99 protein-coding genes and 3 pseudogenes are annotated in these 115343 nt (G+C 62.9%); 41 read left to right on the top strand and 61 right to left on the bottom strand.

Annotated elements, in window-relative coordinates; translation table 11 throughout:
* Positions 1-66 precede the first annotated feature (66 nt).
* From VGE08_RS10045 to VGE08_RS10030, 4 genes and pseudogenes are all read right to left on the bottom strand, one after another.
* A pseudogene (locus VGE08_RS10045) lies at positions 67-282 on the bottom strand (citrate transporter); the annotation flags it as partial.
* Positions 246-587 (bottom strand): RNA polymerase sigma factor, encoded by a 342-nt coding sequence (locus tag VGE08_RS10040; protein ID WP_331067739.1) that lies wholly within the window; start codon positions 585-587, stop codon positions 246-248. The gene VGE08_RS10040 and the pseudogene VGE08_RS10045, both read right to left, overlap by 37 nt.
* A 113-nt stretch (positions 588-700) precedes the next feature.
* On the bottom strand, positions 701-1168 hold the full coding sequence (locus VGE08_RS10035) for a hypothetical protein (protein WP_331067738.1): 468 nt from the start codon (positions 1166-1168) through the stop codon (positions 701-703).
* A 28-nt stretch (positions 1169-1196) separates the two neighbouring features.
* Positions 1197-1556: a helix-turn-helix transcriptional regulator gene (locus tag VGE08_RS10030; RefSeq protein ID WP_331067737.1), complete on the bottom strand. Its 360-nt coding sequence runs from the start codon at positions 1554-1556 to the stop codon at positions 1197-1199.
* A 532-nt stretch (positions 1557-2088) separates the two neighbouring features.
* Between VGE08_RS10030 and VGE08_RS10025 the strand changes: the two genes are divergently transcribed.
* The gene (locus tag VGE08_RS10025) at positions 2089-2508 is read left to right on the top strand and encodes a DUF6524 family protein (protein WP_331067736.1); all 420 of its coding nucleotides are present in this window, start codon (positions 2089-2091) and stop codon (positions 2506-2508) included.
* Positions 2509-2550: 42 nt separating this feature from the next.
* Here VGE08_RS10025 and VGE08_RS10020 read toward each other — a convergent pair whose 3' ends face one another.
* The 4 genes from VGE08_RS10020 to VGE08_RS10005 all read right to left on the bottom strand — a co-directional run bounded on the left by VGE08_RS10020 (position 2551) and on the right by VGE08_RS10005 (position 10117).
* Entirely contained in the window at positions 2551-4650 is a 2100-nt protein-coding gene (locus tag VGE08_RS10020; protein WP_331067735.1) for a TonB-dependent receptor, read from the bottom strand.
* Positions 4651-4684: 34 nt separating this feature from the next.
* Positions 4685-5773: a DUF917 domain-containing protein gene (locus VGE08_RS10015; protein ID WP_331067734.1), complete on the bottom strand. Its 1089-nt coding sequence runs from the start codon at positions 5771-5773 to the stop codon at positions 4685-4687.
* A 2-nt stretch (positions 5774-5775) separates the two neighbouring features.
* Positions 5776-7344, bottom strand: a complete 1569-nt coding sequence (locus VGE08_RS10010) for a hydantoinase/oxoprolinase family protein (RefSeq protein WP_331067733.1) — start codon at positions 7342-7344, stop codon at positions 5776-5778.
* 112 nt (positions 7345-7456) lie between these two features.
* The gene (locus tag VGE08_RS10005; protein WP_331067732.1) at positions 7457-10117 is read right to left on the bottom strand and encodes a helix-turn-helix transcriptional regulator; all 2661 of its coding nucleotides are present in this window, start codon (positions 10115-10117) and stop codon (positions 7457-7459) included.
* Positions 10118-10294: 177 nt separating this feature from the next.
* On the opposite strand from VGE08_RS10005, the gene VGE08_RS10000 reads away from it, so the two are divergent.
* A complete protein-coding gene (locus VGE08_RS10000; protein ID WP_331067731.1) occupies positions 10295-11068 on the top strand; it encodes a FadR/GntR family transcriptional regulator in 774 nt (257 codons plus the stop codon).
* On the opposite strand, the gene VGE08_RS09995 is transcribed toward VGE08_RS10000, so the two are convergent.
* A complete protein-coding gene (locus VGE08_RS09995) occupies positions 11049-12749 on the bottom strand; it encodes a sodium:solute symporter (protein ID WP_349258668.1) in 1701 nt (566 codons plus the stop codon). The two genes, VGE08_RS10000 and VGE08_RS09995, sit on opposite strands and share 20 nt — an antisense overlap.
* 191 nt (positions 12750-12940) lie before the next feature.
* Between VGE08_RS09995 and VGE08_RS09990 the strand changes: the two genes are divergently transcribed.
* The 3 genes from VGE08_RS09990 to VGE08_RS09980 are packed head-to-tail and all read left to right on the top strand — an operon-like array spanning position 12941 to position 17086.
* Entirely contained in the window at positions 12941-14521 is a 1581-nt protein-coding gene (locus VGE08_RS09990) for an aldehyde dehydrogenase (NADP(+)) (protein WP_331067729.1), read from the top strand.
* Between the two features lie 3 nt (positions 14522-14524).
* Positions 14525-15529 (top strand): AraD1 family protein, encoded by a 1005-nt coding sequence (gene araD1, locus VGE08_RS09985; RefSeq protein WP_331067728.1) that lies wholly within the window; start codon positions 14525-14527, stop codon positions 15527-15529.
* A 3-nt stretch (positions 15530-15532) separates the two neighbouring features.
* On the top strand, positions 15533-17086 hold the full coding sequence (locus tag VGE08_RS09980; protein ID WP_331067727.1) for an alpha-N-arabinofuranosidase: 1554 nt from the start codon (positions 15533-15535) through the stop codon (positions 17084-17086).
* Positions 17087-17103: 17 nt separating this feature from the next.
* Here VGE08_RS09980 and VGE08_RS09975 read toward each other — a convergent pair whose 3' ends face one another.
* From VGE08_RS09975 to VGE08_RS09960, 4 genes are all read right to left on the bottom strand, one after another.
* Positions 17104-17478: an XRE family transcriptional regulator gene (locus VGE08_RS09975; RefSeq protein ID WP_331067726.1), complete on the bottom strand. Its 375-nt coding sequence runs from the start codon at positions 17476-17478 to the stop codon at positions 17104-17106.
* Positions 17479-17480: 2 nt separating this feature from the next.
* A complete protein-coding gene (locus tag VGE08_RS09970; protein WP_331067725.1) occupies positions 17481-17852 on the bottom strand; it encodes a type II toxin-antitoxin system RelE/ParE family toxin in 372 nt (123 codons plus the stop codon).
* Between the two features lie 207 nt (positions 17853-18059).
* The gene (locus tag VGE08_RS09965) at positions 18060-19871 is read right to left on the bottom strand and encodes an IlvD/Edd family dehydratase (RefSeq protein ID WP_331067724.1); all 1812 of its coding nucleotides are present in this window, start codon (positions 19869-19871) and stop codon (positions 18060-18062) included.
* A gap of 15 nt (positions 19872-19886) precedes the next feature.
* Positions 19887-20999 (bottom strand): aldose epimerase family protein, encoded by a 1113-nt coding sequence (locus tag VGE08_RS09960; protein ID WP_331067723.1) that lies wholly within the window; start codon positions 20997-20999, stop codon positions 19887-19889.
* A 163-nt stretch (positions 21000-21162) separates the two neighbouring features.
* Here VGE08_RS09960 and VGE08_RS09955 point away from each other — a divergent pair, with 163 nt between their 5' ends.
* Complete coding sequence (locus VGE08_RS09955; protein ID WP_331067722.1) at positions 21163-22677, top strand: amidohydrolase family protein; 1515 nt, start codon at positions 21163-21165, stop codon at positions 22675-22677.
* A gap of 18 nt (positions 22678-22695) precedes the next feature.
* Here the strand turns inward: VGE08_RS09955 and VGE08_RS09950 are convergent, their stop codons facing one another.
* Entirely contained in the window at positions 22696-23100 is a 405-nt protein-coding gene (locus tag VGE08_RS09950; RefSeq protein WP_331067721.1) for a response regulator, read from the bottom strand.
* Positions 23101-23254: 154 nt separating this feature from the next.
* Here VGE08_RS09950 and VGE08_RS09945 point away from each other — a divergent pair, with 154 nt between their 5' ends.
* A complete protein-coding gene (locus tag VGE08_RS09945) occupies positions 23255-23866 on the top strand; it encodes a superoxide dismutase family protein (protein WP_331067720.1) in 612 nt (203 codons plus the stop codon).
* A gap of 12 nt (positions 23867-23878) precedes the next feature.
* Here the strand turns inward: VGE08_RS09945 and VGE08_RS09940 are convergent, their stop codons facing one another.
* A complete protein-coding gene (locus VGE08_RS09940) occupies positions 23879-25618 on the bottom strand; it encodes a glycosyltransferase family 39 protein (protein ID WP_331067719.1) in 1740 nt (579 codons plus the stop codon).
* Between the two features lie 250 nt (positions 25619-25868).
* Here VGE08_RS09940 and VGE08_RS09935 point away from each other — a divergent pair, with 250 nt between their 5' ends.
* Both VGE08_RS09935 and VGE08_RS09930 read left to right on the top strand, forming a co-directional pair.
* Entirely contained in the window at positions 25869-26492 is a 624-nt protein-coding gene (locus VGE08_RS09935; protein WP_331067718.1) for an RNA polymerase sigma factor, read from the top strand.
* Between the two features lie 4 nt (positions 26493-26496).
* A complete protein-coding gene (locus tag VGE08_RS09930; protein WP_331067717.1) occupies positions 26497-27513 on the top strand; it encodes a FecR family protein in 1017 nt (338 codons plus the stop codon).
* A gap of 28 nt (positions 27514-27541) precedes the next feature.
* Here the strand turns inward: VGE08_RS09930 and VGE08_RS09925 are convergent, their stop codons facing one another.
* Positions 27542-27667 carry a hypothetical protein gene (locus VGE08_RS09925; RefSeq protein ID WP_331067716.1) on the bottom strand — a complete coding sequence of 42 codons (126 nt, stop codon included), beginning with the start codon at positions 27665-27667 and terminating at the stop codon, positions 27542-27544.
* 33 nt (positions 27668-27700) lie between these two features.
* Here VGE08_RS09925 and VGE08_RS09920 point away from each other — a divergent pair, with 33 nt between their 5' ends.
* Entirely contained in the window at positions 27701-29998 is a 2298-nt protein-coding gene (locus tag VGE08_RS09920; protein WP_331067715.1) for a TonB-dependent receptor plug domain-containing protein, read from the top strand.
* On the opposite strand, the gene VGE08_RS09915 is transcribed toward VGE08_RS09920, so the two are convergent.
* On the bottom strand, positions 29992-31281 hold the full coding sequence (locus VGE08_RS09915) for a TetR/AcrR family transcriptional regulator (RefSeq protein ID WP_331067714.1): 1290 nt from the start codon (positions 31279-31281) through the stop codon (positions 29992-29994). The genes VGE08_RS09920 and VGE08_RS09915 overlap by 7 nt on opposite strands.
* 208 nt (positions 31282-31489) lie before the next feature.
* Here VGE08_RS09915 and VGE08_RS09910 point away from each other — a divergent pair, with 208 nt between their 5' ends.
* A complete protein-coding gene (locus tag VGE08_RS09910; protein ID WP_331067713.1) occupies positions 31490-31885 on the top strand; it encodes a PilZ domain-containing protein in 396 nt (131 codons plus the stop codon).
* A 34-nt stretch (positions 31886-31919) separates the two neighbouring features.
* Here VGE08_RS09910 and VGE08_RS09905 read toward each other — a convergent pair whose 3' ends face one another.
* Positions 31920-32441 (bottom strand): Dps family protein, encoded by a 522-nt coding sequence (locus VGE08_RS09905; RefSeq protein ID WP_331067712.1) that lies wholly within the window; start codon positions 32439-32441, stop codon positions 31920-31922.
* 321 nt (positions 32442-32762) lie between these two features.
* Between VGE08_RS09905 and VGE08_RS09900 the strand changes: the two genes are divergently transcribed.
* Positions 32763-33044 (top strand): hypothetical protein, encoded by a 282-nt coding sequence (locus VGE08_RS09900; protein ID WP_331067711.1) that lies wholly within the window; start codon positions 32763-32765, stop codon positions 33042-33044.
* 9 nt (positions 33045-33053) lie between these two features.
* Here VGE08_RS09900 and VGE08_RS09895 read toward each other — a convergent pair whose 3' ends face one another.
* Both VGE08_RS09895 and VGE08_RS09890 read right to left on the bottom strand, forming a co-directional pair.
* The gene (locus VGE08_RS09895; protein ID WP_331067710.1) at positions 33054-33473 is read right to left on the bottom strand and encodes a hypothetical protein; all 420 of its coding nucleotides are present in this window, start codon (positions 33471-33473) and stop codon (positions 33054-33056) included.
* Between the two features lie 3 nt (positions 33474-33476).
* A complete protein-coding gene (locus tag VGE08_RS09890; protein WP_331067709.1) occupies positions 33477-33929 on the bottom strand; it encodes a GNAT family N-acetyltransferase in 453 nt (150 codons plus the stop codon).
* A 105-nt stretch (positions 33930-34034) separates the two neighbouring features.
* On the opposite strand from VGE08_RS09890, the gene VGE08_RS09885 reads away from it, so the two are divergent.
* Complete coding sequence (locus tag VGE08_RS09885) at positions 34035-34700, top strand: response regulator transcription factor (RefSeq protein ID WP_331067708.1); 666 nt, start codon at positions 34035-34037, stop codon at positions 34698-34700.
* Complete coding sequence (locus VGE08_RS09880; RefSeq protein ID WP_331067707.1) at positions 34697-36112, top strand: ATP-binding protein; 1416 nt, start codon at positions 34697-34699, stop codon at positions 36110-36112. The genes VGE08_RS09885 and VGE08_RS09880 overlap by 4 nt, the downstream gene beginning before the upstream one ends.
* Before the next feature lie 3 nt (positions 36113-36115).
* Here VGE08_RS09880 and VGE08_RS09875 read toward each other — a convergent pair whose 3' ends face one another.
* On the bottom strand, positions 36116-36997 hold the full coding sequence (locus tag VGE08_RS09875; RefSeq protein WP_349258667.1) for a pirin family protein: 882 nt from the start codon (positions 36995-36997) through the stop codon (positions 36116-36118).
* Positions 36998-37011: 14 nt separating this feature from the next.
* Positions 37012-37731, bottom strand: a complete 720-nt coding sequence (locus VGE08_RS09870) for a pirin family protein (RefSeq protein WP_331067705.1) — start codon at positions 37729-37731, stop codon at positions 37012-37014.
* Positions 37732-37939: 208 nt separating this feature from the next.
* Between VGE08_RS09870 and VGE08_RS09865 the strand changes: the two genes are divergently transcribed.
* Positions 37940-38443 (top strand): sigma-70 family RNA polymerase sigma factor, encoded by a 504-nt coding sequence (locus VGE08_RS09865; RefSeq protein ID WP_331067704.1) that lies wholly within the window; start codon positions 37940-37942, stop codon positions 38441-38443.
* A 3-nt stretch (positions 38444-38446) separates the two neighbouring features.
* Positions 38447-39523 (top strand): FecR family protein, encoded by a 1077-nt coding sequence (locus VGE08_RS09860; RefSeq protein ID WP_331067703.1) that lies wholly within the window; start codon positions 38447-38449, stop codon positions 39521-39523.
* 138 nt (positions 39524-39661) lie between these two features.
* Here the strand turns inward: VGE08_RS09860 and treF are convergent, their stop codons facing one another.
* The 4 genes from treF to VGE08_RS09840 all read right to left on the bottom strand — a co-directional run bounded on the left by treF (position 39662) and on the right by VGE08_RS09840 (position 44887).
* Positions 39662-41239, bottom strand: coding sequence for an alpha,alpha-trehalase TreF (gene treF, locus VGE08_RS09855; RefSeq protein ID WP_331067702.1), 1578 nt, complete (start codon positions 41237-41239; stop codon positions 39662-39664).
* 10 nt (positions 41240-41249) lie between these two features.
* A complete protein-coding gene (locus VGE08_RS09850) occupies positions 41250-44036 on the bottom strand; it encodes a TonB-dependent receptor (RefSeq protein WP_331067701.1) in 2787 nt (928 codons plus the stop codon).
* Between the two features lie 444 nt (positions 44037-44480).
* Positions 44481-44687, bottom strand: coding sequence for a SlyX family protein (locus VGE08_RS09845; protein ID WP_331067700.1), 207 nt, complete (start codon positions 44685-44687; stop codon positions 44481-44483).
* Positions 44688-44716: 29 nt separating this feature from the next.
* Positions 44717-44887, bottom strand: coding sequence for a hypothetical protein (locus tag VGE08_RS09840; RefSeq protein WP_331067699.1), 171 nt, complete (start codon positions 44885-44887; stop codon positions 44717-44719).
* 255 nt (positions 44888-45142) lie between these two features.
* On the opposite strand from VGE08_RS09840, the gene VGE08_RS09835 reads away from it, so the two are divergent.
* From VGE08_RS09835 to VGE08_RS09825, 3 genes are all read left to right on the top strand, one after another.
* Entirely contained in the window at positions 45143-45379 is a 237-nt protein-coding gene (locus VGE08_RS09835) for an EF-hand domain-containing protein (RefSeq protein ID WP_331067698.1), read from the top strand.
* A 220-nt stretch (positions 45380-45599) separates the two neighbouring features.
* A complete protein-coding gene (locus tag VGE08_RS09830; RefSeq protein WP_331067697.1) occupies positions 45600-46808 on the top strand; it encodes an aldose epimerase family protein in 1209 nt (402 codons plus the stop codon).
* Positions 46809-46997: 189 nt separating this feature from the next.
* Complete coding sequence (locus tag VGE08_RS09825; RefSeq protein WP_331067696.1) at positions 46998-47738, top strand: EcsC family protein; 741 nt, start codon at positions 46998-47000, stop codon at positions 47736-47738.
* Here VGE08_RS09825 and purT read toward each other — a convergent pair whose 3' ends face one another.
* On the bottom strand, positions 47739-48929 hold the full coding sequence (gene purT / locus VGE08_RS09820) for a formate-dependent phosphoribosylglycinamide formyltransferase (RefSeq protein ID WP_331067695.1): 1191 nt from the start codon (positions 48927-48929) through the stop codon (positions 47739-47741).
* A 141-nt stretch (positions 48930-49070) separates the two neighbouring features.
* The gene (locus VGE08_RS09815; protein ID WP_331067694.1) at positions 49071-49544 is read right to left on the bottom strand and encodes a RidA family protein; all 474 of its coding nucleotides are present in this window, start codon (positions 49542-49544) and stop codon (positions 49071-49073) included.
* A gap of 870 nt (positions 49545-50414) precedes the next feature.
* On the opposite strand from VGE08_RS09815, the pseudogene VGE08_RS26535 reads away from it, so the two are divergent.
* Both VGE08_RS26535 and VGE08_RS09805 read left to right on the top strand, forming a co-directional pair.
* Positions 50415-50504: pseudogene (locus tag VGE08_RS26535) on the top strand (PEP-CTERM sorting domain-containing protein); the annotation flags it as partial.
* Between the two features lie 161 nt (positions 50505-50665).
* Complete coding sequence (locus tag VGE08_RS09805; RefSeq protein ID WP_331067692.1) at positions 50666-51235, top strand: glycine zipper 2TM domain-containing protein; 570 nt, start codon at positions 50666-50668, stop codon at positions 51233-51235.
* Positions 51236-51262: 27 nt separating this feature from the next.
* On the opposite strand, the gene VGE08_RS09800 is transcribed toward VGE08_RS09805, so the two are convergent.
* Positions 51263-52141, bottom strand: a complete 879-nt coding sequence (locus tag VGE08_RS09800; protein WP_331067691.1) for an acyltransferase — start codon at positions 52139-52141, stop codon at positions 51263-51265.
* A 159-nt stretch (positions 52142-52300) separates the two neighbouring features.
* Between VGE08_RS09800 and VGE08_RS09795 the strand changes: the two genes are divergently transcribed.
* Complete coding sequence (locus VGE08_RS09795; protein WP_331067690.1) at positions 52301-53104, top strand: DUF4159 domain-containing protein; 804 nt, start codon at positions 52301-52303, stop codon at positions 53102-53104.
* Between the two features lie 26 nt (positions 53105-53130).
* On the opposite strand, the gene VGE08_RS09790 is transcribed toward VGE08_RS09795, so the two are convergent.
* A complete protein-coding gene (locus VGE08_RS09790) occupies positions 53131-54399 on the bottom strand; it encodes a fimbria/pilus outer membrane usher protein (RefSeq protein ID WP_331067689.1) in 1269 nt (422 codons plus the stop codon).
* Between the two features lie 122 nt (positions 54400-54521).
* Between VGE08_RS09790 and VGE08_RS09785 the strand changes: the two genes are divergently transcribed.
* The 5 genes from VGE08_RS09785 to VGE08_RS09765 all read left to right on the top strand — a co-directional run bounded on the left by VGE08_RS09785 (position 54522) and on the right by VGE08_RS09765 (position 58818).
* A complete protein-coding gene (locus VGE08_RS09785; protein ID WP_331067688.1) occupies positions 54522-55262 on the top strand; it encodes a sigma-70 family RNA polymerase sigma factor in 741 nt (246 codons plus the stop codon).
* 12 nt (positions 55263-55274) lie between these two features.
* Positions 55275-55736 carry a hypothetical protein gene (locus tag VGE08_RS09780; RefSeq protein WP_331067687.1) on the top strand — a complete coding sequence of 154 codons (462 nt, stop codon included), beginning with the start codon at positions 55275-55277 and terminating at the stop codon, positions 55734-55736.
* 88 nt (positions 55737-55824) lie between these two features.
* Positions 55825-57384 (top strand): RDD family protein, encoded by a 1560-nt coding sequence (locus tag VGE08_RS09775; RefSeq protein WP_331067686.1) that lies wholly within the window; start codon positions 55825-55827, stop codon positions 57382-57384.
* Positions 57385-57479: 95 nt separating this feature from the next.
* Complete coding sequence (locus VGE08_RS09770; RefSeq protein ID WP_331067685.1) at positions 57480-57992, top strand: metallophosphoesterase family protein; 513 nt, start codon at positions 57480-57482, stop codon at positions 57990-57992.
* Positions 57993-58056: 64 nt separating this feature from the next.
* The gene (locus VGE08_RS09765) at positions 58057-58818 is read left to right on the top strand and encodes an SOS response-associated peptidase (protein ID WP_331067684.1); all 762 of its coding nucleotides are present in this window, start codon (positions 58057-58059) and stop codon (positions 58816-58818) included.
* A gap of 123 nt (positions 58819-58941) precedes the next feature.
* Here the strand turns inward: VGE08_RS09765 and VGE08_RS09760 are convergent, their stop codons facing one another.
* The 3 genes from VGE08_RS09760 to rocF all read right to left on the bottom strand — a co-directional run bounded on the left by VGE08_RS09760 (position 58942) and on the right by rocF (position 61657).
* Entirely contained in the window at positions 58942-59463 is a 522-nt protein-coding gene (locus tag VGE08_RS09760; protein WP_331067683.1) for a putative adhesin, read from the bottom strand.
* 156 nt (positions 59464-59619) lie between these two features.
* The gene (locus tag VGE08_RS09755) at positions 59620-60678 is read right to left on the bottom strand and encodes a cytochrome D1 domain-containing protein (protein WP_331067682.1); all 1059 of its coding nucleotides are present in this window, start codon (positions 60676-60678) and stop codon (positions 59620-59622) included.
* A gap of 10 nt (positions 60679-60688) precedes the next feature.
* On the bottom strand, positions 60689-61657 hold the full coding sequence (rocF, locus tag VGE08_RS09750; RefSeq protein ID WP_331067681.1) for an arginase: 969 nt from the start codon (positions 61655-61657) through the stop codon (positions 60689-60691).
* Positions 61658-61910: 253 nt separating this feature from the next.
* Here rocF and VGE08_RS09745 point away from each other — a divergent pair, with 253 nt between their 5' ends.
* Together VGE08_RS09745 and VGE08_RS09740 are read left to right on the top strand one after the other, a co-directional pair.
* A complete protein-coding gene (locus VGE08_RS09745; protein ID WP_349258666.1) occupies positions 61911-62846 on the top strand; it encodes an ABC transporter ATP-binding protein in 936 nt (311 codons plus the stop codon).
* Complete coding sequence (locus VGE08_RS09740) at positions 62843-63604, top strand: ABC transporter permease (protein ID WP_331067679.1); 762 nt, start codon at positions 62843-62845, stop codon at positions 63602-63604. The genes VGE08_RS09745 and VGE08_RS09740 overlap by 4 nt, the downstream gene beginning before the upstream one ends.
* 53 nt (positions 63605-63657) lie before the next feature.
* Here the strand turns inward: VGE08_RS09740 and VGE08_RS09735 are convergent, their stop codons facing one another.
* Together VGE08_RS09735 and VGE08_RS09730 are read right to left on the bottom strand one after the other, a co-directional pair.
* Positions 63658-64431 (bottom strand): outer membrane beta-barrel protein, encoded by a 774-nt coding sequence (locus tag VGE08_RS09735; protein ID WP_331067678.1) that lies wholly within the window; start codon positions 64429-64431, stop codon positions 63658-63660.
* A 99-nt stretch (positions 64432-64530) separates the two neighbouring features.
* Complete coding sequence (locus tag VGE08_RS09730) at positions 64531-65241, bottom strand: YceI family protein (protein ID WP_331067677.1); 711 nt, start codon at positions 65239-65241, stop codon at positions 64531-64533.
* A gap of 199 nt (positions 65242-65440) precedes the next feature.
* Between VGE08_RS09730 and VGE08_RS09725 the strand changes: the two genes are divergently transcribed.
* The 3 genes from VGE08_RS09725 to VGE08_RS09715 all read left to right on the top strand — a co-directional run bounded on the left by VGE08_RS09725 (position 65441) and on the right by VGE08_RS09715 (position 68485).
* Entirely contained in the window at positions 65441-66370 is a 930-nt protein-coding gene (locus VGE08_RS09725; RefSeq protein WP_331067676.1) for a DUF2268 domain-containing putative Zn-dependent protease, read from the top strand.
* Between the two features lie 83 nt (positions 66371-66453).
* Positions 66454-67365, top strand: coding sequence for an alpha/beta hydrolase (locus VGE08_RS09720; RefSeq protein WP_331067675.1), 912 nt, complete (start codon positions 66454-66456; stop codon positions 67363-67365).
* 94 nt (positions 67366-67459) lie between these two features.
* Positions 67460-68485 carry a LacI family DNA-binding transcriptional regulator gene (locus VGE08_RS09715; protein ID WP_331067674.1) on the top strand — a complete coding sequence of 342 codons (1026 nt, stop codon included), beginning with the start codon at positions 67460-67462 and terminating at the stop codon, positions 68483-68485.
* A gap of 9 nt (positions 68486-68494) precedes the next feature.
* Here the strand turns inward: VGE08_RS09715 and VGE08_RS09710 are convergent, their stop codons facing one another.
* The 6 genes from VGE08_RS09710 to VGE08_RS09685 all read right to left on the bottom strand — a co-directional run bounded on the left by VGE08_RS09710 (position 68495) and on the right by VGE08_RS09685 (position 77439).
* A complete protein-coding gene (locus VGE08_RS09710) occupies positions 68495-68869 on the bottom strand; it encodes a hypothetical protein (protein ID WP_331067673.1) in 375 nt (124 codons plus the stop codon).
* A gap of 137 nt (positions 68870-69006) precedes the next feature.
* Positions 69007-70629 (bottom strand): serine hydrolase domain-containing protein, encoded by a 1623-nt coding sequence (locus tag VGE08_RS09705; protein WP_331067672.1) that lies wholly within the window; start codon positions 70627-70629, stop codon positions 69007-69009.
* Positions 70630-70892: 263 nt separating this feature from the next.
* Entirely contained in the window at positions 70893-72371 is a 1479-nt protein-coding gene (locus VGE08_RS09700) for an efflux transporter outer membrane subunit (protein ID WP_331067671.1), read from the bottom strand.
* Entirely contained in the window at positions 72371-75565 is a 3195-nt protein-coding gene (locus VGE08_RS09695; RefSeq protein ID WP_331067670.1) for a multidrug efflux RND transporter permease subunit, read from the bottom strand. Before VGE08_RS09695 ends, VGE08_RS09700 begins: the two co-directional genes overlap by 1 nt.
* The gene (locus VGE08_RS09690; RefSeq protein WP_331067669.1) at positions 75562-76728 is read right to left on the bottom strand and encodes an efflux RND transporter periplasmic adaptor subunit; all 1167 of its coding nucleotides are present in this window, start codon (positions 76726-76728) and stop codon (positions 75562-75564) included. Before VGE08_RS09690 ends, VGE08_RS09695 begins: the two co-directional genes overlap by 4 nt.
* 144 nt (positions 76729-76872) lie before the next feature.
* On the bottom strand, positions 76873-77439 hold the full coding sequence (locus VGE08_RS09685; protein WP_331067668.1) for a TetR/AcrR family transcriptional regulator: 567 nt from the start codon (positions 77437-77439) through the stop codon (positions 76873-76875).
* A gap of 511 nt (positions 77440-77950) precedes the next feature.
* On the opposite strand from VGE08_RS09685, the gene VGE08_RS09680 reads away from it, so the two are divergent.
* Positions 77951-79075 (top strand): sensor histidine kinase, encoded by a 1125-nt coding sequence (locus tag VGE08_RS09680; RefSeq protein ID WP_331067667.1) that lies wholly within the window; start codon positions 77951-77953, stop codon positions 79073-79075.
* A gap of 33 nt (positions 79076-79108) precedes the next feature.
* On the opposite strand, the gene VGE08_RS09675 is transcribed toward VGE08_RS09680, so the two are convergent.
* The 5 genes from VGE08_RS09675 to VGE08_RS09655 all read right to left on the bottom strand — a co-directional run bounded on the left by VGE08_RS09675 (position 79109) and on the right by VGE08_RS09655 (position 87392).
* Entirely contained in the window at positions 79109-80236 is a 1128-nt protein-coding gene (locus tag VGE08_RS09675; protein WP_331067666.1) for an ABC transporter permease, read from the bottom strand.
* A 1-nt stretch (position 80237) separates the two neighbouring features.
* Positions 80238-82988, bottom strand: coding sequence for a ribosome-associated ATPase/putative transporter RbbA (rbbA, locus tag VGE08_RS09670; RefSeq protein ID WP_331067665.1), 2751 nt, complete (start codon positions 82986-82988; stop codon positions 80238-80240).
* Complete coding sequence (locus tag VGE08_RS09665) at positions 82985-84058, bottom strand: HlyD family secretion protein (protein ID WP_331067664.1); 1074 nt, start codon at positions 84056-84058, stop codon at positions 82985-82987. Before VGE08_RS09665 ends, rbbA begins: the two co-directional genes overlap by 4 nt.
* A gap of 13 nt (positions 84059-84071) precedes the next feature.
* On the bottom strand, positions 84072-85526 hold the full coding sequence (locus VGE08_RS09660; RefSeq protein WP_331067663.1) for an efflux transporter outer membrane subunit: 1455 nt from the start codon (positions 85524-85526) through the stop codon (positions 84072-84074).
* 213 nt (positions 85527-85739) lie between these two features.
* Complete coding sequence (locus tag VGE08_RS09655; protein WP_331067662.1) at positions 85740-87392, bottom strand: Na+/H+ antiporter; 1653 nt, start codon at positions 87390-87392, stop codon at positions 85740-85742.
* Between the two features lie 100 nt (positions 87393-87492).
* Between VGE08_RS09655 and VGE08_RS09650 the strand changes: the two genes are divergently transcribed.
* A complete protein-coding gene (locus VGE08_RS09650; RefSeq protein ID WP_331067661.1) occupies positions 87493-88059 on the top strand; it encodes a cysteine hydrolase family protein in 567 nt (188 codons plus the stop codon).
* 158 nt (positions 88060-88217) lie between these two features.
* Here VGE08_RS09650 and VGE08_RS09645 read toward each other — a convergent pair whose 3' ends face one another.
* The 4 genes from VGE08_RS09645 to VGE08_RS09630 form a co-directional block, all read right to left on the bottom strand.
* Positions 88218-89738 (bottom strand): AMP-binding protein, encoded by a 1521-nt coding sequence (locus tag VGE08_RS09645; RefSeq protein ID WP_331067660.1) that lies wholly within the window; start codon positions 89736-89738, stop codon positions 88218-88220.
* 9 nt (positions 89739-89747) lie between these two features.
* A complete protein-coding gene (locus VGE08_RS09640) occupies positions 89748-90581 on the bottom strand; it encodes an SDR family oxidoreductase (protein WP_331067659.1) in 834 nt (277 codons plus the stop codon).
* Positions 90582-90649: 68 nt separating this feature from the next.
* Entirely contained in the window at positions 90650-91834 is a 1185-nt protein-coding gene (locus tag VGE08_RS09635) for a lipid-transfer protein (protein ID WP_331067658.1), read from the bottom strand.
* An 85-nt stretch (positions 91835-91919) separates the two neighbouring features.
* Positions 91920-93497, bottom strand: a complete 1578-nt coding sequence (locus VGE08_RS09630) for an AMP-binding protein (protein ID WP_331067657.1) — start codon at positions 93495-93497, stop codon at positions 91920-91922.
* 131 nt (positions 93498-93628) lie between these two features.
* On the opposite strand from VGE08_RS09630, the gene VGE08_RS09625 reads away from it, so the two are divergent.
* Both VGE08_RS09625 and VGE08_RS09620 read left to right on the top strand, forming a co-directional pair.
* Positions 93629-94519, top strand: a complete 891-nt coding sequence (locus tag VGE08_RS09625) for an SDR family NAD(P)-dependent oxidoreductase (RefSeq protein ID WP_349258665.1) — start codon at positions 93629-93631, stop codon at positions 94517-94519.
* 54 nt (positions 94520-94573) lie between these two features.
* Positions 94574-97300, top strand: a complete 2727-nt coding sequence (locus VGE08_RS09620; RefSeq protein ID WP_331067655.1) for a LuxR C-terminal-related transcriptional regulator — start codon at positions 94574-94576, stop codon at positions 97298-97300.
* 5 nt (positions 97301-97305) lie between these two features.
* Here VGE08_RS09620 and VGE08_RS09615 read toward each other — a convergent pair whose 3' ends face one another.
* The 9 genes from VGE08_RS09615 to VGE08_RS09575 form a co-directional block, all read right to left on the bottom strand.
* Positions 97306-98124 carry an enoyl-CoA hydratase/isomerase family protein gene (locus VGE08_RS09615; protein ID WP_331067654.1) on the bottom strand — a complete coding sequence of 273 codons (819 nt, stop codon included), beginning with the start codon at positions 98122-98124 and terminating at the stop codon, positions 97306-97308.
* Positions 98125-98142: 18 nt separating this feature from the next.
* A complete protein-coding gene (locus VGE08_RS09610) occupies positions 98143-99039 on the bottom strand; it encodes an enoyl-CoA hydratase (RefSeq protein WP_331067653.1) in 897 nt (298 codons plus the stop codon).
* A 26-nt stretch (positions 99040-99065) separates the two neighbouring features.
* Positions 99066-99830, bottom strand: coding sequence for an enoyl-CoA hydratase/isomerase family protein (locus tag VGE08_RS09605; RefSeq protein WP_331067652.1), 765 nt, complete (start codon positions 99828-99830; stop codon positions 99066-99068).
* A gap of 85 nt (positions 99831-99915) precedes the next feature.
* The gene (locus VGE08_RS09600; RefSeq protein WP_331067651.1) at positions 99916-101439 is read right to left on the bottom strand and encodes an MFS transporter; all 1524 of its coding nucleotides are present in this window, start codon (positions 101437-101439) and stop codon (positions 99916-99918) included.
* Positions 101440-101449: 10 nt separating this feature from the next.
* The gene (locus tag VGE08_RS09595; protein ID WP_331067650.1) at positions 101450-103606 is read right to left on the bottom strand and encodes a TonB-dependent receptor; all 2157 of its coding nucleotides are present in this window, start codon (positions 103604-103606) and stop codon (positions 101450-101452) included.
* A gap of 269 nt (positions 103607-103875) precedes the next feature.
* Entirely contained in the window at positions 103876-105075 is a 1200-nt protein-coding gene (locus tag VGE08_RS09590) for an ABC transporter permease (RefSeq protein WP_331067649.1), read from the bottom strand.
* Positions 105075-106286 (bottom strand): ABC transporter permease, encoded by a 1212-nt coding sequence (locus tag VGE08_RS09585; RefSeq protein WP_331067648.1) that lies wholly within the window; start codon positions 106284-106286, stop codon positions 105075-105077. Before VGE08_RS09585 ends, VGE08_RS09590 begins: the two co-directional genes overlap by 1 nt.
* A gap of 53 nt (positions 106287-106339) precedes the next feature.
* The gene (locus VGE08_RS09580; protein ID WP_331067647.1) at positions 106340-107017 is read right to left on the bottom strand and encodes an ABC transporter ATP-binding protein; all 678 of its coding nucleotides are present in this window, start codon (positions 107015-107017) and stop codon (positions 106340-106342) included.
* Positions 107014-108165 carry an efflux RND transporter periplasmic adaptor subunit gene (locus VGE08_RS09575; RefSeq protein ID WP_331067646.1) on the bottom strand — a complete coding sequence of 384 codons (1152 nt, stop codon included), beginning with the start codon at positions 108163-108165 and terminating at the stop codon, positions 107014-107016. Before VGE08_RS09575 ends, VGE08_RS09580 begins: the two co-directional genes overlap by 4 nt.
* Positions 108166-108396: 231 nt before the next feature.
* On the opposite strand from VGE08_RS09575, the gene VGE08_RS09570 reads away from it, so the two are divergent.
* Genes VGE08_RS09570 through VGE08_RS09550 form a run of 5 tightly spaced genes read left to right on the top strand, consistent with a single transcriptional unit; the run spans position 108397 to position 113651 of the window.
* Entirely contained in the window at positions 108397-109638 is a 1242-nt protein-coding gene (locus tag VGE08_RS09570; protein ID WP_331067645.1) for an efflux RND transporter periplasmic adaptor subunit, read from the top strand.
* A gap of 3 nt (positions 109639-109641) precedes the next feature.
* Positions 109642-110343 carry an ABC transporter ATP-binding protein gene (locus VGE08_RS09565; RefSeq protein WP_331067644.1) on the top strand — a complete coding sequence of 234 codons (702 nt, stop codon included), beginning with the start codon at positions 109642-109644 and terminating at the stop codon, positions 110341-110343.
* Positions 110344-110355: 12 nt separating this feature from the next.
* Positions 110356-111510, top strand: coding sequence for an ABC transporter permease (locus VGE08_RS09560; RefSeq protein ID WP_331067643.1), 1155 nt, complete (start codon positions 110356-110358; stop codon positions 111508-111510).
* A 20-nt stretch (positions 111511-111530) separates the two neighbouring features.
* Positions 111531-112724, top strand: a complete 1194-nt coding sequence (locus VGE08_RS09555; protein ID WP_331067642.1) for an ABC transporter permease — start codon at positions 111531-111533, stop codon at positions 112722-112724.
* A 24-nt stretch (positions 112725-112748) separates the two neighbouring features.
* Positions 112749-113651, top strand: coding sequence for an Fpg/Nei family DNA glycosylase (locus VGE08_RS09550; RefSeq protein ID WP_331067641.1), 903 nt, complete (start codon positions 112749-112751; stop codon positions 113649-113651).
* A gap of 534 nt (positions 113652-114185) precedes the next feature.
* Here the strand turns inward: VGE08_RS09550 and VGE08_RS09545 are convergent.
* Together VGE08_RS09545 and VGE08_RS09540 are read right to left on the bottom strand one after the other, a co-directional pair.
* Positions 114186-114953 carry a hypothetical protein gene (locus tag VGE08_RS09545; protein ID WP_331067640.1) on the bottom strand — a complete coding sequence of 256 codons (768 nt, stop codon included), beginning with the start codon at positions 114951-114953 and terminating at the stop codon, positions 114186-114188.
* A gap of 98 nt (positions 114954-115051) precedes the next feature.
* A pseudogene (locus tag VGE08_RS09540) lies at positions 115052-115207 on the bottom strand (IS1595 family transposase); the annotation flags it as partial.
* Positions 115208-115343 lie beyond the last annotated feature (136 nt).

The raw sequence follows: 115343 nt of genomic DNA, 5'->3' as shown, positions 1-115343 counted from the left end.
CGCATGCATAATGCGCATCAACCATGCGCCATAGATCTCTAAAATGGGATCTCTGAAATGGCCGGCTCAGCCGGCCGTGAGCGGAAACAAACTCAGTATCAGCGCCGCGATCATCATCAACAGGCACACGCCAACTGCCCACTTGAGCGTGAATTTCTGGTGATCGCCGAACTCCACGCCCGCCAGGCCGACCAGGAGATACGTCGAGGCCACCAGCGGACTCAGCACATGAATCGGCTGCCCGATCAGCGAGGCCCGCGCCATCTCCACTGGAGTAATGCCCGCGGATCGTCCGAGGCATTCACCTGCAGCTCCGGAAACACCTCGGTGATGTCGACCGCTTGCGGAGCGTTGGCCTGATGCAGCGTGTGCTGGTGGGCCACGTGACGCGCCACAGTGAACAGGTACGCTTCCGGGCTACGGATCATTTCGTGCTGTTCCACCCTCATCAGGCGCAAGAACACCTCCTGCGCGAGATCCGGCACATCGGCCGAGTTGCGAGCCCGGGTAAACAGGAACCGTCGCAGGCGATCGCCATATTGGGCCGCCAGGCCTGCGACGAAGGATTTCTGGGTTTGTTTGGCCAATCTCGGGTTCCGACCGGTACCTTCCCAGGGCTGGAGAGCGGTTGGCGAGCAAAAGTGTATATCTGGCCGGATCGAGGCTGCGAGGCCGGGCTGCTTCAGGCGGGCCAGCCAGTCTAGTGCAGAACCCTTCCTCTCACCCCGCGTAAGCGCGCCGCCGCCAAACGGCTCTTGGCACCCGCATAGCTGGCCGCTTTTTTCGGGTCCTTGGCACGTCGCGCCGGACGTTTCTTGTGCAGCGAGGAGCGGCGGCGCGTCTTCAATGCATGCGCGATTTCCATGCCGATCTCGAGCGAGGTGTCGTCGGCCAGGATGCCGGCGACCAGCAGCACGCCCGCCTGAGTGAAGGCCAGTGTCGGTCTCACATCCTGGCGGCCGCGGTCATGAGCCTTCGACAGCTTGTGAACTACGGTAGGTTTGAAGCGCCACAGCTTGCCGCTGAGCTTTGCGTACAGCGCGGACCGGCTGATGCCGAACAAGGCGGCGAGATCCGAATCCTTGATGGCTTTCTCGCCACGGACCTGGATCACCACCGCCGCGATCTTGCTGGCGGACAGCCGCCGGTAAATGCGCGGCCCGCTCATGCGACACCGCCGTCGTGAAGCGCGCCAGCTATCGGCCGTTGCTTGCTTCGAGCATGTCGATGATGCGAACCACGAAGCGTTGCTGCGTCTTGGAAAGCGCCTGCAGCCGCTCCGCATGGCGCATCGCACGCGGCGACAGCCGCCGCTTGGGAATACGCACTGGCTTGGTGATGCCCATCAAGTCCTCGGGCGCGATGGCGAATACCTTCGACAGCTTGGTCATGATGAACACCGATACGCGCCGCTCGCCGAGCTCGTAAGCGAACACAGCCTGCTGTGATACGCCGACGGCCCTTGCCAGCTCCGCTTGAGTCATCCCGCGCGACTTTCGCAACAAGGCAAGGTGCGCGCCGAGAGCTTTGTAGTAAGCATGACTCTCCTGCTTCATCTCGATTACAACCGTGTATCGTTTTAGTCATGGCAATTCTTAGTGACATCCTATTTCGGAATAAAGCGCCAACATCTATTCGGTGGACTATCCACGAGTATTATCGCGGACTATCACCAGCATCGTTTCGCAGAAATTCGAACGCGGCCGGCCTGATGCCATGAGCCGTTCCCTTACCGCGTTTGTAACACCATTCTCTTGGTGAAAATGTCGAGTTTGCGCAAAGTTTTTATTTTGACGCCGACGATGCGTTGCAACTGAAAATACCGGCTTTTGTAAACTCAACTGACCCAGCTTAGCAGGCACTCATGCGCGAACATCTAGCGCAGCGACGACGCCGTCGTACTTCAGCAGCCCCGCGGGCGCCAACCGCTGTCACATCGATGAGTGGTGGCACCGCGGAAACGCACCAGTGTGATACGTGTGCGGAACCGCCGGCACGGAACTGTGTGCGCGCATCTGTGTACGACTGACTTCACACCGCAGGCGGCCTCGCGGATACTTTGGGTCCCGAATTTCGAGGATCGGCAAAGTGAACGATCTCAGCCTCAGCGGATTCCTGGTGCGGGCGGCTTTGTCGCTGCTGCTGGTGCTGCTGACCTTCAATCCCAGCGGCTACTCTTATGTGCACATGGTGGCCGACAACTTCCCCAACGTGACGCCCGTGGAAGTGGTATTGGGCATCCTGGTGCTGATCGGCTGGCTGGTTTTTCTGGGAGCGACCCTGCGCTCGATCGGGTTGTTCGGCATGGTGCTGGCGTTCGCGCTGTGCGCCGCACTGATCTGGATGATTGCGTCCTGGGGCTGGCTGCGCCTGGACGATACCAACGCCCTGACCTGGATCGGGCTGGTGGTGCTGGCCCTGATCATGGCCATCGGCATGGCCTGGGCCCACCTCTACCGCCGCTGGACCGGCCAGGCGACGGTGGACGAGGTCAATGAACGGCCCTAGAGGGAGGCCAGTTGGCACTGACCTCCTCTCTACTAGAACTGGCTAGAACTGATACTTCAATTCGATGCCGTAGGTGTCGGGCGAGGACGGCGAACCGAGATCCACGCCCGGCGCGCCAGACTCCATCGAATTGAAATCCTGCCAGTAGAACTCGTCGAGCACGTTGCGACCCCAAGCCGTCGCGGTCCAACGATCGTTGCCGATCGAAACTCGCAGGTCGAGCATGTTGACCGGATCGCGCACGTCGACATTGTCCGGGTGCCAGTACTTCTTGCCCCAGCGTCCATAGTCGATACGCACTGTGCCGGTCAGCGCGCCCAGCGGCACCTCCAGCTGACTGCCCAGCGAGAACGTCGACTTCTGCGTCTTGGGCGTGCGGTTGCCACGCTCCGCCGGCACTGTGAGCGTCGGATCGAACGCCTTGATATCGGAGTCGAGCACACCGACCGCACCCAGCAGGGTCCAGTAGCGCGTCGCCTGCATCTGCCATTCCACCTCGGCGCCGGTGAATTCCACCTTGTCGAGGTTGTCGATGACCTGCGCGCCGCCTTGATCGAAATCGATGTAGAAGAACTGATAATCCTCGCTGCGCGAGCGGAACACGGCGGCGTTCAAGCGCAGACGATTGTCCCACCAGGTGGACTTGTAGCCGATCTCGAAATTCTCCAACGTCTCGGCGTCGAACGGCCGGCCGCCCACGCCATTGAAGCCGCCGGAGCGGAAGCCGGTGGCGTAGGTCGCGTACACCAGGTGATCGTCGTTGAGTTTGTGATCGACCACGATGCGCGGCTGCACATCGCTGAACGATTTGCTGCGCTTCGGGCGCGCCGGATCTCCCGCGTTGGTCTGCTCTCGCTTGTCTCGGTCGTAGCGCAACGACACACCCACCGTCGTCCTATCGGTAAGGTCGTAGTCGACTTGCGCGAACGCCGAGTAGGCTTCGTTGTCGTTCTCCTCCGCGTTGCGGACCAACGGAATGCCCGGCAGGCCGGGGATGAGCAGATTTGCGATGGTATCCAGCTCGCGATCGGTGGCGAGATAGAAACCGCCGATGATCCAGCGCAGCTGCTGATCGTCGGGCGAGGCGAGCCGGATTTCCTGGCTCAGCAAGGTCGTCTCCAGCAGCTGGCTCTGATCGGCCTGCGGACCGAGGTCGAAGATGCCGTTCGGGCAGTCGACCGGATTACAGAAATCCAGGTCGCCGTAATAGTCCTCGCTGAGATCCGTGTAGCCGGTGATCGCGGTGAGCGTGCCTAGACCATTGCGCCAATCGATCTTCACCGTCGCATCGCTGATCTCGCGCGTGCTGCGGCCCAGAATGTCCGAACGCGGCAGCACTTCGCGATTCGCATTGCCGGTCAGCGCCGGGTCCATGGAAGCATCGAGCACCGCGCCGCCATCGATTTCCGAGTACGAGCCTCGCAGGTCGATGGTCAGCGCGTCCGTCGCCAGGATCATGAAGCGGGCACGAACGTCCTTCGACTCGTAGAAATCGACCTTCTCGTTCAGGAACACGTTCTTGATGTTGCCGTCGGTGTCCTTGTACGCACCGGACAAACGGAACAGCAGCTTGTCATCGACAATGGGACCGGACACCGCGGCACTGGCGGTCTTCAAGTTCCCCGAGCCGGCACCGACCATGGCCCAGCCGTCGAGCTCGTTGGTGGGCTCGCGCGTGACGATGTTGATGGCGCCGCCGATTGCATTGCGTCCGTAGAGCGCGCCCTGCGGACCCTTGAGAACCTCGATGCGCTCGACGTCGAACAGCTCCATGCGCAGTTGCTTCTGGCTGTTCTGCGGCACGCCGTCGACGACGATGGCGACCGGCGAGTCCGCATTGTTGATCTGCGCGACGCCGCGAACCGATACGAAGCTGTTACCGACGGTGAATGATTCGTCGTAAGTAACGTTCGGTGTCATCGGCAGAATGTCGCGCGTACTGCCGACACCTCGCGCTTCGATCTCGGCGGCGGTGAATGCCGTCACGGCGACGGGCACATCCTGCAAACGTTCGGTGCGACGCTGCGCCGTCACCGTCACTTCTTCCAATGTGAACGTGTCGCCGGTGTTCTGTGCGGCAGCCAGGCCAGACTGACTGCCAAGCAAGATCGTCAAGGCCGCTAGTGAATGTTTGTGAATCATGGTGACTCCCCAATCTTTTGTTGTGTTGCTCGGTTCAGGTGGCCGCTTCGATGGGCAGGAAAGGCTCATCGAACCCGAAGGCTTTCGGCCCCCAGACTTCCAGTGCGCGCTCGCTGCGCATGATGGGCGGCACGCTCGCGCCCACCACCTTCACGCGCTGGCCATATTTCAGGTTCTCGGTGGTGATGGGCTCGGCAGTTTCGCGATCCAGGATCGAGATCAGGTCCGGCACGATGGCGACCGTGCGGCCATCGGCGCGCGCGCGCAGATATTCATTGCGGAACGTGACCTCGAGGCGCTGCCGGCCGGATAAGTCTTCGATGATGGCGTGGCCGATCGCCCAGCCGTGCAGCGTCTCTCGCTTGAGATCGACGATCTTGCCGTCGAATAGCATGCGGCAATGACGGTAGTACTCGGTGGTGCGCAGATGGGCGAACAGGCTTTCGAACGGTTCGCGCTGTTCCTTACGAGCCTGGCCGATGGCGCGGCCGATGCCCAGCGCAAGACTCAGCGTATCGCGGATCGCGCACTCTTTCACGGCGCGCCCGCTCATCGGGTACAACGCGAGCATGCACAGCCCGCCCATCGGCACGACGATGGGGCGCGCCAGTCTTTCCACGCGCAAGTTGCTGTCGGACTCGATGAGCACCACGTCGCCATTCTCGTCCGTCATCGCCATGGGCGCGCTGCGCTGGCCGAAGATGTTGAAGCTCACCATCTGCAATTCCGGGAACGCGCGGCCCATGCCGTCCCCATCGACGACCGGAAGGCCGAGATGCGCTGCCATCGCGACCGGATACAACGCGTTCAAGCCGCCGATCTCGGCGCTCATGATGGCGGTCGCCTTGCGACCAAGCCGATTCTCCAGCGCGCGCAACACTCGCTCGCCTTCGGCGAAGCCGAGAATCTTCTCGATGATGACGGTGGGTGCACCCATGCCCGCGATGGGAATCACCAGCGCATCGTCATCCAGCTCAGCGACCGGCAGCACTCGCGCCGGCGGCGACTTCTTCAACGCCTGCTCCAGAAGCAAACGCCCGATGTAGGGATCGCCGCCACCGCCGGTGCCGAGGAAGGCTGCGCCGCGAGCGAAATCGTGGGTATCGGACAGCTCGATGCGCATGCTCAAACTCCCAGTCCGGCCAGCTCGCCGATGGCTTTGACTCGTACGCGCACCGCACCTCCAGGCAGGTACTGCAATGGCAGTTCTTCGATATCGGCGATCTTCACGGTGGCGCCGTCGGCACCGGCTGCGATTGCCTTGTTGGTTGCTTCAGTCCGCGCACGTTCCAGCGCATCGTTGCGACCGATCTGCTCATATGAATAGACCTGGTCCACTTCGCCACTGACCTGCGCGATGGCCGCGCCGATGGCGTTCGCGACGCCGGCCTGTTTTGGAACGGTCACCTGGGCCGCGCCTCGCAGCGTGGTCGGCGCGAGAATGCTGCCGCCGCCGACCAGCACGACGGGAACGGCGCTCGATGAGGTTTTCATGCGATCGATGGCGTCCTCGATCATGACGCCGATACGGCGCACGGCCTTGGCGACGAGCTCGCGATCCAGATGTTTCAGAGCGGCGGGGTCGCCGACGTTTGCCATGCCGCTTGCGACCGCGATGTCTGTAGCCGTGAGCGTGGCGCCGCCGAACACGAACCCTTCGCTAAGCAACTTGAAACCAACCGAATCGGGTCCGATCGTGACGGCCTCACCTGCCTGTCGCACGCGGCTGCCGCCACCGAGACCAATGGAAAGCACGTCGGGCATGCGGAAGTTGGTTCGAACGCCACCGACGTCGACCGCAATCGAGCTTTCGCGCGGCAAGCCGCCGGCAAGCACGCCGACATCGGTGGTCGTGCCGCCAATGTCGACGACGATGCAGTCGTTCAATCCCGTGAGGAAGCCGCCGCCTCGGATGCTGTTGGTCGGACCCGACGCAAAGGTCAGCACCGGATAACGGGCCGCCACCTGCGGCGGCATCAACGTGCCGTCGTTCTGACTCACATACAAAGGACACTTGATATCGAGCGCGGCAAGCGCGTCGCCGAATGAACGCACTACGTCGACCGCCATCGCGGACAGCGAGGCATTCATGATGGCCGCGTTCTCGCGCTCGATCAGGCCGATCCGGCCCAATTCGTGAGACAGCGTGATTGCGGCGTCGGGAATGATCTCCAGCACGATGTCGCGAGCGAACTGCTCTTGCGCCTCGTTCACGGGAGCAAACACGGACGAGATCGCGACCGCCCGAATGCCTTCGTCGCGAATGGCTTTCGCCGCAGCCACGATCTCATCGCGCACGGGCTCGGCGATCTGACTGCCGTCGTAGTTGTAGCCTCCACGAACCACCTGCGCGGGGCCGGCCACTACGTCACGCAGCTGGTCGGGCCAATCCGCAAACGGCGGCAGGCTGGTGGTTGCCGGAGCGGCCAACCTGATGACACCGACCCGGGCAAGCGACCGCGCCTGAACGAAGGCATTGGTGAAATGGGTCGTGCCAATCATGACCGCGCCGATCTGCGGGCCCTTTGCCTCGGCCTGCCGCAACACCTCGGCGAGCGCGGTGCGAATGCCTGTGCCCACATCAACCGTCGTAGGGGATTTGAAGGCAGCACGGACGTCGCGGCCGAGCATGACCACCGCGTCGGTGTTGGTGCCGCCCACATCGATGCCGATCCGCAGGAGAGGTGTGTTCATTGCCCGGTCATTAAGAGATCCGGGGCGGGCGGTGACAATGCCACCGCCGGGTAGGTGCCCGGCCTGGCGGCGGGTAGGCCCGGTCAGTGGGAAAGCGCCAAACTCATGCCATTCACCGAGACAGTGCGCGTACCGCTTCGGCGCGCGAGGTCACGCCGAGCTTGGTGAAAATGTTCTTCAAATGGAACTTGATGGTGTTGTCCGAAACCTGCAACGCACGCGCGATGGCCTTGTTGGTCAGCCCTTGAGCCAGCAACCGCAGTACCGCCTGCTCCCGCTCGCTGAGCGCGGCAGCATCCGTCTCCGATTCAGGCCCTTGCCAGTCTTCGACGACCGAATTGATGAACAGGTCGCGCACTCGCGGCAAGCGCGCCTCGGCGTCTGAAATCGTCTGAGCCTGAATCAAAGGCAGCAAGACCGGCCCGAGATCACGGAACAGCTGCCGATGTCCTTCGAACATCGCGCGGCTGACAGCCGTATCGAACTCCTGTCGGGCTCGCCAATGCTCCCCAAGCGCGTGCAATGCCAAGGCCCGCAGCGCGAGTGCTTCGATGTGTACGCGCCAGTGGCCGGCGAATCTACTCGCGTCGACCAGCGGTGAAAGCAAAGCGAGTGCCGCGGAAGGCTGATGGCGCTGAAGTTCGAGCCTGGCAAGCGCCAGCTCCCGCCGAAATCGAACCCGAGGCGATTGGCTCACGGCCAGCCGGGCCCGCGTTGCCGCCTCGAGTTGCATGACGATGGGCGTCTCGACCTCGCCCGCTGCCGCGCGCTCGGTCAACTCCAGTATGTCCGCAAAATCTTCCAGGCGGCTGATGTCACGCGCCGCCGCCGTCGCCCTGGCGCGTCGGATTACTTCGAGTGCCGCTGGCGTTCCGCCCCTTCTGCGCGCGATCGCCGCCGCTGCGGCATAGCTGCGAGCCAACAACTCGTACCAGGTCTCGCCCTGCTCCATCGCTTCCAGCGCCGGCAGCAACAACGACTCGGCCGCTTCGACGTCACCGAGCTCGTACAGTGTCGCGCCCAACATGCATGCGGCCACCGCCTCCGTCTCGGTGTTCGGGCCCGTCGTGTCGCGAGCCAGGTTCCAGGCCTGGCGCAACAACGCTTCGGCATCTCGCAAGCGCGCGCTCTCGAGCAGCGCGCAGCCCTGGTGAACATAGACGAACACTTCTCCAAAGATGGAGCCCTGGCTGCGATAGTGACGAGCCGCATCGTCGCCAACCGCGAGCGATGCGGCCAGGTCTCCCGCATCGATATACATCGAACACAGAATATTCCCGTAGGTGGCGCGCAACACATGCTCGTCCTGCGGTAGCCGCGAGACTCGTGCGACCAACGCCTCGCACTCGCGGTGAGTGATCGGAGCGTCCTCATAACAAGTCACGCAGGCTTCGATGACGGCTGCGTCGTACTCGATCAAAGGATCGTCGAGCTGACGCAGGTTGATCTTCGAGCATTCCTGGCGCGCCTCGCGAATCCTGCCCTGCTTGCTCAACATCAGTATCCAGGCCAGGTGCGAGCGAGGAAACTTTCTCAGCACGCCGAGCGGAATGCGCGTGAGCGCATTGCGTGTGAGACCGATATTTCCGCCCACGATCAAACGCCAGCCACCGGCGCGCTCGAACAGGCCAGCGAGCAGATCTTCGTCGCCCGTGGCGAGCGCGTGGCGAACTGCTTCCGCATGCAGGCCTGCCTGGAAGAACCATTCGGCCGCGGCACGATGCAGTGATGTTTCGATCTCTGGCGCGTCGCTGCGAAGCTCGGCGAGCGCTGTGTCGCTGAGCAGGCGGTGATAGCGCAGCCAGTGCTCACCACCATCCCAGTGGCTGACCACCAGATCCTTGCGTTCCAACGCCGCGATGATCTCGTCCACAGAGGCTTCCGGGCACAGAGCGGTGGCCAGATCGCGAGAGAAACGATCGACGACGCATGTACGACGCAGGAACTCTCGCTGTTTCGAATCCAGGCTTCGAAGAATCTGCTCAGTGAGATAACCGCGCAGATTCGTACCCGGATTGGCGAGCGCGGCGAGCACTTGTTCCGTATGCCAGCCTGCACCGAGCCATTGACGCACGGTCGCGAGTGCGATGGCCCAGCCATCCGCTCCCGTGGCAAGCCGGCTCAACTCTTCATCGCTCAACGCCGCGACGGCTGGATTGAGCAGGCGGCGTGTTTCTTCATCGGTGAAGCGCAACTCATCGGCGCTGATCTCCAGTCGCGCGTGCGAACCGCGAGCGGCAGTGTTCGGCAGTGATGGCCGAGATCGGCCTGCGACGACGAAGCTGATTCGCGCGGCGAGCGTATCGATCAGCCTGGCCAACGCCGTGTCCACGGCGTCGCTGCCCGGGCCGTGGCTTGCGAGCCGATGATAGTCATCGATGATCACGACGGTACGCGCCGTCGAGCGCTCGATGGCACCCGTCAACGCCGCGACGATCGAGCTGACCGGCACATCGGGAAAGCCGCGCGCCGCCACCGGACCGAGATGGCCGACTTCGATGCCGCTGGCTTCCAACGCCGCCGTCAGGTAAGCAAAGAACTGCAAAGGATCGGCGTCGTCTTCATCGACGGACAACCAGGCGACGCGGACATTCTGATTGCGCAGGCAACGCGCCCATTCGGCGAGCAGGCTGGTTTTGCCGAACCCCGCCGGCGCGTGCACCAGCGTCAGCCTCGCCTTGAGCAAAGCCGGCAGCCGCTTGCGCAGGCGATGCCTGGGAATGAGCCGATCGGTCGGCGCGGGAGGCTCGAGTTTTGTGCGGATCAGCCACATGGCGCTAGCTACATACCGCAACTGGCAGCGCAGGTCGACTGCGGCCTTACGTGCGGCCGGCTGGCGCCGCCCGGTACTCAGACAATATCGCGAGCGGGCTTCGGGTGCGTAAACTATTGGCGTAACGCGAGGCGGCAACATCGGGGAATCCCTCCGCCGGCGTTCGAGGAAACAGCGATGCCAACCAGAAAAACCAATGCCTCGAAGGCCAGTACACGCGCCCGGCGCAAGTCGCTGCGGCTGCATGGGACCATCGCGCGAGACATGGGAATGATGATCGTCTCCGGCCAGTACAGGCCGGGTGACATTCTCAACGGCGAGATCGACGCCAGCGATCGGCTGCAGGTGTCACGCACGGCCTACCGCGAAGCGGTGCGCATCCTCGCCGCCAAAGGACTGGTGGAATCGCGTCCCAAGGTCGGCACACGCGTGAGTCCGCAATCGAGCTGGCACATGCTCGATCCGGATGTGCTGTCCTGGATCTTCGAGTTCGAGCCGGACGATACGGTGCTGGCGAACCTGTTCGAGCTGCGCAAGATCGTCGAGCCCGAGGCCGCGGCACTGGCCGCCATGCGCCGCACCGACGAACATCTGCAGGCGATGGAACAAGCGCTCGAAGGCATGACCACTCATACGCTGGCGAGCGAAGCGGGCCGCCTGGCCGACCAGGAATTCCACTCGGCCATGCTGCGCGCCACCGGCAACGCATTCATCGTGTCCCTGACCAGCGGCGTCAGCGCGGCGGTGTCGTGGACCACGATCTTCAAGCAGCGGCACAACCCGTTACGCCGCGACCCGATTCCCGATCACCAGAAAGTCTACGAAGCCATCAAGGCCTCCGACCCCAAAGCCGCGCACGCCGCGATGCTGAGCCTGGTCGAGCTCGCGCACATGGACACCCTCCACGCACGCAAGCCCAAAGCCAAAGCAGCTATTCCAGCCAGAAGCTGAAGTAGACGTAGATTCCCACCACCAGCGTGAGAATGATGATGGCGAGCGCCTGGTTGCCCTTATCCCAGCTGCGGCCAATCTCTTCGCCGTGCAGGGCGCGGATCGACGAGTAAGTCAGCCCTTCGATCTGCGCCGCTACTGGCGCCGGACTGGTGAGCGAGCCGACGATCATCAGGATGGCGCTGGCGACGAACAGAATGCCGGTGGCGTACAGGAAATTGAAATCGCCGATGGCCGCGAGCCACGCCGGGTCGGCGATCTTGCCGGCACCGAAAAATGCCTGACAGGTGAGCTTGAACATGCCCAGCACGAAGCCACCAGCCAGCGCCCACACGGCACCGCGACCGTTGAGTCGTTTCCAGAACAATCCGAGCAGGAACACCGCCGTGATCGGTGGCGCGAGATAACCCTGCACGCTCTGCAGATATTGATACAGCCCGCCGCCGGAGATGACTTTCATCACCGGAATCCATAGCAGACCGAGACCGACCACCACTGTGGTGGCGATGCGCCCCACCATGAGCAGGTGTTGCGGCGAACGGCCCGGACGGAATTTCTCGTAAATATCGACGGTGAACAGCGATGCGCTGGAGTTGAAGAGCGACGCCAGCGAGCTCATCAACGCCGCGAGCAGACAGGCGACGATCAAGCCGCGCACACCCGATGGCAGCAGCGCTGTCACCAGCGTGGGAAAGACGGTATCGCCGTCGATCACCGACTGACCGTCGACCATCTTCATCGGCAGCTGCAACAGGCCCTTCTGATGTAACGCCCAGCCGATCATGCCGGGGACCAGGAAGATCAACACCGGCCAGACTTTCAGCAAGCCGCCGAACAGCGCGCCGCGCCGGGCCGAAACCAGATCCTTCGCTGACAGCGTGCGCTGGACGATATATTGATCGGTACACCAGTACCAGATGCCGATGATGGGCGAGGCGATCATCACGCCGAGCCATGGAAAATCGGGATCGCTCAGCGGCCGCCACAACGCGAACTGCGCGGCATTACTGCTGGCCGCACTGACCAGCTCACCCCAACCCGCGGCGACACCGGCGCCGTCGCCCAACTTGGTCAGGCCCATCCAGGTGATCACGAACGAGCCGAACAGAATGATTACGGCCTGTGGCGTCGCGGTCGCCATGATGGCACGCATGCCACCGAAGACCGTGTAGATGCCGGTGAGAATCACCGTGGTAAACGCGCCGACCCAGAAGGCGTTGTCGCGCGAGCCGAAAGTATCTGGCAGCAGCGCCTGAAACACGATCGCGCCGGCGAACACCGTGACGCTGACCTTCGTGAAAACATAGGCAACCAGCGAGACCACGGACAGGATCGTGCGCGCCCGCGCATTGAAGCGGCGCTCGAGGAATTCCGGAATCGTCTGCACGCCGGACTTGTAATAGAAGGGCACGAAAAAGCCCGCGAGCAGGATCAGCACCCAGGCGTGCAGCTCCCAGTGCGCCATGGCCATGCCGGTGGAGGCGCCCTGCCCTGCCAGGCCGACGATGTGCTCGGAGCCGATGTTGGATGTGAAGATCGACGCGCCGATGGTGATGAAGCCGGCGTTCCGGCCGGCAAGGAAGTAGTCGACACTGTCGCGCTGGTGTCGGCCATACCACCATGCCAGCACGCCGATCATCACGAAATACAGCGAAATCACCAGCCAGTCGAGCGCGGTCAAAGAAGAATTTTGCACCGGTACCCCTGAACTTCTCGTGGAATGGTCTTGTTGAGTGCCAGTGCGGGTGTCTTAATGCGCCGGCAACGGAAACGCTGCTTATCTCATGTCACGGATCACGGCATTGCCCGCCGGGACGCGGTGGGCTATTGTCTGAGTATATCAACATCAAGAAGTTCATGCGGAGCTCTGTCATGCCTCTCACGGGTCAGTTGTTCATCGGTCGCGAACGCATCGCGACCACCCAAACCTTTCGCGCGGCGAATCCCGCCACGGCTTCGGAAATCGAACCGCCGTTCAGCTCGGCCGGCGACGCCGAAGTGGAGCGCGCCTGCCAACTGGCCAGCGAGGCTTTCGACGAGTACCGATCTCTGGACAGCGAGGCACGCGCAAAATTCCTGGAAACCATCGGCGATCGCATCATGGCGCTGGGCGATGAGCTGCTCGAGCGCGCCCATGCCGAATCCGGCCTGCCCCTCGTCCGCCTGACGGGCGAGCGCGCCCGGACGGTGAATCAGCTGCGCCTGTTCGCCGATGAATTGCGCAAGGGTGGCTGGCAAGGCGTTCGCATCGATCCCGCGTTGCCGGATCGTAAACCGCTGCCGCGTGCGGACCTTCGTCAGCGCAAAGTGCCGCTCGGCCCCGTCGTTGTATTCGGCGCGAGCAACTTTCCGCTCGCCTTTTCCGTCGCGGGCGGCGATACCGCGTCGGCGCTCGCGGCTGGCTGTCCCGTCATCGTCAAAGGTCATTCTGCTCATCCGGGCACCAGCGAATTGGTTGCGCAGGCCATCAGCCAGGCGGTCGCGGAGTGCGGTCTGCACCCCGGCGTGTTCTCGTTGTTGAACGGCAATTCGCGTGCGCTAGGCGCGGCGCTGGTCGCCGACTCGCGCGTGAAGGCCGTTGGCTTCACCGGATCGCGCGCTGGCGGTGTGGCCCTGATGAAGATTGCAGCTGCTCGACATGAGCCGATTCCGGTTTACGCCGAGATGAGCAGCGTGAATCCCGTGCTGTTGTTACCTGGCGCGCTGGCCGCTCGCGCCGAAGCCCTGGGCAAGGAGTTCGTCGCATCGCTCACTCTGGGCTCGGGACAGTTCTGCACCAACCCTGGCCTCGTGCTCGTTCTCGAAGGGCCCCACGTGGATACGTTCATCGCAGCGGCGAGCGCCGCGCTCGGTGGCTCGGCTCCCCAGGTGATGCTGACCGGCGGGATCTTCGATGCATATCAGAAGGGCGTGGAGCGTCTCGAGACCAGCAAGAACGTGAAGACCATTGCACGCGGCGCCGATACTGCCGGCAAAAACTGCGGCCGCGGCGCCTTGTTTTCCGTCTCGGCGAGCTCGTTGCAGGCCAATCCGGAAGTCATGGAAGAAGTGTTCGGCGCCTCTTCCGTCATTGTCCGATGCGCCAACGAGGCGGAGCTGCTGGATGTGCTGGAGAAGATCGAAGGCCAGCTGACCGCGACGCTGCATGTCACGGAAGAAGACTATGCGCTCGCGCGGAGCCTCCTTCCTACGCTCGAGCGCAAAGCTGGCCGCTTGCTAGCGAACGGCTGGCCTACCGGCGTCGAGGTGTCGCACGCCATGGTTCACGGCGGTCCGTACCCGTCGACCTCGGATGGTCGCAGCACTTCCGTGGGCACGCTCGCCATCGAACGTTTCCTACGACCGGTTTGCTACCAGGACATTCCGGATGCGTTGCTGCCGCATGTTCTGAAGCGTGGCAATCAAGCGTCGCTGCCGCATCGACTCGACGGCGTCTACAAAGCCGGCGGCTGATGGATGAGCCTGCGTCTGATACAGGTGCGCGCTGACCCGGAATCTGCCGGGAGTCAGCGTTTCGTAGCCCTGGTGGACGACGTGGGCGTCGCTCGCAAGGTGCGCGGCTTTGTCAGCATCTACGAGCTGGCACAAGCCGCGCTCGACAGTGGCAGCTCGTTGGCTGCCATTGTCGAGGCACGCATTGCCGAGGAAAAACTCGATCTGCAGGAGCTGCAGGCATCCAACCGCCTGCTCGCTCCCATCGATCATCCGGACCCGGCGCACCTGTATCTGACCGGCACCGGCCTCACGCATCTCGGCTCCGCCGAAGGCCGGGACAAGATGCACAAGGCCGCCGCTGGCGGCACGCTCACCGACTCCATGCGCATGTTCAACATGGGGCTGGAAGGCGGCAAGCCCGCGGTCGGCAAAGTAGGTGTGCAACCGGAGTGGTTCTACAAAGGCAACGGCTCCTGCGTGGTTGCCACAGGCGAGGCCTTGCCCTCGCCTGACTTCGCGCTCGATGGCAGCGAAGAGCCGGAGATCGCCGGCATTTATCTGATCGACGCGGAAGGCAATCCGCATCGCCTCGGCTTTTGTCTCGCCAACGAGCTCTCGGATCACATCACCGAGCGTGGCAATTATTTGTGGCTGGCGCATTCGAAGCTGCGTCACGCGGCTCTCGGCGCGGAGTTATTGACGGGCGAGTTGCCCGCTGATGTGCGGGGCACGAGCCGTATTCTTCGCGATGGCAAGCCCCTCTGGGAAAAGCCGTTCCTTACTGGCGAAGCCAACATGTCGCACACCATCGCCAATCTGGAACATCACCATTTCAAATATGAGCTGTTCCGCCGGCCCGGCGACGTGCACGTGCATTTCTTTGGCACGGCGACATTGTCCTTCGCGGAAGGCGTTCAGACGCGTGAAGGCGATGTGTTCGAGATTCAAGCGCCCCCATTCAACGTGCCGCTCCGCAATCCGCTCACGCGGCGCCAATCACCCACGGTCGCAGTGAAAGCGTTATAGGTCATGAGCCCAATCAAATTCGCCATCGTCAGCCTGGCGACGCTGACTTTTGTTCCGCTCTCGGCCAGCGTGGCCGAATCCGTCGCGGTCTCGGTGACTATTCAAGCCGACAAGCCCGGCGCCACGATCGACAAGAACATCTACGGCCAGTTCGCCGAACATCTCGGCCATGGCATCTACGAGGGCATCTGGGTCGGCGAGGACTCGCCCATTCCCAACACCCGCGGCTATCGCAACGATGTCGTTGCGGCGCTGAAGAAACTGAAAGTTCCCGTGGTGCGCTGGCCCGGCGGCTGCTTCGCCGACGAGTATCACTGGCGCGATGGCATCGGCCCGCGAGACAAGCGCCCGGTGAAGGTCAACACGCATTGGGGCGGCGTGGAAGAAACGAACGCGTTCGGCACGCATGAGTTTCTCGACTTCGCCGAATTGATCGGCACGGACGCCTATGTGTCCGGCAACGTCGGATCGGGCAGTCCGCAAGAAATGGCCGAGTGGGTCGAGTACATCACTTCCGATACCCGATCGTCGCTTGCGGAACTGCGCCGGAAGAACGGGCGCGAGAAGCCGTGGAAGCTGCCGTACTTTGGCGTCGGCAACGAAACCTGGGGCTGCGGCGGCAACATGCGGCCGGAATACTTCGCCGATCTCTACAAGCAGTTCGCCACCTTCATCAAGGCGCCCGCCGACAACCGGCCGCTGAAGATCGCAAGCGGCGCCAACACCGACGACTATCACTGGACCGAGGTGATGCTGTCGCAAGCGGCCAAGCACATGGATGCTTACTCGGTGCACTACTACACGTTTCCTGGCAGCTGGCCGAAGAAGGGGTCATCGACCGGCTTCACCGAGGATGCATGGGCGTCCACGCTGCAACATGCGCTGCGCATGGACGAGTTGGTGACCCGGCACTCGGCCGTCATGGACAAGTACGACCCGGACAAGAAGGTGGCCATGTACGTCGATGAGTGGGGCACCTGGTACGACCCGGAGCCCGGTCGAAACCCCGGATTCCTGTATCAGCAGAACACGTTGCGCGACGCGCTGGTCGCGTCGTTGACGCTGGATGTGTTTCATCGTCACGCCGACCGCGTGAAGATGGCGAACATCGCGCAGATGGTGAACGTGCTGCAGGCGATGATCCTGACCGACAAGGAGAAGATGACGGTCACGCCGACGTATCACGTGTTCGAGATGTATATCCCGTTCCAGGGTGCTACGTCATTGCCGGCCGAAGTGAATGGCCCGGCATATCAGCGGGGCGAGTTCTCTCTTCCGCAGGTCTCCGTGTCCGCCGCGCGTGATACGGCTGGAAAGCTGCACATCGCGTTCACGAATGTGGATCCGAATCGTGGCGCTTCGGTGACGACGAAAATCGAGGGTGCGAGTGCCAGATCACTCACGGGTCGGATCCTCACAGCCAACACCATGGATGCGCACAATACGGTCGATCGTCCCGAAACTCTGCAGCCCGCGCCGTTCAAGGCCAGCCGCAAGGGCAACGAGCTTCGTGTGGAGTTGCCACCGAAGTCAGTGGTGGTCGTCGCGGTTGATTGAGGACGGCACCCGCCCGATCACCTCCGTCCTTTGCGCGCGGGCTTCTTCTTGGGTCGGGATGCCACGACACGGTCCGCATCCGCCGAGCCGAAGCCGCTGAGCGCCACGGGCGGAGCATCGGGAAATTCCGCGATCAGGTTCAGTCTGCCGCCCATCGCCTCCACGTAACCGCGCAAGGTCGACAGCATCATGTCGCTGCGGTTCTCCAGCTTGGAGACACCGTCCTGGCCGATGCCGAGCGTTTTCGCCATGTGCGTCTGGGTCAGGGTACGCGCCTGCCGCAGCGCGCGAAGCGATTTCTCCTCGGCGATCAATAGCGCCGCGCGCGCCTCGATCTTTGCGCGCCGGTCGGCAGGGAGCCGTGCCAGCATCTCTTCCAATGTCTTGCCCATGTTCATACTCCTTGCCATTGCTGCCTTCTCAGAACCGCCAGATGCTCATCGAACCGCTCGTCGGCTTTCGCGATCAGTTGTTTGTAGAAGCGCCACTCGCTGCCTCCCGACTTGTCTCCGGCGACCAGCAGGATCGCCTCGCGTTTCGGGTCGAAAGCAAAAGCCACTCTCCAGACACCGCCCTCCGCCTCGAAGCGAAGCTCCTTCATGTTGGCGTGGGTCGATCCTTTCAACGTATCGACGCGGGGGCGCCCAAGCACCGGACCGAACTCCTGAAGCCAACGCAGTTGCACCAGAAGCTCGTCCTGAACCTCGCTGCCGAGCTCGTCGAACTCCGCCTCGAACAGAGCGTGGAACCGTATCGTCCATGACATGGCCAGTATGCCTCTTGATGAATATGCCGTCCAGTGAATGTTGGAACGGTCCGGACAGCGGCGACCGTCCTCGGAGCCTAGCTCGAAGCTGACAGTCGATGAGGCTGCTTGAGCGGGCTTTTCGCCTCGCTATGGCGTTCTCTTCTAAGATGGCTCCGAGCGTGACTGCGCGGAGATCGCCGCGCGCCGACCGCGCGGCAACGAACACTAGTGGTTGTGCCGCGGCACGCCCTTAGTCTGCGCCAGCCGCTGATACTTCACGGCTGATTCGAGCACAGCGCCCGTTTCCGCCTGACCGACGGCGGCGCGTTGCATTTCCTGCCAAGGCGTCTGGCTCGCGGGGACGGGATATCCGCCCGCCTCTTGCAGAGCCTTGCGGCGGCGATTCAACTCCTCGTCGTTGATGAGAATGTTTGCTTCGCCCTTGCGCAGATCGATTCGCACGCGATCGCCACTGCGCAGCAGTGCGAGGCCGCCGCCGACCGCGGCTTCCGGCGATGCATTGAGAATCGACGGAGACCCCGACGTGCCCGACTGCCGCCCATCGCCGATGCAAGGCAGGTTATGGACGCCTGCTTTGATCAGGTTCACCGGCGGACGCATGTTCACAACCTCCGCGGCGCCGGGATAGCCGATCGGCCCGGTGCCACGCATGAATAACAACGTATTCTCATCAATGCCAAGCGACGGATCATCGATGCGCGCGTGGTAATCCTCCGGGCCATCGAACACGACGGCACGTCCTTCGAAGGCATCCGGATCATTCGGATTGGAAAGATACCGAGCGCGAAATTCATCGGAGATCACACTTGTCTTCATGATCGCCGAATCGAACAAATTGCCGCGCAACACACTGAAGCCCGCGCGCTTCTTCAATGGCTGGTCGAACGGCTTGATCACCTTGGTGTCGAGAATGCTCGCGCCGCGACAGTTCTCGCCGAGCGTATGGCCATTCACCGTCATCGCGGATTCATTGATCAAGCCTTGGCGCATCAACTCCGCTACTACTGCGGGCACGCCACCTGCGCGATAGTAGTCTTCGCCCAGATATTCCCCGGCCGGCTGAAGGTTCACGAGCAAGGGAATGTCCAGCCCGTATTCCTGCCAGTCGTCGATGGACAACTCGACGCCGATATGCCTCGCCAGCGCATTCAAATGAATGGGCGCATTGGTGGAGCCGCCGATTGCCGAGTTCACGCGAATGGCATTGATGAACGCCTCGCGAGTCAGAATGTCGGAGGGCTTGCGATCGGCCCACACCATCTCGACGATCTGCTTGCCGGTGAGATAAGCGCACTCCTGCCGATCGCGCAGCGGCGCGGGAATCGCCGCCGAGCCGGGCAGCGACATGCCCAGCGCCTCGGTGAGGCTGTTCATGGTCGTCGCCGTACCCATGGTGTTGCAGTAACCGGTCGAAGGTGCTGAAGATGCGACCAGTTTGATGAAGCCCTGATAGTCAATCTCGCCCGCGGCCAGCAACTCACGAGCGCGCCAGACGATGGTGCCGGAGCCAGTGCGTACACCCTGGTACCAACCATTGAGCATGGGCCCGACCGACAGTGCGATGGCGGGCAGATTCACCGTCGCTGCCGCCATCAAGCAAGCCGGCGTAGTCTTGTCACAGCCCACCGTCAACACGACTCCATCGAGCGGATAGCCGAACAACACTTCGACCAGTCCGAGATAGGCGAGATTGCGATCCAACCCCGCGGTGGGCCGCTTACCGGTTTCCTGAATCGGATGGACTGGGAATTCCAGCACGATGCCACCGGCCTCGCGCACGCCCTCACGCACACGCTCCGCCAGCACGATGTGATGGCGATTGCACGGCGACAGGTCGCTGCCGGTCTGCGCGATGCCGATGATCGGCTTGCCCGACTGCAACTCCTGCAGCGACAAGCCGAAGTTCATGTACCGCTCCAGGTATAGGGCAGTCATGTCCGCATTGGCGGGATCGTCGAACCAGGCGCGCGAGCGCAGACGACGGACAGCGGACGGATGGGCATCGGGTGAAGTCATGATTGGACTTTGAGCTCAGGAGGATCGAGGAGCGGCGGAGAAGCGCAGCAGCAGCGTATTCACATACGTCTGTCCAGGGTTCAGCCGTGCGCTGGGAAAGTCCGCGTGATTCGGCGAGTCCGGAAACACTTGCGGCTCCAGGCAAAAACCGTCGGCTTGCCGGTACACGCGCCGGCTCTTGCCGACGCTGGTGGCATCCAGGAAATTTCCGGAATAGAACTGCACGCCAGGTGCGCTCGCGAGCAGTTCCAACACGCGCCCGGATTGCGGGTCTTCGACACGAGCGGCGGGGCGCAATCGACCAGGCTCGCCATCGATGATGAAGTTGTGATCGTAGCCGCGACCGAGGTGTAGCTGTTCGTCGCTGCCATCGCGAATACGTTCGCCGATAGCGTGTGGTTGACGAAAATCGAACGGCGTGCCGGCCACCGAGCGGCGCTCGCCAGTAGGAATCATCGTCTTGTTCACTGGCGTGTACTGGCTGGCAAACAACATCACGCGATGATTGAGCACGTCCGTGTGTGCAGCTTCGCCCGCCAGATTGAAATAGCTGTGATGGGTGATATTGGCGATGGTCGGGCGATCCGTGGTGGCGCGATATTCGATGCCCAGTTCGTTGTCGTCACCAAGGGTGTAAGTCGCCGTCACCTGCAGTGTGCCGGGATAACCGCCCTCGCCATCCGGACTTATATATGTAAGCACCGCGCGGGCCGGCGAACCTGCCGCGACGGACTCGACTTTCCAAAGCACCTTGTCGAAACCAAGCGTGCCGCCGTGCAGGTGATTGGGCCCGTCGTTGGTCTCGAGCTCATACTGCTTGCCGTCCAGCGTGAACTTGCCAGCGGCAATTCGATTGGCATAGCGGCCGACCGTGGCGCCGAAGTACTGCGGCTGATCCAGGTACTGCTGAGCTGTCGCATAGCCAAGCACTACATCGGCTGCCCTGCCGTCGCGATCCGGAACGAGCAACTGCTGGATGACCCCGCCGAGCGCCAGAATGCGCACGGACATGCCACGCGCATTGGCCAACTCGACGCACTCCACTTTGCGACCATCCGCCAGCGTTTCGAGCTCTCCACGCCGGGCTGCCACTTCCCCGGTCACAGAGGCATTGAAGCTATTGACCACGAGCTCCCCTAACAGTCAGCCAAAGATCATTCTAATACTCAGACAAAATGTCGGCAAATATACCGTCGTTCACAGCCGGCGCCACTGCTTTGTGAAACCAGATCACGCACAATGCGCCAGCCCGGCAGCTGCGCCGGAGCATCGCCCCGCCCATGGAGTCGATATGAAAGGATGTCTCGAATTGAATGGCGAGTTGCAAGTTCGGGCCTGCCTCGCCGCCGCCATCCTGTGTGTCACTCTCGGTGGACCGGTTCGGGCCGCCGAATTGCTCATCGAGCAGGTGACCGTCGTCTCTCCCCAACACAGCGCCGCGCAGCCCCAGCAGAACGTGTTGATACGTGATGGGCGCATCGTCTCCGTCAGTTCCAAGTCCGTAAGCCCCGCACCGGGCGCGGTTCGCATCGATGGCCGCGGCAAGTTCCTCACGCCCGGTCTCATGGACTCGCATGTTCATGTCGGCGATGTGCCCGGCCTCCCGCTCGGTGGCAACGATCCTTCATTGAAGCCGCTCCAAGAAGCGTACACGCGCCAGCAGCCTCGCAGCTATCTCTACTACGGCGTGACTCAAGTGCTCGATCTCTTGAGCGCTCCCGAGCGCGCCGATGCGTTCGAGGCTCAGCCGCAACACCCAGATCTGTTTCGATGTGGCGCCGCCACGCTGCTGGACGGCTATCCGGCGTTGTTCGCACCCGCCGAGGTCCGCTATGCGCTCTTTCCGGACTACATCTACGAGCCTGCGAATGCGAAAGACCATCCGTTGCCCAAAGGCGCCGACGCGGCACAACACACGCCCGAGGTCATCATCGACCGGCTTGCGGCGAGCGGTGCACGCTGCATCAAGATATTCATCGAAGATGGCTTCGGTGTCGCCTCGAACTGGCCCGTCATGAGCAAGGACACCTTGCAGCGAGTGCGAGCCGCGACACGCAAGCGCGGTCTGCCTCTCATCGCACACGCAAATGCGATCGACACGCAGCGCATGGCATTGGAGGCACAGGTCGATGTGATTGCTCACGGCCTGTGGAATTGGAATGAATACTCCACCGACCAGGGCGTGCCGCCCGCCATCGCAGCACACCTGCGCGAAATCCATGCGCGAAAGATCGGTTATCAACCGACGATGCGAGTGATCGGCGGACTCGCCGATCTGTTTCGTGAGGACACGTTGAAAGATCCCGCGTATGCCAAGGTAGTGCCGCGACCGCTGCTCGAATGGTATGCGACACCGGCGGGTCAATGGTTCAAGGAAGAAATGCGCAAAGAGATGGGCGGCGCGCCCGACATGAAGGCCATGCACAACTTCATGGTGATCAGCTCGTATGGCATGCGCGCGGCAAAGTATCTGCACGACCTCGGCCATCCGTTGCTGTTGGGCAGTGACACTCCCTCGGCACCGACGTATGGAAATCAACCCGGCTACGACACGTACCGGGACATGCGCATGCTGGCGCAGTCGGGCATTCCGTTGTCCGCCATCTTCCGTGCCGCGACCCTCAACAATGCGCGGCAGTTTGGTTTGGACAAAGATTACGGCACCGTGGAGGCCGGCAAGATCGCAAACCTGTTGCTGCTCACCGCAAATCCGCTCGAAACCATGCGAGCGTGGACCAGCATCGACAGGATCATCCTGCACGGCACGGTGATCAAGCGCGAATCGCTGGCGGCGCCCCGCGAATAGCCCACTGCGAATAGCCCACTAATGAAAGAGCTGAAGTGCTCGCGGCAATGACGCTGCTGAAAACGACTTGCCTTCCATCACCGCGGCGAGAACTTCGATACTCGGCGGCAGATCGGCCGGGTTGTAGGGCTTGCCGATGAGGCCCAGCGCCAGGTCGCGATTCTCGAACGCGGATGGGTGCTGACCGCTGACGAAAACCGCAGGCACATGCAACTCGCGCAGTCGCTTCGCGAGCTCGACGCCATCACCGGCGCGCATCAAGTCGATATTGATCAAGGCGAGCGCCGGATGACCGTTGCGCGCCAACTCCAACCCTTCCTCCAGCGTGGCTGCAGGACCCAACGTGCGATGGCCGGCGAGCTCCAATTCAGCAACCGTGCTCAGCGCGCAGATCGGCTCATCCTCGACTACCAGAATCAACATCTTCGTTTCGACTGTTACCGCGTCGTCTCCTGAATCAGGCAACGTCGCGAAAGTGTGAATCGTTCCTGCGGTATGCCGCACGCCACCAGGCAACGACGGAACGCAGGCAGCGCGTCGGGGATTTACACCGGTCGCATCCACGAGGGGGTTGCTCATGAAATCCGCCAGCCTGGTCGCCTTCACCCTGCTGCTTGCCGCCTGTGGTCGAAACGAGGACGCTTCAGTCGCCGATGCGCCGCCACCGGCAGGCGATAGTCCCTCGGTTGCAGCCACGACCGAGCCCGATCCCACGGCGAGCGCCGAAGCGACCGCTGGCGCCGCTGTTCAGCTCTCGCCCACTCGAGGCAACACAGCCAACGGCGGCTTGAAACTCACCGCTGCCGGCACGGGCGTGAAACTCTCCGGCATGCTGCAAGGTCTGCAGCCGAACAGCGAGTTCGGATTTCATTTCCACGAGAAAGGCGATTGCAGCGCGCCCGACGCCACCAGCGCCGGCGCTCATTTCAATCCCACCAACCAGGCTCACGGCAATCCGCAAACGCAGCCCCATCACGCCGGCGACATGATGAACGTGAAATCGGATGCGCAGGGCGTGGCCGAGGTGAGCATCGACAATCCCGACGTGTCGCTGCAAACCGGTCAACCCAACGACGTGATCGGCAAGGCGCTGGTACTCCATGCCAAGCCCGATGACTACCAGACGCAGCCCTCCGGCAATTCCGGCGACCGCATCGCCTGCGGCGTGGTAGCCATTCAAACGAACTGATCCGCTCGTTGCTCAACTCACGGAAGGCGGCGGCGCATAGTGGTAAAGCGCTGACGCATTGCCTCGCGCCACGCATTCCGGATTCGGCTTGCCGCGCACGATGTACCAGTGAGAGCGATTGGCGATTCCCAATGACTTGCTCGTGGTATCGGCGAAGCATCGTGCGCGCGCGTGTTCGTTGACGACCAGTTGCCGATCCTCCGAACCGCTCAGCCACAGCGCGGCATCCGCCGCTTCCTGATCGGGCTCGCGCCAGCGTGCATGGCCGAAATGAACAATGGGGCGATGCACGTTCAACAGGTACTGCTCCTTGAAGCCGACGAAGCCCAACTCGTCGTTCGGATCGTCTATCTGCTCGACGCGCGCGATGAACGCCGCGCCGGAGCGAATCGCATTCATCTTCGGATTGACCCAGTAACTCACCGTGAGCAACGCCGTGGCGAGCAGGCCGGCGAAGGCTATGGCTCCGCGCATTGGTCTCACGATGACGCAGATGAGCGCACTCACACCACCAATGACCAACAACGGCCCGAGCACGTCGAGGTCATACCTGGCGATGAGCTCCTGGCGCAGTTCTGGACGGATCATGGTGAATACCGCACCGAGCAAACAAACCGCTGCGATCACCGCCGCCAATACAAACATCGCGCGTTGTACCGACCGCCGCTGCATCAGCTCCAGTAGATAAGGACCACTCACCAATGCGAGGGCCGGCAAGGCGGGCAACACATACACACCGCGCTTGCCACTGCTCAAGCTGAAGAACAGCAACACCAGCGCGATCCAGGCCAACGGCAGTACGACGCGCAAGTCGCGTGCCTGCCATGCCTTGCGGAAATGGGGTATCAACCAGGGCAACAGCAACGTCAGCGGCAGCCACAGTCCCGGAATGACTTTGACGATGAAATACCAGAACGGCTCGCGGTGATGCCAGGCATCCGTATAACGACCAACGGTCTGGCGGAACAAGATCTCGTCTCGATACGCCGCCAGCGTGGGATCGGCGTTGGCCGCGAGCAGCATCGGCACCAGCCAGGTGCTCACGGCCGCGAGAAACGCCAACGGACCGATGAGCCATGTCGCGGCACTCGTGCCCTGCACGCGCGGCGACCAACCAGAGCCACGCAATAACGCAAATGGAATGAGGACCAGCAATGGCAGGAAGCCCACGCCCTTGGTGATCACGCCGAAACCCGCGGCGCCCCAGCCCACGGCGTACCAACCCCAGGCCGGTCCGAGCAACAAGTGGCGCAACAAGCCATACAGGCTCAGCACCACCCAGAACAGCAGCGTCGCGTCGATCTGCGCCTGCCGCACCTGCCAGACGAATTGAATGGTCAACAGCAGTGCCAGTGCAGCGGCCAGGCCGCTCTCCCGATTCCACAGGCGGCGGCCCAAGTCGTAGATCAACACGAGACAGGCGAGCCCGCTCAGTAGCGATGGCAGCAGGAAGGCAACGCGCAAGCAGCCTGTCGCGAGCAGCGACAAACCCATTATCCAGAAGTACAGCGGCGGCTTGTCGCCATACACGTCGCCGCCCACGCGCGGCAGTAGCCACTCGCCCGTGGCAACCATGTCTCGCACGATCAACGCGAAGCGGGGTTCATCCGCCGGCCAGGGATCACGCAGGCCGATGCCGGTGGCAATGAGCAGCAGGCCTAGACCCAGAAGCCAGAACAGGTCGAGCCGCACGTCGCGTTCGCTGTTGCTGCCGGCGCGGAACCAGCTCTCGACCCAACCGGCCTGCCTCATTCATCGTGCCTCATCTTTTCGTCGCAATTATGCCTGAGCGCCGCAAATCGACGTTGGACGCGAGCTGCGAGCAAAACCAATCGCGGCGCAGGCAAGCTTCCTTCAGTCGATCCGGCCGGAGTCGCACCACCAGTATCGGCAGCCGCCTTGTGCGAGCCGAAGCATGCAACCGGGGTTTATGATTGCGCCCTCGACCCCGACCCCGACCAGGCGCGATTGATTTGTCCCGGTATTCCCGTCCAACCGGCCAGTGATCCCCGAAACCCTCACCGACGACGCGCTGATCGCCGCCATGCTGAAAGGCGACGAGAGTGCTTTTCGCCGCTTTTTCGAGACGTATTTCCCCCGCGTCTACCGCTTTGCCCTGCCGCGCCTGGGCAACGACGCGGAGGCCTGCAAAGAAGTGGTGCAATCGACGCTGATCAAGGCCATGCGCGGGCTGGCCGGGTTCCGCGGCGAGGCGGCGTTGTTCAGTTGGCTATGCCAGATCTGTCGCCGCCAGATCTCGGACTATCTGCGCGCCCACAAACGCCATCAGCAGAACCTGATGCTGATCGACGATACGCCCGGGCTGCGCGAAGCCCTGGAAGCCATCGCCGCGCCCGCCTCGGACGAGCCATTGCAGGGTTATGGCAACGCCGAAACCCGCCGTCTGGTGCAGGTCGTGCTCGATCGGTTGCCGGCGCGCTACGGCGATGTACTGGAGTGGAAATATATCGAGGGCCGCAGCGTCGAGGAAATCGGCACGCTGCTCGGCGTCGGACACACGGCGGCGCAATCGCTGCTGGCCCGGGCGCGGAACGCATTTCGCGAAGCTCTGGAGACAGTATTTGGTTCGACTGCGAGCGATGTGCTCGCTGGTATGAGAAAGTAGCGCCATGACGACGGTACATCACGAGCCCGAGTCTAACGACGCCAGCATCGAAGAGTTGCTGCGCGAGGTCGGCGCACGCAACGAGCCGTCGCCGGAGACGGCACGCGACGTCATGTCCGCCGTGCATGCCGAGTGGCGGGACATCGTGCAGCAACGGCGCAAGCAGCAGCGCGTCGTCGCCTGGCGAATCGCGGCCGGCTTGGTACTGGCCGTGCTCGTTACTACTTTCGCCTACCGCTTCATGGCGCCCGAGCCTGCGCAGGTCGCCAGCGTCGCCTATGTGGACGGTCACCTGCTGGCCAGCGCCGGCAGCGCTGCTCCAGAAGCGCGTACCAGCGGGCAGTTCATTCGTGTGGGTGACACCGTGCAGACCGATACGCAGTCGCGCGCCGCCTTCACGTTTGCTCACGGACTATCGTTGCGCCTCGATCACGACACTCGCCTCACTGTCGATGCGATCGACCGCATCACCCTAGCGTCCGGCGCGGTTTATATCGATGCCCCTCCAGCAGAGCGCGGCCAGGGCGACGCGCTGATAGTGAACACGTTTGCAGGCTCGGTACAGCATGTCGGCACTCAATATGAAGTGCGCGCTCAAGCCAACGCCATGCTGGTCAGCGTTCGCGAAGGCCGGGTGCTGCTGACCAGCGCGACGAGCTCGAACACCGGCGAAGCGGGGCAGGTGCTGCACCTGAATACCGAGGGCGAGCTGACTCGTAGCATGCTTTCGGCCACCGATCCCTACTGGCGATGGACGCTGCAAGCTGCGCCCACATTCGACATCGAGAACCAATCGCTGTCCGACTTCCTGCAGTGGATCGCTCGCGAGACCGGCCGCCACGTCACTTACTCCACGCCGCAAGCTGAAGCCGCCGCGGCAAGCGTGAAGCTGCGCGGCTCCATCGCGGGCCTGGATCCGGATGCAGCCTTGGCTGCCGTGCTGTCCACGACGCAGTTCCGTCGCTATCAAACCGACGCAAGCGAAATCGGCATCGAGCTGGCAACCGGCGATTCGCAATAGGCGCCGCTGTCCGGCGACATTCTTCCGTTCACACCACACTCGACAACAGCCCGCGCCATTCATCGGCCTGCTGGCCGAGCACATATTCGAGCTTGCCGCGGGCCGGCACATTGCTGCCAGCGGCGCCCCCGCTCCGGGTATGATTCGCGGGCACCGACCCCGCTCCATCGGCCTCAATGGGATTGCAATGAAGTCAGCGCTACGGCGCGCCGCCTGCCTGTTGACCGGGATGTTGATCAGCCATGCCGCGCTTGCGCAACTGCAAGGACGCGGTGTAGGCGATGTACTGAACGAGTTGCGCGCCCAGGGACTGGTCTTCATCTACAACGACCAGATCGTTCCGTCGTCTTTGCGGATCGAGGGCGAACCGCGTGCGCATCACGGCCTGGAGCTCGCTCGCGAGATTCTTGATGCGCACGGGCTGACGCTCTCGGAAGCGGCACCGCGCGTCTATGCGGTCGTTCGCAACTCATCGCCCGCACGGCCCCCGCGAGCAGCGCCCCCGCCGAAATCCGAGCCTGCCAGGCTGGAAGAGATCGTGGTTCAGACCAGCCGTTACACGCTGGCGGCGGAGGGCGTCGCACCCAAGAACTTTCTCAGGCAGGACGAGGTGCAGGCCATGCCGCGCCTCGCGGAGGAAACATTGCGGGCCGTACAAAGATTGCCGGGCGCGGCCAGCAACGGCCTGTCGAGCCTGGGCTCGATCCGCGGCGGCGCGCCGAACGAAACGGCGATCGTGCTCAATGGGCTGCGCCTGTACGAACCCTTCCACCTGAAGAACTTCTACAGCCCGGTCAGCCTGCTCGACTCGCGCCTGATCGACAACATCGAATTCTATTCGGGCGGCTTTCCGGCGCCGTACGGCGATCGCATGAGCGCCGTCATCGACGCCCACACCATTCGTCCGGGGCAACGCTACTACGAAGCTGGCGTGAGCCTGTTTCATACCAATGCGCTTGCGGCAACGACGTTCGATGACGAGCGCGGACAGGCGCTGATCTCCCTACGGCGCAGCAATATCGGCGAGCTGGCCCGGTACACCGAGGAGGATTTTGGTCGGCTGATGTATGAAGACGGCTTCGGCCGGATCGAATATGCAATCACCGATAGCACGCGTGTCTCGCTCGACGCGCTGGCCTCCCAGGACAAGGTCGTCGCCAAGCGGGACCAGGGCACTCAGAAGTCGCGCGCCCTCTACCGAAACAGGTATGGCTGGCTGACGCTCGAGCATGATTGGTCGCCGACGGCATCGAGCCGGGTGATCGTCTCGGCGACCGATCTGCTCAACATACGGCATGGCATGGTGGAACAGCCCGGCCAGCGCAGCGGCAGAGTGGATGACGAGCGAGCCTTCAAGATCGCCGGGCTGCGGCTGGAAAACACGCTCCAAGCTGGCCAGGTGAATCATCGCTTCGGCGGCGAAGTGCGCGAGCTGTGGGGCGATTACGATTACTCGCTGGATCTCACCGTCGCGCCCGGCTTTCCTTTTTCCGACTCTCCCGGCTCGACCACCACGCGCAGCGCCTCGCCCGCGCCACAAGGCTACGAGAACTCGGCTTATTGGGACATGCGCACCAGGCTCGGCGAACGCTGGACGGTCGAAGCCGGCATACGCCTCGATGTGCAAACCTACGACGGCAGCGACGATGGCGAGCAATGGAGCCCACGCTTGAGTGTGCTCTACGTGCTCTCGCCCGCCACCACGCTGCGCGCCGGCTGGGGGCGCTTCCATCAATCGCAGGGGATCAACGAGCTGCAGGTGGAAGATGGCGTCACGCAGTTCCATCCGGCGCAGCATGCGGATCACGCGATACTGAGCATGGAGCACGCTTTCGAGGCTGGGTTCGATCTGCGCGTCGAAGCCTATAGAAAATATTATCGGAGCATCCATCCACGCTTCGAGAACCTGCTCGATCCGCTGGTGTTCTTTCCGGAAGCGGAATACGACCGGCTGATGGTGGATGCTCGCAGCGCTCGTGCCGAAGGCATTGAGATGCTGTTGCAGATGCGGCCGAAGGGCTCGTGGAGCGGTTGGCTGAGTTACACGTTATCGCAGGCCACCGACCGCATCGGCGATACGAACGTGCCGCGCAGCTGGGATCAGCGGCACGCCGTCAACCTTGGCGTGACCTGGGCCAGCGGGCCATGGACGGCGACTTTCATCAACAGCTTTCACAGCGGCTGGCCGACCACCTCGCTGGTCTTCGACCCGGCGACCGGCGAGCCGCGCATCGATCCTTCCGTGCGCAATCGCAGCCGCCTGGGCGATTTCAATTCCATCGACCTGCGAGTGACCCGCACTTTCATCCTGCCGCGGGGCGCGCTCGACGTGTTCTTCGAGATGAGCAACGCCACCTCCCGGGAGAATCCTTGCTGCGTCAAATACGAGCTAGAGCGCAACCCGGACGGATCGGCCAGGTACGTTCGCGACGTGAACTCGTGGCTGCCCGTCGTACCCTCCTTGGGCCTGCTGTGGCGCTATTGATCTGACCTCTGGGTCCTGAGCCCGACGGCCACGAGGTTGGCGATCTCGCGGGCGATGTGTTGCTGTTGGAGCGGATCGCTGGGCACGTCGTCCTTGACCAGCCAGCTGAGCAACCCGGGCAACATCAACGCGCGCGCATGCACGTCCACATCCCTGATGCTGCCCTCGCTGATGCCCTGGCGGATGAGCTCGTGATACGCATCGCCGAGCTGGTCGGAGCGCACTGCGAACTTCGCTTGCCCTTCGGGCGAGAGCGCGGCATGCCCCACTAGCGGCGACAGCGGAGTCAAATCCTCATTGGGATACGCGCGCGCAAGCGCATCCATCGACGCGGCCAATGCCTCCATGCGCGTGCCCGAATATTCGAGCATGCGGTCCTTGATGAACAGGAAAATGCGGAATGCGCGCTCGTAGCACGCCGACACCACTTCCTGTTTGCTGCCGATGTGATGGTGGAACGTGCGCTTGGTCGTGCCCAGCTGCGCGGCAATTTCTTCGAGCGACGTGGAATCGATGCCCTTGCGATTGAAGGCACGCGAGGCGGCTCGCAGCAGCGCTTCTCGTTTAGCCTCGAGCGCGGCGTCGCGATCGAACGCGCTCACCACTTGCGGCGCGAGCTTGGAAAGATCGAGCGGCCGGAAATCGGGCAGCTGCCGGCTCGTCGAAAAGCCTTCCAGTACCGTCGCCATCACGGCGGCCCGCAATCGCTCCGCCCCCATGGGACCGACGGCATGCGTCCAGGGCCGCGCCAGCGGCGCCCATGTCACCAGGCTGAGAATGACACGCGCATTCACTTCGATATCGCAGGCTCGCAGTACGCCTTCGCGCTGGCCGGTTTCGAGCAGGTGCGCCAGGCGCGCGGCCAGAGCATCGTATAGGCCCTGAATGGTGTCGCGCTGGGTCTGGTTCATCATGGCGATCTCGGCGCGGGCGGCAATCTCCGGCTCCGCGGGATCGACCATGCGACTGATGAAATCGACCAGCACATCCGCCGAGCTGCCACCAACGCGCTCGGCCTCCCGCAGGTGGCGGGCAATGATCTCGGCTGCGCGCCGGTAGCACTGGAACACCAGATCCTCGCGGTCGGCCACGTAGTGGTACATGGCGCCGCGCGTAACGCCGAGCTTGGCGGCAATTTCCGCCAGCGAGGTGAGCAATACGCCTTTCTGGTTCAATTGGCGCGCGGCTTCGTCGAGCACGCGTTCGTGACGATTGACCACGCCCGCCGCCGAGGGCACTTCGGGGGCGGAGTCGGCCGCGCTGTCTTTGGAATTGGAAGTCATGGTAGTAAACCGGAGTTACCCATAGTAACCGCGCGGGCGCGATCGTTCACCCCGCACTCCCCACGCCTGCCGCTGACCGTCCCGATGGACCGGCGACTGCGCCATTCGGACCAGCGAGAGCCGTTTCACAAATCCAGATTTCGCCCGCCGCCGCCCACCTCACCAGCCCGGGCGAATGAGGTACGCTTCGCCCGTCCGCGGGTGACTCATGCCACCACTACCCGCCAGCTTTGCTCAGGAAGAAAGAAGGCTGATGGAGTCCATCTTCAGCTCGGCAGCGTCGACGCCCGACGCTGCCCGCATCAAGACCATGCGCTGGCCTGCCAGCTTGCGCCTGGGGCACACGACCCAGCTGCTCGGCAAGGCCATTCAAATTTCCAGCAGCGGCATCAGCTTGCTGCTGGACCGACCCGTGCGCGAGTCCGAGATCGGGCTGGTGCGAGTGGATGCGTTCGTGGCCGGCAACCCCATTCGGCTGCAGGCGCGGACCAGCGTGGTCTGCTGTAGCTGCGTGGGCATGGATGGCTTCCGCATTTCACTGCGGTTCCAGGATCTGGACGAGGACGCCCAGAACGCCATCGATACGTTGCTGCGTGCCCGCTGACTCACGGCGGGCACGCAGCCGGCGATCGCCGCGATTACTTCAACAAGCTACGCAGCATCCACGCCGTTTTTTCGTGAACCTGCAGGCGCTGCGTCAGTAGATCCGCCGTCGATTCGTCACCGCCCTTCTCGGCGGCCGGGAACGCCGCGCGTGCAGTGCGTGCCACCGATTCATGGCCGGCGACCAGCAAACGCACCATCTCCATGGCCTCCGGCACGCCTTCGGTTTCCTCGATAGAGGTCAGCCGCGCGAATTCGCTATAGGTGCCCGGCGCGGGATACCCCAGCGAGCGAATGCGCTCGGCGATGGCGTCCAGCGCATTCCACAGCTCGGTGTACTGCTCCATGAACATCAGGTGCAGCGTATTGAACATCGGTCCTTCGACGTTCCAGTGGAAGTTGTGGGTCTTCAGATACAACGAGTAGGTATCGGCAAGCACCCTGGACAGGCCGTCGACGATCTTTTCCCGATCCGTGGCACTGATGCCGATATCGATCGCGACCTCGCCCGGGCCCTTGCCCCGGCCGCCATTCTTCTTGGAACTTTCTTTGGCCATATGGATTCTCCTCACCAAGTCACAACCGGAAAACTCGACACCGGAAATCTGATACCGGACAAGTCGTCGATCTCGTCAGGGATGTTACTGTGAATGCTACAGAGGGCCGCAAGCCGCATCCAACAGTGATGCCCTATGCGAACGATCGATAGGATCGAACCCCACTGTAGCCGACTGGCGACGTCCGGTGTCTCCCGAATTCCATGACGTCATGGTGTTCAGTGAGTATTCACAGCGGATCATTTGGAATGCGCGCCACGTTGGTAGGAAGCCGGCCGTCGGCCGCGCCATGGAACACAAAGGGATTCTGGGAGGCCCTGAATGCGTAAGCTGCTGCTCGTAACGATCATGGGTGCCGTGACCCTGGCGGCAAACGCCAGCGTACAGGCCGATGACGGCGCCAAAGTGGCCGCTGCCAGCCCGTTTGCTGCACTGGACCGTAATGGCGATCATCGTATCAGCCGCTCCGAAGCCGGCTTCGACCGGCTGCTGTCGCAGACCTTTGCCGAAATCGACACCGATGGCGACGGTTTCGTCTCGCCGGCCGAATTCGCCGCGGCCGAAAAGGATCGCACTGCGGTCACCGAGCTCACCCGCCGTTAGCCGCTGCGATCACCGGGACGGCGGCAGCAGGCTGGTTTCCCGCAACTGGCCGGTGCGGAGCACGAGTCGTTTCTGATAGTTCGCGCCGCCGTGGATCAGCTCGCCGCTGGCGATGATCCTCCGGCCGAGCAGGTGGCGGTACTCGGCATAGCGCTCCTCGGGCAGCGCAAGCTCGACTTCTATCTGGGTAGGCTCTCTCGGGTAGCGGGTATTCGCATTCACGCAGACCCGTTGATCCAATTGCAGCACCCAGACGATTCGAGGCTCGTCGCCTTTGGTGACGCTTTCATAGTCTGGCGGACCTGCATACGTGTGACGCACGAGCGTGCCGACCAGGCTTGCCGGGCCGTACTCGAGACACGAGTAACCGCCCGCGGCGGAAGCCTGCGTAGCACCGAAGAGAGCAAACAGGACCAGCACGCGCCACATACGCTACCGCGACAGTTCGAAACGAATCTCGCCGCGCTCAGTGACACCGGCCCGCCGCCACCCCGCCGCGAGATAGAAGCGCTCGGCGCGCGTACCTGCGTCCGTCGACAGCCAGAGTCGGTCGTGGCCCTGCTCCCACAGCCACTCGATCATGATGTCGTGCAGTTCCCGGCCGAAGCCTCTTCGCTCGTAGCCGGGCTCGACGAACAAGGCCCAGATACTGCCGTTGGCGGCATTGCCGATGGCGAACGCCACGACGTTTCCTGCCAGTTCCAGCACCCAGCCGCGGCCGGTCGCTTCGATCGCGACCAGATAGTCGCGTTCGGTCAGCTGCGTGGAAACCAGCCGGTTTTCCTGAACAGAGAGGCGCACGCGATGCATCGCTGCCACGTCCGCCGCCCGCGCTTGCCGGATGAGATGCCTCATGACCGCGACAGTGATCGCGGCCCGCGCCATTTACAAGCCTGTTCAGGTGGACGGTTCGATAGCACTGGCGCCGCAGGCAGCGCAGTCGCCAAGCCATCTTGACAAGCCGCACGTTCGTCCCGGAACGTGCGGCGCATGCGCATCCTGCTGGTTGAAGATGACAACATGATCGGTCAGAGCCTGAGACAGGCGCTGACCGAGAATGGCCTGACCGTCGATTGGGTGAAAGACGGCATACTGGCGCAGGACGCACTGGCTCAGGGCGGTTACGCGGCGGTGCTGCTGGACCTGGGACTGCCGCGACGCTCGGGACTGGATGTATTGCGGCGAGCCCGCCAGGACGGCGACCGCACGCCCATGCTGGTGCTGACGGCCCGTGACGGCGTGGACGATCGCGTTACCGGCCTGGACGTTGGCGCCGACGACTATCTCGTCAAACCGTTCGAGTTGCGCGAATTGCTCGCTCGCATGCGGGCCATCATCCGCCGCATCGGTGGCCATGCGCAGTCCACCATCGGTACCGCGCAAACGCAGCTGGATCTATCCAGCCGCGAGCTCACCCATGGCGGCACGTCCATTCTGCTGTCCGCCAAGGAATTCCGACTCATGCATGCGTTGCTCGAACGGCCCGGCGCGATTCTTTCGCGCAGTCAGCTGGAGGAGCGCCTGTACGGCTGGGGCGAAGAAGTCAGCAGCAACGCCGTCGAAGTCCTGATCCATGGCGTGCGACGCAAGCTCGGCGCGGATGTCATTCGTAACGTTCGCGGCCTCGGCTGGCGCGTCAGCAAGGACGCATCATGAGAAAAGACTCACTGCGCAAGCAGCTCATGGTGTGGCTGCTGCCGCTGTACGCGGTGGCTGCGACTGCCGCATGCACCCTGACGTACTTCATGTACGGAAGCATGGTGAGCCACTTCATGGACCACCAGCTGCAGTCGTTCGCCGACTCGCACGCCGGCTCGTCCAGCTCCATCCCCACGCTCAAGCCGCTCAGCGCTCACAACGTCACTCGCAAAGGCGACATGGTGGTGCAGATCTGGGACCGCAACCACCGGCTCGTGGCCAGTTCCTTTCCCGAACTGGCGCTGGAACGCCAGAGCAAGCCGGGCTTCAGCGATGTCACCATCGGCGACTCTCGCTGGCGCGTGTACACGATGCAGTCGCCGGATCGCACCGTGCAGAGCGCGCAAAGCCTGAAGTTCCGTCGTTTTCTGGTGAAGTCACAAGCCCTGCAGGCGGGCCTGCCGGTGGCGCTGATGATTCCGCTATCGGGCATCTTTCTCTGGTTTGGCATGCGACCGGCGATTCGCCGGCTGGAGCTGATTTCACAAGCGGCCGCCAAACAGGACGAACATCGCTTGAGCGACCTGCCGGCGGAACACGCGCCTTCGGAGATTCGACCGCTAGTGCTGGCGGTGAATACGTTGCTCGCACGGCTGCGCATCGCATTCTCGGCGCAACAGCGTTTCGTGCAAGACGCCGCGCACGAGTTGCGCACGCCGATCACCGCCATGAGCCTGCAGCTGGAGAATCTGAAATCCCGCATGCCCGACGCTGCCGCCGCCGAACAACTGGCGCAGCTCGAAGGCGGCCTGGCTAGAACCAAGCGACTGGTCGAACAACTGCTGCGTCTGGCCCGACAGGAATCGCCGCGGCTTGCCGATCCGCCGAGCGCCATTCAGCTGGATGGTTTGCTCAAATCCAGCATCGCCGATTTCATGCCGCTGGCCGATCGGCGCAGCATCGACCTCGGCTATGCCGCGGATATCGACGCCATCGTGCATGCGAACGAGGACGAGCTGCGCAGCCTCATTCACAACCTGCTGGACAACGCGCTGCGCTACACGCCGGCCGGCGGCATCGTCGATGTGACTTTGCATCGGGACACGGGCGTGGCGATGGTTGAAATCGCGGACAATGGCCCGGGCATTCCGCCAGAACTGTTGCCGCGCGTGTGCGACCGTTTCTTCCGTATCGAAGGCGCCGAGACGGAGGGCAGCGGCCTCGGCCTGGCCATTGCCAGGAACGCAGCCGAACGCAATCGCATCGGCCTGGAGCTGAGCAATCGCCTCGACGGCTCGGGCCTGATCGCCCGGCTGCGCTTCGAAACCGCGACCGTGCTGGCTCAGTCCCCGCCGCGCTCACCGGCAGCCGCGCCGGAAGAAACATCGCCAGCAGACGAGCTCGCTGCCGAGACGCAGCCACCGAGCTGACTGTTACGACATCGGCTCCGGCGGCGGCGGTGGATCTTCCGGCAAAGGAATGAACTCCCGATCGTCCCCCACCGGCATCTTGATACGCCCGGCGCGCCAATCGGCCTTGGCTTGCTCGATTCGATCCTTGCTCGAAGACACGAAGTTCCACCAGATGTGACGCGGTCCGACCGGCTCACCGCCCAGCATCATCACGATCGACGGGTCGAAGGCGGTAATCACCGGCATCGCCCCCGGCGTCAACACCGCCATCTGCCCCGCTTGGTACAACTCGCCATCGATGTGCACCGAGCCCTTGGCCACGTAGACGGCGCGCTCGCTATATTCGCCGCAGACCTGCGTGATGCGACCCGGCGCCAGCTCGATATGCGCATAGAAGAGCGGCGAATGAGTCTTCACCGGACTCGTCATGCCATACGCCGAACCGGCGATCACCTTGACACTCATTCCGGGTTCGGCCAGCGACGGCAGTTCCGTCGCATCGAAATGCACAAAGCTCGGGTCCGCTTCTTCGGCGAAGTCCGGCAGCGCGACCCACGCTTGAATTCCGTGCAACGCGCCGCCTTGCTCGCGAATGGTGTCGAAGCGCTCCGAATGACTGATGCCGCTGCCGGCCGTCATCCAGTTCACTTCACCCGGGCGAATGAGCTGGTGAAAGCCGACGCTGTCCCGATGCACGATCTCGCCATCGAACAGATAGGTGATGGTGGAAAGGCCGATGTGAGGATGCGGCCTCACATCGGTCGTGCGCGGCACATTGGGTGGGAAGTTCACCGGTCCCATGTGGTCGAAGAAGATGAACGGTCCCACCATGCGCCGCTTGGTCCAGGGCAGGACCCGGCCGACCTCGAAGCCGCCCAGGTCCTTGCGCCGCGATGGAATCATCAACTCTATGGTACTCACTGCCTTGCTCCTGGAGCTCGCTGCAGATCGAACACTATCACCTCCGCGCCCTGACCTTTGCTCAGGAACAGCGATGGCGCATCCATCAATGCCAGCGCATCGCCGGCGTCGAGCACGTTGCGGTTCGCGGTCACCGTGCCCCGCGCCACGTGCAAATACACCTGACGATCCGGGCCGATCCCGAGCCTGGCCTGCTCGTCGCCATCGAACAGCCCGGCATACACCTTCGCATCCTGATGAATGCGCACCGAGCCGTCAGTGCCGTCCTGCGACGCTATGAGCCGCAACCTGCCGCGCTTCTGTTCGGCCGGAAAGTGCCTCTGCTCGTAACTCGGCTGCACACCCTTGCGATCCGGCTGAATCCAGATCTGCAAGAAATGCGCAGACTTGTCGCCCGACGGGTTGAACTCGCTGTGCATCACGCCACGGCCCGCGCTCATCCTCTGCACATCGCCAGGGCGGATGGTCGCGCCCGTGCCCATCGAATCCTTGTGCGCCAGCTCGCCATCGAGCACGTAGCTGATGATCTCCATGTCCCGATGCCCGTGCGTACCAAAGCCCGCGCCCGCGGCGACCCGGTCCTCGTTGATCACTCGCAGGGCGCCGAACTCGACGTGCCTCGGGTCGTAGTAATCGGCGAATGAAAACGTGTGGTACGACTGCAGCCAGCCGTGATCGGCATAGCCGCGCTCGTTGCTGCGTCGGATTTCAAGCATGGTTGGCTCCTTGTTTTCAGGCTGCCAAGCTACCCCGGGCCGGCCGTCCGAAATAGCACGCTCGGGCGATAAATTTTATGCTCCTGCCCCGCTCGAGTGCGGAATCGCGGTTTCCGCCAGGCAGGCGGCAGCCGGGGTGGCCAGGGGCAGCTTTTCGGACACGGCCCGTCATAGACTGCAGATTCTCCAGGAGCCCTCCTCGCCCGACATGCCCGCGCCCGGCCGCAGCCAACGCATCGCCGAGTGGGCCCGCAGCTGGAATGCGGGCCTGACGCGGTATTTACGCCGCCGGTTGCCCGGACGCATCGACCCGGAAGACCTGGCGCAGGAGGTCTACGTCCGCCTGCTGCGGGTGCCGCAACTGGAGCACATCAAAGAACCGCAAGCCTACCTGTACCGAGTCGCCAGCAACGTCGCGGCGGAATGGCGCATGCGGGCAGTCCATGCCAAGCCCCACAGCGACGCGGAGCTGGAAAACCTGGTTACCGCGGCCACGCCCGAATCCCTGCTGGACGACGCGCAGTTCGCCGCCCAGCTCGATTCGGCGCTACAGGCCATGACACCCATGGTTCGGGCCGTCGTGTACCTGAAGCTGCGCGAGGATATGACGCATGAGGAGATCGCCGGTCACCTCGGCATCACCCAGCGCATGGTGCGGCGAATGTTGACCACCGGATATGCGCAGCTACGCGCTCGCATCGAGCTCGATTGACCCATGCAACCCGATCACGAGAACGCACGAGACCCTGCCACGACGCACGCCATGCAGTGCGCGGCGCACTGGCTGTCCGTGCTATCCGACGAGAACTGCACCGATGCCGAGCGCCAGCAGTTTCTGCTATGGCTGCGTGCGTCGGGCCAGCACGTCGATGAATTCTTGAAGCTCAGCCGTCTCGATGCGCTGTTGAATCGGCGCGAGCTGTGGCCCGAGCACAGCGTCGCCGATCTCGTTGCCCGAGCCAAGGCCAGCAACGACAGCAACGTCGCCGTGCTCAATACTTCTCCGGACGTCGCCGTAACACGACCTGAACGCAAGGTCGTTCGCTGGCCAATGGCCGCCGCCGCGGCCTTCGTCTTCGTTGCCGCCGGCCTGATCGCCGGCCGTTCGGAAATCGAACGCTGGCTCGCTCCCGAGTACGTAACGGCGGTAGGCGAACAACGCTCCATCACGCTCGAAGACGGCTCCGTGGTCGAGCTCAACAGCCGGTCGCACCTGCGCGCGCATTTCCAAGATGATCTTCGCGCCATCGAACTGCTGGAAGGCGAAGCAATCTTTCGCGTCTCGAAAGACCCCAACCGGCCTTTCCGCGTGCGCACCGGTGCAACGGACATTGTCGCTGTCGGCACTGCATTCAACGTGAAAGCCAGCGACTCACGCACAGTCGTCACCGTGCTCGAAGGCCGCGTTCGCGTGAACCAGCGCGAAGCCGCCCAACGATCCGCCACTGCAACCGCCAAGGCTGTCAGCGAATTCGAGTTGGCGGTCGGCGACCAATTGATTCTCGCCCGCGCTCAGCCCGCGGTTCGCGTGTCGTTGCGTGATACAGAGAATGTTACATCGTGGACCGAGCGACGGCTCATCTTCGAAGACACCGCTCTCTCCACCGCCGCCGCAGAGTTCGCCCGCTACAGCTCACGCACCATTCGCATCGAAGATCCCGCCGTCGGCGGACGGAAGATCAACGGTGTGTTCGATGCGACGGACCCGGCATCGCTGGCCGAGTTCTTGAGCGGGGATGAGACGCTGGATGTTCGCAGCGATGCGGATGGGTGGATAGTCAGCGCGCGGTAAGGCGCATAACTCTGCCCATAACGCAGCCCATAACGCAGCCCATGCCGATGGTCAGCGCGCCAAGTTGCATGAGGCCGGGAGGACATACCTGATCCTCCCGCTGCGAGCCACCGACGCTTCAAACTCCGACTCTGATTCTTATTCCGCCAGCTTCGGATACATCGCCAACAGCTTCCTGAGCACACCGTTGGTCCATCCGAAGCCATCCTGCAACGGATACTCTCCACCGCCACCGGCCGAATCACTCGTCACATCGTACTTCTCGACCAACTTCCCGGTGGCCCGGAACACCTGCAGGTTCTTGCCTACCCAGCGCTGCGCGATGGTCTGCGCCAACTGCTGTTCGCCATAGTTGCTCAGGCCCTTGATTGCCAGCCACTGCAACGGCGCCCAGCCGTTCGGTGCATCCCACTGCTCACCCGTCTCGACCGCCGTCGCCACCAACCCATGAGGCTTCAGCAACGTCGATCTCACACTGACCGCAACAGCCTTGCCTTGCTCCTTGCTCGCGGCGTTGAAATACAACGGATACACCGTCGCCGCCGTCACCTGCGCACCAAGCTGCTTCTTTCGCCAGTCATAGTCCGTGAACGCACCCGCCTGCTCGTTCCACAAATAACGCGTGATCGCCGCTTTACGCGCCTCCGCCTTGCCCTTCATCTGCTGGACGCAGCCGGCATCCGCCGTGATCTCGCAACCCTTGGCGATAGTCAGCTCCAACTGATACAGCAGGCTGTTCAGATCCGGCGGAATCATATCCGTCGTGTGGATGGTCGCCAGCGTCTTGCCCGCAAACCAACGCGAGCTGAAATCCCAGCCGCTCTCCGCGGCCGCTCGCAAATGCCGATAGATCTCCGGCGACTCCGGACCCGCCTGCTGCGCCGTCGCCACGTCTTCTTTGTACGCTTCCTCGCGCGGAATGTTGCGGTCGTCCCAGTAACGATTCATCACTGTCCCATCCGCGAGCTTCACGACACGCCGGTGCGCCGCTCCAGACTTCAACGCGTCCGCGCCGTCCATCCAGAACTGATATTCGCGCACCAGCTGCGGCAGAAATCTCTTGTAGACCGCATCGCCTTCCTCGCCAGCCGCCAGCTCGATCATGGCGGCGAAGAACGGCGGCTGCGAACGGCTCAGGAAATAACTGCGATTGCCGTTGGGAATGTGCCCGTACTCGTCGATCAGCCAGGCGAAGTTGGCGATCATGTCCATGGTCAGGTCGTGCCGGCCGCTCTCCTCCAGCCCCTGCATGGTGAAATACGAGTCCCAGTAATAGATCTCGTTGAAGCGCCCGCCCGGCACGATGTAACGAAAGGGAAGCGCCAGACGCGAGGTATACGGCCGCTGATCCTCCGGCTTGCGTTCCAGCACCTTCCACAACGCGTCGATGTGCTGGCGCACGTCCTGGCCCGCGACGGTGCGGAAGTCGGACGCAACATTCGGTGGCGGGTCGAAACGCTCGGCGACGAACTTCTTCAGATCGAAGCTCGGCTTGTTTCGCAGCTCCTCGTACTCGCGCAGGATCTGCTCGGGCGGCCGGTTGGGCAAGGCATCGACGAACGCCTTGCTGTCCGGGAAGACCGCATTGAGCTGCACTTGTTTGAACAGCTCGCCATACACGTCGGCCGGGGTAGGCACGGCTTGCTGGGCCGACGCGACCGCCGCGCCGGCCAACAAGACACCCGTGCAGACGACTCTGGTAATCCTCGCGAACATGCCGCGCAGATTACCACCGGTACGTCACGGATCCCATGAACGATCGTCCGAACAACGGCCGCACCATATATATGGTGCCGATGCCGCCGGAGCCGACATCCGTTCGTGGATTACCCTCGGTCAGGCCGACTTCGTCGGTGAGATTGTCGCCCGTCACCTGGAACGTCCAAGGACCGGCGTCGAACATCACGCCCGCGTCCAGCTTGCTGTACTTGGGCAGCTCGATGGTGTTCTCGTCGTTCGCATAACGCTTGCCCGCATAGGTGTACGTGAAGTACGCCCGAGCGTCGCCATCCATGAACGTATAGGTCGGCGTGATCCGTGCCATCGTCTTCGGGATGCGGCGAATGACGTTGCCAGTGTTGCCGGCCGCCGATCCCGAGAAGCCTTCATACGTCGGGTCCTGCTGCGTGATGCTGAAACGAATACCGAGCGCATCGATGGGTCGATACTCGCCCTCCAGCTCGATACCTCGCGTGCGCGTCTCCGCCCGGCGCACGATAGTCTGGCCGTTGGAAAGAATGTCCTGGAACGGCACGTTGTCGAACTCGGTCTGGAACAACGTCGCGAACACCACGAGCGTATCCAGCGAGGCCTTGTAGCCAAACTCGATGTTGGTCACGTTGTCCTTGTCCAGCACGCCATTGCGCACGTCATCGAAGTGCGGCAGCTTGGCGGAGTCCGTGTAGTGACCGAAGATCGCGTGCTGCGGCGTGAACTCGTAGTTGAAGCCGATGGAGAACCCCGTGTTGTCGAAATCCTCATCGACTGTGCTGCGGTTCGTACCAATCACCGACACGCTGCGGTCATACGTCGTCAACGGATTGCCATCGAGATCGGTGGGCACGCCCGGCGCCACTTCCTGCGAGCCGGCGCGAATCGTGCCTTCGATGTCCTGCGTGTCGTAGCGAATGCCGAAGTCCACCCGCAACGCGTCCGTGACTTGCCATTCATCCGCCGCATACAACGAATACGCGGTCGCGTCATAGTCCGTCAGCAGGTTGAACGTCGAGTACTTCGTGAAGCCATTCGCGTCGGTCACGCCTGGCAACGACAACCGGCGCGGGCGATCCCTCACATCCATCAAGATCAGATTGCCCAGGCTCCACGCGTCCTTCATGGAATAGTCGGCGAGGTACAAGCCGAAGGTCACGGCATGCGTATCGAGCTTCAGGTTCAGACGCAGGTCATTCTGGATCGCCTCGTACTCCTTGTTCACCACCCAGTGACCATGGTTCTGCACCAGCTGATCAGCACCGTAGGCGGCGCCCGTCGATATCACACTGTAGTTCGCCGCAACGTTACGCGCAGCGGCGAACTCCGCGCCCGTCGTCGGCGCCGCGTCCGAGAAAATGCCATCGAACCGCACTTCACCGTCAGTGAAACGCAGCAGGTTGGTGAGCGAGACCGTGTCGTTGAACTCCCAAGTCAACTTGCCACCGAGCGTAGCGAGCTGCGGATGAATGCCATCTTCCAGGTTCGAACCCTGCAACCCCACTTCGGCCGCAGTCACGGGCAAACCAGCTCGTGCGATATCTCTGCTGTGCAGCGAATAAGTGCCGGCATCCGCCCCATTCACGCCTCGCGGATCGGAAGGATTGCCCGTCAAGGGAATCGGCACGACGAACAAGGATCGATCGTCGATGTATTTACCGAAGAACTCGATGCTGCCGCTATCGAAACGTCGGCCGATCTTGACGCGGAACTGGCCACCTTCGTCCGCGGTGTAACCCGGATCGCGAATGCCGTCGGAAGTGCGGTAATAACCACCGAGCGCGATGCCCCAGTCTTCGCCGAGCGGCGCGCTCCACGAAATATCGCCGCGATATGTGCCGTAATCGCTGAATCCCAACTTGACCGCGCCTTGCGGAACATTGCTGGGCGACTTCGTCACGAAATTGATCGTGCCGCCCACAGCGCCCGCCGTGAAGATCGGCGCCGTACCGCCTCGCAGCGCTTCGACGCGTTCGATGGTTTCGTCGACACGCACGAACTGATCCGGGTTGTAGAACGACAGCTCGAACACGGGATAGATGGGAATGCCATCTTCCATCAAGCCCACGTACCGATAACCGCCGTCCTGGATGATGCCGCGAGCAAACACGTTGCCTTGCGTGGTACCGGAAGTGGATTCCACCCAAAAGCCCGGCACTGCCGCGATCAAATCAGCCGAGCTCGCCGGCGCAGCCTGCGCAATGTCTTCGGCACTGAACGTGGAAATCGCCACGCTCGAATCGAACTTGGTTCGCTCCGCCACCGCAGTACCGGTGACGATCACTTCCTCCACACCAAACAGCGAGCCTTGCGCCGGCCGCTCCGCTCCACCACCGCCTTGCTCCTGCGCTTGCGGGGCAGGCGCTGGCGCCGGCTCGGTTGCCTGAGCCAAGCGCACAGGTGCCACCATCGACGTGCGCTGAATGGATGCTTCCGGCCGCGCCGGCGGGTCCGCCGCGATCGCGACAGTCTTGGCATTGACGCGCCGATATTTCAAACCGGAGTTTTCCAGCAGGCGGTTCAATGCTTCCTGACGAGTGTAGGAACCAGCCACCGCAGGCGCATCACGCCCCTTGCCGACATCCGAATAGAACACCACCTGATCGCCACTCTGTTGCGCATATTCGCGCAACGCTTGCGACAAAGGTTGAGCGGCAATATTGAATTCCTGTCGCGCCTGGTCCGCGCTCGCATATTTGCTGGCGGACTCTCCCTGATCCGACTTCACAGACGTCGGCGCCGACTGAGCCAATGCAGACCCGGCCGCGACGGCCAATAGCGATGCAATCGTTGCACGCAGCATGTATCCCCCGATGCTATATAGCGCGCCTACGCCGCGCGCCTTGCCTGCTATGAGGGGGTAACCCGGAAATCCTGCCCCACCTGCGCTCTGACTCTTCTCACCTGTCGGCGCGAATGTCTCACCCCGCGCTGACATTTCGCCGCGCTCCGAACCTGCTCTCACTCCAAGATGACATTTCGGCGACGGCGGGAGGGGGATCTGTCCTCACGGCATGTTGAAAAACATGGATGTTTTTCAGCAAGCGCTACACGGACGTACAAGCAACGCGCCGCGCGAGAGCGCGGCGCGGCGGGTGCGCGGTGCCGGGAGGACAGATCCCCCTTCCGCCGGCGCAAGCCACCGCGCCTCTCCGGCTCCGGCGGCGCAAGCCACCGCACCTCTCCAGAACGCCAGAGCGAGCACCGCACCTTTCCGCTCAGCAGTCCAAAAGCCAGTCGACCTCACTTAATAGTGCGGCGGCTTCTCCTGCTCCAAGCTGTATACCGTCTGCTCCGTCATCGCCGCTTCCATCTTGCCGTTCAGCACCGCCAACTCGGCACGCAATGCGTCGATCTCCTGCTGCTGCCGATAGACGACCTCGCTCAGGTCGTTATTGGCCCGCTCCAGGTAGGCAATCTTCAATTCGATACGCTCGATCGTGTCTGCATTCATGACTGTTATCCAAGGGCGCCAGCCCAACCTCAGCTCACCGCTCGTAGCATCGGCTTCGGCAGCGAGAAGCCAAACGTCGCGCGCACCGGGACGCTCGCGGTCAGCGGGGACGTGGTGAGCCGGCACATCAACGCGACCTGCTCGTTCAGGACTCGCGTCTCGATCTGCTCACGATGGGTGATGTTGACGGCCTCGGACATCCGGACAGCTCCCTGGCCGTTGCTTGAACCGTGTCTATTATGAGTGGACCCCGCCGCAAGACAACTGGCCGCGCACCCCCACTAACCTCGGATCCACCTCGGGCGCACCCAGTTCAAACCGCCCCAGACCAGTGCGCCTCGGCCAGGGGCAGGAGTAAGATGCGGCCGGTGGACGAGACGGCCGGCCGGAACCTTCCCGTTCCGGTGCCATTCTCCAGATGCCACCCGATAACGTGGAGTAACGAAGGAAGCATCATGATCCGACTCTCTCGCATGACCGCGCCGGCCCTGCTGGCCAGCCTCGGCGTCCTCGCAGCCGGCACCGCCTTCGCGCAGGCCAAGCCCAGTTTTGACTCGTTGGACAAGAATGGCGACGGCAAGATCAGCCTGAACGAGGCCTCCAGCGACGACGCGCTGTTCGTGGCCTTCAAGAGCCTCGATACCGACAAGGACGGCGAGCTGACGCGCGAGGAATTCGCGAAGTACAAATAATCTAGAACAGGACGCGGCGCGGCCCAACCCGATCGGTCGCCCGCGTCTTCGGCCGGACAAGGACACGTTCGCCGCCCGGACCGGGGTCACAGCAAGCCTGGCTCCTGTCATCTGCAAAAATATTCGCGGGCGCCTCTTTCGAGAATGTGTCCCCTCGTCCGGTCACGCTGGAGGTGTCGGGTAATTATTTTCTGGTTGATCCAACCTCGGGGGATGACACATGAAGAATGGTTCGAGTCCCGGTCGCGCATCTGGTTTGACCGGCCGGCAATGGCTGGCCTGCCTGTTGGTCGCAAGCACCCTGGTCGGCTGCAGCCAGGAGCCACCCCCGCCGCCCAAGGCGCCGCCGACTCCGGAAGAAAAATCCAAGAACACCATCAGCAAAGCCCCGTTCGGCACGCTGCCCGACGGCACGGCCGTCGATCTGTACACCATGGTGAACGCCAACGGCATGGAAGTGCGCGCCAGCAACTATGGCGGCATCATCACCGCGCTGCTGGTACCCGATAGCAGCGGCAAGGTCAGCGACATCACGCTGGGCCTGAAATCGTTCGACGATTATCTGAAGAACCCGCCGTACTTCGGCGCCATCATCGGCCGCTACGGCAATCGCATCGCCAAAGGCCAGTTCAAGATCGACGGCCAGACCTACAAGCTGCCGAAGAACGACGGCGCCAATACCCTGCACGGCGGCTTGAAAGGTTTCGACAAAGTCGTTTGGCAGGCCGAGCCGTTCGAAAAGGAAGATTCGGTGGGCGTGATCTTCACGTACACCAGCAAGGACGGCGAGGAAGGTTTCCCCGGCAACCTGCAGACCCGCGTGACCTACACGCTCACGGACAAGAACGAGCTGTCATTCGACTATCACGCCACGACGGACAAGCCGACCGTGGTCAACCTGACGCAGCACGCTTACTTCAATCTTGCCGGCGATGGCAGCGGTGATGTGCTCGGTCACGAATTCACCATCTTCGCGAACGAATATACGCCGGTGAACAAGGGCCTCATCCCCACCGGCAAGATCGAACCCGTCACCGACACGCCCTTCGACTTCCGCAACAAAGTGGTGCTGGGCAGCCGCATCAATGACACCCATCCACAAGTCAAACTCGCCGGCGGCTTCGATCACAATTTCGTAATCCGCCGCAAAGAACCCGGCCTGGCCCTCGCCGCCCGAGTGTCGGAACCGAGCACCCGACGCGTGATGGAAGTGCACACAACCGAACCGGGCGTGCAGTTCTACACCGGCAATTTCCTGGACAATACGTTGGCCGCAAAGCCAGGCAAGCCATACGCGAAGCACAGCGGGTTCTGTCTGGAGACCCAGCACTATCCGGATTCGCCGAATCAGCCGGAGTTTCCTAGCACGGTGTTGAGGCCGGGTGAGGAGTACAACAGCAGGACGGTTTATACATTCAGCGTTCGCTGATTAAGATGTAAGAGGCTCGGTGGTTCGCGGTGTCTGGTGGGAGGAGACTCCCCCCACCAGACACCACCGACATCCCTGTCGGATCCAGTTCCCGGGAGGACATACCCCGAGCCTCGCCGCAAGCCACCGCGCCTCTTGTCTGAAAGCGTCGCCTTGCACCCCACAAACAAACGCAGCATCGTGCAATTCATGAGCGCCTACGACACCCAAGCTCTGGACGAGCTACGCCGCTGGCAGCTTGAAATGCAGCGCCCACCCGGTCTCTGGAATCGCGCGACGAGCGGCGTGCAACGCAAGATCAACAGTTACATTCCGGAGAAAGTGCACGCCAGCCTCACCGCCGTCATCAAACAAATGACGAACGCCGTGCTGACCGGCTCCAACTTCACCGCTTCGTCACCACTACTCGAAGGCACTCTCGAAGAACGTGAAGCTCGCGTTCGCACCACCGTGGATCGTTATAGGAAGACAGCCGCCGTCGAGGGCGGCATCACCGGCGCGGGTGGATTCCTGCTCGGCCTGGCAGACTTCCCTCTGCTCCTGAGCATCAAGCTGAAACTGCTGTTCGAAATCGCCTCGCTGTACGGCTTCTCCGGCGAGGACTACCGCGAACGTTTGTATCTGCTGCACATCTTCCAGCTCGCCTTCTCCAGCGAGGCTCATCGCATCGATGTATATCGCAAGATGCAAAGCTGGCACGAACAAAGCTCGCACCTGCCCAACTCACTGGATGACTTCGACTGGCGCAAATTCCAGCAGGAGTATCGCGACTACATCGACCTGGCGAAAATGGCACAGCTGGTGCCCGTGATCGGCGCGCCGGTCGGCGTAATCGTGAACAATCGCCTGCTGAGAAAACTCGGCCTGACTGCCACCAACGCCTATCGCATGAGATGGTTCGAGCGACCCCAGCTGACTCTCGACCAATGACTAGTCGAGCCTCACTCCCTCCAGCAACGCTTCCGTCATGGCCCTAGCCTTGGCCCTGGCCTCATCGATGCTGGCGCCCAGCGCCAATGAAACACCCATGCGCCGATGACCATGCACCTCCGGCTTGCCGAACAAGCGCACCGCCGTATCCGGCTGAGTAAGCGCTCGCTCGACATTCTCGAAACGCACGTTGCTCGACTCGCCCTCCACCAGCAGCGCACATGACGCCGCCGGTCCATGCTGACGAATCACCGGAATGGGCAACCCCAAGATGGCGCGCGCGTGCAAAGCGAATTCAGACAAGTCCTGTGAGATCAGCGTCACCAGTCCGGTGTCGTGCGGCCTTGGCGATACTTCACTGAAGTAGATGTCATCGCCCGCTACGAACAGCTCGACGCCGAAGATGCCATTGCCACCGAGATTCTCCGTGACCGCTCGCGCAATACGCTGCGATTCGGCCAACGCCGCATCGCTCATCGGTTGCGGCTGCCACGATTCTCGATAGTCGCCGGCCACCTGCAAGTGACCGATGGGTGCACAGAAACTCGTCTGGCCGTTGTGCCTCACCGTCAGCAACGTGATCTCGAAGTCGAACTTGACGAAACCTTCGACAATGATTCGTCCGCCACCGGTGCGCCCCCCTTCTTGCGAATATTTCCAGGCGTGCGGAATATCCGCTTCGGTGCGCACGGTGCTTTGACCTTTGCCCGACGAGCTCATCACCGGCTTCACCACGCACGGCATGCCGATGTCACGAACCGCCTGTCGATACTCCTCTTCCGTATCCGCGAATCGATACGGCGAAGTGCGCAGCTTCAACTGCTCGGCTGCGAGACGCCGAATGCCTTCGCGATCCATGGTCAATCGCGCAGCGCGGGCCGTCGGCACGACGGTGAAACCTTCCTTTTCCAGCTCCAGCAGTGCCGGCGTGGCGATCGCCTCGATCTCCGGCACGATGAGATGCGGCCGCTCCCGCTCGACCACCTGGCGCAGCGCCACCGGGTCGAGCATGTTTATTACATGCGAGCGATGCGCCACCTGCATGGCAGGCGCGTTGGCATAGCGATCCACCGCAATCACTTCGCAGCCGAAGCGCTGCAATTCAATGACGACTTCCTTACCCAGTTCGCCCGACCCAAGCATCATGACGCGGTGGGCAGAAGACGACAGGGGCGTACCTAGAGTAGTCACGGCAGGACTCGAAGGGGGATGAGGCCGCGAAGTATCGAACGGATGCGCACTGCGTACAACCGCGCGACCATCTGGCGATGCGAGCGCCGGGCGATATCAATGCAGCGGCCGCAGCATCGATCGCTGCGGCCGATTGGCCTCTTACTGGCTGCGCTTCTGCGGAACGTATGCGATGCATTCCAGCTCGACGCGCGCATTCAATGCGAGGCCGCTCGCGGCGAATGCACTGCGCGCGGGAAAAGGCTTCTTGAAGAACTCGCGATAGACGGTGTTGAAAGCCGGCCACTCGGCGATATCAGCCAGGAACACCGTGCACTTCACCACGTCGGCGAGCGAAGCTCCGTTCTCCTCGAGCACGCGCTGGACGTTCTTCAGCGTCTGCCGCGCCTCCGGCTGAATGCCGCCCGGCGCCAGCTTGCCGTCGGTCTCACCGATCGCCCCCGATAGAAACAGGAAATCGCCCGCCCGCACCGCCTCGGAGAATGGCCGATCCAGCTCCACCGCTCGCGGCGAATTCAGAAACTGCGGTTTGTCGGCAGCACCGCTGCTCACCGTGGCCAGCATGGCCATTGCGCCAACCAGCAAACCAACCCCCAATCGAGAGTGAATCGGCATAGGTAGTCCTTGATGTTGTCGATCGATGCCAGCTTAGCCGCAATGGTGCTTAGTTAACCGTCTTTGTCGCAGCGGTTCGCGGATAGCGGATAGCGGTTAGCCAGAAATGAGCCAAATCCCTGGCCTCCGTTCTGCCCTAACCGCTAACCGCCAACCACTGCAGGGCGCTAACTAAGTGCCATTGAGCTTAGCCGCTTCCGTGCGTGCGGCCTACTTGCGCTGGGCGCGTTGCCATGACAACGATCAGCGTTTCCCCTAAGCCACTGCATGTGATCGCAGTCATGCCTGAGCCGATCCGCTTTACAGTACGGGGCGCTCGACCCAACTCGAATCCTGTCGGATCAATCAGTTAGTTGCACGGCATGCTGTTTGCTTCTCCGCATGGCGTATCAGTCACTGGAGTTCTCAATGGGTCTCAGATCAATAAGCCTCGGCGCCCTCGCGCTAGTGGCGTTTTCCTTCATGAGGGTGGCGGGGGCGGTGCCGGTGTTATGTCAGGATGCCCAGGTGAACCACATGTACGTGGACACATCGCTGGTGTCGCAATGCCTGGGCGGCGGCGTCGGCAACATCAATGGCAATACCATGACGGACGACTTCCTGACGGGAGAAGGTGCTGGACTGGGACTCACCGGCATCGGCTCCGGCAGCTTCACCCAGGACGGCTCGGAGGGCACGTTCTCGTTCGACAGCAGCCTGTGGCAAAGCTGGAACGAGATCGCCATCGGCTTCAAGTTCGGCACCGGTAACAACCCCGACATGTGGTTCGTCTACTCGCTGAACTCGCTGGTCTCGAGCGGCGACTGGGAGTTCGTGAACGTCTTCAATAAGGGCGGTGGCCTGTCTCACATCCAGCTCTACGGAAGCTCTCCGGCCAGCGTGCCCGAGCCAGGTACGCTGGCGCTGCTGGGCCTCGGACTGCTCGGAGTGGGTTTCGCCCGCCGCCGCAAGCAATCTTGATATAGCAATAACGGGAATCCATACACTAGCCTCGCCTCGTGCGAGGCTTTTTATTGTCAACGTCGTCACCATTCGGCGTTTGGCGACAGCGGCGGCCCGCGGGAGTCGCCTGCTACCATGCAGTCCTGGCTAACGATTCCTGCTACACGCTGGGACCTTCCATGTTCACTCGTCTGCTCAAGCCTTTGCTCGGCGCGCTGCTGTGCGCTTCGATCTTTGCAAGCACGCCTGCGCTGAGTGATCCGCCGGATCACGCGCCAGCGCATGGCTGGCGCAAGAAACACGATCCTCGCTATGTCGGTTACACCGGCCGCGAATGGGATCGCGATTACGGCATTCTCGCGGGTTCTTGTCGCCGCAAAGAGATCGGCACCGTGGTCGGTGCTGTCATAGGCGGCGCGATCGGCTCGCAGATCGGTGACGGCACGGGCCGCACCGTCGCCATCATCGTCGGCTCGGTGCTAGGCGGCGTGATCGGCCGCGAGATCGGCGAAGAGCTCGACGAAGGCGACCGCGGTTGCTTCGGTCATGCGCTCGAGCTTGCCGAACCCGGGCATGCGGTGCGCTGGATCAACGAGCGCACCAATGTTTCCTACGTGCTCACGCCGCTCGTCACCAAGGACTCGAAAAACTGCCGGCGCTTCAAGCTCGAAGCCCGCGCCGGCAAGAAGCGCAAGAAGTCCGAAGGCCGCGCCTGCCGCGATGGCGACGGCGTCTGGCGAATGGGCTGAGGGCCGGCCGTGCGGACCAGCGCTGGATCAAGCGGTCCGCAGCTCGGCGATCAAACCATCCTTTTCCCGCCACAGATCGTTGAGCCAACCCTGCACGCGTTCGCGAAACACCGGATCGTTCTGATAGTCGCCACCGAGCAGCTCGGCCGGGATCGGCCGCTCGCGAATCTTCACGCGCACCTCGCGCACCCGGTTCGCGAATAAATCGATCATGGTGGGCCGTCCATCGGGATAGACGATGGTGACATCGAGGATGGAATGCAGCGCGCGGCCCATCGCATCGAGCACGAACGCGATGCCGCCCGCCTTGGGCTTGAGCAGATACGTGAACGGCGATGCCTGCTGCTGATGTTTGGCCGGCGTGAAGCGCGTGCCCTCGACGAAGTTCATGACCGAGACAGGAATATGCATGAACTTCGCACAGGCGCGCCGTGTCGCCTCGATGTCGCGCCCGGCGAGCTCCGGCCGCTTCTCCAGTTGCTGGCGCGAATAGCGCTTCATGAAGGGAAAATCGAGCGCCCACCACGCGAGACCGAGCAACGGCACCCAGAACAGCTGGCTCTTCAGAAAGAACCTCAGCAGCGGTACGCGCCGGTTCAGCGCCGCCTGCAGCATGGGAATATCGACCCAGGTCTGATGATTCGACAGCACCAGGTAGTGGCCGTCGGGCTGCAGCCGCGCATCGATATCGATGACCAGGCGGGTGCTGGTGAACCAGCGGATCAAGGTGGTATTGATGCCGATCCAGCTGGCGGCAATGGCCATGAGCAGCCAATCGCAGGCACGGCGGATCGGACGCAGCGGCAGAATGGCCTTCACCACCGCCACCAACAGCAGCGGCGGGACATGTAATACGGTGTTCGTCGCCAGCAGCAGCGTGCCGAACGCAATTCTTAACCAGCTCATCGCCCGACTCTGTCGCCCGGATGCGGGGCGCGCGCAGCATACATTCCTGTTGCGAATGTGGCGATTTTTCCACCCGAGCCGGCCAATGGCGAGGCGCCGACAGGCCGCCAGTGCCCCACCCATTGCAAAGGGCGGGCGGTTGGTGCCATGGTGCTCCGCATGACCCGCCGCGCGTCGCCAGCCCTGTTCCGGCGAATCACCCGGGCCCTGACCGGCCGGGGCGCGGCCTGGCGCCTGCTGGCATTGATCGCGATTCCGATCGCGGCCCTGAGCTCGGATACGCGCATGCTGAGCGCGGCGCGCCCGCACTCCGAATTCCAGTTCGTCCGCATGCAGTATGTCGGCACGACATTGTTCGGCGGCCGTGAACGGTGGCTGACCGACTGGCCGGACGCGGAAAGTCACTTGATCCGCGGCATCAAGCGGCTGACACGCATCGACACCGCCGACGAAGGCCACTACCTGGGCATCATGGACGATGCGCTGTTCGACTATCCCTGGATCTACGCCGTCGAAGTCGGCCACTGGGCGCTCACCGACGAAGAGATCGCCCGGCTGCGCGAATATCTGCTGCGCGGCGGCTTCCTGATGGTGGACGATTTTCACGGCAGCCTCGAATGGAGCACGTTCATTCAAGGCATGCATCGCATCTTTCCCGACCGGGCCATCGTCGACGTGCCGCCGGACGACGCGGTCTTCCACGTCGCCTACGACCTGGATGAGCACGTGCAGATTCCCGGCATCCAATCGTTGTACAGCGGCCGCAATTACGAGCGCGATGGCTTCGAGCCGCACTGGCGCGGCATCTATGACGACGACGGCCGCCTGATGGTGATGATCAATTTCAACATGGATCTGGGCGACGCCTGGGAACACGCCGACGTGCCGGAATACTCGCTGCTATACACGACGCGCGCCTACAAATACGCCATCAACTATATTCTTTACGCGATGACGCACTGAAAAAGGAAGTGACTAGTCACCAGTCACTAGTCACTTCCTTGTTGCGGCAGCTGCAGCTGGAATTCTTCGATCTCGTCCAGCACCGGACGGGTGTGGCGAATCACGCCGAACGGCCGCTTGTAAGAAATAAACAGCGAAGAGCCGAAGTTGTCTTCCAGCGAATGGCCGGCGCTCATCGACATGGTGCCGCGGCCCAGGCCCAGGCTCTGCTTCACCGAGATGAGATTGGTCCGCTCGCGCGCCCAGGTCGTCTGCGTCGCGTAAGCCACCGACAGGCTGGCGCCCTCGGCAACCTGTACACCGACGCTGGCCAGATCCCGCTGCATGATGGGATCGGTCAATGCCGTGCTGGCAATGTCACGAAACTCGCGGCTTTGAAACCGTGATCGCACCATCAGGCTGAATATCGAATTGGTATGGTCGAACCCGACCTTGGACATCCAGCCGGTGCCGCCGCTGACGGCATTGCTCTGCGCGAAGGCCAGCGAAGCCGTACCCAGCGAGCCGAGCTGACGAGCCACGCCAACGCCGAACGCGGTCACTTCGTCGGCCAGATACTCGCCATGGCCTTCGATGGTGAAGCCCAACGGCGCACCGCAGGCCACGGTGGTATTGGCGAAGGTCGGGCCGTAAGAGTTGCTGGTGAGTGCGTAATCCTCGCGCACCTTGCCGAAGCTCACGGAAAAGTCCGAGCAGCCCTCTTCGGCCAAACGCGTGCGGGTGATCATCGGCGCGGAAATGGATTCGGAATGGCCCAGCGCATCCTTCACGGCCAGGTTCCAGGCCTGGCTCCCCGAGGGCAACGAACGATTGACCGCGAGGCTCCGCTGGTTCAAGCCGGTACCGGCGTCGCTGACCGAGGCGAACAGCGCGTCGGCCACGGTGGGCAGCACGGCCAGGCCGGCGGTCGCCATGCGGCTCGAATTGATCACGTCATCGCGGGTTTCGGAACGCGTGCCGAACTGCATGCCGCCGTAGCGGACCGAGGTGCCCCACATACCGATGCTGCTGACAGCATCGCCCACCCGCAGATTCTCGTCCCCCAACTTCTGGCTGTATGTGGACTGCAGCCGGGTCAGGGTGCCGGTGAGAGCCTTCGGGTCCACGGACGCGACAAAGGTCGAGTCGACCCTGCCGGCATCACTGAGCACCTGGGCATTGATGGACGAATATGCGGGATTCAACGAGGTGGCACGCACGGCCACGGTTTCGGGCTCGGTCACCGTGGGCACGGCGCAACCGGTGAGCGCCAGCGCAGCAACCAGGATGAAGAAAGTCCGTATCGTCGAGGTCATCAAGTCATCCGTTCTGGCGGCGACGGTCAGCGGCACCATGGGGGTCTGGCGGGCGACATTGGCCCAAGCGCACCGGCAGTCTAACAGTGCGGGCCCGGCCGAACCATCAGGTGAGCCTGTAAGTGGGTGCGCGGGTTCGCATTTTTGCCATCCGGTGGGTTATTTTGTCGACCCATGCCGGACAAAGTTCCCGGCCCGGCCCCGGTGGATTCCAGCGCGCATTCGCCCGGGCGGCTTGCCCTGTAACTTCGGCGGTGGCCTGGTGTTCTGTATTTAAAGACGACTTCACCGTGGCAAGACACCCACCGGACACCGCCCAGCGCCAGGACGACTTCGCAAGCTTCATGCGTGCCTATCAGGACATGGTCTTCAGCACTGCCGCCCGGATTACCGGCCGCGACGGCCCGGCTGAAGACATTACCCAGCAGGTCTTCCTGAAGGCATACGAGAACTTTGCGCAGTTGAGCACCAGCCCCGCTGCCGGCGGCTGGCTCAAGACCGTGGCTCGCAATCTCTCGCTCAACCACGCCACCCGCTATCGGCGCCGCTGGCGGTTCTTTTCCGAGATGCGCAGCGATGATGACGATGACGACACGGACTTCGAGATTCCGCAGCCGGACGGCGCGAGCGCGGTCGACCTCGACGCGGAGACCCGCCGAGAGATCGTGGCCGCGGCCTTGAACCAACTTCCCGACCATCGCCGCCTGCCCCTGGTGCTGTACCACTTCGAAGAAATGTCCTACGAGCAGATCGCCCAGCAACTCGGCGTTTCGCTGGCGAAAGTGAAGATCGACATCCTGCGCGCACGCGCAACGCTGGCAAAACATCTCGCTGCCCGCGGCCTCACGGCGGATTGCTTCTAGAGAACCGCCATCATGAACACTCCCATGAACCCGAACGAACAGCGCGAACAGCAACTGGCACAGCTGATCGACAAGGCTCTGCGCGACCAACCGTTGCGCCGCGCCCCCGACAGCCTCGAAGCGAAAGTGATGGCGGAGATCGCGCGCCGCGCGGCCGCGCCTTGGTGGCAAGGCAGTTTTGCGAGTTGGCCAGTCGCAGCTCGTTTGTTGTTCCTCATTGCCTCGGCAGGGTTTGCAAAGCTGATCCTCAGCGCCACCGCGCTGGTGGTCGCGCCGCTCGATCCCGGTGCTCGTGGCGCCGCGCTGTTCGCGGATGTCGCGTGGATTCATTCGTTGTTTGCTGCCATCGGAGCCGCGGCGCGCGCGCTGCCATCGTTGTGGATCTACGGCGCGCTGGCAGTAATCGCAGTTCTCTATCTCACGTTGTTCGGCGTCAGCGCGGCTGCGTACCGAACGTTGTATGCGCCCCGCTGACGGGCGCCTGGTGTTTCGTATGAATTTTCTGTTTCGCAAATTACTCCTGATCGCGCTGCTGGCGTGCCTTGGCGGCACACACGTTGCCATGGCCCAAGAACCAGCGGCGGAGCTCGAGACGCAGGCGCAGCTCGAAGTCGAGCGCGCTCGCGAAGAGATCGAGCGTGCCAAGAACGAGATCGAGCGCAAGCTCGAGCTGCGCATCAAGAGCCGTAACGACAATGTGGTCATGAACATCGGCGACGACTCGACGTTGCCGGCGGGCGAGTATGCCGATGCAGTGGTCGCGATTCTCGGCTCGGCAACGTCCGCAGGCGAAGTGGGCGAAGTGGTGATGGCGATTGGTGGCGATGCTTCAGCCACCGGCCCGGTGGGCGATGCCGTGGTCGCCATCTTCGGCAACGTGCATGTCGATGCCGAAGTGGGCCAGGACGTCGTGGCGGTATTCGGCAATGTGCGCCTTGGGCCCAATGCCGTCGTCAATGGCGAGCTGGTTTCGATTGGCGGCACTATCGAGCGCGATCCCACGTCGGTCGTGCTTGGCCCGCAACAGCAGATCGCCTTCGGTCAACGGCTGGGCAACCTGGAGTGGCTGAAGCCCTGGTTCAATTGCTGCCTGCTGTACGGCCGTCCGCTGGCTTTCCAAGCCGACATCAGCTGGGCCTGGTGGCTGGTGGCCGGCTTTCTCGGCTTCTACGTTCTGCTGGCGCTGATGTTCGATCAGAGCCTGCAACGCTGCGTCGAGACCCTGGAGCAACGCCCAGCACAGTCGGTGGCCGCAGCCGTTCTCGCCGTAGTGCTCTCGCCGGTGCTGATCATCGTGCTGCTCATCACTGTCATCGGCATCGCGATCGCGCCGTTCTTCGTGATCGCTTTGATGGGCGCCAGCCTGTTCGGCAAGGCTGCAGTGCTGGCCGCGCTGGGTCGCCGTATTACTCGCTTCACCGGCGTCGGCGCGTTCGGTCATATTGCGGTCGCGACGCTGCTCGGCGGATTGATTGTGATGCTGCTGTACACGGTGCCGGTCTTTGGCTTCATCATCTCCAATCTGATCGGCGCGCTGGGCTTGGGCGTGGTGGCGTATACGGTGCTGTTGGCTCTGCGTTCAAACCAGGCATCGCCAGCACCAGCGGTCGCGAATGTTTCCTCTGCGCCCGAAGCCGCGGCGAGCGCCGCAACCATGACCTCAGGCGCAGCGATTGACGGCAACAGCACTGTGCCACCGGCCAGCGCGCCGCCCTCCATGAATCCGACCAACGCCGAGCTGAACGCTCTGCCACGCGCCGGCTTCTGGATTCGTATGGGCGCGCTGGCCCTCGACGTGCTGCTGATCGCGATCGTCGTCAATATGCTCGATCCGTTAGATGATTTCTTCGTCCTGGCGTTGGCTGGTTACGGCGCGCTGATGTGGAAGCTGCGAGGCACGACGGTCGGCGGGATTATTTTCAACCTGCGCGTGGTGCGCACCGACGGCCGCGACATCGAATGGGAGACGGCCATCGTGCGCGCCCTCGGATGTCTCCTGTCGGTGATTCCGCTCGGGCTGGGCTTCATCTGGATGGTGTTCGACAGCAATCGACAGACGTGGCATGACAAGATCGCCGGCACCGTGGTGGTACGCGTGCCGAGAAATCAGCCCCTCGTCTGAACGGCCGTAGGTCGCCTGAATGAAGTCATTCAGCTGCAAGGGCTGGTTAAGTTCGCAGCTGGCGACCCTCCGGCGGCGAAGCTACATTCGCCGCAATGGCATCCTCGATTTTCCACACGGTCGAACCTGAAAGACCCGATCGGACGGTGATCGGCGTGGTCTCCGACACGCATGGTTTGCTGCGCCCCGAGGCGCTCAAGCACCTCATGGAAGTGGAATCCATCATTCATGCAGGTGACATCGGCGCGCCCAATATCCTGGAGAAACTGGCAACGGTGGCGCCGGTGCGTGCCGTTCGCGGTAACAACGACAAAGGCGCGTGGGCTGAATCGATTCCTGAATCGTTGTCACTGCAAGTGCGCGGCCATGCCATTCATGTCGTGCACGACCTGGCGCAAATCGACTTGAGCCCGGCGGCGGCCGGAGTCTCGGTGGTCATCAGCGGCCACTCGCACAAACCGAAGCTCGAGCAGCGCGAGGGCGTACTGTTCGTCAATCCAGGCAGCATCGGACCGCGCCGCTTCCGGTTGCCCGTTGCTTTGGCAAAGCTGTACGTGAGCGACACGGGCGTGCAGGCCGAAATCGTCGAGCTGCGCCTGCCAGGTTGAGGAAATCGCGTAGTTCGCCGGCCACCCGAGGTCGGTTTCAATATCGCCCGGAACAGGATTGGCGATGCTGAACGCGGCGCCTGGCGCTGCGGGAATCTGCGTCACATCACATCTCTATCGTCGGACGGCTTCTATTCTCGACGTCATGTGCGAACGTTTCGTCATAGCAAACCAGGCAGCCGTGGAGCACGAGTTTCCGCCGCAGCACGCGTGGTGGCGATTCGAGCCCAGCTTCAATGTTTCCACTCGCAACAACGTGCCGGTGGTGCGCCTGTTCGAGAACGAAACTGAAGGCGTGATGATGCGCTGGGGTCTGATTCCCGACTGGGCCGAAGGCGATCCCCGGAAGGCCTGCACGACTCACGCGTCCAGCGACGAACTGGACAGCAACGAGGCGTTCAGCGGAGCATGGTGGCGCGGGCAGCGTTGCATCGTGCCGGTCTCCGGCTTCTACGGCTGGCAGCTCACCAGCCAACAGTACCTTCAGCCCTATTTTGCGCGGCTGGTGAATCGCACCGTGTTCGGCGTCGCGGCGCTCTGGGACCGCACCATCAACGAGGACGAGGATGACGTGATCGAAGGCTGCGCGCTGATCACCGTTCCCGCCAACGATCTGCTCGCCGACGTTCACAACACGTCACAACGCATGCCCGCGATCCTGCATCGTGACGAGTACGAGCTCTGGCTGCGCGGCCCCAACGCCCGAGCCCGCGCTCTATTGCGCACCTATCCGCAAGAGAAGATGGTGGTGCATGCCGTCAGCCCGCGCATCAACTCTCTCAAGTACAACGACGAGCAGCTGATCCGGCCGGTGCTGTTCGGCTGACGCGAGCAGGCGGCGAATTCGATTCGGTTTCCCCCCTGGATCGAGGAGGGGGATCGAGGAGGAGGATCGAGGAGGGGGATCGAGCCGTGGCTGCGAGGCACCACGGCCCGCGCTGCGATCAGGCTATTTCCTGAATTGCAGCGAGTACTTGCCGATGTCGTAGTCGAAATTGTAGTAGCCCTTGTCCATTTCGGTCAGATTGACGCCAGTCATCGGGTTGCCGACAAATCTACGATCATCGTAACCGGTCGCTCGCAGCTGTAGTGCGGAGCAGGCCGTCCAGTGCATGTCCCAGTTTCGAATGCCCTTCAATGCAATCACGTGGAACAGCTGCTCGAGCGTTTGCCCTGCGTTGCTCTGGGTAAAGATCAGGATCGTGCCCGGTTGTTGCTCCGCCTTGAAATCCTCCATGTTGTCGTCGTCGTCCGGCGTGTAGCGCATGTTGGGCACCATCTTGAACTCCCCGACCGTGCGGTGCGCCGGTCGCTTGAGCGTGCCCGCGACGATTCTGTCGGCATCATCGCCGGACAATGTCTTGGCGAACTCGGTGTAAAAGCTGATCGTGCAGCCCGCCGGCACCTTGGCGTATCCATCTTTGGGCGCCCAAGCTCCGTGGCCGACAATATAAACATTCTTTCTAGCCATATTTTTCTCCTTGTTACGAGTGACCATCCAATCCATCGAGTTGCCGCAACTGCCGACCGCAAGCAGAGGACGACCCAGGTGGCGCGATATATCACAACTGCGCCGCTCTCGGGCGGTGATTTGACTCGGTTCTGCCGTAATGGCGGCAGCGGCGTTCTATTTGACAGTCAGCGCCGTATACGCCAACCCGTCCGGCTCGCGGCCGGCTTTGAGGCGATTCACGATCTCGAGTGTCTCCAGATCGATCACGGTGATGGTGTCGGCGTTGGTGTTGGCGACAAAGGCGAGCGACAGAGGCTCGGGCATGAGGATGCCGACCGGCACGGGGCCATTGCCGAATTGTGACACCAGGGGGCGCGACTCGCCGTTCGAGCGCTGCTCGCCTTCCTGTTGCATGGGAATGCGCGCGATCTTTTCTTTGGTCACCGTATCGAACACCGCCACGTCGCCGGACTTGGCATTGGAGATCAGTGCGCGAGTGCCGTCGGGAGTGAACTTCACTCGAATGGGAACCTCGCCGGGCACGAGCGTGCCAGTGACGCTCAAGGTCGCGGGATCGACGATGGAAACCGTGTTCGCATCCCGGTTGGTCACCCACACTTCGCTGCCGTCGGGCGCCACCGCGATGCCTTCGGCGCCGCGACCGGTAGCAATATCGGTGATGCGCTGGCGAGTCGACAGGTCGATGGCCGTGCTCGTGCCCGAACCGATGTTGGCGGTGAAGGCGCGGCGATGTTTCGGACTGACCGCCACCATATGCGAGCCGACCTGGTCGGTGGCGATCGCATGTTTCACCTTGCCGTCGTTCACGCCCACGATGAGCAATGCCTTGCTGGCCTCGACTGTGACGGCGACTTCATCGCCCTGCAGCCACTCGATGCCGTGCGGACGGCTGTAGTTGCCGAGATCGATGGTTCGCAGCACCTTCTTGCGGGGCACGTCCACGACGGTCAGCGTCTTGCCCGGATTCGTCGAATCGCCGTAGTTGGTGATCACGGCGGTCTTGCCATCATCGGACACCGCGATTTCGTGTGGCCCATCGCCCGTGGGCAGCGTTGCCTTCACCTGACTGGTAGCAAGATCGATGAACGACACCGTGTCATCGGATTTGTTGAGTACCAGCAGCGTGCCGGAAGGCGCCGCCGCACCGGCGGCGGCATTCGCGCCAGTGACCAACAACAAGCACAACAGCGACGACCACGCCAGATGTCTCATCTTTGCTCCATCAAGTTGCCGCGCGGCGCATCAGCGTGCTCTTGCCGAACAGCGATTCGATCAGATCCACCGCGAGCAGCGCGGTCTTGTTGCGCACGTCCAGCGCCGGGTTCAATTCCATCACGTCCAACGAGCCCATGCGACCGGTATCCGCGATCATTTCCATGCACAGCTGCGCCTCGCGATACGACGGCCCGCCGGGGATGGTGGTGCCCACGCCGGGGGCGATCTCCGGGTCCAGGAAATCGACATCGAAACTCACGTGCAGATGCGTGTTGTCGTCCAGCCCGAGCAGCGCCTGCTCCATGGTCTGCCGCATGCCGACCTCGTCGATATAGCGCATGTCGAACACTTCCAGTCCCTGCTCGTGCACGAAACGCTTCTCCAGCGGGTCGACGCTGCGAATGCCGATCTGCCGGAGCCACGCAGGATCGATGGCCGGCTTGTGGCCGCCCAGCTCCGTCAATTGCGGCGGACCGAAACCGCACAGACAGGCCACCGGCATGCCGTGAATGTTACCGCTGGGCGAAAGCTCGGGCGTGTTGAAATCAGCATGCGCATCGAGCCAGAACACACGCAGCTTCTTGCCTCGCTCGCGACAGTGGCGCGCGACGGCGCTGATCGAGCCGATGCCCAGACAATGATCGCCACCGAGCAGAATGGGCAACTGGCCCTGCTGGAGCGCTGCATACATTGCTTCGTGCACCAGGCGATTCCATTCGGTGACTTCGGCCAGGTGCCGATAGCCTTCGATCGGCTGCTGCCAGGGATTGCCCGGGCCGTTGAGGTTGCCGCGATCGATCACCTGCAAGCCGCGTCCCACCAGCGCTTCGCGCAACCCAGCCACTCGCATCGCTTCGGGCCCCATCGACGAGCCGCGATCGCTAGCGCCCACGTCCGTAGGTGCTCCGATCAGCGCGACCGTCCGCGTCCTGCTCGTGGTCGACAACGAATCCATCGTCTTGGATTGCGTGCTCATGCTCGAATCCTCTCTTTGGAGCGACAGCTCATCAGTGCCACGCTGCTGCCGGCCGCGCCTGGGCATTGTACTCCAGCAGCTCGAGGCCCCGGCGGCGGCTGCGCGTCGTGAACTGCTCACCGGAATGCTGCCAACCCAACGACCTGCGGACCGCCGGGTGTTCCGCCGGATTCGTGAAAGCGCGGAAATTGCTCGGTGCATCGATGGATGCAGCGATATCTCTATAATACCGGCCGCGTCGAGCCACTCCGGCATGGGAGACTGCGTGCAATCCATCATCTCGGTCCGCAACCTGGTCAAGACCTATGCGTCGGGGTTTCAGGCCCTCAAGGGCGTCGACCTCGAGATCCGCCGCGGTGAAATCTTTGCACTGCTCGGGCCGAACGGCGCCGGCAAGACCACGCTCATCGGCATCATTTGCGGCATCGTCAATCCGACTTCGGGCACCGTCACAGCCGACGGGCACGACATCCGCAAGGAGTATCGCGCGGCGCGCTCCAAGATCGGACTGGTGCCGCAAGAGCTCACCAGCGACGCGTTCGAAAGCGTGTGGGCGACGGTGAACTTCAGCCGTGGCCTGTTCGGCAAGCCGCCCGATCCGGCCTACCTGGAAAAGGTGCTGAAGGACCTGTCGCTCTGGGACAAGAAGGACAGCACCATCCTGTCGCTGTCGGGCGGCATGAAGCGTCGCGTGATGATTGCGAAAGCACTGTCGCATGAGCCCCAGATCTTGTTTCTCGACGAGCCGACCGCGGGCGTCGACGTGGAGCTGCGACGTGACATGTGGGAGATGGTGCGCGGGCTGCGCGCCAACGGCGTCACCGTCATCCTCACCACGCATTACATCGAAGAAGCCGAAGAAATGGCCGACCGCATCGGCGTGATCAACAAGGGCGAGATCATCCTGGTCGAAGACAAGAAGGTGCTGATGCGCAAGCTCGGCCGCAAGCAGCTGATCTTGCACCTGCAGTCGCCGCTGCAGGCGGTGCCGCCGCAGCTCGCCAATCGTCAGCTGGAGCTGGCCGCGGACGGCAACGAGCTCATCTACACCTTCGATGCTCAGGCCGATGCTACCGGCATCGCCAGCCTGTTGCGGCAACTCAACGAGCTGGGCATCGATTTCAAGGATCTGCACACCAGCGAAAGCTCGCTGGAGGAAATCTTCGTCAGCCTGGTGCACAAACGATGAACACTTACGGCATCAGCGCCATCTATCGGTTCGAGCTGGCACGCTGGTTTCGCACGCTGGTGCAGAGCCTGCTGTCGCCGGTCATTTCCACGTCGCTGTACTTCGTGGTGTTCGGTGCCGCCATCGGCTCGCGCATGGCCCAGATCGAGGGCGTGAGTTACGGCGCTTTCATCGTGCCCGGCCTGATCATGCTGTCGGTGCTCACGGAGAGTATTTCCAACGCATCTTTCGGCATCTATATGCCGCGTTACTCAGGCACCATCTACGAGGTGCTGTCGGCACCGATCTCCGCGATGGAGATCGTCTTCGGCTATGTCGGTGCGGCAGCCACGAAATCTTTGATGCTCGGCCTGGTGATCCTCGCCACCGCGCGATTGTTCGTGGATTTCAGCATCGAGCATCCATTCTGGATGATCTCGTTCCTGGTGCTCACCTCGATCACCTTCAGCCTGTTCGGCTTCATCATCGGCATCTGGGCGAGCGGCTGGGAGAAGCTGCAGATCGTACCCATCATGATCGTGACACCGCTGGCGTTCCTCGGCGGCAGCTTCTATTCCATCAGCATGCTGCCGGAGCTCTGGCAGAAGGTGGCGCTGTTCAATCCGGTGGTGTATCTGATCAGCGGCTTCCGCTGGAGCTTCTACGGCGTCTCAGACGTGGCCGTGGGCTTGAGCTTGTTCATGACCATGCTGTTTCTCGCGGTGTGCCTGACGCTGATCTGGTGGATCTTCAAGACCGGCTACCGATTAAAGAGCTGAAGTGCGCGGCCGCAACCTGCCGCGCGCGTTCTCATGAAATGTGGTGCTGACGGTTACAGGCCGAACAGCACGCTCAGCGTTGCTTGATCCAGGCGGCTCTCGCCCATGATGTCGTTGGACTGCAGGTCGTCGCTGCGCTGATACTCGAGCCGCGCAGCCCAGCGCGGCAAGAACGCCCACTCTATGCCGGCACCGATGCTGAAAACTTCGTCGCTGTAGTCGCGCTCGATCGGCCGGCGATTGATCGCCGTGGGGCTATCTACGATCATCCGAGTCTCGACTTCCTGTTTCGCGAAGAACACGCCGCCGCGCAGGAACACCTGCCACTGCTCGCTCAGCGGCAACGAACCGAGCACCGACACCGCAGGCCCGGTCGAGCGCACAGTGTAGGTACTCAGGACATCGGGCACTGAGATCGGCGCGTCAGCCACCGCTGAATAACGTTCCGCCAGCGACGCTTCACCTGCGTTCACGTAAGAGAGCTCCGCCGCCAGATACTTGTTCACGCGATAACCCAGTGCAACATTCCAACCCACGTCGCTCTGATCCGCCGTGACTTCGGTTGGCTGCATGGGGATGACTACCGGGTCGACCAAGATCGGCGGAAACAGGCGGATGGGAACCGAACCGTCGGGAAGCGGATCGAGCCTCGGAAGGGTCGCGATGATGAGCGGCCCGACGCCCGCACCCTTGTCCAGCCGCTGTTCGCTGCGACCGCCGGCGGCGCCGACATAGAAACCGGGTTCTGCCGCTTCGGTGATTTCACCAGTCAGCGAAACAAGAAACATGGCCGACGCAGCCGCGTAGCCCCAAATCCCACGATCCATTCGCGCGCTCCGTGACATCGTACGATTGCACCTGGTGGGTGCAGAGGATGCAATCGTACGACATATGTGAGCTACGCGTGCGCTCAAATTTTACTTTGCTCAACCTCCTTCGGTGGTCGCAGCCAGCGGCGGGCCGGAAAACTCAGTCTCGACGATGACCTCGACTTCATCGCTCACGCCCAATTTGGTGCCGGGCGCGGGAATGCCGTAACTCACCCCGAACTCGGAACGCTTCAGCACGCCCGTAGCGGAAAAGCCGATGCGCGCATTCGGGTCCATGGGATGGCCGCGATAGCCGCCGTTGAATTTCGCATCCAGCACCATCGGCCGCGTCACGCCATGCAGGCTCAGCTCGCCATTGATGCGCATGGTGCGGGCACCGGTCGGCTCGACGCTGACGGAACGGAATGTGATTTCCGGATACCTGGCCGCGTCCAACCAGCCTTCGCCGAGCAGCTCGGCATTGAAGTCCAGGACCTTGGGATCGGGATAGTCGGTCTCGAGCGATTTCGCATCCACCGTCACCGTGACGCTGGACGCGGCCAGATCGTTCGGATCGAATTGCAGCTGCGCGGTCGCGTTCTTGAAACGTGCCGTATAGTTGGAGAAGCCCAGGTGATCGACACGGAACAGGATGCTGGTATGAGAGGGGTCGATGGTGTACGCGCCGGCAGGAACATTCACGGGTTCCTCGGCCGTGGCGGCTGCGGCTGGCGGGGTGGCCTGCGCGGTGGGTTCCTTGGTTGCTTCCTGCTTCGGAGCGCAGGCAGCCAGCGCCGCGAGCACGCCAGATACGAGCAATCGGTTCATCTGTAGTTCCTCCAGTATCCGATATGAGTGCAGAATCGGTACCGCGCCCCGGCGCGGAGAATTCGTCAGCTGACTTGAAGACGAACGGGTTGCCGGCACTCCGACACCTGTTCGATATTATGTGTGGGGGCCAACCGGCCAGCCGGTTGGCCGCCGGAATGGCAACGCGAACCAGCAGTATGGACACATGCGAGGCACGATGCGACAGCTGATCATCAGCCTGATCCTGGCCGTAGGTCTGTGGCAGCCCGCCAAGGCCGACGAATCATTACCCGAGATCCACATTTCCGACGTGGAGCTGTTCTTCCGCGTCTACGACGCCGCCAACGGCTCGCCCTCCGCACGGGCGTTGCAAACCGATTACCTCGATGCGGGCAGCGACGGCCTGCGGCAGTTCATTCCTCATCGAATCATTTCCGCCACGGAATTGGCGGACGCCATTAGCAAACATCGCGACACGTACGAGCAAGCGCGAACCTGCGCCGTTGAGCTGCCCGATGTGCGGCAGCGGCTCGCGGCGGTACTCGAAAAACTCGGCGAGATTTATCCGGAGGCCAGGTTCCCGCCCATCACGATGGTGATCGGCCGGGGCAGCAGCGGCGGCACTACGGGCCGCGCCGGCGTACTCATCGGAATCGAGACAGTCTGTGGCGCGGACTGGCTGCAAGCCGACGTCGGCGACCGGCTCGTCCATCTCATCGCGCACGAATACGCCCATGTGCAACAGCCCATCGTCGAGAGCAGCGGCAATCCCAGCGATGGCCAGTTCACGGTGCTACAGGTATCGCTGGTCGAAGGCGTGGCCGAGCTGCTCGCCGAGCTGACGTCCGGGAGCATTTCCAACGTTCACTTGCAGCGCTATGCCGCCGGACGCGAGCGCGAGATCGAGCGCGCCTTTCTGGACGACATCAACAAGACCGATCTGTCGGCCTGGCTCTACAACGGCCGCGGCACCCCCGAGCGCCCGGGCGATCTCGGCTACTGGGTCGGGTACCGTATCGCCAAGCAGTTCTACCAGCGCTCGCCGGACAAGCGGGCCGCGATACGCGAGTTGATCGCAGCTGAAGATCCACAAGACATCCTCAGGCGCAGCGGCTGGGTCGAACGGGTGCGCCCGGCAATTCGGTAAGCGTCCGATTCCTGAATGCGACTGCCTCCAAAACCGCTCCGATCGCGAACAAGCAACGCGATAGGACCGCAAAGGTGGGTTTCATGTTCAGGTATGCACTGCTGGCTTCCGCTCTGCTCTTGACCGGCTGCGCTTCGCACGAGGGCCGGCCGAGCAATGCCCGGGGCGCCTCGGTGGGCCCGGTGCCCGTGACCGTGACTCGGGATTTCGTGTTCACCCCCAGGGATTGGCCCCAGGAGCTCAGGGCGGACCTGTACAAGCCGGGCGGCAACGGCCCGTTTCCGGGCGTGATCATGATCCACGGCGGCGGTTGGGAAGGCCGGTCGCGCGAGGACATGAACGAGATTGCCCAGCGCGTCGCTGAACGCGGTTACGTGGTGCTGAACATGTCGTACCGCTTCGCCCCGCATTGGCGCTTCCCGGCGCAGCTCCAGGACGTGCAGCAGGCGGTCCTGTGGTTACGCGCGCATGCTTCGGATTTGAACGTGCTCAAGAACCGCATCGGCACGTGGGGCTATTCGGCTGGCGCACACCTGGCGGCGCTCGCCGGCGTCACCAGCCCGAACGACCGGTGGTTCGTCGAAGGCTCGCGCGTGCAGGCCGTCGTGGCCGGCGGCACGCCGGTCGATCTGCGCTACTACAAGAACGGCCCGCTGACCAAGGGCCTGACCGGCGTCGCCTATGAAGAGAATCCTGGCCTGTGGCGCGAAGCCTCGCCCTTGGCCCTGGTGAGCAGCGACGATCCGCCGATGTTCCTGTACCACGGCACGTTCGATTTCACGGTGGGTGACAATAACGCCCATGCCATGTACCAGGCGCTGAACGCCAATGGCGTACCGGCCGAGCTGTACCTGATGCGCGGCCTGGAGCACCTGAGCACATTCGTGGTCGACCGGCCGGTGGACAACGGCATCGACTTCCTCGACCTGTACCTGCGCCAGGCCAAACCCAAACTGGTCGATGAATCGGCGGGGGACAGCCGCATCCGCCGCTGACCTTCGCGGACATCGTCGCCCCACGATGTAACGGCCGTGGAGCTGCAGACGAGGCGATCCCCAGGCGAACGAATTCTGGGCTACCATCGCGCCCATGTCCGGGCGCAGAACAAGCATCAACGACGTCGCCAAGGCCGCCGGCGTCGCCATCAAAACAGTATCGCGGGTTCTGAACAATGAACCCAATGTTCGGGATGAAACCCGCGCGCAAGTGCTGGCCGCCGTCAAACGGTTGAACTATCACCCGAGCCTGTCGGCACGCAGCCTCGCCAGCCGCCGTTCCTATCTGGTCGGACTGGTCTACGACAACCCCAGCGCCAACTACACCATCGAGGTGCAGCGTGGCGCGCTGGCGCGTTGTCGCGAAGCCAAGTTCCTGCTGTTGCTGCACGAAGTGGCCGGACGCAGCGAAGAGGTGATGCAGGACATCCTCACCTTCGCCAACCAGACGCATCTGGACGGGCTGATCGTGGCGCCGCCGCTGAGCGAATCGGCCGAGCTGATCAACGCGCTCGACGCCCAGGCCTTGCCGTTCGTACGCATCGCGCCCAATGAAATCAAACATAGCTCGCCGTACGTGGACATCGACGACGAAGCCGCGGCGCGCGAGATGACCGAATATCTGATCGGCCTCGGCCATCGCAGCATCGGTTTCATCATCGGCCGCCCCGGTCACTTTGCCAGCGGCGAGCGCCTGCGCGGCTACAAGGCAGCCTTGAAGAATCACAAGATCCCGTATGTGTCGGAGTACGTGCGCCAGGGCGATTTCCTGTTCGACTCGGGATTGGAAATGACGCGCCAGTTGCTGGCGCTGCCAAAGCGGCCGACCGCAATCTTCGCAGGCAACGACGACATGGCGGCGGGTGCGCTCATGGCCGCGCACGAAATGGGCGTGTCCGTGCCTCGAGAACTGTCGGTCGCCGGTTTCGACGACGCAGCGATCGCCCGCACGGTATGGCCACCACTCACCACCATCTGCCAACCGACCTATCAATTGGCCTATCGCGCCGCCGACCTGCTGCTGGAAATGGTCCTCTCCGGCACCACTCCGAAGCCCGCGCGGCTGGCACATTCTTTGGTGCGGCGGGATTCCACAGGCGTCGCGCCCAAACCCAAGTAGCGTTACGGCTTACGGCGGTGCTTGCTCAGCGCAGCGTGACGCCGCACAGAGCACACGAGTGGCGGCCATCTCCAGCGCTTCGATGTGCGTCTTCAGATAGTCGAGCTCCCGCTGCAAGCTGGTGTGCACTTGCATCGCATGGCGTAGCGGCTCGGGCTGGTTCATGAAGAGTTGCGTGAGCTCCTTATCGTCGAATCGCAACAGCCCGACCGTAGTCCGTGCCACCTCGCCGCGCGCCTGCTCCCACTGCGCGCCGAATCTGGCTGCATCGATCGGCACGGGATCGAAGCTCATCGCGGCCCATTGCCGTGGCGTGGCCGGTTGCCCGGTGTCGGATTGCGCCGGTCCGTCGTCCTCCGGCAGGAAATAACGATCGTTGGTCATGGTCGACCTCCTGCCAGGAAGGATCGGCCCAGAGAATGAGATTACCCTGGCTGTATGCCTTCCAGACGTGCCTTCCAGACGTCGAAGGCGCGCGCCGAATGTTTCGGACGCGCGCCTCCGACTCACCCTGCGCTACTTCAAGGCGTCACGGACTGGACGATCGGATCCAGGAACGGCGCCAGCACGGCATAGTCGCCGTTCCAATCGGTGTCATTCCACACGCGCTCGGTGGGCGTCTCCTGGGTTAGCGGATCGGCCTGCGGACCGGCGCGCACGGCGACGATATCCAGGCTCGGAATGACCACGATCAAGCTGTCGCCCAAGCCCCAGGCCCAAAACGCGTCACGCGGTACGTTCGGCAACAGGCCGGTCGCATTCGTCCACCACAGCACGCCATAGTTGGTGGTCGCGCCCGGGAAGTTCGCTTCGTCCGGATTGCTCAGTGCCGCGTTTGCCTCCGGAGGCGTGCTCACCAGCTGCACGAACGCTTCCGACAACACTCGCTGATCGTTGGCCCACATACCCTTGCGTAGGAACAACAGACCCACGCGCGCCATCGCATTGGCGTTCGCGAATATGCCGGAAGCGAGCTCGCGGTTGTGAGGAATGGTATCGCCTTGCGGACGAAACGCGTTGTCGCGCCAGTGGATATCGGACGTAGAGCCGCCACCCGCGGGACCCGTCGTGCTGTTCAAGCCCAGCACACTCCAGACATCGGTGCGCAGTACCTCCGAGAGGTCCTGATTGAACACGGCCGTCAATGTTTCGGACAGCCAGTTCAAACCGCCGTCGGAATAGAACCAGGTGGTACCGGGCTGATAGATCAACGTCGGATTGGCGTCGTTCGGCGGCGGCAAGGTATATGCGCCGGTCTTGGCGAAGCCAGCGGTATGCGTCGCCAGTTGCAGCACGGTGATATCGCCGAGCCAGCCAGTGCCGGCATTCGAGGCCGGAATGGCGCCGATGGTCGGCAGCCGTGTCTGCGCGGCATCGCCAACCGCGAGCAACCCTCTATCGATTGCCAAGCCCAGCGCGATGCCGCCGATCGACTTGGTCGTCGACTTCATGTCATAGCGCTGGTCGATCTCGCCCCACGAGTGGACGATGCGACCATGGCGCACGATCATGCCGGCGTTGTCGGCCGGATTCACGGTGCCGCTGGTCGATGCATACGTCGCCGCTTGTACGAGCAGCGCTTGATCCATGCCAACGTCGGCCGCGGCGGCGACGCGCGCCCAGCCATGATCTTCCGTGTCGTTGGCAGCATCGGATGCTGGATATGTCGCGGGATTCACGGTGACGGCAACTGTATCGGTGCCGCTCGCGCTGCCATCACTCACCGTCAAGGTCAGCACATAGCTGCCAGCCGACGGGAACGTCACGGTCGTCGCGGCGGAGGTCGCCGATGCAAACGTCACACCGGTCGGGCCACTGGTCGCGCTCCATTCATAAGTCAGCGATGTGGATGAATCGTCTGTTGCCGATCCCGACACCTCGACCGTGTTGGTCGGCCACTCGATCGTGTGATCCGCACCGGCATTCACTGTCGGCGCAGCGTTGGCCGGCGGTGGTGTTGATGGTGGATTTGATGGTGGCGACTGCGTAGGCGGAGGTTCTTGCGCGCCTCCGCTATCGCCGCCACCGCCACCGCCGCCGCAGGCGGCAATCGCGACGACAGACACTGCGCTGATCGCCAGCAGGCGACAGCGCCGAAAGAATTCAGAACGAGAGTCGATTTGCTCTCGCGACGTGACGCGCATTGATTTTCCCTCGCATGTTCTCGCGCTCCAGTTGGTGCGCGATGCCAACAACGCTCTTGGCTTTCGGAAAGGTCCGAGACCTCGTCAGAAAAACCACTGAGCCCGATATGCAGCTCGCATGCCGACCGGCAGCGCGCGACATTGCTGGGGATGGGAATGTTTCTATTGTATTTTCTGCAATGAAGCTGGCCGGCGTTGGTAATGTTTGCTCAACCGGAAGCTTCCAAGGGGCGGCCGAGAACCGGCCGCCCGCGAATTGTTGCTCAGCGACGTGCGGTTAACGGCTCGGCTTGATCGCCCAGTCCACCGCCCACGGCCAGCGCGAGATCGACGGTATTCAGCAATGCATCGCGTTGCGCCGCCACGAGGTCGATCTGTGCCTGATACAAGCCACGACGCACGTCGAGCAATTCCAGGTACGAAATGTCACCCTGGTCGTAGCGCAGCTCGGCCAGCTCCGTGGCACGGCTGAGCGCCTCGACCTGCTCGTTGTTGGCTTCGCGCACGCCAGCAATCAATGATTGGCCTTGCAGCGTATCCAACACTTCGCGGAATGCCTGCTGCACGGTCCGCGCATACTCGGCCTTGCGCTGCTCCCTCACCGCCTCGGCGCGAGAAACATTTGCTCGCAACCTGCCGCCCTGAAAGAGCGGCTGCAGAATGCCCCCAGTCGCCGACCATGCCTTGGACGGGCCGGTGAACAGGTCATCCAGCTCGGGGCTGACCGACCCGAATGCGCCAGTGATGCTGATGCTCGGGAACAGCTGAGCGCGAGCGACACCGATCTCGGCTGCCGACGCATTGAGTGCCGCTTCGGCCGCACCGATATCCGGACGCTGCGCCAACACCGACGACGGCAACGCCGCCGGCAGTTGCACCGGCCCCGGCAAGTTGATGCCTTGCACGCTGATGGCTTCATCGACCAGGGCCTTGGGCGAACGTCCCAGTAACACTCCGAGCGCGTTGGTGAGCTGAACCACCCGCAACTCCAGCTGCCGCGTGGAAACGCGCGTAGCGGCAGCGTCCGCTTGGGCACGCTTATAAGTGAACTCGTCACTCTCGCCCGAATCGAAGCGCAGCTTCTCCAGCGCCGCGGCCTCCTCGCGTGAAGTCAGCGTGTCGCGTCCTCGCGCCAACTGTTCGGCCGCCGCGATCAGCGAGTAATAGACGCGCGCCACTTCGCCGGTAAGGCTGAGCTTGGTCGCCTCGCGGCCGTATTCGCTGTTCAACAGCAGAGCACGCGCCGATTCCGATGCGCGCTGATACTTGCCCCACAGATCCAGCTCGTATCCCACCGTGCCCTGCACCGTGTACAGAGTTTGATGTGTAGGAAAGCCGGGGATATCACCCAACCCCTGCTGCTGCAGTGACGACTCGCTTTGCTTGGATCGCGTGGCGTTGCCGTCGAGATCGATCCTCGGCAGGCGATCGGCATTGGCAATGCGAAGGAACGAACGCGCTTCCATGACCCGGGCTGCAGCGATCTGCGCGTCCGGGTTGTGCTGTAACGCTTCGACGATCAGCTCGTTCAGCCTGGCATCGCCGAACAACGTCCACCACGGATTCGGCAACGGACTGGTTTCCGCCGCCTGCGCCGGCAGCGCGTCCGGCAGTGGCAGCTGCGGTTTCTGCGGATCGACCTTGGAAACGAAACAGCCACCCAGCACGGCGGCAATCGCCACCGTCAACGTCACGCGGGCCGAGGTTTTTATTGCCTGCTTGTTCATGCGCTCAACACTCATCAATTCGATTCACGCGGTGCCGCCGGCTTGGGCTCCTCGCCGCCGTGCGGACCTTGACCCTGACCTTTGTCATGGCCCTTGCCATGCACCTCGTCATACGCTTCGCCGCCCCGCGCGCTCGCGATCCACTTGAAGAACAGCGGCACGAACAGCGTGGCGATGAAGGTTGCCGCCAGCATGCCGCCGATCACGCTGGTGCCCAGCGAGTGACGGCTGTTGGCGCCGGCACCGCTGCTGATGGCCAATGGCAGCACGCCGAAGATCAACGCCAGCGAAGTCATGATGATGGGACGGAAGCGCAGCTTCGCGCCTTCGATGGCCGCGTCCATCAGCTTCATGCCTTCGTGATATTTCATCAGCGCGAACTCGACGATCAGGATGGCGTTCTTCGCCGCCAGGCCGACCAGCGTGAGCATGCCGATCTGGAAATAGATGTCGTTCGCCAGCCCGCGCACGAACACGGCGAGGAAGGCGCCGAATGCCGCGAACGGCACCGCCAGGATCACGGCGACCGGCAAGGTCCAACGCTCGAACTGCGCCGCCAGGATCAGGAACACCATCAGCACGCCGAGCAGATACACGCCCTGCGAAGCACCGCCGCTGACCTTCTCCTGATACGCGGTACCGGTGAACGCCAGCTGATAGTCATGAGGCAGCGTCTGCGCGGCCACTTCTTCGATCACTGCAATCGCATCGCCCGAGCTGTAGCCTGGCGCCGCCGAGCCCATGATCTTCGCCGCGGTGAAGGCGTTGAAGCGCTCGACGATTTCGGCGCCTTGCACCTCACGAATGTTGGCAAGCGCGGTCAGCGGCACCAGCTCGCCCCGCCTCGAACGCACATACACGTTACGAATATCTTCCGGATAGGCACGGAAACGCGGCTCCGATTGCAGCTGCACCTGATACACGCGGCCGTTGCGATTGAAGTCGTTGACGTACAGCGCACCGAACGTGCTCTGCAAGGTTTCGAACACCTGCCCGACTTCCACGCCGAGCGTCATCGCCTTCTCGCGATCCAGGTCGATGCGCATTTGCGGCACGCTGGCCCGGAACGTAGTCATCGTGCCGGCCAGCTCGGGACGCTGGTTGGCGGCGGCCACCAGCTTCTCGGTCACGGCCTCGAGATCCTTGATCGTGCCGCTGCCACGCGACTGGATGTACGCCTCGAAGCCACCCGTCATCGACAGCCCTTCGATGGGCGGCGGCTCGACCGCGAAAAAGAATCCATCCTTGACCTTGGAGGCAGCGGCGAACACGGCGCCGACCAGCGCTCCGGGCGACAGATCTTGAGTCTTGCGCTCGTCCCACGGCTTCATGGGCAACCAGATGATGCCGCTGTTGGTCTTGAACGCGAAGGTGAGCGGGTCCATGCCGGACACCGCCACTGCATTCGCCACTGCCGGATGCTCGCGCACCGTGGCAGCGACTGTTTCCATCGACTTGATGGTGCGATCCAGCGACGCGGCATCCTGCAACGCGCCGATCACGAACACGTAACCCTGATCTTCCGAAGGCGCCAGCGAGGTCGGCAGCGCTTTGAACAGCCCCACCACCGCCACCAGCATCACGACGAACATGCCGGCCGCGACCGCGCCACGCTTCATGATGAAGCGCACACCGCGCTCGTAGCGACCGGTCATGCGCTCGAACCAGCGGTTGAAGCCCTTCAGGAGGCGGTTCTCGACCATGTGATCGTGCTTCAACAGCAGCGCGCACAGCGCCGGTGTCAAAGTCAGCGCGACGAAGCCCGAGATCACCACCGACACCGAGATGGTCACGGCGAACTGTCGATACATTTCGCCGACCAGTCCGCCCAAGAATGCCACGGGCAGGAACACGGCAGTCAACACCAGCACGATGGCGATCACCGGCCGCGTCACTTCTTCCATGGCCTTTTCCGTGGCCTGCGGCGCCGGCAGGTTCTCAGTGGTCATGATGCGCTCGACGTTTTCGAGCACCACGATGGCATCGTCGACCACGATGCCGATGGCCAGCACCATACCGAACAACGTCAGCATGTTTATCGAGAAGCCGAACAGCTGCATGGCCGCGAACGTGCCGATCAGCGATACCGGCACCGCCAGCATGGGAATCACGGTGGCGCGCCAGTTCTGCAGGAACAGCAGCACCACGAAGAACACCAGGATCATGGCCTCGATCAGCGTCTTGACCACTTCCTTGATCGACACCTTCACGTATTGAATGGTGTCGTAAGGAATCGAGTAAGCCATGCCCTCCGGGAAATCGCGCGACAGCTCTTCGAGACGCTTCTGCACGGCGCTGCCGGTCTCAAGCGCGTTAGCGCCGGGCTGCAGCACCAGCGCCATCATCACGGCGCGCTGACCATTGATGGTGGACTGGTTGTTATATGTCTGCGCGCCCAGCTCGACGCGTGCCACGTCCTTCAGACGCACGATGCCGCCCGCTTCCGTGGTGTGTACGACGATCTGCTCGAACTGTTCGGGCTCTTGCAGACGGCCTTGCGCCGTTACCGCGTAAGTGAAGTCGACCTGATCGCTGACCGGCTCGACACCGACATGGCCGGCGGCGAACTGCGAATTCTGCTGGCGAACCGCCGCGGCCACGTCCGACGGCGTCAAGCCGAGCTGCGCCAGCTTGTCCGGCTGCATCCAGATGCGGATGGCATAGTCCTGGCCCCACAGCTGTATGTCGCCGATACCGGGAATACGGCGCAACTCATCGACGACGTTCAACGTCGCGTAGCTGCTCAGCGTGAGCACGTCGAGGCTGTTGTCGGGCGAGTGAATCGACACGATCTGCAGGAAGGTCGACGATGCCTTGCGCACGACCACACCCTGACGCCGCACTTCTTCGGGCAAGCGTGGCACCGCCGCCTGAATGCGGTTGTTGACGTTCACCGTGGCCATGTCGGGATCGACGCCGATGTTGAACGTCACCGTGATCATCAGCGTGCCGTTGCCCGAGTTCACCGAGCTCATGTACAACATGCCTTCGACGCCGTTGATCTCCTTTTCGAGCGGCGCGGCCACGGTGTCGGCGATGGTCTCGGCGGTCGCGCCTGGATAGGTCGCGGACACCGTGACCGACGGTGGAATGATGTCGGGATAAGCGGAGATGGGCAGCGAGATCATGCCGCCCAACCCGGCGATCACGATGAACGCCGAGATGACGCAGGCAAAGATCGGCCGCGTGATGAAGAATTTCGAGATCATGCAGTCTCCTTGCGCTCCCCAGGAGCAGCCGGCTGCTGCTCAGCCTGCTTGGACGCTGCATCCATCGACACGGCGCTCACCTGGATGCCGGGCTGCACTTTGAGCACACCCTCGACGATGTAGCGATCGCCGGGAGCCAGACCCTCGGTGACGATGATGTTGTTGCCCATGGAGCGGCCGAGCTGCACCGGACGGAACTCGACTTTCTCTTCGCCGTTCACGATCCAGATGAACTGACCTTGCGCGCTCGACATCACGGCCTTGCGCGGCACGACCACGACGTTGCTCAACATCACGCCGTCGACACGGGCGCGAATGAACTGGCCCGGAATCAGCTGCGCCTCGGGATTGCTCAGCACAGCCCGGACGCGCACGGTGCCTGAATTCACATCGACCGCGTTATCGACGAAAGTGACTTTCGCGGTCTCCGGATATTCCTTGCCGCTCTCCAACAACAATCGCACGCGGGGTGCGTTCGCCTGGTTGGCCGGAGCGAGCGAGGCGCGAATCATCGCCGCCTCGGCCTCGGGCACCGAGAACTCGACATACAAAGGATCCACCTGCACGATCTTGGTCAGCAGGCTGGAGCTCTGCTCGGTAGACACGAGACTGCCTTCGGACAGCACTTCCCGGCTCGACAAACCGGAGATCGGCGCGCGAACGTCCGTGTATTCGAGATCGAGCTGAGCCATACGCAGCGCCGATTCGGCGGCGGCGTGGCTGGCCTCGGCAACTTCGAACGCGGACACCGCTTCATCGCGACGGCTCTGGCTCACCGCGTTCTTCTCGAACAGCGGCAATACACGATCGCGCTGGCGACGCGCTTCTTCGAGGCGCGCCTTCGCAACTGCGACTTCAGCACGAGCAGAGGCCAGGCGCGCACGCACCGGCTCCGGATCGATCAGGAACAAGGGCTGTCCTTGTTTGACTGGCCCGCCTTCCTGATAGCGCCGCTTCAGCAGGATGCCGCCCACGCGGGCTCGCACTTCCACTTCACGCGAGCCGACCGTGCGAGCGGTGTAAGTAAGATCCAGCGGCACTGGATTCTTCTCCACCGTCTGCACCGCGACTTCCGGCGGCGGCATCTGGTGTTGCTGCTGCTGACCGCCGCCGCACGCGGCGAGCAGTACGCCGCCGACAGCGATGACAACAAGGGATCTCACGAATGACTGACGAATGACGTTCATATGCGTCCTACCTGACGAGCTCGAATACTTGGCCGCGAGCGCCATGACGCTCGGGGATCAAAAACGGGTGGCTGTTGGACGGGAGTCCGGCTTCCTTCCTACCGGGCCGAGGCCTATGCCTCAGCGATAAGCCTCATCGGCGATCTGTAACAATTGCTGCACGACTCGTTCACGCTGTTCCTCGGTGAAACTCGAGATGCGCAAGGACTCGCGCATCATCAGGCCGTCGATCGCCAGCGTTACGATCGCGGCACGCGCAAACTCTACGTTGCTCTCCTCGATCTGCTTCGTGTACTGCGCGATGCGCTCGCGAATCACTTCCAGCAAAGTCAGATCGTTGGCAGCGGCGGCGAACAACGCGGCACCCATGCCGGCGATCTTGGAACGCGGCTGATGCTCGAGGATGCCGAGAATGCACGCCTTCAGGTCGCGGCCCTCGGTCTCGCCGGTGTCGCTCTTCGCCTGCTCGACACAGTCGGTCATGTTGTCCACGTAGCGCTTGGCGAGCGCGCCGAGCAACGACTCCTTGGACGGGAAGTGGTACAGCAATCCACCTTTGCTCACACCGGCGGCCTGCGCGACGCCATCGAGCGTCATGCGGGCGGCGCCGACTTCCACGACAACTCGCTCGGCAGCCTCGAGGATCCGTTCGCGCGCGGGGCTGATGTTGGACGCCAACTCCGCCATGTTTCGAAGACCTCGCTGTGCCGATGGGACTGTACCGACTGGACGGTGAATATACCGTCCAGCCGGTACAGGGTGTAATAACTTTCCGGCATGCGCTGCAGGCCATTTCATACCAGGCCATGCCTTGGAGCGGCGCCCCAAGCTCGCTGAGGCGCTGACCTGTTGTTTAGAAAAATCGATGTTTGCCAAGTCCATCTGTGCTCTTTTGAAGCCATTCAGTCAATTTTTCCAAACTACTGCGTCAATGGAACCGGATTTCGTAAAGTACCAGTTCGCAACCGAAGACAGTGCACCTCAGAGTCTGACGGCTTGCGTAATTGGTGAAGCCCCCATCGCTCCGGCCAGCCTGGAAGTGCTCCGGCGCTCGGGCGACACTTTATTGAGGCGCTGTATAAAGACGCTGTGGCGAACCAGAACCAACGTTGAGGCGACCGCGCATTGAATGTCGAAATGAAGACGAATCAGGTCATGCTTTTGCGACAATGCGCGCCGAAAACTTTCAGGAGCACGCATGCCCGACACCGATGTGTCCTGGTTTAGCGGCGACCAGTTCTTGCCTCACGGACACAGCTATATGTGGACTCCCGGCATCCTATGGATGCACGCCATCGCGGACATCCTGGTCGCGATCGCTTATTTCGCGATTCCTTTCGTGCTGCTGCATGTAGCGCGCCGCCGCCGGGACCTGCCGTCCAACCGGCTGTTGATCGCGCTCGGCATCTTCATCGTGTTGTGCGGGCTGACCCGCCTGGTGGCCGTGTGGAATATCTGGCACACCGCCTACTGGCTGGAAGGCGTGGTCAAAGCGGCCACCGCGCTCGCCGCCATCCCCACGGGGATTCTGTTGTGGCGCTCGTTGCCCTCCATCCTCTCGGTGCCGAGCCGGCGCCAGCTGCGCGATGCCAACGAGTCGCTGGCCCGGGCCAATCGCGAGCTCGAAGCGTTCACCGCCTCGGTGTCGCACGATCTGCGTTCGCCGCTGACCACCATCGCCGGCCAGGCGGGCCTGCTGGAATTGTCGATGCCGAATGCGACCGAGGACCAGCGTCGGCGCCTGACTCGTATTCAAGGCAGCGTGAAGCAGATGTCCGAGCTCATCGACGCGCTGCTGGTGCTGTCGCGAATCTCGCGGCATACGTTACATCGAGAGATCATCGACGTAACCGCGCTGGCGGAAAGCATCATTCTAGACCTGCGCCAGAAGGAGCCGGCGCGCAGCGTTGATGTAGAGATTCAGCCGGGCATGACCGTGCACGGCGACCGCCGACTCATCAACGATCTATTCATCAACCTGCTCGCCAACGCCTGGAAGTTCACCTCGCGAACCGAACACGCGCGCATCGAAGTCGGCCAGTCCCTACACGGCTCGATGGCCACCCTGTTCATCAAAGACAACGGCGCCGGTTTCGACATGGCGCACGAGCAGAAACTGTTCAAACCTTTCCAACGCCTGCACGGTGCCGCCGACTTCGAAGGCACCGGCGTCGGCCTCGCCACCGTCGCGCGCATCATCGACCGCCACGGCGGCCGCATCTGGGCCGAGGGCAAACCCGGCGACGGCGCGATTTTCTATTTCACTTTGCCGATGATGCCGATCACGGAGCAGTTTCTGGTGATGCAGCGGGCGTTGGCGTAGAGAACACGAGCCCCTTCCTGCAGATGAGCGCACCTACGCCATCGCTGCAATCGTCCTGCGAAAGCGAGCGTGCGCGATCCAGAAGAACGCCGCACCGATCAGGGTGATGGCAGTGAGCTGCGGCCAGATGATGTCGAGGCTCGCCCCACGATAAAGAATGGCCTGGCTTGCTGCGACGTAGTGCGTCGTCGGAGCCAGGAGCATTGCGGCCTGGACGAGCTCGGGCATGCTCTCGCGCGGCGTTGTTCCGCCGGAGAGCAGCTGGAGTGGAACAATGATGAGCATCAGCAACAGGGCGAACTGCGGCATCGTGCGGGAGAACGTCGCCAGGAGGATGCCCATGGACGTCATCGATGCGAGGGTCAACGCTCCCGTGAACAAGAACAGCAGTCTGGAGCCCTGAATCGGGGTCTGTAACAGCGCCTCGACCACGATGGCCAGCGACAAGCCGGTGGCGACGATCGTCACCAGTCCCATGGACACCACTTTCGACACCATGATTTCGAACGGGGTCACCGGCATGACGAGCAAATGCTCGATCGTCCCGCGTTCGCGCTCGCGAATCAGCGCGGCGCCCGTAAGAATGAGCGATACCAGGGTCACGCGATCGATGATCGTCATCACACCCATGAACCACGATCTTTCGAGCGTCGGGTTGAAGCGCATCCGCAGCGCCAGGTCCACGGGCGCCGTTGTGGTGCGCCGATAGCCTTGCAGGAATTCGGTCACTTCCCCATTGACGATCTGCTGCACGGCCCCGCTGCCGACGAACGCCTGGCTCATCCGGGTGGCATCGACGTTGAGCTGAATCTCGGGCGCCCGCCCGGCGAGCAGATCGCGTTGCAATCCGGTCGGGATCACCAGGCCGAAGGTGAACTCGCCCGCATCCAGGCCGGGATCGAGCTCGGCGAGCGAAATCATCGCCGGGCGCTGGAAGTGCGGCGGATAAAACGCGGATGCAATACGGCCGGACAGCGGCGAGCGGTCCTCGTCCACGATCGCGATCGCCGCCTTGTGTAACGACTCCGGTATCGCGGTTGCGGACGTATAGATCGACAGGGTGAACGCGTAGACGATCAGCAGGATCAGCATCGGGTCGCGCGCGATGCTCCACAGTTCCTTTACGCCGAGCCGATAGATGTTCGCGACGCGCCGGTTCATCTCACGCGCCCTGCTTTTTCAACAATGCTATGGAGACGGCCAACGCGACCGGAACAGCGGCGACGATCGTCCAGAAATACGCCTGCAAATCCGTGAAGCCCAGCGCCTTGCCGAACACGCCGCGGCTGATCGTCACCATGTGAGTCGTGGGTTGCACGCGTCCGATCGCGTAGCCGAAGCCTTCGAGCGACGATACGGGGTTCATGAGTCCGGCGAACTCGACCGCGAGCACGATGCTGAAGATCATGGCAACGAAGATGGCCGCGGTCTGCGTGCGTGTGAACGTCGAGCAGAACAAGCCGAAGCCGGTCGTGTAGGCAACGTAAACGAGCGCTGCGAGCGCCAGGGTTGCAAAGCTGCCCTTCACCGGCACACCGAACACCGTGATCGACAGCAGCGTCAGCAGCAAGAAGTTGATGAACGCGAGCGCGATGTACGGGAGCTGTTTGCCGAGCAGGAATTCGGTGCGCGTCGTCGGCGTCGCATAGAAATTTATGATCGAGCCCAACTCTTTCTCGCGCACGACCGACAACGCCGTCAGCATCGCCGGAATCAGGAGCAGCAGAATCGGAATCACCGCGGGCACGATCGCGGGCAGACTTTCGACGTCGGGGTTGTACCGAAAGCGCGTCTCGATATTGATCGCAGAGGCCGGTGTATAACCGAGCCGCTCTCTCGCCTGCTGCACGAGCCAGAGTTGGTGCATGCCCTGCACATATCCCTGCACGGTTTCCGCGCGTTGGGGCATCGCGGCGTCGACCCATGCGCCGATCTGGACAGCGTCCCCACGTTGGATGCTGCGCGCGAATCCCGGCGGGATCTCGATCGCAAGCGCAAGCTCGCCGGCTCGCATGCGGTACTCGAGATCTTCGTAGTCAGCGATCGGCGGCCGTTCGATGAAGTAAGCGGACCCTGCCAGATTGAGCGCGTAGCTGTTGCTGAGACCCGTTTGATCGCGATCGAGCACAGCGAACGGCAAGTCTTCAACATCCAGGCTGATACCGAATCCCATGATGAACATGAGAATCACACTGCCGAGCAGCGCCAGCGCGGCGCGCACGGGGTCGCGCTGCAGCTCGAGGGTTTCGCGCATCGTGTAACTGAGCATGCGTTGCAGACTGAAGCCGCGCTTGCGTGTGCTCGCATGGGCCTCCGGGCGCGCACTCATCGTCGGAGCGCTGTCCGATTCGGAGACGCCCGTGCCCGCGCCGGCATCTTCAAGGTAAGCAAGAAAGGCATCTTCAAGCGTCGCGACGCCGCGCTGCTCGATCAGTCTCGCCGGCGAGTCGCTCACGAGCACCTTCCCTGCATGCATGAGCGAGATCCGGTCGCACCGCTCGCCCTCGTTCATGAAGTGCGTCGAAATGAAAATCGTGACGCCGTCCTGGCGCGACAGATCGATCAGCAGGCGCCAGAAGCCGTCGCGAGCGACGGGGTCCACACCGGAGGTCGGCTCGTCCAGGATGAGCAGCTCCGGGCCGTGCACGAGCGCCACTGCAAGCGACAGCCGCTGGCGCATTCCGAGCGGCAGACGCAAAGGCAACTCATCGACCGACCCTGCAAGGCCGAAGCGCTCGATCATCTGTGCGACGCGCGCCGGAATCTCGGCTTCCGGCACATGGAACAGCCGTGCATGCAGCAACAGGTTCTGCTGCACCGTCAGCTCGGTGTAGAGCGAGAACGACTGCGACATATAACCGACGCGGCGTCGCGTCTGCATGTCGCGCGGATCGACTGGGTTGCCAAACAGCTTCGCCTCGCCTTCGCTCGCTTCGAGCAGGCCGGTGAGCATCTTCATGGTCGTGGTCTTACCGCAGCCGTTCGAGCCCAGGAACCCGAAGATCTCGCCGCGCTTGATGCGAAAGCTCACGTGATCGACCGCGACGAAGTCGCCGAAGCGCATCGTCAGGTTGTTCGCTTCGATCGCGACGTCCTCTGTGTCGCCTTGCTGCAGCGGTGGAATGGTGACTTCGACATATCCGCGTCGCTTCTCCTCCGGCATGAGTGCGATGAACGCGGCTTCGAGCGACTTCGTGTGCGTGCGCTCGTACAGGTCTTGCGGGGTGCCGACGGCAAGGATCCGGCCTGCGTCCATCGCCACGAGCCAATCGAAGCGGCTTGCTTCATCCATATAGGCCGTCGCGACGATCACACTCATGCCGGGACGCGATCTGCGAATGTCCTCGATCAGATCCCAGAACTGCCGGCGCGCATGCGGATCGACGCCGGTCGTCGGCTCGTCGAGGATCAGCAGCGTCGGATCGTGGATCAGCGAGCAACACAATCCGAGCTTCTGCTTCATTCCGCCCGACAGCTTGCCGGCCGGCCGGTGCAGAAAGGGATACAGCCCCGTCGCCCGCGTGAGCAGATCGATACGACGCCGGCGTTCAGCGGCGTCGTGTCCGAACAGACGGGCAAAGAACTGGAGGTTTTCCTCCACCGATAGCGTCGGATACAGATTGCGGCCCAGTCCCTGTGGCATATATGCAATGTCGGGACACACTTGATTGCGGTGCTTCGCGCTCGACATGTCGCCGCCGAGGACAGTCACTTTGCCGTCCTGCACGGCGCGCGTACCGGCGAGCAGCGAGAGCAGACTCGACTTGCCGACACCGTCGGGCCCGATGACGCCCACCATGCATCCGGCCGGGATCTGGAGCTCGATGCGATCGAGCGCGCACACTTTGCCGTAGCGCAGACTTACATTCTCGAGCACCGCGACCGGCGAAGCGAGCTGCATGATGGCGCTCATTCGGGCGTGTTGATTGCGAGGCTCTCGGGCCAGGGTGTCTCGCGATCGAGCTTGAGCCAGGCAACGCCCGGCAGCCCCGTCTTGACCTGCGTCAGATGTTTCTGGAGCAGATCACGATCGATGTGCGCACGGACGCGAAACATCAGCTTCTGCCGTTCGTTTGCAGTCTCCACCGTCTTCGGCGTGAACTGCGCGGTATCGGCGACGAATGACACCTTCGCTGGAATCACGAACTCCGGTGCAGCATCAAGAATGATGCGCACCTCGCTGCCCAGGGCGACGCGCCCCACGACGGTTTCGGGCAGGAAGAACGTCATGTAAACGTCGCTCAGGTCGACGAGGTTGAGGACCGGGGAGCCGGCGGCCAGGACCTCACCAGGCTGTGCGATCCGGTACTGAACGCGCCCATCGCGCGGCGACGACAGAACACTGTCCTCGATGTCCGCCTCGATGCGCGCAACCGTGGCCGCAGCTGCGATCACCGAGGATTCCGCCCCGACAATCTGAGTGCGGGCTGCCTCGACAGCAGACTCTGCAGCAACGACCCGAGCTTTCGCTGCCTCAAGTGCAGCTCTTGCCGCACGCGCCCGCGCACGGTCGTCATCCAGCTCCTGACCCGAGGACGCGCCTTCCTTCGCTAGCATCTCGGAGCGATTCAAGCGCCGTTCGGCGGCGTCGAGCGCGCTCTCGGCCTCGATGACGGCGGCTTGCGCAGCAGCGACCTCACTGCGCCGCATGGCCAACTGCGCCTTTGCTGTGGCAACCGAGGTAATCGCCTGCTGATGGATCGCTCGCGCTTCATCACGCTGCGCTTCTAGCGTCACCACCTGCATCTTTGCGAGCGGTTGATGCGCCTTCACGAAGTCGCCTTCGCGAACGAAGATGTCTTCGACGCGTCCACCCAACTTCGCGGCGACATTGATCTCGGTCGCTTCGATACGGCCATTGCCGCTGACGAAGGCGTCGCCGAAACCCTCCGGCTGCAGCGTGCGCCACAGGATCCAGGCTATTGCGCCCACAGCGGCGACGATCGCAATCGCAATGGTCTTTTTCTTCCTGTCCTGGTTCATGATCGCGATCTCACTATTCGCCCGCGCCGAGGGCGCCGCCGCCGAGCGCTGCGAACAAGGCGACACGACTCGATTGCAGCGCGCTTTGCAGCTGAACGAGCGCCTGCTCGGCATTCAAGAGATCGCGTTGCGCATCGAGCACTTCGAGGTAGCTCGCAGCGCCGCTGTCATAGCGCAGCTGAGCGAGCCGGGAGCGTTCGGTCAGCGCACGCAGCGCGTTGCGCTGAATGCGCAGTTGTTCGCCGAGCCAATGATGAGCGGACAAGGCGTCAGCGACGTCGCGAAACGCTGCCTGGATCGTCAGCTCGTAATTTGCCACCGCGACATCGCGTCGCACTTCTGCGAGATCGAGGTTCGAGCGGAGCCGTCCCCCGGTGAAGATGGGCAGCGAGATGACAGGTGTGAACGCCCAGGAGCGACTGCCGGACTCGAACAACCCGTCGAATTGCGCACTGGCGACGCCAAGATCGCCGGTCAACGTCACCCTGGGGAAAAACGCGGCGCGCGCCGCGCCGATATTTGCATGCGCCGCGCGCAGCTGATGTTCGGCGGCAATGATGTCAGGACGCTGTACGAGCAAGTCCGATGGCAGCCCTGCACTGACGGCGCGCACCAGTTCGGCGTCGCCCTCGAACGTGTCCGTCCGGGGCGGCAGATCGATTGGCGCACCCACCAGCAAGTCGATCGCATGACGGTTCGTCGCACGCGCCTGCTCCAGCTGGACGGCCAGCGACTGCGCCTGAGTCAGCAGCGTCTCGACCTGCATCAGCTCGAGCTGTGTGCTCGCGCCCACCTCAAAGCGTCGTTTGAAAATGCGAAAGGACTCCTCGCGCGATCGGATGGTGCTGTTCGCGATCGCCAGCCGACGATCCAGCTCACGCTGCAACAACCATGCGTTGGCGACCTGAGCGACGAGGCTCACCGTAAACGCACGTCGCGCGGCGTCGGCGGCCAGATAATCTTCAATCGCGGCGAGATCGAGATTGCGCACGCGCCCCCAGAAATCCAGCTCCCACGTCGCAACACCCGCCGTGACCTGATAGGCGCTGCTGACGGTGGATCGGCCCAGCACGCTCAGATCGGCAGGCATGCGCCCGCGGTCGCCGGCGGCGTTGATGGCAACGTTCGGGACACGATCTGCACGCTGGATGCCGCGTAGCGCTCGCGCTTCCAGCACTCGCAGGAATGAAACTCGCAGGTCGCGACTATTCTCTAGGGCCTGCTCGATGATGCGTTGCAGTTCCGCGTCCGCGAAGACACTGCGCCACTCGAGTGCTCCGCCCGGTTGACCGCTCGTGCGAGGTGCATCGGCCGGGTATTCGGTCGCAATCGGTGGCGGCGGCGCCTGATAACGCGGCGCCATCGATACACAACCCACGATGAGCAATGCGAAGGCGACAAGCGCGCAATATCGAGTTGCTGCAAGCGTCGCCGGCAGCCGCGGTATCACATGTCGTTTCAGCGCCATCAGACATGACATGCTCTCCGATCAGCCGGCTCGCAGAATTACGGGGATGCCGCAGCGAGGTCAGTAGGACGGCACAGGCGCAAATCGCGGATATGGATCTTGCCCGTCACGGCGGCCGCATCTGTGCCGAAGGCGGACTCGGGAAGGTGCAGTCTTCGTGCTCGCTTTCGGCCCGTTGGTCAGGATGGCAAACCACGCACGACGATTCGACGCTCAATGACGAGCGCCCGCCTTCGCCAATCTTTCCTCCAGCAGATCGATCTCGCGCACCAGTGCGCGAGACTTGTCGTCCGAGATCTCGTTCCTGCGTGCCAGGGCGAAAATGGTCTCGCGCTCGGCGCTAAGCCCCACCAGGCGCAGCTTGCGCTCGATCGTCTCAGCGAACCGAATGCGGGCGGAATCCTCGCCTGCGGCGTGCCCTTCGAGACGGCGGCGGTATTGGTCCATGACCTGGCTGGCCACATCTGCGCAGAGGTCGGCATCGCTGTGGCCCGCCGCCAGTTCATGGCCAGCCGCCTCGACCGCGCGAATCGCCGCTTTGGCAGCTTCGGCGCGTGCCAGGTCGGTTTCATCGTCGTGGACGGATTCGGTCGGCGAGTGCAATCCGCGAAGCAGGAACGGCAATAGGAAGCTCGCAGCGGTGAGCGAAAGAATGATGACGCCCGCGGCGAGGAGAATCGTCAGATCGCGCGCCGGAAACTCCGAACCGTCCATCAATGTGAGCGGCAACGTCAGCACGCCCGCAAGCGTGATCGCGCCGCGCACACCGGCGACGGACATCGCCGCGACCAATCTGATTCCGGGCGGCGAGCGTTCTTTATCGCCCTTGCGCACGGCGAGCCGATAAGAGATGTAGAGCGACACCCAGACCCAAAGGAACCGCAGGACGGCCAGCCCGAGGTTGATCGCGAGCACGTACACGGCCAACCACCATGGATTCTCGTGATTGGAGTCGCGCACCGCTTCGACGGCCCCTTCGAAGATCGCCGGCAGCTGTTCCCCGAGCAGCACGAACATGATGCCGTTGAGTGCGAACTGCACCGTGTCCCAGACCGCCGTGCGCTGCACGCGCGTTCCGGCGAGCGCCCGGCCTGAAAGCTCGACGTAGCTCATCGTGATGCCCGCGGCCACCGCCGCCAGGATCCCCGAACCGCCGAGATGCTCGGCAAGCTCGTAAGCACCGAACGGAATGAGCAAGCTGATCACCACTTGAGCGCCGGTCTCCTCGCCGAAGCGGCGCGTGATCCAGTTCTTGAACATCATGATGCCGAGGGTCAGCACCACGCCGGCGATGATGCCGACGATGACCAGCTGCACGAACGTCACCGCCGCAGACCAAAGGGAGAACATTCCGCTCAAGGCCGCGGCCACGGCGAACCGGAAGCACACGAGACCCGACGCATCGTTGAGCAGCGACTCGCCTTCGAGCACGTGTAGCACGCGCTTGGGGATCGGGAAGCGCGCACTGATCGCGGAGACGGCGACCGGGTCCGTCGGCGAGACGATGGCTGCGAGCGCGAAGGCGACCGGATAGGGAACCGCGGGAATGAGCCAGTGGATGAACAGGCCCATGCCCAGCACGGTGACGATCACCAGGCCGAGCGCGAGCTCGAGGATCATGCCCTTGTCGCGCAACAGCCCTTCCTTGGGGATTCGCCACCCATCCAGGAACAGCAGCGGTGGCAGGAAGAGCAGAAAGAAGACTTCAGGATTCAGCTCGACGCGTTGGTACGCCCCCGCCGCGATGACCGCGCCGAACGCGATCTGCACTAGCGGGAGCGGGATTGCGAGCGGAATGGCACGCACGATGATTCCGGACGCGACGACCGCCGCGAGCATGGACAAGACGATACCGATCGCTCCCATGGAACTCCCTGAGGTAATAAGTGCCGCCGCATTATGGCGGACGCGGCCCTTTGACTGAAATACTTCATATCCCGCCGCCAGGCGGATCGAGAACGAGCTCATGCCAACGCTGAGTCAGGCTGCCCTGTTGATCATCGACGTACAGAAGGCGATCGATGCGGACTATCACGCTGCCGAAGGGCCGCGAAACAATCCGGACGCCGAGCAGAACATCGGACGACTCCTGGCTGCGTGGCGGCGGCACCATCGGCCGATCATTCACATTCGTCATGACTCGACCTTCCCCACCTCCGCTTACCGGCCAGGTCAGCCCGGGAACGAATTCAAAGACGAGGTCGCACCGCAGGCGGGCGAGCTCGTCATTCCCAAACGAACCAACAGCGCTTTCATTGGTACCAACCTCGAATCTCATCTAAGAGCGTCCGGCATCGAGACGCTGGTAATTACCGGGGTGAGTACCAACAATTCCGTTGAAGCCACGGTGCGCATGGCGGGCAATCTTGGATTCGCGACCTATCTGGTCGCCGACGCGTGTTTCACATTCGCGCGTCGCGACTTTCACGGCCGCTTGCGGACGGCGGAAGAAGTCCATTCCATGTCGCTGGCCAATCTCCACGACGAGTACTGCACGGTGATCGATACGGCGGCGGTCCTCTCCGCCCGATAGCCGATGGCCCGCGGCCGTCAGCAAGCCGGTCTTCCCGCCAGCTGACATGCAAACGAATCGTGGGCGTGGGCCGAAGCGGAAACTTGCGCCCACATGCGCGTCACGCACGGAGGGGCATGAGCCTCATTTCCAATCCGAACTCGAAACCGATCAAGAAATCAACGGACGGCGGAACCGCTTGCAGCCGCGAGCGACGAGCTCAAGTCCACCTCAAACTCGCGACCCGCTCCCAACCACGCCACGCGCTCCGCCTTCAGCAGGGAGCGGCGCACTTTGCCGGCATCGTCGCGCAGCGGCGTGTCGATCACTTCATACGATGTCGGGCGCTTGTACTTGGAGAGCCTGTCGTCGACGTGCGCGATGATGGACGCAAGGTCGAGCGGAGCACCGGGGCGGAGTTGGAGGATGGCGTGAACGCGCTCACCCAGGTCTTCCGCCGGCAAGCCGATCACAGCCGAAGAGGACACCAGCGGATGTTCGTCCAGCACCGCTTCGACCTCGGCCGGATAGACGTTGGCGCCGCCGCGAATGATCAGATCGGAGCGGCGGTCGGCGAGAAACAGGTATCCATCCTCGTCGATGTGACCGAGATCGCCGATCGAATAGCCGCCGGCCGCGTCGATGTTTGCTTCCGCGCCGATGTAGCGGAACTTGGCGCGAGCCGCAGCAGGAAGGTGCACTTCGCCGATCTCACCGACCGCGGCCTCGCTGCCATCCTCACGCAGGATACGCACTGTTCCAGGCGTGACCTTGCCCACCGACCCGGGCTTGGCCAGCCATTCCCGGCCGGTGATCGCCGTGCCGCTGCCTTCGGTGCCGCCGTACGCTTCGAAAATGCGGTCCGGGCCGAGCCACTCGATCCAGGCACGCTTGACCCATTGCGGGCAAGGCGCGGACATGTGCCAGACGCTCTTCAGCGAAGACACATCATAAGCAGCTCGCACGGCCTCCGGCAGCGCCCAGATCCGCTGCATCATCGTCGGTACGACTGCGACGAAATCGATCTTGTAACGCTCGACCAGCTGAAGGAAGGTTTCGGCGTCGAAGCGATTCATGCCCACGACGTGCGTGCCGGCCAGCAACCCGAAGCTGGTGAACAGGAACGGCATGTTGTGATACAGCGGCCCCGGATTGAGCATCGCGCCGTCGGGCGAGAAGCCCAGCAGACGGTACGGTGCAGCGTCGGTATCGATGAACGCCGGCATGGTGTCGACGATGATTTTCGGACGCCCGCTCGAGCCGCCGCTGGCGACCGCCTTCCAGCTGGAAGCGCCAGCATCCTTCACCGGCGCATCGCTGTAGGAATCCAGCGCCGCGCCGGCAGGGAGTCGCGGCCCGTCGTAGGCGAATGGAACATCGCCGATCACTGCCGTCGGCGCCGCGAGCGCGATGATCTCGCTGGCCTCGCGGCCCGGCAGCTTGGACGGTAGCACACACGGCGTCGCTCCCGCTTTCCATACAGCGACGGTCGCTTCGTGAAACTCGCAACTGTTGGGGAGCATGATGACGACCAGGTCGTCTTGCCTGACGCCCACCGATGCCAGCCAGCGAGCACGCTGGTTCGAGCGGCGGTCCAGCTCGGCCCAGGTCAGCGACCCTTCGGGATACGTCACGGCCGGAGCGGAACCCCGGCTCCGGGCATGATCCTGAAGAATCGACGCGATCGATTTCAGCGGCATGGTCTCGATTCAGCCTCGCGGGTCCGGCAGCGCATCGAGCAGCGCCTTGGTGCGCGCCTTGATCGGCTCCTCCATGAAGCGATCGGTGTAGATGTACAACTGGTTCTCCTGCACGGCTTTCAACACCATCCGGCCGACATCGTCGATGTTCGCGCCGCGCTGCAGCGCCTGGTTGATCTGTTCTCGCAGATCGGCCCGGCGCTTCTCATGCTCTTCCGACAGCTGCACGGCGCCCTTGGGAGCCACGTTGTGCGAGCGATGCATGATATTGGTTGCAACCGGCCCCGGACACAGCACGCTCACGCCGATGCCCGAAGACTTGAGCTCGACATTGAGCGCCTCCGACATGCCGACCACGCCGTACTTGGCCGTACAGTACAGCACGCCCGAACCGGTTGTCGCGGCAAGGCCCGCACCGGACGCCGTGTTCACGATGTGTCCGCCCTGGCGGCGCTCGACCATTCGTCGCAGGAACGTCTGCACGCCATTGATGACGCCGACCAGGTTGATGCCGATCGCGAAGTCCCAGAGCTCGTAGCTGAGCTTGGCCGGTGCCTCTGCAACGATCACGCCCGCGTTGTTGAACAACAGGGACACGGGCCCGAGCGAGTGCTCGACCGCATCCGCCGTCGATGCATAAGCGTCGCGATCGCGCACGTCGAGCCGATAGGTCTCGACCTGGGTGATCTTCTGCAGCTCCGCCTTGGCGCGCGCCAGGGCGTCGGTATCCAGGTCCACCAGCGCCAGCTTGGCGCCGGCGTGCGCCAGCGTGCGGGCGATGCCCAAGCCGATGCCATTGGCACCGCCGGTGATGAAGGCGGTGCGCCCTTGTACGTCGGTCATTGAATCTTTCCTGTCGTCGTCGCTTGTCGTCGTCGCTTGTCGTCGCCTATCGTCGCCAGGGGTCGCCGTCAGCGGGTCGCGCCGTACAGCGTGATCACGCAGGCGCCGCCGAGGCCCAGGTTGTGCTGAAGCGCGATTCGGGCCCCCTCGACCTGGCGCTTCTCCGCCGTGCCGCGAAGTTGGTGCGTCAACTCGTAGCATTGCGCGAGGCCGGTCGCTCCGATCGGATGACCCTTGGAGAGCAGGCCGCCGCTCGGATTCACCACGTGCTTGCCGCCGTAGGTGTTCTGCCCGTCGCGAATATAGCGCTCCGCGGTGCCTTCGGGCGTCAGGCCCAGCGACTCGTAGGACACCAGCTCGTTGGGCGTGAAGCAGTCGTGCAGCTCGACCACGTCCACGTCGTCGGGCGACACGCCGGCGGCTTCATACACCTTGGTCGCGCCCTCTTTCGCCATGTCGTAACCGATCAGGCTGATCATGGATTGGCCGTCCCAGGTTTTCTGGAGGTCGGTCGTGAGCGACTGCGCGAGAATTTCCACCGGCGCTTTGATGCCATGCTTGGCCGCGAAGCTTGCGGAAACCAGCACCGCCGCGGCCGCGCCACAAGTCGGCGGACAAGCCTGGAGGCGAGTCACCGGCCCGGAGAGATTCGGCGACGCCATCACTTCTTCAAGCGTTACCGGCTCGCGAAACACCGCGAGCGGATTGTTGGCTGCGTGCCGGCGCGCCTTCACGGAAATCATCGCGAAGGTTTCGTCGCTGGCGCCATAGCGCTTCTGGTATTCGAGGCCGGCGCCGCCGAAGAACTGCGGTGTCGGCGGCTTGCTGGGATCGTAGGTGCACAGCTCCAGGAATTTCTTGGAGGCGATCTCCATCGGGCCCTTGCGGTCCTGGAAGACCGTGCCGAGCGCGCCCGGCACCATCTGCTCGAAGCCGAAGGCCAGCGCGCAATCGACCGCGCCGAGCTCGATCATCTGCCGCGCGAGATACAGCGCACTGGAGCCGGTCGAGCAGTTGTTGTTGACGTTGATGATCGGGATGCCGGTCGAGCCGATGCGATACAGAACGGATTGTCCCGCGGTCGAATCGGCGTACATGTAGCCCGCATACGCGTGCTGAACCTGGTCGTAGGAAATACCGGCGTCGGCCAGCGCGAGACGAACGGCCTTTTCCGCCATCACGTCCCAATCTTCACTCTTGCCGGGCTTGGTGAAGGGGATCATGCCTACGCCGGCAACGCGCGCGGTGGCCATTGTCGATTCTCCTGGTTGCAAGTGATGGGGCATCGTGACGATCCCCGGCACCGCTCGCCCCCCTCTTTTCGCAGGGGACTGGCGATCAACTCGCCAGGCCCGCGTCGACGTGCAAACACGAGCGCGGCTGCAGGATCGATTTGAGGATCTCGCCATTGGCCGAGCGAGGCAGCGTGTCCCGAAACTCCACGCTGACCGGACATTTGTAGCCGGCGATGTAGTTGCGGCAATGCGCCCGGATCGCCTCCAGCCGCGGCAGCTGGCGGCCGGGCCGGGGCACGATGATGGCGTGCACCGATTGTCCCCACTGCTCGTTCGGCAGGCCGATGACGGCGCAAGCGGCGATCGATGGATGCAACAGCAGCACGCTCTCCACCTCCGAGCAGATCACGTTCTCGCCGCCGGTCACGATCATGTCGCTCAACTTGCCGATCACGAACAGCTGGCCCGCTTCGTTCATGTAGGCGGCATCGCCGGTGTGCAGCCAGCCATCGCGGATCGCCTTCGCAGTTTCGGCCGGCTTGTTCCAGTATCCCTGCATCAAGCCCGCGCCGCGCACGACGAGCTCGCCGGTCTTGCCGCGAGCAACCTCCTTGCCATCCTCGCCGAGGATGCGAACTTCGGTCGTCAAGCTCGGCGTGCCGACCGCGCCTGCCGGTTTGGAAAGGTCGTCGTCATAAGTGAGGATGCTCACCAGCGGCGCCATTTCGGGAACGCCATACACCTTGGAGAAGATCACCGACGGCAAGCGTTCCCTGCAGAGCGCCGCGAGGTGGTCGCCCGAAGCGGAAGCGACGCAGCCGAGCCGTCGCAAGCGGCTGTGCTCGAGCTTGTCCACGTCGGCGCTGTTGAGAAGCCGGTGAATCATCGTCGGCACCAGCAGCGTGTTGGTGACGCCGCGCTCCACAATGAGCTTCACCGCGTCGTCGACCTGAAAGCCCGGCTCGATCACCTGCGTCGTGGCGCGCAGCGTCAGCGCCAGCATGAACATCATGCCGGCCAGATGAAACAGCGGCGCCGCGTGCAACCCGACATCGCCATCGACGGCCAGTCGTTCGAGCCCGCCGAGCACGCTGCTCATCATGTTGGCGTGAGAGAGCATCACGCCCTTGGTCAGCTCGCGGCTGCCGCCGCTGTAGAAGATCGCCGCCAGCTGCTCGCCATGGCGGCGGGCATCGGGCCCCGGCTGTGAATCGCGAATCAGCTGCTCGCAGGAGAACATGCCGCTCGGCACGTTGCCGTCGCCCGCATGGATGGCTTTCTCCAGGTGCTCGGAGCGGTCGAAGAGTCGCGCCACCGACGGCGCCAGCTGATCGTCGACGAACAGGATGCGGGTCTGGCAGTCGTCCAGCGCCCGCACCATTTCCCACTCGTTCCAGCGGATGTTGATGGGATTGACCACGCCCCCGGCCCACCACACGGCGTACAGCAGCTCCACGAACCGGTCCGAATTGTGGGCCAGCAGGCCGACGCGATCGCCTTCTTTCAGCCCCAGCTCGCGCAGCGCCGAGGCCATGCGGGCCACGCGAGCCGCCAGCTGCGCGTAGGTGGTCGTTCGATCCTGGAAAACGGTCGCCACCCGATTCGGGTACTGCACGGCTGCGCGCTGCAGGGGTTGTGTCAGGTGCAGAATCGCGGAATCCTCCTCTACCCGCGCCAACATACCGAATCCGTGCCGGCAACCCGCCCCTGCTTTTCGAAGGGGGCGGCGCCCGCAGCCGGCGCCCCATACTGAATGGAGGGGTCCTGGCCACTGGCGCCGGGACCCGCGTGGGAAAAAATCAGGGGAATGCGATGAAAGACTTGTCCGGCCGCACCGCCTTCATCACCGGCGGCGCGCAAGGTATCGGCCTGGGAATTGCGCGCCGCCTCGCGCGCGCGGGCGTCAAACTGGCGCTCGTCGATATCGACGCCGCGGCGCTGGAAAAAGCTCGCGCCGAGCTGGAAAAAATCACCGAGGTGGTGACCCATCAGCTCGACGTGCGCGACCGGGACGCGTTCGCCAAGGTGGCCGACGCCGTAGAACAGCGCCTCGGCCCCGTCTCCCTGCTGTTCAACAACGCCGGCGTGGCCTCGGGCGTGCACGTCTCCAAGATGAACTACGCGATGTGGGACTGGGTGCTCGGCGTCAATCTGCAGGGCGTGGTCAACGGCATTCAAACCTTTCTGCCGCGCATGATCGAACGCGGCGCCGGCGGACACCTCGTCAACACGTCCTCGGGCGCGGGCCTGGCGCCGACCACTGCGGGCTTTCTTTACACCACTTCGAAATACGCGGTCGTCGGCCTGTCCGAATCGCTACGCAACGAGCTTCAAGCGGCCGGCACCGGCATCGGCGTCAGCGTGCTTTGTCCGGGGCCAGTGGCGACCGGCATCGTGAGTCGTTCTCTGATGGGCCGTCCCGGCGCCAGTGAAGAGATCAACCCGCAAGCGCAGGCTCGCCTGAAGGAGCTCGACAACCACCTGCTCGAACACGGCGTACCCATCGATGCCGTCGGCGAGATGGTGTTGAACGGCATCCTCGAGGACCGCCCTTACATATTCACCGACCGCCTCGTGGAGGATCTGGTCACCGAACGCACGCGCAACATTCTCGCCTGCCTGCCCGCCCGCTCCGACAACTCCGACGAGGCGGCGCGCAGCAAGGCCCTGCTGGCAGGCGGCGGCGCCAGCAGCTCAGGCTGAGCAAGCGGTGGGGTATGATTGGGTCGCTCCAGTCTCCACCGCCCTGACAGTTTCATGACCAAGCTCAAGCCCCCGGAACCCGCCATCATCCGGACCAGGCTTGCGCCGCCCCGAATCGGCGCCGCACCGGTGAGCAGGGACAAGCTGCTGCAGCGATTGAACGCGCGCCGCGGCTGCAAGCTGAGCCTGGTGCTGGGACCCGCCGGCAGCGGCAAGACCATGTTGCTTGCGCAATGGCGCAAGCAGCTCTCGGAGCAAGGGGCGAAGGTCGCCTGGTACAACCTGGGGACGGACGACGACGTGACCCAGGTCGGCGCCTACATCGTCGAGAGTCTGCGCAGCGCGGGCCTGAACATCCGCACGGATGAGCTGCAGTTCTTCAACCGCTCCGGCGGCAAGTCCCGCAATCGCTTTCTGGCCTCGCTGGTCGACGACCTGCTCGATTGCGACGACGAAGTCTACCTGATCGTCGACGACATCCATCACGGCACCGCCTTCAACATCTTCCAGCTGCTCGACGCCTTCCTGGACGCGCTGCCCGACAACGTCCACCTGGTGTTCGGCTCGCGCTCGCGGCCGCTGCTGAACCTGCTCAAGCTGCAGGCCCAGGACCAGTTGGCGGAGCTGGACTTCAAGGATCTGCGCTTCGATGTCGAGGAAACCGGCAAGTTCGTGGTCGCGCAAGGACTCACCGGCCTGAGCGCCGCGCAGATCGGCCGCTTGCACGAGATGAGCGACGGTTGGGCGGCCGGGCTGCAACTGCTGCTGTTCTCGCTGCGCAAGGAAAGCCGGCCGGAGCACTTCTTCGAACGCCACGGCGGCAAACCGCTGGTCTCGCAGGAAGGCGCGCTGGTCGCTTACCTGGAAGCGAATGTCGCCGAGTACATCAGCGCCGAAGAGCTGGATTTCCTGTGCTCCATCTCGATCTGCGGGCGCTTCAACCGCGCCTTGAGCGAAGTGCTGACCGGCAATCCCAACGCGGCCGAGCTGCTGAAGAAGTTCGAAGACGAACAGTTGTTCCTGCTCCCCATCGACACGCCGGAAGTCGAGCCCTGGTATCGCTTCCACCGCCTGTTCCACACGTTCCTGCAAAGCCGGCTGGAGCGGCGCGAGCCGGCCGAGATCAAGACGCTCTACCGCAAGGCCGCGCGCTGGTTCGCCGGACAACGGCTTTTCATCGAAGCGTTGCGCTACGCCGGCGAGGCGGGCGACGACGAATTGCTGGCCGAGTTCATCGATAGCTCGGCTCGCCGCCTATCGGCCGGCGGCAATTTCAGGCAGCTGATCCGCTGGTGCAGCCGGCTGCCCAAGCCGATGCTGCGCGAGCGCCTGAACATCGCCTTGAACCTGGCGTGGGCGCAGATCTTCTGCGGCCATTTCGATGACTTCCAGGAAAACATGGAAGGCATCCTGCAGCATCCGAAACACGACGCGCCCTCGGTGCACTACGAGGTGCAGCTGCTGCGTGCCTGCGGCCACTCGGCCGTCGACGATACCGGCGCGATCACGAGCATCATCGAGCCACTGCTGCAGCAGCCATTGCCCGCCGATCCCTACCTGCTATCGCTGGTCAGCACCCTGGCCTCCGCCGGTTTCGCGTATGCCGGCCGCTTCGCCGAAGCCCGCGAGGCGGTGCGCCTGTTCTACAGACATCTCGCGCCCGGTCAGACACAGCCTCAACACCTGCTGGCCGATGCGGCGATCGGCAGCTCCTACCTGGCTGAAGGCCGCATTCGCGACGCGCTGGCGCACCTGATGCCCTTCAAGGAGAAGATCATCCAGCGCGGCAAGATCGGCCCCGATGCCATCGGCAACACGATCGGCGCGCTGTGTGAGGCGTTGTATCAATTCAACCTGGTCAGCGACGCAAGAGAGCTGATCGAGACCTATGCAGAGCCGATGGGCGCGGCCGAGCTGCCGGAAGGCATTCTGAACGGCTACCGGGTTCGCGCGCGGCTGGAGCTGTTGGCGGGCCGCTCGCAAGCCGCCTTCGAGACCTTGCAGCGCCTCGAGGAAATCGGCATCCAGCGACGCCTCGACCGGCTCGTGGCGTGGAGCCTGTACGATCAGTTCGCGCTCTCCGTGCTGTTCCAGCATCTGACCTCGCGCGAAGAAATCCTGCATCGACTCTCTCAGCTGGCCGAGAAACATGCGAGTGCCCGCGACTGCTCGTGGGCGCAGATCCCGCTGATCTACGCCCTGGCGGCTGCGGAAAACGCGCTCTATGGCCAGGCCGACCATCTCGAATGTCTGCGGCTCATCGAAGTCGCCGAGGATCTCTGCAACAGAACCGGACGCGTGGCGACGCTGCTCCGTCTGGGATTCATGCGCTGTATCGCCCGGCTCAATGCGGGCAAGCAGCAGGCCGCCCTGAGCGAGGCTTCGGAGCTGCTGACGAAGGCCGCCGGGCTCGGTGTCCTCCGGGCGCTGGCCGATCTCGGCGCGATTGCCCGCCCGCTTGCGAAGCTGCTCATGAGCCGCACGCACGGCGAAACCGAGCACGAGATGCTCCGTATCACGCTCGACGGTGACCAATCTACGGGCGACGCTGCCGGCGCTTCATCGGATTCGGCAGCCGTGTTGGCGGAGCCGCTGACCGCGCGCGAACAGGATGTGCTGGAGCTGCTGGGCAAGGGCTTCTCCGCCAAGAGCATCGGTCGCAGCCTGGATATTTCGCTGGCGACAGCGAAATGGCATCTCAAGAACGTCTACGGGAAGTTGCACGCCGGTTCGCGTGAAGACGTACTCGCCAAAGCAAGACGGTACGGCATCATCAGCTGACCTTCCTATCGATGGGCTGCGGACTTCTCTGCATTCCGCGCAGCCGCGCTGAAGTCCGGATCGCGACGCTCAACGAATGCGGCAATGCCGGTTCTGCTTTCGTCGGTGCCGCCTTGCTCGGTGATGCACGCGCTTTCGGCGTCGAGCTGTTCTTCCAACGTCGCCTCGTCACTGGCGAGCAGCAGGCGCTTCGTCGTTCCAAGCGCACCAACCGCGGATCGCGCCAGCGACGCCGCCAGCGCATCGACTTCCTGCGCCAGCGTTCCTTTGGCCACGACTCGCGTGATGAGCCCGATCGCGGCCGCCTCCTCCGCTGACACTCTGCGGTTCGTCAGTGCCAGCTCCTGAGCACGGCGAAGACCGATGAGCCTGGGCAACAGCCACGTCGCACCGCCATCCGGCGTCAATCCGATACGAGAATAGGCCATCGTGAAATGAGCGTCAGGTTCGGCGAGTGCAACGTCGCCGACCGCCGCAAGGCCGACACCTGCGCCGGCGGCCGGTCCGTGGATTGCGGTAACGACGGGCTTGTTCATCCTCGCGAGGCGGACGATCGCCGGATGCAAAGACACGAGGATCTCGTTGAGAAACTCGGGCAGCGCATCGCCCGCCGCATGCAGTCCCTTTACATCGCCGCCGGCGCAGAACATCCGTCCATTGCCGCGAACGACCACGCAGCGGACGGCGGGATCCGCCTCCACCGCCACGATTGCATCCAGCAAGCATCGTGAGAGCGCCACGTCGACGGCATTGCCCGCCTCCGGGCGATTCAACGTGAGATACGCAACGGCTCCCTTGCGATCGATCAGCACCGGGTCGGTCATGTCGGCAACGCTGCGATGTCAGCTCTTGGTGCTGAGCTTGCGCGCAGCCAGCAGCTTTTCGATGTTCGCGCGCATGGCCGGCGGCAAGGTCTCGATGTCGATCGGAACGCCATTGACCAGCATGGCCTGCAAGTGACCGATCTGGTGCAGATGAAAACCGAACTCCTGCGCCGCCTTGCGTCCCATCCGGTCCTGGGCGAAATTCACCGCCTGCTTCACCAGCTTCATGGTGAACGGATTCTTCGCGGCGATCGTCTGGGCGAGCTCGAGCGTGCGAGCGTTGAGCTGCTCGCGCGGCACGACATGATTCACCATGCCCCGCTGCTTCGCCTCCTGCGCCGTCAGCCACGAACCCGTCATGAGCCATTCCTTCGCCTGTCGCACGCTCATCTCGAACGGATGCTGCCAGAACTCGACACCGGCGATGCCCATCTCCGCCGCGGTGGCATCGCGAAAGCGCGCATCTTCGGAGCAAACGATCAGGTCGCAGGTCCACGCGAGGATGATGCCGCCGGAGATGACCGAGCCCTGGATCTCGGCGATGGTCGGCTTGGGCGCGTTGCGCCAACGCTCGCTGATCTCCAGGTAGATCTCTTTCTCGCGGGCGTAATAGCCTTCCCATCCCTTGCCCTTGTAACTTCCGCCCCACAGGCCGACGGTCTGCTCCGGCGAGGGATTGTCGGGCCCTTCGCCGCTCAGGTCGTGACCGGCGCTCCAATGCTCGCCGTTGGCGGCCAGGATGATCACGTTGATGTCATCGTCGTGGCAGGCGCGTTTGAAGGCGTCGTCGAGGTCGTACGTCATCGTGATGCCCTGCGCATTGCGCCGGCCGGGGCGATTCATGACGATCCGTGCCACCTTCGGAGCGGGCTGCTCATAGATCACCTGTTCGTAGTCGCGATGTTTTGCGGCCATGACCGTCTTCTCCTGTAACTTGAAGCTCAGCGATTCTTCGGCGCGAAGGTGGCGCCCTGCATGCACGCCAGCTGCGTGCGCTCTTCCAGTGCGATGACTGCCGACAGATCTTCGATCTCGGACGCACGCGTCATCGTCTCCTTGGTCTTGCGCAGTCCCACTGGAGATGCAGCGAGCAGATCGGTGACCATGGCGCGCGCGGCGTGCTCGAGCTGATCGTCGTCGACGACTTCGGACACCAGGCCTGTGGCGAGTGCGCGATCCGCGTGGATGAAGCGACCCGTCATCATCAACTCGGCCGCCACCGATGTTCCGACCATGCGCGGCAGGAAATAGCTGGTGCCCAGCTCGCAGCCGGAGAGGCCGAGCTTGATGAAAGCCACGTTCATCCGCGCGCTGCGGCCGGCGATACGGATATCGGCGGCGAGCGCCAGATTGAAGCCTCCGCCACACGCGGCACCGTGGACCAAGGCAACGATGGCCTGCGGGCACGAACGCATCTTGAGCATGATGTCGCCGAGCGAGGGTCCCGGGCCTGCATCGGTCGCGCCCGCGGGCATGGCCGAGCCGGCTTCTCGAAACCAGGTGAGATCGAGCCCGGAGCAGAACCCTTTGCCCGCCCCGCGCAGCACCACGACGCGGCACGAGTAGTCGGACTGCAGCTTGTCGAAATAGGACCAGAGCTCGCGCACCAGCGTTGCGTCGATGGCATTGAGACGCTCGGGCCGGTTGAGCGTCACCCAATCCACCGGTCCTTCCCGCACGACGTTGATCGTGGCGTAGTCGCTCATCGTTCACCTGCTGAATCTGCCAGTCGGCGAACTATAGTTTTCGCAACCCGACTCTCCCCCGCTCTTTAAGGAGGGGTGCGCGACTTCAGGCATGCGACTCCGGCGCGCGTGGCGATTGACGCGCGGCGAGCTCAGACTTGATACGAGCGTGAGCCTGTCGATCCAGGCGGTAGAAGAGCGCAAACACGGTCCCCACCAGCGCGAGCATGCCCGCACCCGGCCCGCCGGCGAAGCCCAGCAACTCCGACGTCCGCTCGGAAATCGTCATTGCAGCGGCGCCACGCTGGGCAGCGTCGGTGGGAAAATCGATCAATTGCAGCACCACGCCCGAGACCAGCAATCCCGCGCCGGTCGCCGCTTTCGAAGCGAACGCCCAGCCGGCGAAGAACAGTCCTTCGCGACGCGCATGGAACAGCTGTTCGTGCTCGTCGGCCGCGTCCGGAATGATGGAAATGAACGCGATGATCGACAGCGCGAACATCAGGCCCACGATGAACGCCATGCCGACCAGAAAACCGATCAACGCATCGCCGGTCAGCGGCAGCAGACCGAGCAGCTTCAGAGTCGTCGGCGATGCTTGCGAAACCGCGAGGCCCACCAGGCTGACGACCAGCAGGGTGCGCTTCTCGATCCTCGCGACCAGCAACCCGACCAGCGGCGCGGCCACGACCAGACCGAGCACCGCGGCAAACGCCAGCATCTGCATCTGCTCGGAGCCCAGTCCCCAGAAGAACAGACCGGCGTGCAGCGCCAGCGCCTGGTGGATGCCCTGCGCGACGTTGAGCAGCAGGCTCGAGCCGAATATGACCAGGAACGTCCGGTTGCGAAACATCTCGCCGATCTCACCGAGCAGCCGGCGATGCAGCGCCTGAGTCGCCGCCGGCGCCGTGTCGTGCTGCAGGCGACGGGTCACAAGTCCCGTACGGATCGCGATGGCGGCGGCGATAACGATCAGCACGGTGAGTGTCAGCGTCAACGGCAGATAGCCCTCGCGGCGAGCGACCCCATTCGGCCCGCTCAGGAACACGCCGTAGCCCAGTACGATCACCGCAACCGTCCCGAAGATACCCACGCCCCAACGCCACGCGGCAATCGAGGAACGTTCGGCGTAGTCGTCGCTCAGCTCGGCACCGAGCGCTTGATAGGGCAGATAGAAGATCGACAACGACACGCGAAGCGTGATCGACAGCAGCGTCAGCCAGATGAACAGGCTGGTGACGCTCCACGTCGAGGGCAGCGCGAACATCAGGTTGAATGTGACGACCAGCGGCACGATGCCGGCGACCATGAAGGGCACGCGCCGGCCGTAGCGCGATTTCCAGCCGTCCGACACCGAGCCGATCATCGGATCGAGGATCGCGTCGATGACCAGCCCGGCGCCCAACGCCACGCCGGCCAGTGCGCCGGGCAAGCCGCACACCGCCGTTACGTAGAACAACGCGAACATGTTCAACATGCTGCCGATGATGAGCTCGGCCAGCTGCCCGGAGGCGTAGCCGGCCTTGTGCGCCAACGGCAGCCGTTGAACCGCCGGCGCCGCATCCGAGGTGGCGCCGGTGGCGAGCCCTGCCGGCAGCGGCAGGGCTTCTTCAGTCGCATTCAACTTCATCTAGTGCTCTTCAGAACGTGTAGTCGATCGAAACGCCGTACGTGCGCGGCATTCCGAAGGTGGCTGCCGTCGACAGTGCGTTCTGCGAATAGGTCGTGAAGTAGACCTTGTCCGTCAGGTTGCGGCCGAACAGCGACACCGCCAGGTGCTCGTTGAAGCTCACGGTGGCATTGGCATCGAGCAGGAAATAGGCGGGCTGGCTCAACGTATTGGCAAAGTTGAAATGGACCCGGCTCGAATACGCGCCGGACACCGACGCATCCAGCCGCGCATCGCCGAACAGGTCGACATGGTAGTTGAGCGCGGCGCTCGCCGACCACTCCGGCGCCCTGACCATGTTCGAGCCGCTGGCATCGACGCTGGTGCTGGCGTAGAACAGGCCGAATCCGCTCGCAGCATCGGTGGGATCGATCGCGTAGCCCGGCGCATTGGTGAACTCCTTGTAGCGGGCATGCGTATAGGCCAGCGACGTGCGGATGTCGAACGCTTCGTTGAAGCGATAGGTGCCGTCGATATCCAGGCCGTAGATCTCCGACTCGGGCACGTTGAACAACTGCTGGTAGATCTGTCCGCCGTTGGAGAACACGGCGTTGACCTGCGTGTCGGTGAAATCGTAGTAGTACACCGCCGTGTTCAGCGTGAAGTCCGCCGAGGACGACTTGTAGCCGATCTCGTAAGCGTTCACGTACTCCGGATCGACCTTGTTGCCGGTCAGTGACGTGGCATCGAAGATGCCGGCCTTGTAGCCGCGCGTGAATGTCGCATAGACGTTGCTGTAAGGTGTGATCTCGTATCGGGCACCCACGCGAGGCGTCCACACGCTTTCCGTCGCGCTGGCGTTCTTCTGTCCGGCCGGAAAGAAACGGGTGTCGAGATCACGCGTCTCCCGGGTATAGCGAATGCCGGCGATCAATCCCCAATCGCCGAGATGATACGTTCCATCGAAATAGACCGACTTCGCCGTGGTATCGCCCACGGTGGTGAATTGCGGCACGTCGTTGATCCTGAGATAGGGAACGGTGCCTTCATTGTCGTAGTAGAACAGGCCGGCCACATAGTCGAACTTCGCGCCCGGCTTCGAGGTCAGGTTGACCTCCTGCGTGATCGTGTCGAATTCAGTCTTGAGCGCCACGCGCGCATTCGCGGCGGGCACCAGGTCCTGGTAGGTGGAATCCAGATCGTTGAGCGATTCCAGCTCGCCGTTCTGGCTGGACGTCACCGATTGCAGCGTGGCGAAGCCCAGGTCCCAATCGATGTGCAGCGTGTACTGCTTCGCTTGCGTCTCCACCGCATCTTCGGCGTTGTGCGAGCGATGATATCGATCGCGCGCAATCGGTCCGGCATTGGTATCGATGCCGGGCAGGCTGAAGAACGGCGCGGTCGTGATCGCCTGGTAGCTCGAGCCGGTGGGATCGTCGAAGCGGCTCAAGTAGGCGCCGAGCATGACGCTGAAGGAATCGCTCGGCTGCCACAGGAACTTCACGCGGCCCGAGTAGTCCTCGCCTTCGTTCACCAACTCGTTGGTGCGGCTGTCGCGTATGTAGCCGTCCGAATGCCGGTAGGAGACAGCGGCGTTGGCGGCGAACTGATCGGTGATCGGCACGTTCACATAGCCGCTGGTGCGCGCCTGGCCGAAGCGTTCGTACGATGCCCTGAGCTTGCCCGCGGCCTCGAAGGAGGGATCGAGCGTCGTCACGAGAATCGCGCCGCCGGTCGCGTTGCGGCCGAACAGCGTGCCTTGCGGCCCCTTCAACACCTGCACGTTGGCGACGCTGGCCAGGTCGAAAATGTTGGTCGCCTTGAAGGGCAGATACACGCCATCCATGTAGACCGACACGTTCGATTCGCCGCCAGAGGAGCTCAGCGTCGAGCCGATGCCGCGCACGGTCGGCGACAGGCCATAGATATCGCGCTGCAGGTAGATGCCCGGCACGAGCTTGTTCAAGCTCTCGAGGCTGGTGCCTCCGACTCGTTCGAGCTCCGAGCTCGAGACCAGCGCCACGGTGATCGGCACGTCGACCAGGCGTTCGGAACGCCGCTGCGCCGTCACGACGATTTCCTCCAACTCCGCGCCAACCGCACCGGCGGGCGGCGCCTCCTCGGCCGCAGACGCGGCGATTGCCCAAGTAGTGGCCAGCAACGAAGCAGCGGCTCTAACGATCGCCATGTTTCCCCCTTGACCTGTAGTTACCCCATTCCGGCGAACTTACCGGGCTGGACAACGCCCGCCCCCCTCTTTTTCGGAGGGGGCGGGCCGCCACGCGCCGGTCGCATCCGATCCGGAACTTTGCCGCCGCTTGCTCGGGAGGATTTTGCCGATGGCAGAGGTGGGTAGTCGAGGCGCGGGTTCGCGCCGGCGACTCGGAGGGGCCTACACGAAATGCTCAGCTAGATCAGAGCCGCGGCGTCGCGCGTACTTCGCAAATGCAAGGAATCTCAATCCGTCCGCAGCGCCTCCACCGGCTCCAAGCCAGCCGCTCGCACCGCCGGAAGAATGCCGGCAATCAACCCCACCGCGATCGCCAGGGATTCCGACGCGATGATGAACATCGGCGAGTAGCTCACCGGCAGCGCGGGCACGGCGACATCCAGCGCGGCTGCGATGCTGAGACCCGCGGCGAGACCAGCGGCGCCGCCGAGTGCGGACAGGACGACTGCCTCGGATAGAAACACTCGCAGCACCTGACTCTTCTGCGCGCCCAACGCGCGAAGCAATCCGATCTCGGCCGTGCGTTCGCTGACGCCGATGGTCATGATGGTGAAGATGCCGACTCCGCCGACCAGCAACGAGATGCTGCCCAACGCACCCACCGCGAAGGTCAGCACACTCAGCACCGAACCCAGCGTGTCGAGCATCTGCTGCTGGGTGACGATCGTGAAATCCTCGTCGCCGTGACGTGCCACCAGGATGCGCCGAATCGAGGCGACCACTTCGTCCACGGGCACACCTTCGGCATGAAGCAACTGGATCTCGAACACGCTGTCGCGATCGAACAGCTCCAGCGACTTCGCCGTCGGAATGTAAACCGTGTCGTCCAGATCGAAGCCCAGCGTGGTGCCCTTCGGTTTCATCACGCCAGCCACTCGATAGCGCTGCCCGCCGACGCGAATCGCCTTTCCTAGCGCGCTCTCGCCGCGAAACAACTCCTGCTCCATCTTGCTGCCGAGAACTGCGAGGCTGCGCGGTGCGCGCGGATCGTCGGGCGGCAGAAACTCGCCCTGCGCCACTTCGAAGCGAAACGCCTCGGCAAAGGCCGGCCCCACACCATAGACCGTAGTGCGTCGCTTGCGGCCAAGCGCCTCAACTTCGGCATTTCCCTGCACCAACGCATTTGTCTTCTCCACGTAAGGCGCGCGACGCAATGCCTCCGCGTCTTCGACCGTCAGCGGACGCACGTTGCCGAGCGAGCCGATCGATCCGCCCATGGTCTGCGTCTTGCCGGGCGTGATGCTGATGATATTGGTGCCGAACTGCGTGAACTCGGACACCACGAAGCGGTGCACGCCTTCGCCGATCGACGTGAGCAGGACCACGGCAGTCACGCCAATGCCGATGCCCAGCGCCGTCAATGCGGCACGCAGTCGGTGGGCCCGCACTGAACCCGTCGTGAGTCGCACCAGGTCGGCGAAGCGCATCAACGCCTCCCGGCCAACGCTGCGACCGGGTCCAACCGCGCGGCGCGTCTTGCCGGCATCAAGCCGAAGACGATGCCGCTGGCAATCGCGACCACGATGGCCATGATCACCGCCCACACAGGCGGGCTCAGCGGCAGCGCGGGGTAGATGTTTCCTACGATCCAGTCGACCCCCAGCCCCGCAAGCAAGCCCATCACTGCCCCGGCCCCGGAAAGCAGGATCGCCTCCGTCAAGAACAACGCCGTGATCTGCGCGCGCGTCGCGCCGATGGCCTTGAGCAAGCCCACTTCGCTGGTGCGCTGACTCACCGACACCAACATCACATTCATGATCAGCACACCCGCAACCGCGAGACTGATGGACGCAATGCCGGCGAGCGTAAGCGTCAACGCCGTGAATATCCTATCGAACGTTGAGAGCAGCGCGTCTTGAGTGATGACGGTTACGTCTTCTTCGCCTTGGTGGCGCTGTTTGATCGCCTCGATGGTAGCCGCGCGCACCCGCTGCATCTCATCGCGCGTGCGCGTCTGAATGAGCAAACGAAACAGTGACTCGCTGTTGAACAACGCCTGCGCGGCGCTCACAGGGATGATCACAAGCTCCTGCGAGTCCATGCCGATCATGCGACCCTGGTCGCCAAGCACACCGATGACGCGAAAGCGCCGGTCGCCGATGCGCACATTGCCGCCGATGGCATCGCGTCCTGGAAACAACTCGCGAGCAATATTGTCGCCGATGACGGCCACCGCGGTATCGCGGCTCAATTCGCCTAGCGGCAGAAACTGACCTCTGGCGAGCTTGAAACCATGCACCGGCAGCAGATCGGCACTGGACCCCATCACAGGAGCTTCGCGCTCTAACGCGCCAGAGGAAACTGGCGCCGAACCGACGACCAACGGAGCGACACGTTCGACGCCAGGAAGGCGCTGCACGGCAAGCGCATCACCCAATGTGAGATCGCGTGGTGTTTCGCCAGACAATAAACCGGGCGCCACCCCGCCGGTCTCGGACCGGCCCGGAATGACGACGATGAGCCGCGTTCCCAGCGACTGGAACTCGCCCGCCACATAACGCCGCGCGCCTTCGCCCAACGAAGTGAGCGCGATGACCGCTGCGACGCCGATGGTCATCGCAAGCAACAGCATGATGCTCCGCATGCGAGCGCGTGCGGCGGAATCGAACGACAGTCGAATCAGATCGCGAAAACGCATGCTGGCTCTAACATCGGCTGCAGCGGGCCTTCTAACCATTCATCAGTCACGTCTCACTTCTCCTTCACATCCTCCACGATCTTCCCGTCTCTCATCCTCATGTGCCGCCGCGCCCGCTGCGCCACTTCGGCATCGTGCGTCACGACCAGCAAGGTGATGCCCCTGGCATTCAGCCCCTCGATGGCCGCCAGGACCTCCGCACCCGAAACGTGATCGAGATTGCCGGTGGGTTCGTCGGCCAGCAGCACCGAAGGCTGCATCACCATCGCTCGCGCGATGGCAACTCGCTGTCGCTGCCCACCCGACAACTCATTGGGTCGATGGTGAGCACGATCCTCCAGGCTCAAGCTTTCGAGCAGTTCCTGCACGCGTGGCCGCCGTACTTCGGGCGCCACGCCGGCCAGCACCAGCGGCAGCTCCACATTCTCGAACGCCGTCAGTCGCGGAATCAGATGAAACGACTGAAAAATGAAGCCGATCTTGCGCGCCCGCGTATGCGCCAGCTCATCGTCGTTCAGCGACGTGGTCTCGCGCCCGTCCAGCAAATACGTGCCGGCCGTGGGCCGATCGAGCAGACCGAGCACGTTCAACAAGGTCGATTTGCCGGACCCCGACGGCCCCATGATGGAGACATATTCGCCAGTCTCGATCCGCACGCTCACCTGATCGAGCGCACGCACCTGCTGATCGCCCATCTGGAAGTGGCGGCTGATGTCGCGCAACTCGATCATGACTTGGTCGGCGTTTCCGAAGCGACAGCGCGCGCGCCGTCGACGAGGCCCTCGCGATCGATCGTAGTGACGACCCTGTCGCCCTCCTCGAGACCGCTGGTGATTTCGACGTACTCCCAGTTTCTAAGGCCCACCTGGACCTCGCGGGCGTGCACTCGCCCTGCGGCGGCGTCGTAAACAAAGACGCGCTTGCCGTCGATGAGCGCACGCGTAGGAATGCGCAGCGCATCCGGCTGCTCCTGCAATATCACTTCGATATCGGCGCTGTAGCCCGGCAGCAGCGTAGCCGTTGCAATGTCCTGCAGCTCCGCTTCGATTTCGACGGTACGTGCTTGCTTCTCCACATCGAGGACGTAAGGAGCCACGCGCCGCACGCGAGCAGGAAATGTCCTGTCACGAAATGCATCGAGCGACACTCGCGCCGGCATGCCTTCGCGAATGCGCGGAGCGTCTACCTCATCGATGGGCGCCGTGACATAGATGCAACTCGTATCCACCACGTCGACGGCAGGAGGCGTGGGAATACCGACGGGCGACGGCGTGACGAACTCGCCAATCTCACCGTTGATCTCGGCCACGATGCCGGCGAAAGGTGCACGCAACAGAGTACGTTCCATCGACGCTTTGGCTTGTTCGATGCGAGCCTGAGCGACTTTGATGTTCTGGGTGGTCGCGCGGCAGGCCGCGGCCCGACTATCGGCCTCGCCCTTTGCCCTCTCCGCCGCATCGATGGAAACCAGACTGCTTGCCACCAGCTTGGACAATCGCTCCGATTCGCGCCTGGCAACGGTGGCCGCAACACAAGCCTCTTCGGCCCGCGCACGTGCGGCGACGGCATCACGCTCAGCCAACTTGAGCTCGGCACGAACATCGTCATTCCACAATTCCAGCAGCACCTGGCCGGCCTGCACGCGATCGCCTTTTTTCACGGGCAGTTTTGCAATCTGTCCGCCGGAGGGCGGCGCCAGCCGGGCACGCTGGCATGCTTTGATAGTACCGGCACGCGTGTTGGTGACTGTTTCCCCCACCATGCCGCGGCTCACGGTGGCCGTCTCCACAGCGACCGGATCGGGCCGGCTGACCAACGTTGCGATAGCCAAGGCTGCCAGCACCACGCCGCCCACTATATATAAGGTGCGGCGTTTCATATGGATCTGTCCTCGTCACACATGCGGCTCATCTCAGTCAAGGCAAGCGCGTAGCGCAGATATCGAAACCCGGCGGATATTATCGGCGGAACTCGCCGGCGCCGGGCGGCTTTTCGCCGACGCGCCTTACCTCCGTCGTGCCGCGGGATTAGAATTCCGGCGCCTGCATACACACAATGGCCGCGCCGTCGTTCGTCACGAGCGCGGCCCGCTGAAGGACTGAAGGCTTCCATGTCATTCGACCAGAACGCACTCGACAGCCTCCGCATCGAACGCAGCCCCGAACCCCCTCGCAACAGCAGCCAAGGCGGCCTCTACAAATGGTTCATCGCCACTGTATTGATTCTTGCCGTGGTGGCGGCGGCCTATGCCGTATTCCGCGACAACTCCATTGAAGTCGAAATGGTCACGGCCGTGGCCAGCTCCAGCGGCGGAGGTGGCGGCGGCGCCGTGCTGAACGCATCCGGATATGTCGTGGCGCGTCGCCAGGCCACGGTATCGGCCAAGGTCACGGGCAAGGTCGAGGAGGTGCTGATCGAAGAAGGCATGGAGGTGAAGGAAGGCCAGTTGCTGGCACGCCTGGACGATACGACCACACGCCCGCAGCTCGAGCTCGCCGAGCGCCAGCTGGAGGCGGCCGTCAAGAATCTGCAGGAAGTCGAAGTGCGCCTGGCGGAAGCCGAGCGCAACTTGAAACGCAATCAGCAACTGCGCGCCGAAAAGCTGGTCAGCGAACAGGCGCTGGATGCGTCACAGGCCGAAGTCGGCGCACTGCGGGCACGCCTGGAAGCGCTGAAAAGCGAAGTGAAAGTCGCACAGAGCAACGTTCGCGTGCGCGTTCAGGACCTGGACGATCTGCTGGTGCGCGCGCCCTTCGACGGTGTCGTGGTGTCGAAGGATGCCCAGCCCGGCGAAATGGTGTCCCCGATTTCCGCGGGCGGTGGCTTCACGCGCACCGGAATCGCGACAGTCGTTGACATGGATTCGCGAGAGATTGAGGTCGACGTGAACGAGGCCTTCATCAATCGCGTCAAGGCGGGACAAAAAGCAGAAGCCGTGCTGGACGCCTATCCGGATTGGACCATTCCCTGTCACGTGATCAACATCGTGCCCACGGCCGACCGCCAGAAGGCAACGGTGCGCGTGCGCATCGGCTTCGATGAGCTGGACCCGCGCATCCTGCCCGACATGGGCGTGAAAGTGAGCTTTCTGGACGATCGCCCCGAGCAACCGGAGACGGCGGCGGCGCGTCCTGCAGTACGGGTGCCGAGCACGGCCATCATGAAGGACGGCGACACCACGTTCGTCTGGCGCGTCCGCGACGACTCGGTGGAGCGCGTCGCCGTCCGAACCGGCGGCGTGCGCAACGGACAGACGGAAGTATTGTCGGGAATCGCCAGTGGCGACGTCCTTGTAGCGAAACCGGTCGAAGGTCTCGCCGAGGGCGCGCCAGTCAAGAAAAAAGGGGAGTGAAACATGACCGACACCATGACGGAACCGCTGGTCCGGCTGCGGGGCGTGGCCAAGGATTACAAGCGGGGCGCCGAGACCGTGCACGTGCTGCACGCCTTGGACCTGGACATTCCCAAGGGCGACTTCCTGGCGCTGATGGGGCCGTCCGGCTCGGGCAAGTCCACGCTGCTGAACCTGATCGGCGGCATCGACCGGCCGACCGCGGGCACCATCGAGATCGCCGGCCAGCGCACCGACACCATGAGCGACGGGGATCTCGGCCGCTGGCGGGCCAACAATGTCGGCTTCGTGTTCCAGATGTACAACCTGCTGCCGGTGTTGACTGCCGAGCGCAACGTCGAGCTGCCATTGTTGCTGACCAAGCTGTCGGCCGCGGAGCGCCGCAAGCGCGCCAACGCCGCGTTGAAGCTCGTCGGTTTGAGCGAGCGCGCTCATCACAAGCCGCGCGAGTTGTCCGGCGGTCAGGAACAACGCGTCGGCATTGCGCGAGCCATCGTTTCCGATCCGACGCTGTTGCTGTGTGATGAGCCCACCGGCGATCTGGATCGCAAGTCCGGCGACGAGATTCTCGATCTGCTGCAAGCCCTGAACCAGCAGCAAGGCAAGACCATCATCATGGTGACGCATGATCCGCACGCCGCGGCTCGCGCCAAGCACATCCTGCATCTGAACAAGGGTCAGCTCAGCCGCGAAGCGGCCGCGTAGGATCATCACGCCATGTTCAAGTATCTGCCATTGCTGTGGGCGAACCTCGGGCGCAAACGCTTGCGCACGAGTCTGACGCTCGCCTCCATCATCGTCGCATTCCTGTTGTTCGGCCTGATGCAGACGCTGCGAGTGGCGCTCACCGGCAGCCCCGATCTCGCCGGCATCGATCGCCTGATTACGATGCACAAGACCTCGTTCATACAATCCCTGCCGCTGGCTTACTTGAACCGCATCAAGAGCGTCGATGGCGTGGTGACGGCCACCTCGCAGGACTGGTTCGGCGGCATCTACCAGGAAGATCGCAATCAGCTGCCGACCTTCGCGGTGGAAGCAGACACGTTCTTCGAGGTTTACAACGAGTACCAGCTGAAACCCGAAGAGCTGGACGCGTTTCTCGAGGACCGCACCAGCGCCATCGTCGGCCCGATGGTCGCGCAGCGCTTCGGCTGGAAGGTGGGCGACATCATTCCCATGCGCTCCAACGTCTGGACGCGCAAGGAAGGCGGCAACACCTGGCCGCTGAAGATCGCCGGCATCTACCAAGCCAGCAACGGCGACAACCAGAGCATCTATCTCCACTACGAATATCTGAACGAGTCCCGCAGGGAGATCCGGGACATGATCGGCTGGGTGGTGGTGAGACTGGCCGACCCGGCACGCTCCGCCGAGATCGCGGAAAAAATCGACGCCATGTTCGCCAACTCCTCCACCGAAACCAAAACCTCGACGGAGAAGGCGTTCATCCAGGGATTTGCCAATCAAATGGGCAACATCGGCAAGCTGCTGACGATGGTCGCGGCGGCGGTGTTCTTCACCATGCTGCTGGTGACGGCCAACACCATGGGTCAATCGATCCGCGAGCGCATCAACGAGATTGGCGTCATGAAGACGCTGGGCTTCTCCGGCGCCGGGGTCACGTTGTTGATTCTCGGCGAGGCGCTGCTCGTGACTGGCCTTGGCGGAGCGATCGGCCTGGCGCTGGCGGCGCTGGCAAGCGAGGGCATCGGCGCGGCGGTCGCGCAATTCTTTCCCGTTCTCGGCATGCCAGCTTCAACTTGGGGTGTCGGGGCCGTGCTGATCGTGTTGCTCGGCGCATTGGCTGCGGCGCTGCCTTGCGCGCAGGCCTCGCAGCTGAAGATCGTCGACGCCTTGCGCAAGACCTGAGCCGCCAAGGAACCGCACCCATGTCCAACAATTCTCTGGCTCAGATCGGCGCCATCACCAGCATGAACCTGCGCAATATGTCGCAGCGTCTGGCGTCGTCCATCGTGGCGCTCATCGGCATCGCGGGCGTCGTGACCGTGCTCATCGGTGTGCTGTCCATCGCGGAAGGATTCCGCGCGGTGCTGGAAATTTCCGGCTCGGATCAAGTCGCCATCGTGCTGCGTAGTGGTGCGACCGACGAGATGGGCAGCGGCCTGACGCAGGATCAGGTTCGAGTCATCGCCGACTCCGAGCACGCGCTGCGGGACGAGCAAGGCACGGTCGTTTCTCCCGAGCTGTACGTCGTGGTCAATCTGCCGCTGTTCAGCACCGGCACGACCGCGAATGTTCCGTTGCGTGGCGTCGGTCCGCAGGCGGCCAAGCTGCGCAGCAATTTCAAAATCGTGGAAGGCACGGACTTCACGCCCGGCAAGTTCGAAGTAGTGGTTGGCAAGGGCGCGAGCCTGCAGTTCGAGGGGCTCAAAGTGGGCCAGCAGTTCCGCGCCGGCAATACCGATTGGACCGTTACCGGCATTTTCGAAGATGGCGGCAGCGTAGCCGAATCCGAAGTCTGGACCGATGCCACCGTGCTGCAAGGCGCGTACAACCGTGGCAATTCGTATCAATCGATGCGAGTGAAGCTCACCAGCCCGGGCGCAATGCAGGCGTTCAAGGATTCTCTGTCGACCGATCCACGCTTGAGCGTGCGCGTATTCAGCGAGAAACAATATTACGAAGAGCAATCGCGCATCCTGGTGACCCTGGTCAGCACCATCGGCAAGTCGATCGCCATCCTCATGGGCCTGGGCGCCATCTTCGCGGCGCTCAACACGATGTACTCGGCGGTCTCCGCTCGCACGCGCGAGATTGCAACATTACGCGCGCTGGGGTTTGGCTCTGCACCGGTCGTCACGTCAGTGCTGGCTGAAGCGCTCTTGATCGGCCTGGCCGGCGGCGTGGTTGGCATGATCGTGTCGTATATCGCCTTCAATGGCGTGCGCGCATCCACATTGAACTTCGCCACCTTCAGCCAACTGACCTTTGCGTTCACCGTGACACCGCAACTGCTCGTGCAAGGACTGGTGTACGCGTTGATTCTCGGCTTCATTGGCGGGCTGCTGCCCAGCCTGCGCGCCGCGAAGCTGCCGATCACGACGGGATTGCGCGAACTATAATGCGGATCCAGTCGTTAGGCGTGTATGCCCGAGCTGCCTGACGTAACGATTTATATCGAGTCGCTGGATGCCCGCATCGTCGGGCATCGGTTGGAACGGATCGTCTTGAATAATCCGTTCCTGCTGCGCACCGCAGAGCCGGCATTGCAGAATTGCGAAGGTCACGTCGTCACGCGCTTGCGTCGTCTCGGCAAGCGCCTCGCCATCGGCTTCGACAACGATGTCTGGCTCGTCGTCCACTTGATGATCGCGGGCCGGCTGCATTGGTATCAGAAAGACCATCGCGCCAAGCTCCGGGCTCCACTGCTGCAACTCGACTTCGACAACGGCGTACTGACGCTGACCGAAGCCGGCACCAAAAGGCGAGCATCGTTGCACGTCGTTGCTGGCGAAGCTCAACTCGACGAGCACGATCGCGGCGGCCTCGAAGTGCTCGGTGTCCAACCGAGCGTCTTTCGCGCTCGCATGAGCGAGCGCAATCACACGCTCAAGCGAGCGCTCACGGACCCGACCATCCTCAGCGGCATCGGCAACGCGTACTCCGATGAGATCCTGCATCGCGCGCGCCTGTCGCCGATGATCCAGACTCGACAGCTCGACGATGACGAATGGCGCCGGCTCTACGACGCCGTTCAAGACGTGCTCACCGAGTGGATCGAGCGCCTGCGCGCCGAAGCCGCTCGAGCATTTCCGGAGAAGGTCACCGCCTTTCGCAAAGAGATGGCGGTTCACGGCAAGTTCGGCGAGCCCTGCCCCGTCTGCGGGACCGCCGTGCAACGCATTCGATACGCCGACAATGAAACGAACTACTGCCCTCGCTGCCAGACCGGCGGCAAGCTGCTCGCCGACCGCGCGTTGTCGCGGCTACTCAAGGACGATTGGCCGCGAACCATCGAAGCGTTGGAGAACGCCAGGCGGCGGCCGTAGCCCTGCTGCGGGCGAGAGTTGCTGACAAATCGTCAACACTCGGTTCACGCCACTCAATTTGGCGCAGGGTTGCACTCTCGTTGCACACCGTGAGTGCATTCCAAGCGTGTGACCTGCCTGGAACCCCTCAATTTTCGCCGTTTCCGCGCCTGGCCAGAGCTGGCACGCCTCCTGCATTAATGAAACCGAGCGTCTTCAGGACGCGAGTCCCTTCGGTTTCAACGTGCTTACGACGATGGTCAATTATCCCCCTGAGCCATCTCGGATGCAGGCGTGCGCGATGTGATGAACCTCGCGCACGCTATTTTTTTGGCGATTATATACCTGAGAAACCCACTTTGAGCGACGGCCTTCGTGGGGCGTTATCCTTGATGCCCCAGTTGTCGGAGCTAGAAATGGGCGAGCGAAGCAAGAAGGCCGATCCAGATGCGGCTAAGTTTGATGACGTACTGCGGCGGATGCTGAGTACGCCGCCGAAACCTCATGAGGCTAAGACCGGTGGAAAGCGAGAATCATCAGGGAAGCGGAAGCGCGCTAGGCCCTAGTCAGCAGCCGGTTCTCGAACTTGTCCACGATATTGCTGACGAGCTGCGCGAGCTGATGCAGCGTTGGGATGATAGGCTCACCCTCAAGCGCCTGCCCCTGTCCGAAAGTTATATCGAAGGACGGCTGAAAATCACCCTCGATGTCGAATTTTCCGGGCATTCCCAGTATTTTCAGTACTCCGCCTTCCCCTACGCCAAAGGTGACATTTCTCATGTAGCGAGGTGTGGGGGCCTTCTCAGAAAAGATCTTGAAATCGCCGCGTATGGCGGCGACGGAGAACACCGGCAACAAGAGCAGGTGCTTGTCTGTAATGTCGAGAGCGTGAAGTGCGCTGAGCGGGTTATTCCCAGTATCGTACGGCTCTATAACATCCGCGATGAAGTCGACAATGTCGGGGGCAGTCTTCAGTACTCCCTTTCCAAGTTTGCTTACAAGTTCTTGCCGGTCTTTGAAGAACGCGAATCTAGTCCAGTCAGTAACAGTTCCGCCCACCCTAGTCACAGTTTCACAGTGAGTGAGGTCCAGTGCCGACCTAAGGTTGTGAATTGCATCGCCGATGATAAGTGCAAATTCGCAAGGAGTTTTTTGGGTCTGCCGGAATTTCAGAAAATTCAAACCGGAATTTCCATCCGGCTCGATGCTCAGAGCGTAGAAGTCAGTCTGGACGAAAGCATTAATCGCATCATTAAGGTCCGCGATGTGCTTGTTGGCCCGTTTGATCTTTAGACGAGGCCCTTTGAACATTTTCGTGCTCATTCCGCTAGTCCTCGTCGTTGATCCAGCGCATGTAAAGGATCTCGCGAATTGTCGCCTTCACTTCCTCGGCGACTCGCTTAGATTCCTGTTGTTCTGGCTTAGTCAGGTATCTTGTAGGTTAATCGCTTGCCTTCGATGCCCTTCAGCGCGTTGATGGCGCGCTGTGGATCATCGATGTTGAGCGCAACGCGGTTGTTGTAGCGGAAGTCGAACTCAGCAAGGTAGCGGTGCAAGTGCTGCTTACCGCAATGTTGACGGTGACGTGGAACCGCCTCATTTTGGGGATGAGAGCGCGGAAGTGATCATTCAGTCATCCCATCCATGACGTTGTACGCGCAGCGCAGCTTCGGTCCATTCCTGACCGAGCCGATGGACAGCCTCGGCCATGGT

Source organism: Steroidobacter sp. (assembly GCF_036406195.1).
GTDB lineage: Bacteria > Pseudomonadota > Gammaproteobacteria > Steroidobacterales > Steroidobacteraceae > Steroidobacter.
This window is presented reverse-complemented; position numbering and strand designations above follow the sequence as displayed.

What these genes read in the sequence shown, in the direction of transcription:
- VGE08_RS09850 (WP_331067701.1), bottom strand. Translation starts at nt 44,036, where the DNA reads ATGCTGCGTGCAACGATTGCATCGCTATTGGCCGTCGCGGCCGGGTCT.
- VGE08_RS09610 (WP_331067653.1), bottom strand. Translation starts at nt 99,039, where the DNA reads ATGGCCGCAAAACATCGCGACTACGAACAGGTGATCTATGAGCAGCCC.
- VGE08_RS10020 (WP_331067735.1), bottom strand. Translation starts at nt 4,650, where the DNA reads ATGATTCACAAACATTCACTAGCGGCCTTGACGATCTTGCTTGGCAGT.
- VGE08_RS09685 (WP_331067668.1), bottom strand. Translation starts at nt 77,439, where the DNA reads ATGGCGGAGTTGGCGTCCAACATCAGCCCCGCGCGCGAACGGATCCTC.
- VGE08_RS09595 (WP_331067650.1), bottom strand. Translation starts at nt 103,606, where the DNA reads ATGGCGATCGTTAGAGCCGCTGCTTCGTTGCTGGCCACTACTTGGGCA.
- VGE08_RS09625 (WP_349258665.1), top strand. Translation starts at nt 93,629, where the DNA reads ATGAAAGACTTGTCCGGCCGCACCGCCTTCATCACCGGCGGCGCGCAA.
- VGE08_RS09605 (WP_331067652.1), bottom strand. Translation starts at nt 99,830, where the DNA reads ATGAGCGACTACGCCACGATCAACGTCGTGCGGGAAGGACCGGTGGAT.
- VGE08_RS09545 (WP_331067640.1), bottom strand. Translation starts at nt 114,953, where the DNA reads ATGAGCACGAAAATGTTCAAAGGGCCTCGTCTAAAGATCAAACGGGCC.
- VGE08_RS09775 (WP_331067686.1), top strand. Translation starts at nt 55,825, where the DNA reads ATGGCCCAAGAACCAGCGGCGGAGCTCGAGACGCAGGCGCAGCTCGAA.
- VGE08_RS09875 (WP_349258667.1), bottom strand. Translation starts at nt 36,997, where the DNA reads ATGATTCCATCGCGGCGCAAGGACCTGGGCGGCTTCGAGGTCGGCCGG.
- VGE08_RS09735 (WP_331067678.1), bottom strand. Translation starts at nt 64,431, where the DNA reads ATGGATCGTGGGATTTGGGGCTACGCGGCTGCGTCGGCCATGTTTCTT.
- VGE08_RS09645 (WP_331067660.1), bottom strand. Translation starts at nt 89,738, where the DNA reads ATGCCGCTGAAATCGATCGCGTCGATTCTTCAGGATCATGCCCGGAGC.
- VGE08_RS09760 (WP_331067683.1), bottom strand. Translation starts at nt 59,463, where the DNA reads ATGGCTAGAAAGAATGTTTATATTGTCGGCCACGGAGCTTGGGCGCCC.
- VGE08_RS09660 (WP_331067663.1), bottom strand. Translation starts at nt 85,526, where the DNA reads ATGGCGCTGAAACGACATGTGATACCGCGGCTGCCGGCGACGCTTGCA.
- VGE08_RS09910 (WP_331067713.1), top strand. Translation starts at nt 31,490, where the DNA reads ATGCCACCACTACCCGCCAGCTTTGCTCAGGAAGAAAGAAGGCTGATG.
- VGE08_RS09600 (WP_331067651.1), bottom strand. Translation starts at nt 101,439, where the DNA reads ATGAAGTTGAATGCGACTGAAGAAGCCCTGCCGCTGCCGGCAGGGCTC.
- VGE08_RS09930 (WP_331067717.1), top strand. Translation starts at nt 26,497, where the DNA reads ATGACGACGGTACATCACGAGCCCGAGTCTAACGACGCCAGCATCGAA.
- VGE08_RS09870 (WP_331067705.1), bottom strand. Translation starts at nt 37,731, where the DNA reads ATGCTTGAAATCCGACGCAGCAACGAGCGCGGCTATGCCGATCACGGC.
- VGE08_RS09580 (WP_331067647.1), bottom strand. Translation starts at nt 107,017, where the DNA reads ATGATCGAGTTGCGCGACATCAGCCGCCACTTCCAGATGGGCGATCAG.
- VGE08_RS09945 (WP_331067720.1), top strand. Translation starts at nt 23,255, where the DNA reads ATGAAATCCGCCAGCCTGGTCGCCTTCACCCTGCTGCTTGCCGCCTGT.
- VGE08_RS09565 (WP_331067644.1), top strand. Translation starts at nt 109,642, where the DNA reads ATGACCGACACCATGACGGAACCGCTGGTCCGGCTGCGGGGCGTGGCC.
- VGE08_RS09915 (WP_331067714.1), bottom strand. Translation starts at nt 31,281, where the DNA reads ATGACTTCCAATTCCAAAGACAGCGCGGCCGACTCCGCCCCCGAAGTG.
- rocF (WP_331067681.1), bottom strand. Translation starts at nt 61,657, where the DNA reads ATGAGCACGCAATCCAAGACGATGGATTCGTTGTCGACCACGAGCAGG.
- VGE08_RS09940 (WP_331067719.1), bottom strand. Translation starts at nt 25,618, where the DNA reads ATGAGGCAGGCCGGTTGGGTCGAGAGCTGGTTCCGCGCCGGCAGCAAC.
- VGE08_RS09765 (WP_331067684.1), top strand. Translation starts at nt 58,057, where the DNA reads ATGCTGAACGCGGCGCCTGGCGCTGCGGGAATCTGCGTCACATCACAT.
- VGE08_RS09560 (WP_331067643.1), top strand. Translation starts at nt 110,356, where the DNA reads ATGTTCAAGTATCTGCCATTGCTGTGGGCGAACCTCGGGCGCAAACGC.
- VGE08_RS09650 (WP_331067661.1), top strand. Translation starts at nt 87,493, where the DNA reads ATGCCAACGCTGAGTCAGGCTGCCCTGTTGATCATCGACGTACAGAAG.
- VGE08_RS09970 (WP_331067725.1), bottom strand. Translation starts at nt 17,852, where the DNA reads ATGTCATGGACGATACGGTTCCACGCTCTGTTCGAGGCGGAGTTCGAC.
- VGE08_RS09590 (WP_331067649.1), bottom strand. Translation starts at nt 105,075, where the DNA reads ATGCGCTTCGCCGACCTGGTGCGACTCACGACGGGTTCAGTGCGGGCC.
- VGE08_RS09885 (WP_331067708.1), top strand. Translation starts at nt 34,035, where the DNA reads ATGCGCATCCTGCTGGTTGAAGATGACAACATGATCGGTCAGAGCCTG.
- rbbA (WP_331067665.1), bottom strand. Translation starts at nt 82,988, where the DNA reads ATGAGCGCCATCATGCAGCTCGCTTCGCCGGTCGCGGTGCTCGAGAAT.
- VGE08_RS09805 (WP_331067692.1), top strand. Translation starts at nt 50,666, where the DNA reads ATGTTCACTCGTCTGCTCAAGCCTTTGCTCGGCGCGCTGCTGTGCGCT.
- VGE08_RS09950 (WP_331067721.1), bottom strand. Translation starts at nt 23,100, where the DNA reads ATGTTGATTCTGGTAGTCGAGGATGAGCCGATCTGCGCGCTGAGCACG.
- VGE08_RS09980 (WP_331067727.1), top strand. Translation starts at nt 15,533, where the DNA reads ATGAGCCCAATCAAATTCGCCATCGTCAGCCTGGCGACGCTGACTTTT.
- VGE08_RS09825 (WP_331067696.1), top strand. Translation starts at nt 46,998, where the DNA reads ATGAGCGCCTACGACACCCAAGCTCTGGACGAGCTACGCCGCTGGCAG.
- VGE08_RS09990 (WP_331067729.1), top strand. Translation starts at nt 12,941, where the DNA reads ATGCCTCTCACGGGTCAGTTGTTCATCGGTCGCGAACGCATCGCGACC.
- VGE08_RS09715 (WP_331067674.1), top strand. Translation starts at nt 67,460, where the DNA reads ATGTCCGGGCGCAGAACAAGCATCAACGACGTCGCCAAGGCCGCCGGC.
- VGE08_RS09920 (WP_331067715.1), top strand. Translation starts at nt 27,701, where the DNA reads ATGAAGTCAGCGCTACGGCGCGCCGCCTGCCTGTTGACCGGGATGTTG.
- VGE08_RS09725 (WP_331067676.1), top strand. Translation starts at nt 65,441, where the DNA reads ATGCGACAGCTGATCATCAGCCTGATCCTGGCCGTAGGTCTGTGGCAG.
- VGE08_RS09680 (WP_331067667.1), top strand. Translation starts at nt 77,951, where the DNA reads ATGCCCGACACCGATGTGTCCTGGTTTAGCGGCGACCAGTTCTTGCCT.
- VGE08_RS09585 (WP_331067648.1), bottom strand. Translation starts at nt 106,286, where the DNA reads ATGCGTTTTCGCGATCTGATTCGACTGTCGTTCGATTCCGCCGCACGC.
- VGE08_RS10000 (WP_331067731.1), top strand. Translation starts at nt 10,295, where the DNA reads ATGCCAACCAGAAAAACCAATGCCTCGAAGGCCAGTACACGCGCCCGG.
- VGE08_RS09730 (WP_331067677.1), bottom strand. Translation starts at nt 65,241, where the DNA reads ATGAACCGATTGCTCGTATCTGGCGTGCTCGCGGCGCTGGCTGCCTGC.
- VGE08_RS09755 (WP_331067682.1), bottom strand. Translation starts at nt 60,678, where the DNA reads ATGAGACATCTGGCGTGGTCGTCGCTGTTGTGCTTGTTGTTGGTCACT.
- VGE08_RS09615 (WP_331067654.1), bottom strand. Translation starts at nt 98,124, where the DNA reads ATGACCGACCCGGTGCTGATCGATCGCAAGGGAGCCGTTGCGTATCTC.
- VGE08_RS09900 (WP_331067711.1), top strand. Translation starts at nt 32,763, where the DNA reads ATGCGTAAGCTGCTGCTCGTAACGATCATGGGTGCCGTGACCCTGGCG.
- VGE08_RS09620 (WP_331067655.1), top strand. Translation starts at nt 94,574, where the DNA reads ATGACCAAGCTCAAGCCCCCGGAACCCGCCATCATCCGGACCAGGCTT.
- VGE08_RS09840 (WP_331067699.1), bottom strand. Translation starts at nt 44,887, where the DNA reads ATGTCCGAGGCCGTCAACATCACCCATCGTGAGCAGATCGAGACGCGA.
- VGE08_RS09795 (WP_331067690.1), top strand. Translation starts at nt 52,301, where the DNA reads ATGACCCGCCGCGCGTCGCCAGCCCTGTTCCGGCGAATCACCCGGGCC.
- VGE08_RS10035 (WP_331067738.1), bottom strand. Translation starts at nt 1,168, where the DNA reads ATGAGCGGGCCGCGCATTTACCGGCGGCTGTCCGCCAGCAAGATCGCG.
- VGE08_RS09895 (WP_331067710.1), bottom strand. Translation starts at nt 33,473, where the DNA reads ATGTGGCGCGTGCTGGTCCTGTTTGCTCTCTTCGGTGCTACGCAGGCT.
- VGE08_RS09975 (WP_331067726.1), bottom strand. Translation starts at nt 17,478, where the DNA reads ATGGGCAAGACATTGGAAGAGATGCTGGCACGGCTCCCTGCCGACCGG.
- VGE08_RS09830 (WP_331067697.1), top strand. Translation starts at nt 45,600, where the DNA reads ATGAAGAATGGTTCGAGTCCCGGTCGCGCATCTGGTTTGACCGGCCGG.
- VGE08_RS09630 (WP_331067657.1), bottom strand. Translation starts at nt 93,497, where the DNA reads ATGTTGGCGCGGGTAGAGGAGGATTCCGCGATTCTGCACCTGACACAA.
- VGE08_RS09550 (WP_331067641.1), top strand. Translation starts at nt 112,749, where the DNA reads ATGCCCGAGCTGCCTGACGTAACGATTTATATCGAGTCGCTGGATGCC.
- VGE08_RS09845 (WP_331067700.1), bottom strand. Translation starts at nt 44,687, where the DNA reads ATGAATGCAGACACGATCGAGCGTATCGAATTGAAGATTGCCTACCTG.
- VGE08_RS09700 (WP_331067671.1), bottom strand. Translation starts at nt 72,371, where the DNA reads ATGAGTGTTGAGCGCATGAACAAGCAGGCAATAAAAACCTCGGCCCGC.
- VGE08_RS09800 (WP_331067691.1), bottom strand. Translation starts at nt 52,141, where the DNA reads ATGAGCTGGTTAAGAATTGCGTTCGGCACGCTGCTGCTGGCGACGAAC.
- VGE08_RS09635 (WP_331067658.1), bottom strand. Translation starts at nt 91,834, where the DNA reads ATGGCCACCGCGCGCGTTGCCGGCGTAGGCATGATCCCCTTCACCAAG.
- VGE08_RS10030 (WP_331067737.1), bottom strand. Translation starts at nt 1,556, where the DNA reads ATGAAGCAGGAGAGTCATGCTTACTACAAAGCTCTCGGCGCGCACCTT.
- VGE08_RS09705 (WP_331067672.1), bottom strand. Translation starts at nt 70,629, where the DNA reads ATGCGCGTCACGTCGCGAGAGCAAATCGACTCTCGTTCTGAATTCTTT.
- VGE08_RS09710 (WP_331067673.1), bottom strand. Translation starts at nt 68,869, where the DNA reads ATGACCAACGATCGTTATTTCCTGCCGGAGGACGACGGACCGGCGCAA.
- VGE08_RS09555 (WP_331067642.1), top strand. Translation starts at nt 111,531, where the DNA reads ATGTCCAACAATTCTCTGGCTCAGATCGGCGCCATCACCAGCATGAAC.
- VGE08_RS09640 (WP_331067659.1), bottom strand. Translation starts at nt 90,581, where the DNA reads ATGACCGACGTACAAGGGCGCACCGCCTTCATCACCGGCGGTGCCAAT.
- VGE08_RS10010 (WP_331067733.1), bottom strand. Translation starts at nt 7,344, where the DNA reads ATGAACACACCTCTCCTGCGGATCGGCATCGATGTGGGCGGCACCAAC.
- VGE08_RS10005 (WP_331067732.1), bottom strand. Translation starts at nt 10,117, where the DNA reads ATGTGGCTGATCCGCACAAAACTCGAGCCTCCCGCGCCGACCGATCGG.
- VGE08_RS09740 (WP_331067679.1), top strand. Translation starts at nt 62,843, where the DNA reads ATGAACACTTACGGCATCAGCGCCATCTATCGGTTCGAGCTGGCACGC.
- VGE08_RS09835 (WP_331067698.1), top strand. Translation starts at nt 45,143, where the DNA reads ATGATCCGACTCTCTCGCATGACCGCGCCGGCCCTGCTGGCCAGCCTC.
- VGE08_RS09720 (WP_331067675.1), top strand. Translation starts at nt 66,454, where the DNA reads ATGTTCAGGTATGCACTGCTGGCTTCCGCTCTGCTCTTGACCGGCTGC.
- VGE08_RS09890 (WP_331067709.1), bottom strand. Translation starts at nt 33,929, where the DNA reads ATGGCGCGGGCCGCGATCACTGTCGCGGTCATGAGGCATCTCATCCGG.
- VGE08_RS09955 (WP_331067722.1), top strand. Translation starts at nt 21,163, where the DNA reads ATGAAAGGATGTCTCGAATTGAATGGCGAGTTGCAAGTTCGGGCCTGC.
- VGE08_RS09575 (WP_331067646.1), bottom strand. Translation starts at nt 108,165, where the DNA reads ATGAAACGCCGCACCTTATATATAGTGGGCGGCGTGGTGCTGGCAGCC.
- VGE08_RS09815 (WP_331067694.1), bottom strand. Translation starts at nt 49,544, where the DNA reads ATGCCGATTCACTCTCGATTGGGGGTTGGTTTGCTGGTTGGCGCAATG.
- VGE08_RS09865 (WP_331067704.1), top strand. Translation starts at nt 37,940, where the DNA reads ATGCCCGCGCCCGGCCGCAGCCAACGCATCGCCGAGTGGGCCCGCAGC.
- VGE08_RS09770 (WP_331067685.1), top strand. Translation starts at nt 57,480, where the DNA reads ATGGCATCCTCGATTTTCCACACGGTCGAACCTGAAAGACCCGATCGG.
- VGE08_RS09675 (WP_331067666.1), bottom strand. Translation starts at nt 80,236, where the DNA reads ATGAACCGGCGCGTCGCGAACATCTATCGGCTCGGCGTAAAGGAACTG.
- VGE08_RS09655 (WP_331067662.1), bottom strand. Translation starts at nt 87,392, where the DNA reads ATGGGAGCGATCGGTATCGTCTTGTCCATGCTCGCGGCGGTCGTCGCG.
- VGE08_RS09695 (WP_331067670.1), bottom strand. Translation starts at nt 75,565, where the DNA reads ATGATCTCGAAATTCTTCATCACGCGGCCGATCTTTGCCTGCGTCATC.
- VGE08_RS09780 (WP_331067687.1), top strand. Translation starts at nt 55,275, where the DNA reads ATGAACACTCCCATGAACCCGAACGAACAGCGCGAACAGCAACTGGCA.
- VGE08_RS09790 (WP_331067689.1), bottom strand. Translation starts at nt 54,399, where the DNA reads ATGACCTCGACGATACGGACTTTCTTCATCCTGGTTGCTGCGCTGGCG.
- treF (WP_331067702.1), bottom strand. Translation starts at nt 41,239, where the DNA reads ATGTTCGCGAGGATTACCAGAGTCGTCTGCACGGGTGTCTTGTTGGCC.
- VGE08_RS10015 (WP_331067734.1), bottom strand. Translation starts at nt 5,773, where the DNA reads ATGCGCATCGAGCTGTCCGATACCCACGATTTCGCTCGCGGCGCAGCC.
- VGE08_RS09665 (WP_331067664.1), bottom strand. Translation starts at nt 84,058, where the DNA reads ATGAACCAGGACAGGAAGAAAAAGACCATTGCGATTGCGATCGTCGCC.
- VGE08_RS09905 (WP_331067712.1), bottom strand. Translation starts at nt 32,441, where the DNA reads ATGGCCAAAGAAAGTTCCAAGAAGAATGGCGGCCGGGGCAAGGGCCCG.
- VGE08_RS09745 (WP_349258666.1), top strand. Translation starts at nt 61,911, where the DNA reads ATGGGAGACTGCGTGCAATCCATCATCTCGGTCCGCAACCTGGTCAAG.
- VGE08_RS09965 (WP_331067724.1), bottom strand. Translation starts at nt 19,871, where the DNA reads ATGACTTCACCCGATGCCCATCCGTCCGCTGTCCGTCGTCTGCGCTCG.
- VGE08_RS09570 (WP_331067645.1), top strand. Translation starts at nt 108,397, where the DNA reads ATGTCATTCGACCAGAACGCACTCGACAGCCTCCGCATCGAACGCAGC.
- VGE08_RS09880 (WP_331067707.1), top strand. Translation starts at nt 34,697, where the DNA reads ATGAGAAAAGACTCACTGCGCAAGCAGCTCATGGTGTGGCTGCTGCCG.
- araD1 (WP_331067728.1), top strand. Translation starts at nt 14,525, where the DNA reads ATGAGCCTGCGTCTGATACAGGTGCGCGCTGACCCGGAATCTGCCGGG.
- VGE08_RS09860 (WP_331067703.1), top strand. Translation starts at nt 38,447, where the DNA reads ATGCAACCCGATCACGAGAACGCACGAGACCCTGCCACGACGCACGCC.